At 46.2% G+C, this 115,343-nt stretch carries 104 protein-coding genes and 1 other RNA gene (1 of these 105 cut by a window edge); 23 read left to right on the top strand and 82 right to left on the bottom strand.

Annotated features, from left to right (window positions below):
• From HMPREF0240_RS18290 to HMPREF0240_RS18260, 7 genes are all read right to left on the bottom strand, one after another.
• On the bottom strand, nt 1-389 hold the 5' portion of the coding sequence (locus HMPREF0240_RS18290; protein WP_009004906.1) for a tRNA (cytidine(34)-2'-O)-methyltransferase. The gene continues 109 nt to the left of window position 1, outside the view; the window shows 389 of its 498 coding nt (coding positions 1-389); it begins with the start codon at nt 387-389; its stop codon lies beyond the left edge, outside the window.
• A 5-nt stretch (nt 390-394) separates the two neighbouring features.
• Nucleotides 395-1,564 (bottom strand): aminotransferase class I/II-fold pyridoxal phosphate-dependent enzyme, encoded by a 1,170-nt coding sequence (locus HMPREF0240_RS18285; protein ID WP_009004905.1) that lies wholly within the window; start codon nt 1,562-1,564, stop codon nt 395-397.
• Nucleotides 1,564-2,046 carry an Lrp/AsnC family transcriptional regulator gene (locus HMPREF0240_RS18280; protein ID WP_347462630.1) on the bottom strand — a complete coding sequence of 161 codons (483 nt, stop codon included), beginning with the start codon at nt 2,044-2,046 and terminating at the stop codon, nt 1,564-1,566. Before HMPREF0240_RS18280 ends, HMPREF0240_RS18285 begins: the two co-directional genes overlap by 1 nt.
• A gap of 107 nt (nt 2,047-2,153) precedes the next feature.
• Nucleotides 2,154-3,164 carry an AIR synthase-related protein gene (locus tag HMPREF0240_RS18275; protein ID WP_009004903.1) on the bottom strand — a complete coding sequence of 337 codons (1,011 nt, stop codon included), beginning with the start codon at nt 3,162-3,164 and terminating at the stop codon, nt 2,154-2,156.
• Nucleotides 3,165-3,263: 99 nt separating this feature from the next.
• Complete coding sequence (locus HMPREF0240_RS18270) at nt 3,264-4,787, bottom strand: VanW family protein (protein WP_009004902.1); 1,524 nt, start codon at nt 4,785-4,787, stop codon at nt 3,264-3,266.
• 178 nt (nt 4,788-4,965) lie between these two features.
• Nucleotides 4,966-5,592: an endonuclease III gene (nth, locus tag HMPREF0240_RS18265; protein ID WP_009004901.1), complete on the bottom strand. Its 627-nt coding sequence runs from the start codon at nt 5,590-5,592 to the stop codon at nt 4,966-4,968.
• The gene (locus tag HMPREF0240_RS18260; RefSeq protein ID WP_035314139.1) at nt 5,589-7,310 is read right to left on the bottom strand and encodes a B12-binding domain-containing radical SAM protein; all 1,722 of its coding nucleotides are present in this window, start codon (nt 7,308-7,310) and stop codon (nt 5,589-5,591) included. The genes nth and HMPREF0240_RS18260 overlap by 4 nt, the downstream gene beginning before the upstream one ends.
• A 187-nt stretch (nt 7,311-7,497) precedes the next feature.
• Here HMPREF0240_RS18260 and ffs point away from each other — a divergent pair.
• From ffs to HMPREF0240_RS18250, 3 genes are all read left to right on the top strand, one after another.
• Nucleotides 7,498-7,760, top strand: an RNA gene (ffs, locus tag HMPREF0240_RS24090) — signal recognition particle sRNA large type.
• Between the two features lie 435 nt (nt 7,761-8,195).
• Nucleotides 8,196-8,630: a MarR family transcriptional regulator gene (locus HMPREF0240_RS18255; RefSeq protein ID WP_009004899.1), complete on the top strand. Its 435-nt coding sequence runs from the start codon at nt 8,196-8,198 to the stop codon at nt 8,628-8,630.
• A complete protein-coding gene (locus tag HMPREF0240_RS18250) occupies nt 8,617-9,924 on the top strand; it encodes an MATE family efflux transporter (protein WP_009004898.1) in 1,308 nt (435 codons plus the stop codon). Before HMPREF0240_RS18255 ends, HMPREF0240_RS18250 begins: the two co-directional genes overlap by 14 nt.
• Nucleotides 9,925-9,941: 17 nt before the next feature.
• Here the strand turns inward: HMPREF0240_RS18250 and tadA are convergent, their stop codons facing one another.
• On the bottom strand, nt 9,942-10,421 hold the full coding sequence (gene tadA / locus HMPREF0240_RS18245; RefSeq protein ID WP_009004897.1) for a tRNA adenosine(34) deaminase TadA: 480 nt from the start codon (nt 10,419-10,421) through the stop codon (nt 9,942-9,944).
• Between the two features lie 148 nt (nt 10,422-10,569).
• Between tadA and HMPREF0240_RS23575 the strand changes: the two genes are divergently transcribed.
• Nucleotides 10,570-12,036, top strand: coding sequence for a DUF6128 domain-containing protein (locus HMPREF0240_RS23575; RefSeq protein WP_050794571.1), 1,467 nt, complete (start codon nt 10,570-10,572; stop codon nt 12,034-12,036).
• Between the two features lie 550 nt (nt 12,037-12,586).
• Here the strand turns inward: HMPREF0240_RS23575 and HMPREF0240_RS18235 are convergent.
• From HMPREF0240_RS18235 to HMPREF0240_RS18165, 15 genes are all read right to left on the bottom strand, one after another.
• Nucleotides 12,587-13,267: a D-lyxose/D-mannose family sugar isomerase gene (locus HMPREF0240_RS18235; protein WP_035314083.1), complete on the bottom strand. Its 681-nt coding sequence runs from the start codon at nt 13,265-13,267 to the stop codon at nt 12,587-12,589.
• A 32-nt stretch (nt 13,268-13,299) separates the two neighbouring features.
• Nucleotides 13,300-14,352: a uroporphyrinogen decarboxylase family protein gene (locus tag HMPREF0240_RS18230; RefSeq protein ID WP_009004894.1), complete on the bottom strand. Its 1,053-nt coding sequence runs from the start codon at nt 14,350-14,352 to the stop codon at nt 13,300-13,302.
• Nucleotides 14,353-14,371: 19 nt separating this feature from the next.
• Entirely contained in the window at nt 14,372-15,568 is a 1,197-nt protein-coding gene (locus tag HMPREF0240_RS18225) for an ROK family transcriptional regulator (RefSeq protein WP_009004893.1), read from the bottom strand.
• Between the two features lie 95 nt (nt 15,569-15,663).
• The gene (locus tag HMPREF0240_RS18220; RefSeq protein WP_009004892.1) at nt 15,664-16,659 is read right to left on the bottom strand and encodes a substrate-binding domain-containing protein; all 996 of its coding nucleotides are present in this window, start codon (nt 16,657-16,659) and stop codon (nt 15,664-15,666) included.
• A gap of 131 nt (nt 16,660-16,790) precedes the next feature.
• Nucleotides 16,791-17,786 carry an ABC transporter permease gene (locus tag HMPREF0240_RS18215; protein ID WP_009004891.1) on the bottom strand — a complete coding sequence of 332 codons (996 nt, stop codon included), beginning with the start codon at nt 17,784-17,786 and terminating at the stop codon, nt 16,791-16,793.
• A gap of 35 nt (nt 17,787-17,821) precedes the next feature.
• Nucleotides 17,822-19,318 carry a sugar ABC transporter ATP-binding protein gene (locus HMPREF0240_RS18210; RefSeq protein ID WP_009004890.1) on the bottom strand — a complete coding sequence of 499 codons (1,497 nt, stop codon included), beginning with the start codon at nt 19,316-19,318 and terminating at the stop codon, nt 17,822-17,824.
• 106 nt (nt 19,319-19,424) lie between these two features.
• Nucleotides 19,425-20,465, bottom strand: coding sequence for a uroporphyrinogen decarboxylase family protein (locus HMPREF0240_RS18205; RefSeq protein ID WP_009004889.1), 1,041 nt, complete (start codon nt 20,463-20,465; stop codon nt 19,425-19,427).
• Nucleotides 20,466-20,488: 23 nt separating this feature from the next.
• Nucleotides 20,489-21,952, bottom strand: a complete 1,464-nt coding sequence (locus HMPREF0240_RS18200; RefSeq protein WP_009004888.1) for a sugar ABC transporter ATP-binding protein — start codon at nt 21,950-21,952, stop codon at nt 20,489-20,491.
• 4 nt (nt 21,953-21,956) lie between these two features.
• Complete coding sequence (locus tag HMPREF0240_RS18195) at nt 21,957-22,958, bottom strand: histidine kinase (RefSeq protein ID WP_035314081.1); 1,002 nt, start codon at nt 22,956-22,958, stop codon at nt 21,957-21,959.
• 8 nt (nt 22,959-22,966) lie between these two features.
• Nucleotides 22,967-24,568, bottom strand: coding sequence for a response regulator (locus tag HMPREF0240_RS18190; protein ID WP_009004886.1), 1,602 nt, complete (start codon nt 24,566-24,568; stop codon nt 22,967-22,969).
• 41 nt (nt 24,569-24,609) lie between these two features.
• Complete coding sequence (locus HMPREF0240_RS18185; protein ID WP_009004885.1) at nt 24,610-25,743, bottom strand: uroporphyrinogen decarboxylase family protein; 1,134 nt, start codon at nt 25,741-25,743, stop codon at nt 24,610-24,612.
• On the bottom strand, nt 25,718-26,716 hold the full coding sequence (locus HMPREF0240_RS18180) for an ROK family protein (RefSeq protein WP_009004884.1): 999 nt from the start codon (nt 26,714-26,716) through the stop codon (nt 25,718-25,720). Before HMPREF0240_RS18180 ends, HMPREF0240_RS18185 begins: the two co-directional genes overlap by 26 nt.
• 7 nt (nt 26,717-26,723) lie before the next feature.
• Nucleotides 26,724-27,377 carry an SIS domain-containing protein gene (locus HMPREF0240_RS18175; RefSeq protein WP_009004883.1) on the bottom strand — a complete coding sequence of 218 codons (654 nt, stop codon included), beginning with the start codon at nt 27,375-27,377 and terminating at the stop codon, nt 26,724-26,726.
• The gene (locus tag HMPREF0240_RS18170) at nt 27,374-28,345 is read right to left on the bottom strand and encodes a uroporphyrinogen decarboxylase family protein (RefSeq protein WP_009004882.1); all 972 of its coding nucleotides are present in this window, start codon (nt 28,343-28,345) and stop codon (nt 27,374-27,376) included. The genes HMPREF0240_RS18175 and HMPREF0240_RS18170 overlap by 4 nt, the downstream gene beginning before the upstream one ends.
• A gap of 20 nt (nt 28,346-28,365) precedes the next feature.
• Nucleotides 28,366-29,427: a class I mannose-6-phosphate isomerase gene (locus HMPREF0240_RS18165; protein WP_009004881.1), complete on the bottom strand. Its 1,062-nt coding sequence runs from the start codon at nt 29,425-29,427 to the stop codon at nt 28,366-28,368.
• A gap of 445 nt (nt 29,428-29,872) precedes the next feature.
• Between HMPREF0240_RS18165 and HMPREF0240_RS18160 the strand changes: the two genes are divergently transcribed.
• Entirely contained in the window at nt 29,873-30,673 is an 801-nt protein-coding gene (locus HMPREF0240_RS18160) for a Uma2 family endonuclease (RefSeq protein WP_009004880.1), read from the top strand.
• Nucleotides 30,674-31,130: 457 nt separating this feature from the next.
• On the opposite strand, the gene HMPREF0240_RS18155 is transcribed toward HMPREF0240_RS18160, so the two are convergent.
• The 30 genes from HMPREF0240_RS18155 to HMPREF0240_RS18010 all read right to left on the bottom strand — a co-directional run bounded on the left by HMPREF0240_RS18155 (nt 31,131) and on the right by HMPREF0240_RS18010 (nt 66,491).
• Nucleotides 31,131-32,543 carry a deoxyguanosinetriphosphate triphosphohydrolase gene (locus HMPREF0240_RS18155; protein ID WP_009004879.1) on the bottom strand — a complete coding sequence of 471 codons (1,413 nt, stop codon included), beginning with the start codon at nt 32,541-32,543 and terminating at the stop codon, nt 31,131-31,133.
• A gap of 22 nt (nt 32,544-32,565) precedes the next feature.
• The gene (locus tag HMPREF0240_RS18150; protein ID WP_009004878.1) at nt 32,566-33,627 is read right to left on the bottom strand and encodes a hypothetical protein; all 1,062 of its coding nucleotides are present in this window, start codon (nt 33,625-33,627) and stop codon (nt 32,566-32,568) included.
• A 238-nt stretch (nt 33,628-33,865) separates the two neighbouring features.
• Nucleotides 33,866-35,116, bottom strand: a complete 1,251-nt coding sequence (locus HMPREF0240_RS18145) for an ammonium transporter (protein ID WP_009004877.1) — start codon at nt 35,114-35,116, stop codon at nt 33,866-33,868.
• Nucleotides 35,117-35,253: 137 nt separating this feature from the next.
• Nucleotides 35,254-35,592, bottom strand: coding sequence for a P-II family nitrogen regulator (locus HMPREF0240_RS18140; RefSeq protein WP_009004876.1), 339 nt, complete (start codon nt 35,590-35,592; stop codon nt 35,254-35,256).
• A gap of 182 nt (nt 35,593-35,774) precedes the next feature.
• Nucleotides 35,775-36,563, bottom strand: coding sequence for a M15 family metallopeptidase (locus HMPREF0240_RS18135; protein ID WP_009004875.1), 789 nt, complete (start codon nt 36,561-36,563; stop codon nt 35,775-35,777).
• On the bottom strand, nt 36,560-37,189 hold the full coding sequence (locus HMPREF0240_RS18130; protein WP_009004874.1) for a 4'-phosphopantetheinyl transferase superfamily protein: 630 nt from the start codon (nt 37,187-37,189) through the stop codon (nt 36,560-36,562). Before HMPREF0240_RS18130 ends, HMPREF0240_RS18135 begins: the two co-directional genes overlap by 4 nt.
• 15 nt (nt 37,190-37,204) lie before the next feature.
• The gene (locus tag HMPREF0240_RS18125) at nt 37,205-38,824 is read right to left on the bottom strand and encodes an EAL domain-containing protein (protein WP_009004873.1); all 1,620 of its coding nucleotides are present in this window, start codon (nt 38,822-38,824) and stop codon (nt 37,205-37,207) included.
• A 669-nt stretch (nt 38,825-39,493) separates the two neighbouring features.
• Complete coding sequence (locus HMPREF0240_RS18120) at nt 39,494-41,770, bottom strand: glycoside hydrolase family 3 C-terminal domain-containing protein (RefSeq protein WP_009004872.1); 2,277 nt, start codon at nt 41,768-41,770, stop codon at nt 39,494-39,496.
• Nucleotides 41,770-43,158 carry an MFS transporter gene (locus HMPREF0240_RS18115; RefSeq protein ID WP_009004871.1) on the bottom strand — a complete coding sequence of 463 codons (1,389 nt, stop codon included), beginning with the start codon at nt 43,156-43,158 and terminating at the stop codon, nt 41,770-41,772. The genes HMPREF0240_RS18120 and HMPREF0240_RS18115 overlap by 1 nt, the downstream gene beginning before the upstream one ends.
• A 15-nt stretch (nt 43,159-43,173) precedes the next feature.
• Entirely contained in the window at nt 43,174-43,806 is a 633-nt protein-coding gene (locus HMPREF0240_RS18110; protein ID WP_009004870.1) for a hypothetical protein, read from the bottom strand.
• Nucleotides 43,787-44,599, bottom strand: coding sequence for an alpha/beta hydrolase family protein (locus HMPREF0240_RS18105; protein WP_035314077.1), 813 nt, complete (start codon nt 44,597-44,599; stop codon nt 43,787-43,789). Before HMPREF0240_RS18105 ends, HMPREF0240_RS18110 begins: the two co-directional genes overlap by 20 nt.
• Nucleotides 44,600-44,780: 181 nt before the next feature.
• Nucleotides 44,781-47,234: a helix-turn-helix domain-containing protein gene (locus HMPREF0240_RS18100; protein ID WP_009004868.1), complete on the bottom strand. Its 2,454-nt coding sequence runs from the start codon at nt 47,232-47,234 to the stop codon at nt 44,781-44,783.
• A 165-nt stretch (nt 47,235-47,399) separates the two neighbouring features.
• The gene (gene atpC, locus HMPREF0240_RS18095) at nt 47,400-47,816 is read right to left on the bottom strand and encodes an ATP synthase F1 subunit epsilon (RefSeq protein ID WP_035314131.1); all 417 of its coding nucleotides are present in this window, start codon (nt 47,814-47,816) and stop codon (nt 47,400-47,402) included.
• Nucleotides 47,817-47,828: 12 nt separating this feature from the next.
• A complete protein-coding gene (gene atpD, locus HMPREF0240_RS18090) occupies nt 47,829-49,226 on the bottom strand; it encodes a F0F1 ATP synthase subunit beta (protein WP_009004866.1) in 1,398 nt (465 codons plus the stop codon).
• Nucleotides 49,227-49,333: 107 nt separating this feature from the next.
• Entirely contained in the window at nt 49,334-50,224 is an 891-nt protein-coding gene (gene atpG / locus HMPREF0240_RS18085; RefSeq protein WP_009004865.1) for an ATP synthase F1 subunit gamma, read from the bottom strand.
• A gap of 1 nt (nt 50,225) precedes the next feature.
• Nucleotides 50,226-51,743 (bottom strand): F0F1 ATP synthase subunit alpha, encoded by a 1,518-nt coding sequence (gene atpA / locus HMPREF0240_RS18080; RefSeq protein ID WP_009004864.1) that lies wholly within the window; start codon nt 51,741-51,743, stop codon nt 50,226-50,228.
• Entirely contained in the window at nt 51,740-52,213 is a 474-nt protein-coding gene (gene atpH, locus HMPREF0240_RS18075; protein WP_242833359.1) for an ATP synthase F1 subunit delta, read from the bottom strand. Before atpH ends, atpA begins: the two co-directional genes overlap by 4 nt.
• Before the next feature lie 97 nt (nt 52,214-52,310).
• Nucleotides 52,311-52,814 carry a F0F1 ATP synthase subunit B gene (gene atpF / locus HMPREF0240_RS18070; protein WP_035314126.1) on the bottom strand — a complete coding sequence of 168 codons (504 nt, stop codon included), beginning with the start codon at nt 52,812-52,814 and terminating at the stop codon, nt 52,311-52,313.
• A gap of 117 nt (nt 52,815-52,931) precedes the next feature.
• Entirely contained in the window at nt 52,932-53,156 is a 225-nt protein-coding gene (gene atpE, locus HMPREF0240_RS18065; protein ID WP_009004861.1) for an ATP synthase F0 subunit C, read from the bottom strand.
• A gap of 43 nt (nt 53,157-53,199) precedes the next feature.
• Nucleotides 53,200-53,910, bottom strand: coding sequence for a F0F1 ATP synthase subunit A (locus tag HMPREF0240_RS18060; protein WP_009004860.1), 711 nt, complete (start codon nt 53,908-53,910; stop codon nt 53,200-53,202).
• 526 nt (nt 53,911-54,436) lie between these two features.
• A complete protein-coding gene (locus HMPREF0240_RS18055; RefSeq protein WP_009004859.1) occupies nt 54,437-55,963 on the bottom strand; it encodes a response regulator in 1,527 nt (508 codons plus the stop codon).
• Complete coding sequence (locus HMPREF0240_RS18050; protein WP_009004858.1) at nt 55,947-57,740, bottom strand: histidine kinase; 1,794 nt, start codon at nt 57,738-57,740, stop codon at nt 55,947-55,949. The genes HMPREF0240_RS18055 and HMPREF0240_RS18050 overlap by 17 nt, the downstream gene beginning before the upstream one ends.
• Nucleotides 57,741-57,822: 82 nt before the next feature.
• On the bottom strand, nt 57,823-59,016 hold the full coding sequence (locus HMPREF0240_RS18045) for a phosphopentomutase (RefSeq protein WP_009004857.1): 1,194 nt from the start codon (nt 59,014-59,016) through the stop codon (nt 57,823-57,825).
• 18 nt (nt 59,017-59,034) lie between these two features.
• On the bottom strand, nt 59,035-59,808 hold the full coding sequence (gene udp / locus HMPREF0240_RS18040) for a uridine phosphorylase (RefSeq protein ID WP_009004856.1): 774 nt from the start codon (nt 59,806-59,808) through the stop codon (nt 59,035-59,037).
• 133 nt (nt 59,809-59,941) lie between these two features.
• Nucleotides 59,942-60,772, bottom strand: a complete 831-nt coding sequence (locus tag HMPREF0240_RS18035; RefSeq protein ID WP_009004855.1) for a purine-nucleoside phosphorylase — start codon at nt 60,770-60,772, stop codon at nt 59,942-59,944.
• Nucleotides 60,773-60,879: 107 nt separating this feature from the next.
• Nucleotides 60,880-61,944, bottom strand: a complete 1,065-nt coding sequence (locus tag HMPREF0240_RS18030) for a uroporphyrinogen decarboxylase family protein (protein ID WP_009004854.1) — start codon at nt 61,942-61,944, stop codon at nt 60,880-60,882.
• Between the two features lie 90 nt (nt 61,945-62,034).
• Nucleotides 62,035-63,351, bottom strand: coding sequence for an alpha-L-fucosidase (locus HMPREF0240_RS18025; RefSeq protein WP_009004853.1), 1,317 nt, complete (start codon nt 63,349-63,351; stop codon nt 62,035-62,037).
• Between the two features lie 122 nt (nt 63,352-63,473).
• Nucleotides 63,474-64,298 carry a carbohydrate ABC transporter permease gene (locus HMPREF0240_RS18020; protein ID WP_050794570.1) on the bottom strand — a complete coding sequence of 275 codons (825 nt, stop codon included), beginning with the start codon at nt 64,296-64,298 and terminating at the stop codon, nt 63,474-63,476.
• Entirely contained in the window at nt 64,295-65,167 is an 873-nt protein-coding gene (locus HMPREF0240_RS18015; RefSeq protein WP_009004851.1) for a sugar ABC transporter permease, read from the bottom strand. Before HMPREF0240_RS18015 ends, HMPREF0240_RS18020 begins: the two co-directional genes overlap by 4 nt.
• Nucleotides 65,168-65,183: 16 nt before the next feature.
• The gene (locus HMPREF0240_RS18010; protein WP_009004850.1) at nt 65,184-66,491 is read right to left on the bottom strand and encodes an ABC transporter substrate-binding protein; all 1,308 of its coding nucleotides are present in this window, start codon (nt 66,489-66,491) and stop codon (nt 65,184-65,186) included.
• Nucleotides 66,492-66,800: 309 nt separating this feature from the next.
• On the opposite strand from HMPREF0240_RS18010, the gene HMPREF0240_RS24085 reads away from it, so the two are divergent.
• Together HMPREF0240_RS24085 and HMPREF0240_RS18000 are read left to right on the top strand one after the other, a co-directional pair.
• A complete protein-coding gene (locus HMPREF0240_RS24085) occupies nt 66,801-67,487 on the top strand; it encodes a YwaF family protein (protein ID WP_083806358.1) in 687 nt (228 codons plus the stop codon).
• 304 nt (nt 67,488-67,791) lie between these two features.
• Complete coding sequence (locus HMPREF0240_RS18000; protein WP_009004848.1) at nt 67,792-69,111, top strand: ATP-binding protein; 1,320 nt, start codon at nt 67,792-67,794, stop codon at nt 69,109-69,111.
• A 202-nt stretch (nt 69,112-69,313) separates the two neighbouring features.
• Here the strand turns inward: HMPREF0240_RS18000 and HMPREF0240_RS17995 are convergent, their stop codons facing one another.
• The 9 genes from HMPREF0240_RS17995 to HMPREF0240_RS17955 form a co-directional block, all read right to left on the bottom strand.
• Nucleotides 69,314-69,673, bottom strand: a complete 360-nt coding sequence (locus tag HMPREF0240_RS17995; RefSeq protein WP_009004847.1) for a DUF1667 domain-containing protein — start codon at nt 69,671-69,673, stop codon at nt 69,314-69,316.
• Entirely contained in the window at nt 69,663-70,901 is a 1,239-nt protein-coding gene (locus HMPREF0240_RS17990; RefSeq protein ID WP_009004846.1) for an FAD-dependent oxidoreductase, read from the bottom strand. Before HMPREF0240_RS17990 ends, HMPREF0240_RS17995 begins: the two co-directional genes overlap by 11 nt.
• Nucleotide 70,902: 1 nt before the next feature.
• Nucleotides 70,903-72,357 carry an NAD(P)/FAD-dependent oxidoreductase gene (locus HMPREF0240_RS17985; protein WP_009004845.1) on the bottom strand — a complete coding sequence of 485 codons (1,455 nt, stop codon included), beginning with the start codon at nt 72,355-72,357 and terminating at the stop codon, nt 70,903-70,905.
• 2 nt (nt 72,358-72,359) lie between these two features.
• Complete coding sequence (locus HMPREF0240_RS17980; RefSeq protein WP_009004844.1) at nt 72,360-73,628, bottom strand: lactate racemase domain-containing protein; 1,269 nt, start codon at nt 73,626-73,628, stop codon at nt 72,360-72,362.
• Nucleotides 73,629-73,708: 80 nt separating this feature from the next.
• Complete coding sequence (locus tag HMPREF0240_RS17975; protein WP_009004843.1) at nt 73,709-74,797, bottom strand: Gfo/Idh/MocA family oxidoreductase; 1,089 nt, start codon at nt 74,795-74,797, stop codon at nt 73,709-73,711.
• Nucleotides 74,798-74,799: 2 nt separating this feature from the next.
• Complete coding sequence (locus tag HMPREF0240_RS17970; protein WP_009004842.1) at nt 74,800-75,621, bottom strand: carbohydrate ABC transporter permease; 822 nt, start codon at nt 75,619-75,621, stop codon at nt 74,800-74,802.
• Complete coding sequence (locus tag HMPREF0240_RS17965; protein WP_009004841.1) at nt 75,622-76,482, bottom strand: sugar ABC transporter permease; 861 nt, start codon at nt 76,480-76,482, stop codon at nt 75,622-75,624. It lies immediately after the preceding gene.
• Between the two features lie 150 nt (nt 76,483-76,632).
• The gene (locus HMPREF0240_RS17960; RefSeq protein ID WP_035314071.1) at nt 76,633-77,988 is read right to left on the bottom strand and encodes an extracellular solute-binding protein; all 1,356 of its coding nucleotides are present in this window, start codon (nt 77,986-77,988) and stop codon (nt 76,633-76,635) included.
• Nucleotides 77,989-78,104: 116 nt separating this feature from the next.
• Nucleotides 78,105-79,022 (bottom strand): dihydrodipicolinate synthase family protein, encoded by a 918-nt coding sequence (locus HMPREF0240_RS17955; protein ID WP_009004839.1) that lies wholly within the window; start codon nt 79,020-79,022, stop codon nt 78,105-78,107.
• A gap of 565 nt (nt 79,023-79,587) precedes the next feature.
• On the opposite strand from HMPREF0240_RS17955, the gene HMPREF0240_RS17950 reads away from it, so the two are divergent.
• Both HMPREF0240_RS17950 and HMPREF0240_RS23570 read left to right on the top strand, forming a co-directional pair.
• Entirely contained in the window at nt 79,588-80,364 is a 777-nt protein-coding gene (locus HMPREF0240_RS17950) for an IclR family transcriptional regulator (protein WP_009004838.1), read from the top strand.
• A gap of 96 nt (nt 80,365-80,460) precedes the next feature.
• The gene (locus tag HMPREF0240_RS23570) at nt 80,461-81,072 is read left to right on the top strand and encodes a YesL family protein (RefSeq protein WP_050794569.1); all 612 of its coding nucleotides are present in this window, start codon (nt 80,461-80,463) and stop codon (nt 81,070-81,072) included.
• Nucleotides 81,073-81,348: 276 nt separating this feature from the next.
• Here HMPREF0240_RS23570 and HMPREF0240_RS17940 read toward each other — a convergent pair whose 3' ends face one another.
• Nucleotides 81,349-82,269, bottom strand: a complete 921-nt coding sequence (locus tag HMPREF0240_RS17940; protein ID WP_009004836.1) for a dihydrodipicolinate synthase family protein — start codon at nt 82,267-82,269, stop codon at nt 81,349-81,351.
• 777 nt (nt 82,270-83,046) lie between these two features.
• Between HMPREF0240_RS17940 and HMPREF0240_RS17935 the strand changes: the two genes are divergently transcribed.
• Nucleotides 83,047-83,820, top strand: coding sequence for an IclR family transcriptional regulator (locus tag HMPREF0240_RS17935; protein WP_009004834.1), 774 nt, complete (start codon nt 83,047-83,049; stop codon nt 83,818-83,820).
• 135 nt (nt 83,821-83,955) lie between these two features.
• Here the strand turns inward: HMPREF0240_RS17935 and HMPREF0240_RS17930 are convergent, their stop codons facing one another.
• The 6 genes from HMPREF0240_RS17930 to HMPREF0240_RS17905 all read right to left on the bottom strand — a co-directional run bounded on the left by HMPREF0240_RS17930 (nt 83,956) and on the right by HMPREF0240_RS17905 (nt 91,734).
• Nucleotides 83,956-84,825, bottom strand: a complete 870-nt coding sequence (locus HMPREF0240_RS17930; protein WP_009004833.1) for a hypothetical protein — start codon at nt 84,823-84,825, stop codon at nt 83,956-83,958.
• Between the two features lie 152 nt (nt 84,826-84,977).
• Nucleotides 84,978-85,859, bottom strand: a complete 882-nt coding sequence (locus HMPREF0240_RS17925; RefSeq protein ID WP_009004832.1) for a hypothetical protein — start codon at nt 85,857-85,859, stop codon at nt 84,978-84,980.
• A gap of 763 nt (nt 85,860-86,622) precedes the next feature.
• The gene (locus HMPREF0240_RS17920; RefSeq protein ID WP_009004831.1) at nt 86,623-89,103 is read right to left on the bottom strand and encodes an FtsX-like permease family protein; all 2,481 of its coding nucleotides are present in this window, start codon (nt 89,101-89,103) and stop codon (nt 86,623-86,625) included.
• On the bottom strand, nt 89,100-89,780 hold the full coding sequence (locus tag HMPREF0240_RS17915) for an ABC transporter ATP-binding protein (protein WP_009004830.1): 681 nt from the start codon (nt 89,778-89,780) through the stop codon (nt 89,100-89,102). Before HMPREF0240_RS17915 ends, HMPREF0240_RS17920 begins: the two co-directional genes overlap by 4 nt.
• Before the next feature lie 324 nt (nt 89,781-90,104).
• Nucleotides 90,105-91,049, bottom strand: coding sequence for a HAMP domain-containing sensor histidine kinase (locus HMPREF0240_RS17910; protein WP_009004829.1), 945 nt, complete (start codon nt 91,047-91,049; stop codon nt 90,105-90,107).
• Complete coding sequence (locus HMPREF0240_RS17905; protein WP_009004828.1) at nt 91,042-91,734, bottom strand: response regulator transcription factor; 693 nt, start codon at nt 91,732-91,734, stop codon at nt 91,042-91,044. The genes HMPREF0240_RS17910 and HMPREF0240_RS17905 overlap by 8 nt, the downstream gene beginning before the upstream one ends.
• 82 nt (nt 91,735-91,816) lie before the next feature.
• On the opposite strand from HMPREF0240_RS17905, the gene HMPREF0240_RS17900 reads away from it, so the two are divergent.
• Nucleotides 91,817-92,386: a SprT family zinc-dependent metalloprotease gene (locus tag HMPREF0240_RS17900; RefSeq protein WP_009004827.1), complete on the top strand. Its 570-nt coding sequence runs from the start codon at nt 91,817-91,819 to the stop codon at nt 92,384-92,386.
• Nucleotides 92,387-92,431: 45 nt separating this feature from the next.
• Here HMPREF0240_RS17900 and HMPREF0240_RS17895 read toward each other — a convergent pair whose 3' ends face one another.
• Both HMPREF0240_RS17895 and HMPREF0240_RS17890 read right to left on the bottom strand, forming a co-directional pair.
• A complete protein-coding gene (locus HMPREF0240_RS17895; protein WP_009004826.1) occupies nt 92,432-92,620 on the bottom strand; it encodes a DUF6472 family protein in 189 nt (62 codons plus the stop codon).
• A gap of 31 nt (nt 92,621-92,651) precedes the next feature.
• On the bottom strand, nt 92,652-93,236 hold the full coding sequence (locus tag HMPREF0240_RS17890) for a Maf family protein (RefSeq protein ID WP_009004825.1): 585 nt from the start codon (nt 93,234-93,236) through the stop codon (nt 92,652-92,654).
• 275 nt (nt 93,237-93,511) lie between these two features.
• Between HMPREF0240_RS17890 and HMPREF0240_RS17885 the strand changes: the two genes are divergently transcribed.
• From HMPREF0240_RS17885 to yaaA, 3 genes are all read left to right on the top strand, one after another.
• The gene (locus tag HMPREF0240_RS17885) at nt 93,512-94,117 is read left to right on the top strand and encodes a DUF2975 domain-containing protein (protein WP_035314066.1); all 606 of its coding nucleotides are present in this window, start codon (nt 93,512-93,514) and stop codon (nt 94,115-94,117) included.
• 11 nt (nt 94,118-94,128) lie between these two features.
• On the top strand, nt 94,129-94,401 hold the full coding sequence (locus HMPREF0240_RS17880) for a helix-turn-helix transcriptional regulator (RefSeq protein ID WP_009004823.1): 273 nt from the start codon (nt 94,129-94,131) through the stop codon (nt 94,399-94,401).
• Between the two features lie 122 nt (nt 94,402-94,523).
• The gene (gene yaaA / locus HMPREF0240_RS17875) at nt 94,524-95,297 is read left to right on the top strand and encodes a peroxide stress protein YaaA (protein WP_009004822.1); all 774 of its coding nucleotides are present in this window, start codon (nt 94,524-94,526) and stop codon (nt 95,295-95,297) included.
• Nucleotides 95,298-95,339: 42 nt separating this feature from the next.
• Here the strand turns inward: yaaA and HMPREF0240_RS17870 are convergent, their stop codons facing one another.
• The 10 genes from HMPREF0240_RS17870 to HMPREF0240_RS17830 all read right to left on the bottom strand — a co-directional run bounded on the left by HMPREF0240_RS17870 (nt 95,340) and on the right by HMPREF0240_RS17830 (nt 103,432).
• Nucleotides 95,340-95,519, bottom strand: coding sequence for a hypothetical protein (locus HMPREF0240_RS17870; protein ID WP_009004821.1), 180 nt, complete (start codon nt 95,517-95,519; stop codon nt 95,340-95,342).
• 28 nt (nt 95,520-95,547) lie between these two features.
• Entirely contained in the window at nt 95,548-96,123 is a 576-nt protein-coding gene (locus tag HMPREF0240_RS17865) for a cyclase family protein (protein ID WP_009004820.1), read from the bottom strand.
• Nucleotides 96,120-96,584: a YaiI/YqxD family protein gene (locus HMPREF0240_RS17860; protein WP_009004819.1), complete on the bottom strand. Its 465-nt coding sequence runs from the start codon at nt 96,582-96,584 to the stop codon at nt 96,120-96,122. The genes HMPREF0240_RS17865 and HMPREF0240_RS17860 overlap by 4 nt, the downstream gene beginning before the upstream one ends.
• Complete coding sequence (locus tag HMPREF0240_RS24725) at nt 96,585-96,734, bottom strand: hypothetical protein (protein ID WP_009004818.1); 150 nt, start codon at nt 96,732-96,734, stop codon at nt 96,585-96,587.
• Nucleotides 96,735-96,771: 37 nt separating this feature from the next.
• Nucleotides 96,772-98,094, bottom strand: a complete 1,323-nt coding sequence (locus tag HMPREF0240_RS17855; RefSeq protein ID WP_009004817.1) for an amidohydrolase — start codon at nt 98,092-98,094, stop codon at nt 96,772-96,774.
• A gap of 71 nt (nt 98,095-98,165) precedes the next feature.
• On the bottom strand, nt 98,166-98,351 hold the full coding sequence (locus HMPREF0240_RS17850; protein WP_009004816.1) for a hypothetical protein: 186 nt from the start codon (nt 98,349-98,351) through the stop codon (nt 98,166-98,168).
• 92 nt (nt 98,352-98,443) lie between these two features.
• A complete protein-coding gene (locus HMPREF0240_RS17845; protein ID WP_009004815.1) occupies nt 98,444-100,306 on the bottom strand; it encodes an AAA family ATPase in 1,863 nt (620 codons plus the stop codon).
• A gap of 225 nt (nt 100,307-100,531) precedes the next feature.
• Entirely contained in the window at nt 100,532-101,221 is a 690-nt protein-coding gene (locus tag HMPREF0240_RS17840; protein ID WP_009004814.1) for a hypothetical protein, read from the bottom strand.
• A gap of 1 nt (nt 101,222) precedes the next feature.
• Nucleotides 101,223-101,945 carry a DUF5058 family protein gene (locus tag HMPREF0240_RS17835; protein WP_009004813.1) on the bottom strand — a complete coding sequence of 241 codons (723 nt, stop codon included), beginning with the start codon at nt 101,943-101,945 and terminating at the stop codon, nt 101,223-101,225.
• 71 nt (nt 101,946-102,016) lie between these two features.
• The gene (locus HMPREF0240_RS17830) at nt 102,017-103,432 is read right to left on the bottom strand and encodes an amidohydrolase (RefSeq protein ID WP_009004812.1); all 1,416 of its coding nucleotides are present in this window, start codon (nt 103,430-103,432) and stop codon (nt 102,017-102,019) included.
• Between the two features lie 245 nt (nt 103,433-103,677).
• Here HMPREF0240_RS17830 and HMPREF0240_RS17825 point away from each other — a divergent pair, with 245 nt between their 5' ends.
• From HMPREF0240_RS17825 to HMPREF0240_RS17795, 7 genes are all read left to right on the top strand, one after another.
• Complete coding sequence (locus HMPREF0240_RS17825; RefSeq protein WP_009004811.1) at nt 103,678-104,589, top strand: LysR family transcriptional regulator; 912 nt, start codon at nt 103,678-103,680, stop codon at nt 104,587-104,589.
• Nucleotides 104,590-104,817: 228 nt separating this feature from the next.
• Nucleotides 104,818-106,482 (top strand): propanediol/glycerol family dehydratase large subunit, encoded by a 1,665-nt coding sequence (locus HMPREF0240_RS17820; RefSeq protein ID WP_009004810.1) that lies wholly within the window; start codon nt 104,818-104,820, stop codon nt 106,480-106,482.
• Nucleotides 106,483-106,493: 11 nt separating this feature from the next.
• On the top strand, nt 106,494-107,165 hold the full coding sequence (locus HMPREF0240_RS17815; RefSeq protein WP_009004809.1) for a propanediol/glycerol family dehydratase medium subunit: 672 nt from the start codon (nt 106,494-106,496) through the stop codon (nt 107,163-107,165).
• A complete protein-coding gene (locus HMPREF0240_RS17810) occupies nt 107,166-107,558 on the top strand; it encodes a diol dehydratase small subunit (RefSeq protein WP_009004808.1) in 393 nt (130 codons plus the stop codon).
• Nucleotides 107,555-109,372, top strand: coding sequence for a diol dehydratase reactivase subunit alpha (locus tag HMPREF0240_RS17805; protein WP_009004807.1), 1,818 nt, complete (start codon nt 107,555-107,557; stop codon nt 109,370-109,372). Before HMPREF0240_RS17810 ends, HMPREF0240_RS17805 begins: the two co-directional genes overlap by 4 nt.
• Nucleotides 109,369-109,698: a glycerol dehydratase reactivase beta/small subunit family protein gene (locus HMPREF0240_RS17800; protein WP_009004806.1), complete on the top strand. Its 330-nt coding sequence runs from the start codon at nt 109,369-109,371 to the stop codon at nt 109,696-109,698. The genes HMPREF0240_RS17805 and HMPREF0240_RS17800 overlap by 4 nt, the downstream gene beginning before the upstream one ends.
• A gap of 59 nt (nt 109,699-109,757) precedes the next feature.
• Entirely contained in the window at nt 109,758-110,324 is a 567-nt protein-coding gene (locus tag HMPREF0240_RS17795) for a cob(I)yrinic acid a,c-diamide adenosyltransferase (RefSeq protein ID WP_009004805.1), read from the top strand.
• Between the two features lie 128 nt (nt 110,325-110,452).
• Here the strand turns inward: HMPREF0240_RS17795 and HMPREF0240_RS17790 are convergent, their stop codons facing one another.
• A complete protein-coding gene (locus tag HMPREF0240_RS17790; protein ID WP_035314063.1) occupies nt 110,453-112,444 on the bottom strand; it encodes a hypothetical protein in 1,992 nt (663 codons plus the stop codon).
• A 185-nt stretch (nt 112,445-112,629) separates the two neighbouring features.
• Between HMPREF0240_RS17790 and HMPREF0240_RS17785 the strand changes: the two genes are divergently transcribed.
• Together HMPREF0240_RS17785 and HMPREF0240_RS17780 are read left to right on the top strand one after the other, a co-directional pair.
• A complete protein-coding gene (locus HMPREF0240_RS17785) occupies nt 112,630-113,301 on the top strand; it encodes a response regulator transcription factor (RefSeq protein WP_009004803.1) in 672 nt (223 codons plus the stop codon).
• 3 nt (nt 113,302-113,304) lie between these two features.
• Nucleotides 113,305-115,335, top strand: a complete 2,031-nt coding sequence (locus HMPREF0240_RS17780; RefSeq protein WP_009004802.1) for an ATP-binding protein — start codon at nt 113,305-113,307, stop codon at nt 115,333-115,335.
• The last annotated feature ends 8 nt before the right edge of the window (nt 115,336-115,343 follow it).

Below are 115,343 nucleotides of genomic sequence, written 5' to 3'. Positions count from 1 at the left end.
AGAGAACGGATATCCCCTACCATAGGGATCCTCACACAGTTTTCCTTATGTTCCACGAGAATCTCCTCCGGAATGCCTGCGCTTTCCTTTCCGAACATGATGAAACAGTCCGGTTCATAATGAACCTCCGTATATACTTTCGGTGCTTTCGTCGTAGCCATATAGATCTTCGCCCCGGGATTTTTCTCCATGAAATCATTAAAATCAATATAAGTCGTCACATCCAGGTCAGACCAGTAATCCATCCCCGCACGTTTTAACGCCTTCTCATTCAGTTTGAATCCCAGCGGCCCGATCAGATGCAGGCGCGTATTCGAGGCAACGCAGGTTCTGCCGATGTTGCCCGTATTTGCCGGTATCTCCGGCTCATGCAGTACAATATTGAGCATCTTTTCTACCTCTCGTTCCTGAGGCGTTGTATGAAGCTGCCCAGACGTCCCAGAGCTTCTTTCAGATCATCCAGGGAATATGCATAGGAGATACGCAGGAAGCCCTCCCCACATTTTCCAAATGCGGTTCCGGGAACAACAGCGACCTTCTCCTCCTGCAGCAGGCGGGTTGCAAATTCCTCAGATGTCATATTAAATTCCAGTATACTCGGGAAGACATAAAATGCACCGAAAGGCTCAAAACATTCCAGTCCCATACGTGCAAACTCATGCATCAGGAAACGTCTCCTCTGATTATAGGATTTGCGCATCTCCTCCACTTCATCCTCGCAGTTTCTCAGGCCTTCAATGGCCGCATACTGGCTGTTTGTAGGCGCACACATGATGGCATACTGGTGCAGCTTCACCATCTGTTCGATAATGGCCTCCGGCCCGCAGCAATAGCCCAGCCGCCATCCTGTCATGGCAAATCCCTTTGAAAAGCCGTTGATGACGATCGTCCTCTCCCTCATTCCCGGAAGACTGGCTATTGAAACATGCTCCGTCTTATAGGTCAGCTCGGAGTAAATCTCATCTGATATTACATATAAATCATGTTCCTTCACAAATTGTGCCACCGGCTCCAGATCTTCTTTTGTCATAATAGATCCCGTCGGGTTATTCGGGAAAGGCATAATTAACACTTTTGTTTTTGGTGAAACATATTTCTCCAGATCCTCCACCGTCAATTTGAATTCATTTTCATACTGAAGCGGTATCACGACCGGCTCCCCATCAGCCATGACGGTACATGGAAGGTAGGATACATAGCTTGGCTGCGGAATCAGGACCTCGTCTCCCGGATCCAGCATACAGCGCAGTCCCACATCAATGGCCTCGCTGCCTCCCACTGTAACCAGCGTCTCTGTTCTGGAATCATATCTGACATGGATCTTCCGTTCCAGATATCTGCAGATCTCGTCTCGAAGCTCCTGCAGTCCGGCATTGGATGTATAAAACGTGCGTCCTCTTTCCAGAGAAAAGATCCCCTCCTCACGTATCCGCCAGGGAGTATCAAAGTCCGGCTCCCCCACACCGAGGGAAATCGCATCTTTCATCTCATTTGCCACATCAAAAAACTTACGGATACCGGACGGTTCGATTTCTATTATTTTTTTAGATAATGGATTTCTCATTAGGGCGTCACCAGCATCCTTTCTGATTCTTTTTTCGGTACCAGGATCGTTCCATGGTCTTTGTATTTTTTCAGTATAAAATAAGTTGCAGTACTGATCACAGCATCAATCGGTGAAAGCTTCTCGGACACAAAACGGGAGACTTCTTTCAGTGTTTTCCCTTCCAGTGTCACAAGCAGGTCATAGCCGCCGGAAATCAGGTATACAGCGTGTACTTCCGGGTAATTGTAGATGCGCTCAGCAATCCGGTCGAAGCCCTGGTTGCGCTGTGGAGTCACACGCACCTCAATCAGTGCGGTCACCGTCTCCACACCGGCTTTATCCCAGTCGATCAGTGTGTGGTATCCACAGATGATTTTTTCTTTTTCCATATCTGCAATCTCATTCGCCACGGTTGTCTCGTCTACTCCGACCAGAACTCCAAGTTCTGCCAGATCGACCCGGCTGTTCGTTTCCAAATATCTTAATATTTCATTTCTCAGGTTATCCATCTCTGCTCCTCCTAAAATTATATATCACAGAACTTCTTTACTCCGTGCGGCCGCACAGCAGCTGCCGTACGGAAAATTATATTCACACAGGCCTGTTATCAGCGCAGTCCGTTTCCGCCGCCCCGCTCCCACCAGCACATCAGTTCATCCGGTGCCGGCCTGTCTAAGTATCGCTGTTCTTCACCGCTTGTGATTACCCGGGCCTTTTTGTCCGTGGCAACCCCAAGCTTGCTGGCTCGTGCACCCACCCCTTCCAGGGCTCTCACAAGCGTATCACCGTCATCGGCTGTCATCAGGATACACCCCGCGGATGTCATCTGATAAGGATTCAGGTTATAGTATTCACAGAGCTCCACCGTCTCCTGTTTGACAGACATTGCGGACAAATCTACTTCCATCCCAATCCCGGATGCCTCACCCAGTTCCCACAGTCCGGCAAATATACCCCCGCTTCCGACCTGATGCATGGCTTTTACTCCAGAATCCGCCGCCGCCCGAATGGCACCCAGAGCCAGCAGGTTCTCCTTCAGGTCCTTCATCTGCTGGATGAAAGCCGGTACGAACCGTCTTCCAAGCTCCGTTTCCCGCTCATCGAGTATCCGCAGCATTCCTTCCAGTCCGGCAAAACCGCAAAGAACGATATCCTGCCCGGGCAAAGCATACGCAGGACGTATCAGACTATCCCGTACTGCCTCTCCCTGTGCTGTCACGAAAATAACCGTCCGCATGACAGCCGGATTCACCTCCGCACGTACACAGGCCAGCTGTACACCGGCCTCCCCACATATAGATTCCAGACAGCCGGTCATTGCTTTCAGTTCTTTTTCCTCTGCACGTGGGGTGAGAAGAATCTGCGCCGATACTGCCACCGGTACCGCACCGCGGACCGCAAGATCATTCAGAGCCCTGGCAGCAGCATAAATCCCGATATTTACGGAATCCCCGGAAGCCTCCGCCTGTGCATATACAGCCAGATTCCCCCCTGATATGCGGACAGCAGTGCATGTCTCTTCCACTGACGGCGGAAAAAGAACTTCTTCCCTCACAGTATGCAGTTGTTTTCTAACAGACCGTTTCCATACAATCTGTGATATATTGCCTGCTTTCATAGCTTTCCTGCCTTTTACATTATTCTGCAGCTTTGCTGCTGATCCCCCCGCAGGGCATGAGTTACGGTGTGCCCTTGGGTATACATTATTCTGCTCCGTTTAACCTGCGCTGTTCTCCTCCGCCTGCGCATCCCCCTGAATGGCGTTCATGATCTGATTCTCGTCCTGGGTTTGGATTGCGTTGTTGATTTTCTGCGTAAGCTCAGGATTATCCGACGCAGTTCCCACTGCTACGGTCTCTTTCACCGGCACATACTGACTGTTATTAATAATCTCCCTGCTCTGCTCCTCACCGTTTAGATATACGACTTTCCAGAGACGGGCAGATATCTCCGGCTGTGCCTGTCCAGTAGTATAATAAGTACCGGCAGCATCCTCGGTTGCAACAAATCGTTTCCCTTCCGGCATCACCTCAGCCGTTGTCTCACTTTCAAATTCCAGAGTTCTTCCTGCGTCCCTTGTTTCTTTACCATATATGTTAAACGTGACATTTCCGTCTGCAAGAATTCCTTCTATATATATCGGAGTCTGCTGATTATTCTTAAACTTCAGATCCTTCACATCGTCTGCGATCGCTGCATCCCGGGATCTCTCCACATACGACACGAGCATCGTGTGGGGTGAACGCTCCGTCACCTCCAGCTCTGCATATAACAATGCATTATACAGCGTTGTGGATATCTGGCAGATACCGCCGCCCATAGATTCGACCACCTTGTCATCCTCATAGGAAGCCGCATTGGTAAATCCATTCTCCTCGGTGTACGGCTCCATCGCTGCATTCGCAGAGTACTCCTCTCCTGGCTTCAGAAAGGCGCCGTCAATATGCTTCGTTCCGCTCTCAATGTTCTGTGCACGCCCGGAACCGTCGCTTCCATAAAATGTAGTGAAGCTTCCCAGCAGGTCAGTCACATCTTTCAGATCGTCCGCCGTCACTTCCGGATCAATATATGTCAAATAAGCTTCCACACTGCCGCTCTTCCCGTCCCAGCTGCCGCCGAGAAGCTTGTTGATGCTCTTCACAGTCTTTTTCAAATCCAGCACCTCGCCGGCCTTCTCCTTCACAATCGTTACACCGGAATCGGACTGCGTCACTCTGGCATTCTCCGGAAGGTTCAGAACGTGGGACATAGCATGATTCAAAGCCTCTTTGGCTGAATCCTCCGTCACTTTATATTCCACCGGAAATTTTTTCTTATTCTCGTTCTTCTCCGCCTTCTTCATGATCTTATAACATTTGACAGTACTGCCTTTCCGGCCGTAGTCAAGTGCCTCCTGCAGAGTGCCGTCCAGATCTTTTACGGTAATCCCCATAGCCGACAGCTCCACCTCGGAATGTCTGCCGTCCTCCAGCGTAAGATCCAGCTTCTCTTTCATGGAAGCCGTCACCTCTGCCTCCACCTTTTCCTTCGCCTTTTTTACGGTCAATCCGGATACGTCTGTATTCCCAATGGAAACGCCCTGTATAATTCTATGGCTGTCAAACTTTCCAATATAACTGCGGAGGAAAATCTGTACACAGAGAATTACCAGAAGTGCGAACATCACAATCAAAGCTGCTCCAAAAACAGCCCTTCTCTGTGCTCTGCGCCTCCTTCTGCGTTTTCTTCTTCTGTCTGCCATATGCCATCCCCTGAATTCTTAGAACATTTTATGCAACAAGATACGGAATTACCATCGTAGCCACCATCGCCAGGATAATCACCATAATGACAATCGAAATAATCCTTCTTACCTTCTTATTATAGAAATTCATCCTAATACACCTCTTTATTCTGGAATCCAATTTTAATTAGTTAGGTTACATTTTATACTCTTTACAATATTTTTGCAAGAAGCATTCCCCGCACTTCGGACTCCTTGCCGTACAGATGGAACGCCCGAATGTGATGATCTGTATATTATACAGAATCCAATGATCTTTTGGAAGTTCTTTCATCAAATCCTGCTCGATCTTTTCCGGGTCTTCATGTTTAGTCAGCCCAAGACGCTTTGATATGCGTTTGACATGGGTATCCACCACCACGCTTGGCTCGTAGTAAATGTTTCCGCGGATGACATTGGCCGTCTTGCGTCCCACCCCGGCCAGAGAAGTCAGATCCTCCAGGCTGCGCGGTACTTCCCCTCCAAACCGATTGATCAGCGCCCGGGTGCATGCAATTATATTTTTCGCTTTCGTATGATAGAATCCGGTGGGCTTAATATCCTGCTCCAATTCCTCCAGATCCGCATTAGCAAACTTCTCCACCGTATCATACTTCTGGAACAAATCCTTTGTTACTATATTGACTCTCGCATCCGTGCACTGAGCGCTGAGCATCGTGGCAATCAAAAGCTGCCAGGGCGTCTCATGATTCAGATAACATACATATTCCCGGCCATACTGCTCATCCAGAATTGAGAGGATCTCTCCCGTTCTTTTTTTCATAGTATCTCCTCTTCATGAATGTAATAAACGCTTGCCTGGTTTGTCAGAACATCCCTGTTCTTATAATCAAACAGCACAAACTCTCCGTCCATCTTTTCCAGATGTGTCATCTTTCGTATCTGTCTTTTATCATACTGTTCATACCCCTTCAGATATCGGAATTCTACAGCCTCTCTGTCATAAAATGCTGCAGCCTCTTCCTTCTTCAGCGCCGGTTCCCCTGCAAATGCAGGCCGGTTTTTCACATTATCCCGAAGGTATAAATCGATGGTCAGTGACTTTCTGTATTCTTCTGCACATTTCTCATCGTGCTCCACTGCAAACCGGTACAGGATCTCATATCTTGTAATCCTGGAATGGTTCAGCATATGAAGGGCATTCACTTCATAGTACCGGCTGAGTTCCTCATACAGAGAGAAGCTGTCCAAAAAGGCGCGCTCCAGTACACACAGCGTATTCTGAAACTGGCCGCTGTTATAATAGACTTCCACCATCTCCTCAATCCCTTTGAGACGGATGATATCGGCATAGGACATCCACTTCGTGGACAATACTTCAAATGGCGGTCTGTCCTGATATTGAAGCCCATACTCTCCGGCCCGTTCCTGCATGCAGGAGCCTTTCAGCACCTTCAAAAATCCCAGCTGTAACTGCTCCGGCTGCAGTGCATAAACCTCATTAAAAGAATTCCGGAAGCTGTTATAATCCTCAAAGGGAAGCCCGGCAATCAGATCCAGATGCTGGTGTACGTTGCCGCCTTCATGAATCCGGCTGACCACCCGTTTTACTTCTTCAAACCTCATAACGCGCCTGATCTCCCGGATTGTATCCGGATTCACTGACTGCACGCCGATCTCCAGCTGGATCAGCCCCGGACGCATTGTTTCGATAAGCTTCAGCTCGTCCTCCCCCAGCAGGTCTGCCGCCACTTCAAAATGAAAGTTTGTCTTCCCCTTATCATGGTCCGCAATGTAGGACCACACTGCCATGGCATGGTCATGTCTGCAGTTAAATGTCCTGTCCACAAATTTTACCTGAGGGATCTCTGCATCAATAAACTGCTGCAGTTCTTTTTTCACAAGAGAAAGATCACGGAAGCGGAGCACCTTATCAATAGAAGAAAGACAATAGCTGCAGGAGAACGGGCATCCCCTGCTGGACTCATAATAGATGATTTTATTTTTAAACTTTTCCATATCCTGATAGACAAACGGTACTCTGCTAAGTTCTATCGCCTGCCGCCATGGGTTTTCCACAATACCGGCCGGTTCTTTGGAACTTATCCCCCTGCGGAAAACAATTCCTCTGACATCTTCCAGTTTATCCAGCAATCCGTGATAATAATGAAGCAGCTCCAGGAACGTTTCTTCCCCTTCCCCGCGCATGATTCCCTCCAATTGTGGATAACGCTCCAGCATCCTGACCGCATTGTAGGAAACTTCCGGGCCGCCCAGCCAGATCCGGGTATCCGGCAGTACTTTCTTTATCTCAACGATAAGCTGTTTCACATAACTGATATTCCAAAGGTAGCAGGAAAAACACAGGATATCCGGTTTCTGCCTGTAAATATCCGCCAGAATATCATCCAGGCTCTGATTAATCGTGTACTCTGCAATCTGAATCTCCGGTCCGTACTCTGACGCAAAGCTTTTCAGACTGTACACCGCCAGATTGGAGTGAATATATTTTGCATTGACTGCCGCTAATAAAACTTTCATAAAAGAATGTATCTCCATTTTTAAGGTTTGTTTCTGCATTTTACAAACCTCTGAATTTAGTATAGAACGCAGCAAAACTTCGGATTACCACGTCTTAAGTGCTAATTTTACTATATTTTTGGCTTATAGTAAATAAAAACTCCGGTAATCCGTTGACATTTCGGAAAAAACAGGGTAAAATTAAGACTCGTGCAGCCGGGGTGTTAGCGGTACCTTGTACCTGCAATCCGCTATAGCAGGGGTGATATTACGCAGAGGGTGCTGATTTGCAGAGCTGCCCTTGGAAAGTGGCGTTGAGATCTGGGTCTTACGCGACGGGAATCTGTGAACCGTGTCAGGTCGGGAACGAAGCAGCACTAAGCAGAACCTTCCGGGTGCCGTAAGGGTGCCTGGGTTGAGTTAACTGCCGAGGTAACGTTTGTGGAGATGCATTCGAAGCGTAATGCACGTAAAAAGATAATTTTGACATAATATGATGGAAAAACTTTTACATTATAAATGGCTGAACTTTGCAGATACTTTTTAAGTACTTGCAGAGTTCAGCCATTTTGTTACTTCAACATATCCATGTGCCGTACCCACTTCATCATAGCAAAGCCATCCCTGTTATGGTATCTATTATCATTTGCAGCGGCTACATGATAACCGCCTCCCCGCTTTGCAGAATTTCAATTGCCGAATGCACACTTTTTCCGCCCCTCTCGCATTAGTCCTTTATCGTACTTCTATATTCTTGTATTTTCCTCTTTTCTGCTTCTTATATCATCCTTTACACGAACTAATCCCACATATTCCTGTGTTATTTTGCTTTATAATTTTCTTGACGCAATAATAATACTATGCTATTATTAGTCTGATATCAGACCAATTGAAAGGATGAAAATTATGAAGAAATTAGAACTCTATACTGCCTTATGGCGGGAAACTAATATGATCTATGAGGATTGGGCCAAAAAACATGGTTTATCCTACAGTGAGCTGCTGGTCATTTTATCACTGGCTGAAATGAAGGGCACCTGTCTGCAAAAAGATATCTGCAGGCAATGGACGCTTCCAAAACAGACCGTCAATTCCGTACTCAAGAATTTGATGGAACGCTCACTCGTCTCACTGACATCCTATGAGACAGACCGCCGGTCCAAGCTGATCCAGTTAACCAAAGAGGGGAAGCTTTACGTGGATTCCATCGCCGGCGACCTTCAGAGGGCAGAATACAGCGCCTGGACTAAAATGGGAGAGGAAAATACAGATATGCTTTTAAAAACTGTTTCTCTTTACAACAGCTATTTAAAAGAGGAGGTCGAAAGTGAACGTAAATAAGTCTTTCTTTCAATATGTAATCCCGTCCATGCTCGCATTTGCTTTATCCGGAATCTACTCCATAGCAGACGGTTTTTTTGTTGGAAATGCTTTGGGGGACAATGCCTTAGCCGCAGTAAATATGGCCTTTCCCTTAACTGCATTTTTGCAGGCAGCCGGAACGGGAATCGGCATGGGCGGAGCCATTGAATATTCCATTCATATAGGAAACGGTGATACTCACAGTGCAAAACAGTATTTCGGAATGTCGGTAGTACTGCTCTGTTTATTCAGCGTGCTGCTCACCATTCTGTTTTTGGCGGGAGCACCAACGGTGCTGGGCCTGTTCGGGGCTTCCGGGGAGATCTATAAACTTGGAAAGGAATATCTGCTGTATATCAGCTTTGGTGCAGTATTTCAGATTATGGGAACCGGCCTTGTGCCTCTGATCCGTAATATGGGGAGCGCAGTCATCTCTATGCTTGCGATGATCACTGGTTTCGTCACCAATATTGCTCTGGACTATCTGTTTGTATGGGTGATTCCCTGGGGTATGATGGGGGCTGCTATTGCTACCGTAATCGGGCAGGGCATGACCTTCCTTGTATGCCTGGTCTTCTTTATCATAAAAAAAGAAAAGCCGGCCCTCGACTTTGGAGATGCAAAGCTGAGTCTGGCAAAACGGATTCTGAGTATTGGACTGTCGCCCTTTGGGCTTACGTTCTCCCCCAATATCACCCTGATACTGGTAAATAGAAGCGCATCTCTGGTGGGGGGAGACCTGGCTGTTACCTGCTATGCTCCGGTCAGTTATATTTCCTCCGTGATCATGCTGCTCATGCAGGGAGTAAGCGATGGATGCCAGCCGCTCATCAGTCTGTCATATGGAGAGGGCAAAGTACAAAGAACAAAAGCAATCCGGAATCTGGCATACCGCTTCGGGCTTGCTGTTGCCCTTGTATGTATGGCGGTCCTGTTCCTGCTGCGGGGCCATGCAGCCGCACTGTTCGGAGCATCCGAACATATCGTGGAAAGTGTTGCCATGATACTGCCGGTCTTTATATGCGGCTATCTGTTCGTCAGCATTTCCCGGGTATCCACGGCATATTTCTACGCAACCGGGAAAAATCTCTGGGCCTACATACTGATTTACGGGGAACCACTGGCACTTTTCCTGATGCTCTGTTTTCTGCCGTCTCTTGCGGGTGGAATACGGGGTACCTGGATCGCCGTACCGCTCTCCCAGCTTGTGGCAATGATACTCAGCATTCTCCTGATTATCCATGCCAGAAAGCAAGATCCTCAGAGTGCTTAGCAGGAGTCACTTCCCGATCAGTCCGCGTTTTTTTGCCGCTTCTGCTTTTCACGCAGTTCTTTAAAAAACTGTTTCATCATCGTGCTGCATTCTTTTTCCAGCACACCGGTGGTAAGCTCGGCCTGATGGTTAAATTCTTTCATCTCAAGCAAATTTAAGATTGATCCGGCGCATCCGGCTTTCGGGTTCATGCAGCCGACCACTACCCGCTGCACCCTGGCCTGTATAATAGCGCCGGAACACATCTGGCACGGCTCCAGCGTGACATACAGGGTACATTCCTCCAGCCGCCAGTCATTCAGCTTTTTGCTGGCCCTGCGGATTGCGGTCAGTTCTGCATGGGCCAGCGGATTTTTATCAATCGTGCGCCTGTTATAGCCCCGCCCTATAATTTTATCCTGATATACGATCACACACCCGATCGGAACCTCCTCCAGGGCATAAGCCTTTTTCGCCTGCCTGATGGCTTCTTTCATATATTTTTCATCTGCATTCATATCATTTCTCCAGCCTGGTTATACGGCCATATACATCCCGCCGTTTTTATAGTTTCCTCTTTTGATATAATTTACCACAAATACTGTTCTTTTTCAAAACCTCTCTGAATAAATTAGATTGAAAGAAAGACAAGACCAGAGGTGTATCATGAATCCCGGTATCTGTTATATTTATGAATACAAAAATAATCAGAAGCTACGCAATGCAGGTTTTATAAAACTGATCCAGCATTATCAGTCCTGTGTGCTGCAGATCAACATACGGGGAATCCCCGTCCAGACCGGCGGCACTGTAAAGCTGTACGCGTTCTACAGGCAGAGTCCCAAGATCATTTCCAGCCTGGTCGATGAGATCATCTGCGGAGACAAATGTATTTCCGCAAGGTTCACCATCTCAGACACCACCTTCCCGGACAGAAGGCCCCTGGAACAGATAGACGGCTTCTTCCTGAAAACGGACACAGATCAGTATTATACTGCCCTTTCAGACGGCACGGAATTTGACACCCGAGAAATCGAGCTGTGGAAAAAGCCCGAAACCAATACAGCGGCAGCACCGGATGAGACTGCACTGTCCAACACTCCTCTTCCAGAGCCCGACGCCGAAAAATCCCCCGCGCTTCCAGAATCCGAAACCGAATCCTCCCGTGAGGGTCCGGTTACATTGGACGTCCAGAGTCCGCCAGAGGATGAAATCACCGTTGGACCACCACCTGAAACAGAACTTCAGGAAATATTGCAGGATCTTTCTGCAGAGGATATACAAGTTCCCACTTCAGATAACATAGAGGCAGAAACACAAGCAGAATCAAACAGCTCCTCTGAAACCAATGTCACCGCCGATGCATTCAACGATCCACAAAATGTTATGCACTCGGATGCTTTCAACTCCCCTGAGGATGATATGCCGCCAGAGGATTTCAGCTTTCCCGGGGACAATACACCGCCAGAGGATTTCAGCTTCACCGAGGATGATATGCCGCCAGAGGTGTTCACGCTCTCTAAGGACGATATACAACCAGAGGTGTTCACGCTCTCTAAGGACGATATAGAGTCAGAGGCTTTCGGTCTCTCTGAGGACGACATACAGTCAGAGGCTCTCAGTCTCTCCAAAGACAATATACAGTCAGAGGCTTTCAGTCTCTCCGAGGAGGATATACAGTCAGAGGCCGTCAGCTCTCCAGAAATAGATATACAGCCAGAGGCCTTCACACCCACAGAAATAGATATACAGCCAGAATTACGTGGTTCTTCCGAAACAGATATACAATCAAGGGAACTCCCCCCCACTGAGCAGAAAGCAGAGGAGCCAGCATCCACGGCCCGTAAAATCCAGCGTTCCGACCTCTCCATCCTCCCCCGGCGCTGCTGGAACCTGGCCAACAACAGCTTCCTTCTACACGGATACCACAACTACAACCACCTGCTCCTGGTAGAAGAAGAAGGCCGTTTCTGGCTCGGAGTTCCCGCTGTCTACTCCCCCCGTGAAGCCAGGGCCGCCGAACTATTCGGCTTCCCCCAATTCACCAAAACCTACGCAGACAAACTGGACCTGGAAGAAGACGAAAAAGCCACCACCCCAGACTTCGGCCACTTCTGCCGCTATATAAAATAACATCACCTATACTGTACCCATGAGCCTGGACGCATTATAAAGTTAGTACCTTTATAATGGTCACGGCCTCAAGCTATCCCCGCCCGATTTTTACATGGCACCATACCAGCAAGAACAACATACCCCCGCCACCATAAACTTCCCCGCCCCCGGCTCAATCCGCCTTCTCCCAGGGACTCCTCCCGCGGAGCCAAAATTCCTGCCGGCCGGAAGCACCCAGCACCGCGAATGGAGAGGCGGGAGTCTGCCAAAGAGGGATAGACCGTTTTGAAATGCTAAAGAGCACCCTAGTAAATCTTAAAGCAAACAGCCGGAAAATTGGAGGGAAAACGTGATCATCAAATCACGTTTTCGGCGGACCCAGCGTGAATAATCATCCAGATTATTCACACCGTGTCCGCTGTACTCCAATTTTCTGACTGTTTGCTTTTAGATTTACTCGGTAAACGGGTGCATTTCAAAACGGTCTATCCCTCTTTGGCAGACTCCCGCCTCTCCATTCGCGGTGCGCCCGCATCCCCACAGAAATTTCCCTCTGCAAAGTCCTATATTATAATCCCCCCGGATACTCATTGCAGAGCAGCCTGTAGGCCGCCTCATCTTCTTCGATCTCCGGGAACCGTCCCACCGTCTCATAGAACCGGTTATCCGTATTATCATCATTGCACATTGAAACTTCGCCCAGCAGAACATCCCCGGTCCCCGGTTTTACATCAAAAGCATGGTACATATACGGATAAATACTAATACTCTCTCCCGGCTTCAGTTCTACCTGTGTCCCAGCAGGAACGGTATACTCCCTTCCATCGCAGTTCACAGCCACATCCGTATCTGCCAGTTCTTCATCGTCTGTTGAATTATACACCTGGATCAGTATGGTTCCGCCGCCGCGGTTAATAATGTCCTCCATCTTATTCCAGTGGAAGTGCATCGGAGAATGCTGCCCTTCTTTCAGCATCAGGAGCTTCTCGGCATATGTCTTTGTATACCTGGGGTTTTTCGGATTTCCATTGCGGATCGTGATCAAAGAAAGCCCTACTTTTGAGAAGTCTCCTGTCCCATAATCCGTGATATCCCATCCCAGCATGTTGTCACGGATTTCCTGGTATTCTGTCCCTTTATCCTTCCAATCCTCCGGAGTCCATCCGCAGAAAGGCGGGATTTCAAATCTGTGGTCTGAGATCAGTTTCTCCATGTCCTTAATTACCTGATTGATTTCTGAACGCTTCATATTTATTCTCCTCATCATGTTAATTTATTTTTTTATTTCCAGTCTCCGCGGTATTCCCTTACAATCTCAATCATGTTCTGATATGCCTCTGCGGGAACATAGTCCGGGATCGAGTTACCGGTTCCGAAGGCAATCCCCCCGTGTCCTTCACATTGCCGGATCACATCCACGATATATTCTTTGAGCACCTGCCGGTCGGACTTGCAGATGACATCCACGTCAAATCCGCCGAAATTGCCGATCTTGTCACCATATCTCTGCACCCAGTAAGGGAACGCAGCTATCTGGTCTTCATTGGAGTGCTTTGCATCAATCCCCACATAATCGATCAGATCATCCATGATATCGAATATCTTACCGCAGGAATGCAGCAGAAACGGCTTGCCGTACTGATGCACCAGATCCACGATCGGTTTGTACTGGGGCATGATATAGTGCTTCACATCATCCGTAGCCAGAAGTGTCATGCTCTTATATCCCAGGTCATCCCCGAACCGCAGTACACAGAAGATATCCTGGTATTCCTTCATAAAGCGCTGCCAGATCCGATAGTTTACGGAACCTATTTTTTCAAAAAGTTCTGCGTACAGTTCCTCGTCATCTGCTTTTACATAGCAGAGGCCCTCAAAGCTTACGACATCCTGCACACACTCAAAAATCCCGTTTCCGACTCCGCCGATTGCTTTCATTCCCTCCGGCATGTTCTTTTGCAATGCCTCGAAATATTTTGCATTGTCTCTAAAATAAATATCGGGGATTTCATCCCAGGGATATTTTTCAAAATCTGCCCTGTCCTTAATGACAGGCTCTACCCGGCTGTCCCCCAGCGCTCCGCTTCCTGGCATCTCTTTTCCAATGCACTCCTCAAAGGGAACGGCATCATACCCATGCTCCTTAAAGAAACCGCAGTACAGCCGGAAAAACTCATTTATATCTCTTTCGTCCCCCATATACAGAGACTCCATATCCCGATTCAGGATCTCTCCCACTTTTTTGTAGGAAACAATGTGTTCATACAGCGGAATGCGGGACGGCTCCCTGTTGAGCGCTGCATCCACAATATGATGATAATTCGGTTCAAACATATCTCTCCCTGCCTTATTATTAAAATTCTCTTTCTGAACACTGCTCGTCTTCAAAAAGACTGAAATTATCGATTACATAGCTTAGCAGCAGGTTAACACAGGGAATCAGCCTCGTATGCTTTACACTCCCGGATGGACGGATCTCGATCCCATTGATCGCCTTGCGCATAATGCGGCGGTCCACCCGTGCCTGTATACCCGAAATCAGCAGATCCGGTCTGTATAATATATCCCCTCCGATAAACACCACTTCCGGATCGATGATATTAACGGCGCTTACGATCACTGCCACCAGACACTCGATCTCCCGCTCCAGCACCCGCTTCATCTCTATATCCCCGGTCTCGGCGCGGTCTACAATCTCTTCCCAGCTTTCAACATGACTGTCAAACTCCTGTGCATATGCTATGATGTTCGGAATATTAGCATACAGCTCTGCGCACCCCCTGTTGCCGCAGCTGCAGAGCTCACCGTTCATATCCACAGTGGTATGGCCAAACTCACTGCTGCTGCCAAAACTCCCTTTATAAAGCTGCCCATCTACAACAATGCCGCCGCCAATACCATTATCTACTACGATCTCCACATAATTTCTGGCTGTTCCGGCGGCACCACAGTATTTTTCCGATATTGCGATAGCCTTTGCGTTATTTTCCAGAACAACCGGGCATTGAAACTCATTCCAGAAAAAGTCACAGATATTTAAATTATGCCACCTTTCAAAATTAGGAGGTGACAGAATCCTGCCTTTGGCGATATCCAGAGTTCCCGGGGAAATAATGCCTATCCCAAGCAGTGCTGTCTCTTTGCCCGACAGCATTTCCCGGATAATCTGTGTAATCTTTTTCAGGACTGTATACGGGTCATCGTGATCTTTATTGAACTCAACCTTCTGATATTCCAGTATCTCACAGCAAAAATCACTAATTCCTACCGTGCAGTAATCACGGCTGACCGATATACCTGCAATCAGATATCTCTCTTTGTTCAGCTTCAACTCTACCGAACTGCGTCCAACTTTGTTTGGCATGGTCTCGCCTTCCACAACAACGCCTTTTGACATGAGCTCTTCGATAATTCCGCTGATACCCGCCCGTGTCAGTCCTGTTCTTCTGGATAACTCCGCCCGGGATACGGATTCCACTCTGAGCATATCCAGTATCTTCTTCTGATTGGCTTTTTTCATCCCGGAAGCATTAAGTACCTTCTTCGTCATATTTCCGCCTGTCCTTTATTCATTATGATACCATTCTACCATACCAAAAAGTGGGTTACAATTATGCAACCCACTAAAAAGTCCAAGCAGTTCTTCTATTCAAGTGTGTCCTTTGTAATAACAGAAACACCTGTGTCAACGTCAGTCTCAGTTAATGTCTCGCCTTCAAGAACTTTCACCGCTGCTTTTACACCCTCATAACCCATTACGTCAGGATTCTGAGCCATTGTACAAAGAATTGCGCCTTCTTTTACCAGATTCAGGATTGCGTCTGATTTATCAAAACCAACTGCAACAACATCTGCGTCTGCACCTTTCACCGCATTTCCTACGCCTACTGTAGCACCTTCATTGGTACCAAATATGCCTACACAGCCGTCTGTTATATAGTTGCTTGCAATATCCTGTGATTTTGCAACATCGCCTTCGCCGTACTGTGTTTCCAGAAGTTCAAACTTGCTTCCTTCAAAAGCAGAGCGGAATCCTTCTTCACGCCATATACATGTCATTGTGGAAGTGTTAACGTTAACAATGCCGATCTTGCCTTCTGTAATCTTCTTTGCCTCCAGAGCTTTGATCATTTCTTCTCCGGCCTGTTTTGCTGCAGCAACGTTATCTGTTGAGAAGGTTGCTTCTGCATCTGTGTTTGCCGTTGAGTCAACATATACAATCTTAACGCCTGCTGATTTAGCTTCTTCCAGAGCCGCTGTAACTGCATCCGGTCCGTTTGCAGCGATTACGATTGCCTGTGCGCCGTCGGCAACTGCATTGTTGATACATTCGATCTGCTGAGCATCATCTTTTTTGTCAGGAGCCATGAACTTATATTCTACATTTCCCAGTTCATCTGCAGCTTTCTGGCCGCCCTTATCTACGGATACCCAATGCTGATCGATACTGTCCATTGTGATCAGAACAACCTTATACTTGTCGCCCGATGAAGTATCTTTGTCCTCTGTGTCCTTCTTGTCAGTATCTGCAGTCTTTGTGTCTGAATCCTTCGCATCTTTGGAGTCTCCACCGCCGCATCCTGCCAGCATAGTAACTGCCATTGCTGCACATAATAACATTGCCAATACCTTTTTCTTCATTTTGTTACCTCCCTTTTTTTGATTTGCTGTCGCTCTTTTATCTAAATAGCATACTTTAATCTGCGGCTTAGCCGCAGACCCGCCCGAAGGGCATGAGTTACGGTGTGCCCTTTGGACATATGCTATCAGATTCACACTTTTTTCTTCGGTGCACGGGTTCTGATTAATACATCCAGTAAAACAGATACCACAACGATTACACCAATTACGATATTCCGGATTGCCACAGGTGCGCCTGCAAACTGAAGTCCATTCTGGAGAACACCCCAGATCATGGCGCCTACTACTGTTCCGCCGAGTATGCCAATACCTCCGAGAGTGGATACACCGCCGATTACAGAAGCGGCAACCGCATACATCTCATACATATTTCCTGCATCCATTGTTCCCATTCCTGCTGTTGCACAGGTAATGAGTCCTACAACGCCTGCGCAGAATGCGCTGACTATATACACCTTGATTGTTGTCGTTACTACATTGACACCGGAAAGCTTTGCAGCATCCACATTGCTGCCGACTGCGTAAATATGCCTTCCTGTCCTGGTCCTGCTGAGCAGGAAATTGAAGATCAAAAAGAGTACAATTGCAATCCATACTGTATTGTATACACCGATTGTTTTCCCATAATAAAAGAAATCTCTGAAGCCTTTTGCCGCATCGCCAATGGCGTCTGTATTGTAGTTGTTATTCACGATCTGGGCAACACCTCTGGCAACCATCATGGTACCAAGGGTGGCGATGAAAGGAGGCAGTTTATACTGTGCAACAAGCAAACCGTTGAGGATACCGGTTATCACGCATACCACAACCGTAACAAGCAGTGAAAGCCATGGGTTCATCCCTTTTGTCATCAGTGTGGCAGAGATCATACAGCTCATACCAACTACGGAACCGATGGACAAGTCGATGTTTCCGGTGATCAGTACATAGGACTGTCCGATACCGATAATCAGGATCGGTGCGATCTGCCGGAGCAGGTTCTCAACATTCCGCCCCGAGAAAAAGCTTGGATTCAGAATCCCGAATGCAATACAAAGAACAATCAGCCCGCAGGTAACCGTCATAACCTGCCCCATGCCCCGAATGGCAAGTATATTTTTAAAAACGTTATTTTCTTTCTTCTCCATACCTAAAGTCTCCTTACCTTTCTCTATACCGGCATTTACTTCTTCTCAAATGCCGTCGCATATTTCAGTATCTGATCCTGGGTCGCTTCTTCTGCGTTCAGTTCTCCGGTTATCCTTCCGTCACACATGACGATAATCCTGTCACTGATTCCCATGACTTCCGGCATCTCGGAAGATACGAACACGACGCCGATTCCTTCTTTTTTCAGTTCGTTCATCAGGTTGTAAATCTCAACCTTTGCAGCAACATCAATTCCTCTGGTCGGCTCGTCGAAAATTACGACTCTGGAGCGTCTTGCAAGCCATTTGGCAACTACGACTTTCTGTTGGTTTCCGCCTGACAGGGAGCCCGCATTTACCTGGGCGTTCGGCAGCTTTACCTGCAGGTCTTTGATGGCCTTTCTGGACATCTCTTTTTCTTTTTTACGGTTAATCACGCCCAGCTTATTACATATAACATCCAGGTTTGGCAGGGATATATTATCCTGCACACTCAGCCCGGTGCAGAGTCCGTCTTTTTTTCGGTCTTCCGGAGCCAGTACAACGCCTGCCTTGATCGCATCGTCCGGACACGTTATCTTTAATTCCTTTCCGTCCAGAATCAACGTTCCCGAATCCTTTTTATCGATCCCGAAGACTGCTCTTGTGGTTTCCGTCCTTCCGGCTCCCATAAGGCCTGCAATCCCTAGGATCTCGCCTCCATAAACATCCAGGTTTATATTCCTTACCATCCTGCCTGCATTCAGTTCCCGGATCTCAAGTATCTTTTCTCCCTTTTCACAGGAAACCCTTGGAAACTGCTCTGTAATCTCACGGCCTACCATATTGGTAATGATATCGTCCATGGAGATCTCAGAAAACCTGCTGGTCAGGACATATTTGCCGTCCCGCATGATAATAACCCTGTCGACAATGTGCTTCAGTTCTTCCAGGCGGTGTGAGATATAGACGATTCCGCATCCGGCTTCCTTCAGCCTTCCGATAATAACAAACAGGTCATCAATCTCTTTCGAGGTAAGAGCACTTGTAGGCTCATCCATAATCAGGATCTTAGCATTACAGGAGAGTGCCTTTGCAATCTCTACCATCTGCTGTTTGGATACCGGCAGGTCCCCTACCAGTGTGTGCGGATTCAGGTCAATGTTCAGATCATCCAGGATCCTTTTTGCTTCCGCATTCATGCTGCGGTTATCCAGCATACCCGAGTGAATCTTTTCTCTTCCGAGGAAAATGTTCTCAGCAACTGTCAGATGGGAGCACATATTCAGCTCCTGGTGAATAATTGCCACACCGATCTCCTGAGCCAGCTTTGGATGCAGATCACCGTACTCTTTTCCAAAGATTTTCATTGTCCCGGAGTCTCTCGTATAGACACCGCTCAAGATCTTCATCAGTGTTGATTTGCCTGCTCCGTTCTCACCCAGCAGCGCCACAACTTCCCCGCTTTTCAGATTAAACTGAACCTTATCCAGGGCCAGAACTCCCGGAAAGCTCTTTGTGATATCTTTCAGTTCTACAATATAATCTTCCATGTACCCGAGCCCCTTTCTTTTAAAAATATTATAGCATCGGGGATTTTCACCAAACAGGGGGTGTTCTTTCGGATTGTGGGGCATTCTTTGTTTATTTACAATTAGTTCATACTTTATACATATTTAGAGACTGTATCATTGCCTCAATATTTTCACTCGGGATATCCGGCTGGAGCGTATGTGAGACCCCGCATATGTATCTGCCCCGGGCTGCAAGCAGCTCCAGAATCTCCGTCATCTTCCTTCCAACCGCATCCGCTGGTTCTGTCAGAAGGAAAGTCTGTGTGTCAATCCCGCAGAACATAACGGTCTCCGCTTTCAGCCCGTTCCGGATTTCTGCGTGGTCCATATCGCAGCTGCTCTCCTGAAGCGGATTGATCACATTGATTCCGACTTCTTCCAAATCTTTAAGTATGGGCCTGATAGAACCGCAGGAATGATAGGCAACCGGTATCCCTGGAGAGATCCTGCGGATCTCATCGATCACTTTTTTCATCCTGGGCTTCAGATATTTTCTCCAGAGATCCGGAGACATCATCATGCTCTTTTGTGTCCCCACATCGTCTCCCAGCCAGACCCAGTCCACGGGTCTTTTCAGGGCTTCCCGTGCAATTGCTATGGACTGCTGCATTGTCATATCCAGGATCAGGTCCGCCTCCCCGGATTCGGAAGCCATATCCATCAGAAGATTGTCCAGACCGCGCAGATGATAGGCCGGTTCAAAAATAGTTCCCGATATATCTGCTCCGATAAAATATTCCGCTCCGTATTTCCCGATCAGACTGTCCAGCCCTTCGTAACGCTCTTTATCCCGGGCATCGGGAACGGGATATGCACGGATCTCCTCTTCCGAAAGCTCCGCCAGCGGATGGCGCGTCACCATATTGTAATAGCCGTCTCTGCGCCATACGATCCCCCATTCATCCGTAAAGCTCCCCCCCTGGGGCCAGGGACGCTCCATCTCACGGTTGATGGACAGCCATGTCTGCTTTACGTCATTGCCGATATATGTTTCCACTTCTTCCATACTGATTCCAAGATATTGGGCCAGTTTTTCCTTTGTCGCATCATTCGCCCAGATAAATCGGGGAATTCTGTCTGTCCGCTCTCCGTTTAAGGCTGCTTTTACTCTTTCTTTTGAATTCACAGTCCCGTTCCTCCTTGTTCACATCATTTATTCTGCCATCTGAATTCCGTCTGATATTCATCCTGTTTGTATTCTTTTTGTACCTGTCCATGCTCTATCACATACAGTCTGTCGGAAACACGCAGGGTATCCGACAGGCGCACTGCAAGGATTACAATAGAGATCCCCTGTGCCCTGCACTCATCCATCAGTTTTGCAATATGCTTTCGAAGGTACATATCCGCTCCCGAAAATGGCTGAACACAGAAAAGGACCTTCGGCTTATACAGAATCACCCTGTAATAAATCAGATTGTATAAATCCTCCAGTGAAAGGGTGTCTATATTTCTTGTATACATTACCTCCCCCAGTACAGGAAAAAATTCATTGATTACACTGCGCTGAATTTTCTTTAGTATCATCGTTTTGTTTAATTTTCTGTCCACCAGAAAAAGCAGGTTTTCCATGTAAGACATTTCGTAGAACAGCATGGTCTTCAGCGGGTTTTCGCGGACGATTGATACGCCATGATCCAGGGCATCCGCGCCGCTTCTGCAGGTATAAACCTGATTGCCAAGCAGAATCTTCCCTGCCTCTGCCTGCTGAGCCCCCATCAGCAGGTCAAGGATCTCCTGCAGGATGTAATTGTCATTATCCAGCAGAGTAATGCATTCTCCTTTTTTTACTTCAAAACTCAGATTCCGGATCCGGGTTCCCTTCACCTTTCTGAACGCCAGAATGCTGCCGCTGTCTTCTTCCTTTTCCGGCTGCGCCTCACGTTTTCTTTTGATCTTGATAATGTAAGGCTCAATATTCTCATCTGTCATCTCATCCTTCTCGAAGACTTTAACAAGATAGCCGTCTTCAAGCAAAAGCATCCTGTGGCAGAAGGGAAATGCCTCCTCATGGTGGCTGCAGATATATAAAAATGATATCCCTTCCTTGGCATAGTCGCTGACAATCTTCTGAAATTTTTCCAGGTCCGCTCTGCCCAGAATGTCACTGATTTCCCGCAGTACCACCAGGCCGACTCCCTGCAGTACTGCTTTGAGAAGTTCAATCACGCACCGTTCATAGCCGGTCAGTTCTTCACACAGCGCCCGGGGGGAGACAGAGACTCCCAGCTCCCTGAGATGTTTCTCTACCTGCGCACACAGGACGGCCGGCTGAATCAGATACTTTTTAAATCCGCTGCGCAGCACAAACACATTATCCGCAACAGAAAGTCCGGGAACCAGTTTGGATTCTTTTTCAATGACATATACTTTGTTCGTTGTAACCCCCTGCTTTGTACCGGAATTCACCAGCTTTTCCTTAAAATACACCTTACCGTATTTAATAGGCTGATTCCTGCACATCAGCGAAACCAGATCATCCAGCCCCAGGTCATCCAGTGCCGCCAGCCCCAGGATCTCCCCTTTGAAAATGTTCAGGTTGATATTATGAAGCGTCTGAATCCCGGAGTTTTCCTGGGTCACACCACTCATTCTGAAAACTTCTTCTCTCATATAATCACTGCTCCACACATGGAAATACCATCTCTACATCCGTTCCCGCATTGGGTCTGCTGTAGTAGCAGATCCCGTACTCTTCACCAAACAGAAGTTTTATACGGTTGTTCACATTTACAATAGCTATACCGCCCTGTGCCTCATCACTTTCCACAGCAGAATCCAGATTGACGGTCCGCAGCTTCTGGTTCATTGCTTTCACAGATTCTGCATTCATACCCACGCCGTCATCTGAGATCACGATCAGCACGCGCTCTTTTGTCCGGTTTACCTTGATGGTGATATTCCCCTGCCCCATTTTTCCCTCAATTCCATGGCGGATTGCATTTTCCACCACCGGCTGCAGCGACAGCTTCGGGATTTTACACGACAGGACTTCCTCTTTTTCACAGAGAAACTTGATCTTCATTACAATCTTTTCACCAAACCGGTACTGCTGTATCCGGTAATAGTTCTCCACATTGGATATCTCATTCTCCACAGCAACCAGATGGTCCAGATTGGAGATCGTATACCGGAAAAACTTTGCCAGTGTCTCCGTCATATCAGCAACCGTACCAACCCCTGCCATAAGCGCCTCACTTCGGATTCCCTCCAGTGTATTATAAAGAAAATGAGGGTTGATCTGATTCTGCAGTGCAATATATTTTGCCTGCTTCTTGGAAATCGTCAGGAGCTCCCGCGCATTAATAGATTCCTGAAATTTAAGGACTGCCGCTTCCACGGCAGGTGTCAGAGCATAATTCAGCTCAAACACATCCTGGAACACATATCCTTCGGCAAAAAGGGCAAAGGTCTTATCCACTTCTTTCATGGGCCTTATAATACAGCGGTATCCTGTATAAAAAAACAATGCCAGGATTCCCGTATAAACAGCTGCCAGTACCTTGCTCAGTTCCACATCGGTAAGGAAAAAAAGCGCAAGGCCGGCAAGTACAAGAACACCCCCGGCTATCCCCCAGACTTTTATTCTGAAATTAATGTATCTCCACCTTTTTTTCATAAGCACTCCTATGAATATAATTTTCGGAAGTCTCTGGGATTCAGGCCTGCATATTTTACAAATACTTTTTTAAAGCTCTTCATATCGTTATAGCCTACGGTTTCACACACACTCTGAATACTCATATTTGTCTCTTTCAGAAGGAGCTTTGCCTGGTTAATCCGGTATTCCTGCAGATATTCAGAAAATGTAGTGTCCGTCTCTTTTTTAAAAAGCGTGCTGAAATAGGCCGGATTAAATCCGACTTCATTACTGACGATCTCCAGTGTGATCGGCTTCTGATAATTGTCTTCAATATACTTCTTTGCTTCCCTGATCGGCCTGGTATCCGCACTGCGCATCATCTCTATCTCTTCCTCAAAGGAAGAGGTGATGATCCGGGTCAGATAACGGAACACTCCGTCGACCGAACCATATTTGTTAATCTCACTGTTAAATACCTCGAACAGTTCATCCAGTTTCTCTGAATGATGCTTACGCCTTCTGACATGGAACAGGTACAAATTCATGGTCTCCTTTGCCATCTGCAGCACCTCATGTCCATTGGTCTCCTTCCGCGTCTGCAGTTCTTTCTGCAGATACCGAAGAGCACTGCGCACCGCATCCACGTCCATACCATCCAGAGCCCTGGTCATCTCTTTATTAAAGTTTAAAAAGATCTCCGAATCCGCAAAATCATTGGAGGATTTTCCCTTTCCTTCAATAATCCTGTTTGTCCCCTCCATCAGCCTCTGTTCCACAGCCCAGACCGCGCTTTTCTGTGAATAGTAGATATCCGAAATATGATCTGCCCGTAATCCAAGTCCGATCGTGACTTCCAGATGTTCAAAAATCTCTTTCTGCAGAACCAGCTCCTCCAGAATACTGTTCAGCGTTCTCCTTATATTCACATCCGGTTCATAGTTCAATATAATGCAGAAGGCATCCGGTTCCATCGTACATTCCATATCGATACACACGGGCCTGAGTTTGTGCTCCAGTATCTGAAGCACTTTATGCTCCATATACTCCAGCTCTGTTCTGTTCACATGATAGATCCCGTCCAGCTTCACCATAACCATACGGAAGCACCCCGCCTGAAAGTGGAAATGATAGGCCTCATTAACGGCTTCCAAAGCCATGTCTTCCATCCGGTATTTCCGGTTCAGAAACAACTTCAGTGCATCCACGCGGATCCGGTCGATGTTGCTCTGGATCTTCATCTTCAGGGCTTCCTCCTGGGACAGCGCCTCCTTGCGTTCCATGTATTTCACCCGGATATTATTCAGGGCTTCTCTCAGTTCCTGCTCGCCAATTGGTTTCAGTAAGTAATCCTTGACCCCGTATTTGATGGCCTGCTGGGCATAATTAAAGTTCCTGTATCCGCTTATGATGATAAATTCCAGCTCCGGATTAATCTCCTTTGCGCGCGAAATCATCTCCAGTCCGTCATAGCCCGGCATCTTGATGTCCGTGATCATGATATCCGGCTGGTACTCTTTCACTGCTTCCACCGCATCGACTCCATTATGTACAACTGCGGCAATCTCCATTCCCAGTGCTTCCCAGTCAATCAAAAGCTGGATTAACTGACATATCTTCTGTTCATCGTCGGCAATTACTACTTTCATTAAATCTATCCTTCCATCATACCGGCCTGCGGCACTCTCTTTTACCTTTTTCCGGCTTTTCGTGCTGTCTCCAGCATCACTGTCAGTTTCTCAGGAGCCACATCCTCCTGAATATTATGGGCCGCTGCAAATATATAACCCCCATCCTGTATCATGATATCAATGGTTTTTGCAACTTCCTCCCGGATCCTCTGCTCATCCAGAAACGGCAGCAGTTCCTGCGTATCAATTCCACCATGAAATACAATGCGGTCCCCAAATTCGCTCTTCAGCCGCTCCGGTCCCATATCCTTAGCCTTAGGCTGGATCGGATTCAGGATCTCCACACCGGAATCAATCAGATCATCCAGCAGCATATAGACACTGCCACAGGAATGATGTAAATAGTACGCATCCGTCAGTTCCTTTGTATACCGGATGCGCTCCTGAAAATAAGGTTTAATATAATCCCGGAACATCCCCGGTGATACAAACGGTGCATTCTGAGTTGCATAGTCATCTCCGCTGGAGGTGTAATGAATATATTTCCCAATCCGGCCATAGTACTGTTTGAGTACCTTTTTCTGGTAATCCAGTACCTTTTCAAAAAATTTTTCCACAAATTCCGGTTCAGCGGCAATGCGGTAAAGAAACTCATCGAATCCGCACATCCAGCAGCCCAGTTCAAAGATTCCGTAGACCGGATGCTCCGCGCAGATCACATAATCCGTATCCTCATAGAGCGCCTTTGCCTCCTGTTCAATCTGATCCAGTTCTTCCCCTGATATGCTCTCCGGATCCGGGAACGGATAGCTGTCCAGATCCCCAATCTCTGCATCTTTCAGGGGCGTGTTCACGGCCTCCCAATACAGCCCGGTAAAGACTCTGCGGATTCCCCACTCGTCAATATACTCATCATCTGAAATCTTACAGAACTGGGAGTCCCGGGGCGTCAGGATCGTTCCCACAGACCTTGTGTCCACATCAAAATGTTTCAGAATCCGTTCATCCAGTCTGGGCGTCTTGCCAAACAACAGCCTTTCTTCCGGCTTTTCCTTTTTATACCCCAGAAAATCCAGCAGATAATCCTCACTCTTTCCTTCCATCGTAGACAGCGGATTTCCGCCGAAGTCAATGATCATGTTTTCCGGCCTTTTGTGGTTCATCGTATCAATAAAGTTTTGTCTCCTGCTCATCTTTTCTACCTCCATTCACAATTGCGACAGACAGCGCCGCAACATCTCCGATCGCTTCCCCCAGACTGGCAGGAACCACCTCACATACACTGCCGGAAGCCGGCAGGACTTCTGTTCTCAGACAGGCCTCCATGGTCTCTCTGAGCAGATCCTCGCCCCTGACAAATATACTGCCCAGCACAATCTTTTCCGGATTCAGGATATCCACCAGAACGGCCAGACCTCTGCCCAGATACCGGGCGCATTCCTGCACCACCTCCACGGAAAATGTATCCCCCTCACGTGCGGCATGAAACACAAGCTTTGCCGTCACCTCCTCAGGGCTGTACTCTTTACCCAGAATGCAGATACCTTCTCCCTGGAACCGCTCCTTTGCCATCAGTCTGCAGAGGTTTTTAATGCCGCCTCCGCTGCAGAAACCTTCAAAAGATCCGGCCTTGCCGTAACCTTCCGGTCCCTGTTCTGCCAGGCGGATATGTCCGGCCTCGCCTGCCATCCCATTGGTTCCGGAATAGAGTCTGCCATCCAGGATCAGCCCGGCGCCCATCCCGGTACCGAATGTCATAAATATCATATTTCTGCTGCCAATGCCTGCTCCGAATTTCCATTCCGCAATCGCACAGGCATTGGCGTCATTCTGCAGATACACCGGCAGCCCAACCGCTTCCTCCAGCATCTTTGCTATATGGATCTCATCCCATCCCGGAAGATTCGGGGGAGACATAATGATTCCCCGCCTGTCATCCAGCGGCCCTCCGCAGCTGATTCCCACTGCCTGAAAAGTACCTCTTTCCTTATACTTCTCTATCAGGCTGCAGCAGAGAGGTACAAGCCTTTCCATAATATAGTCCTCCGGCAGCATCGTGTGATCCGTAGGGATCTCAATTCGCTCCAGTACCTGCACGTCTTTGGTGCCCGCCAGAACCGCACATTTGGTTCCGCCGATATCCATACCTATATAATACTTTTCCATAGAAGCCTTACCTCTCAAACATCTCGTTTTCCAGCACTGCACAGATCAGATGATATAGCTTAATGTGCTCTTCCTGTACCTTATATGTCTCCGTTTCATTGGAACGCAGAACAACACTGCTGATCTCGGAAAGCCTGGAATCCCTGGCCCCCGTAAAACTGATTACATCCATCCCCTGACTTTTCGCAGCTTTTGCCCCATAGACCACATTCTCCGAATTGCCGGAAGTACTCAATCCGATAAAGATATCCCGTTCCTGCCCGTATCCCATTACCTGCTGTGCGAACACCAGCTTTGGCTCCGCATCATTTGCAAAGGCGGTCAGCAGGGCACTCTGGCTGACAAGCGAAATCGCGGGCAGGCCTCTCTGCAGATTCTCTCCCATCCATTTCAGCTCAGCCTCATCCTTCGTATTCTGCTCCAGACGTTCCAGTTCGCAGTGGTCCAGCGGCCGTTTCTTAATAAATCCCTTCATCAGTTCCCCTACAATATGTTCACTGTCCGAAGCGCTCCCTCCATTCCCGCATACCAGCACTTTGCCGCCGCTATGATAGCACTGTGCCAGCAATTCCACGGCCTCCCCGGCACACCCGGCCTGCTCCAGCAACGCAGGATTTTCCTTTTTAAACTGCTCTATAAATTCAACCGACGACTGCTTCATACTTCCTCCTCTCTTCCATAGGCACCGATCGTCTGAAATGCTTCCACACAGGCCTGGTAATTTTCTTCGCTCATCCCCATAATCCGGTAGTCTTCGATGTATCCGATCAGGCCGCCTCCATGATTGCCCAGGTTTTCCACCAGCGCCCTGACATCGGACCTGATCATCTCTTTTGTACCGTTGATGGAGGTTGTCTGGTAACTTACAGGACATACAAAGCAAATCTTTCCGCTGTACTTTTCCCCCAGTTCCTCAATATCAAACAGATTCGGCTGGCTGATATTCAGCATATCCACCCCGATCTCAATCAGATCCGGTATAATAGCTTCAATCGCACCGCAGCAGTGGAAGTACACATCCATCCCCTGCTCGTGTATCATCTGGAACTGCCGGGCATAGCGCGGTTTGAAGACCTCCCGCCATTTGTCCGGGGAGATAATCAGGTTATTCTGCGTTCCCCAGTCATCAAAAAAGGCAACGCCGTGAAATCCCTGTTCTTTCAGCTGAAGGATCACCTGCTCCTCAAAACCGAATACCAGATCCGCCAACGCATGAAAGAATTCTTCCTCTATGTACATATCCTCCAGCACCTGTGCAAATCCATGCAGGCATGTCATGATTGTAAAACCGGAAAGTCCTGTACTCGCAAGGTAATACTGTCCCGGATACTTTTCCATCTCTTCTGCCGTATGCCGGAAACGCTCCGGGTCGTAAGGGTCCGGTCCCCTGTAATTCTCAAGGTCCTCCATCGTCTCAATAATGGGCCTCAACGGCTGTCCCATGCTGTCATCGCATTTTTCCCACTGAAATCCCCATTCAGACATGTCCTGATTCTCTCCCTGATACTGATGGCATACATCAATCATAACTATATCAGACTTTTCCTTATCCCTGTTGAAGAACACTATCGGGATCCGAGACGGATACTCCAGATCGACTGCTCTTCGTACTAATTCTTTTCCCTTCATTCAGACCACAATCTCCTTCATCACTCTGCTGCCGGCGGCACACATTCTACAATCTCGAGTTCCCCGGTTGTCTCTGCCCGGAATGTTCCTTTTGCCTGGTACGGAAGGAAGAAATATTCCCCCTGTCTGACCGTTCTGGAATAGCCTTGCCCTTCTACTTTTCCTTCGCCTTTTGTAACAACATAAATGGCCGGCGCGGCCTCAAGCGTTGTTTTTCCGTTTTTAATCGTATAGCGTCCCACGCTGAAACACCCGGTATCCGCCTCCGTGATCACGCTCTCCTTTTGAACTCCGTCGCGCTCCCATAAAACCACGGGGATCTTCCGTGCCATCCCCTCGCAGGCATCTCCGTATATATCATAATTAAAACATTTAAGCGCAGTCTCTTTTCCCAGATCCAGGTACATCTCGCTTTCATTCAGAAGATACTCCCCGCACCAGTACTCCGGCTGTATTGTAAAATCCGTAGGCTCCTGTATCTCCAGAATCAGGCAGCCCTGTCCGATTGCGTGCACCATTTTCCCTGGAATAAAAAAGACATCGCCCGGCTTCACCGGATACCGGTTCAGAAGAGAACTCATCTCCTCCTTATTCTCATGGGACTGCTCAACAGACTGCATCAGACGCTTCTCATCCATCTGTTCACGGAAGCCAAAATGAATACAGGCGTCTTCCCGGGTTGCCAGGACAATCCACATCTCAGCCTTCCCAAATTCACTGTTCAGATATTTACGGGAGAACGCATGATCCGGGTGCACCTGCACCGGCAGCCGGATAGCACTGTCCAGGAACTTCACCAGCACTCCAAGATCCTGCGCCTTTCCCAGCATCTTGGATGGATGCTCATCAATCAACTCCCTGAGTGTTATATCCGTCCCCTCAATCACACTCAGCCCTTCCCTGGGATCCTCGCTGTCTTTATTCATAGCCGACACCGCAGAAGCGATCCACTCCTCCGGATAAAAACTGTCCTCCACCGGATCCCCGACAAAATCTCCTAAAAGCTTTCCTCCCAGGTAAACCCTCCATACCCGGTTCCCCTCAAAAAAAATCGGCTGCTTCATTCTTTCAAATACGTCCATAATCCTGTCTCTGCCTCCATTTTATTAAATTTTTACTGCGGATGCGGTTTATAAACTGCATCTGCCATCCTCACGACACTGCTGTAAAAAAATGTCTTTTCATATTTCGATCATAACATCCCATATATAATTTGTCAATCGAGTTAACAAACTATATTGTGACATTTAACAACATATCTCTGCTTTTGATATTTTACCATGGCAATATTAACAATAATCCAACACCTCGTATAAGCAATAGATTAGCACCATGTAGTGTACTACAAAACTCCCATCTTTTTATATCCGTTTATCTTTATATGGTTATTTTAAGGATGTATTTTTCACAATACGGTTGATTAGAGGTTGTTTTTGTATTACAATTATATTCAACTTATAGAAGCCGTCTTTTACATATACCAGCAAATCTTACACGCTATTGTTTAAGGAGAAAGGAAGATTGAGCATGACAGTACAGGAAATGAAAGAACGAAAAAAAGAACTCGGCTATACTTATGCCCAGATCGCAGAATTATCCGGTGTACCTCTCGGAACCGTACAAAAAGTCTTCAACGGAACCAGCTCTTCCCCGCGTTATGAAACACTGCGCGCATTAGAGCAGGTACTTGGTGATTCCCAGAACCTGTATATAAGAGAAACCCAAAGCGCATATGGCGCCAAACAGCAGGGAGAATATACCCTGGAAGATTACTATCAAATTCCGGATGATATACGGGTGGAACTAATCGACGGCGTATTCTATAACATGACCGCCCCAACCTCCCCCCACCAGCTCATCGCCGGATTTATTTACGCCAAATTATTAGGGCACACAGCATCCGGAACAGGATCTTGTCTTCCTATGATATCGCCCCTCGATGTACAACTGGACTGCGATGAAAAAACAATGGTACAGCCCGATGTCATCATCGTATGCGACCGTGACAAGATCATCAACAGATGTGTCTACGGAGCCCCCGATTTTGTAATCGAAGTACTCTCCAAGTCCACAAAGAAAAAAGATATGGTAATCAAACTGAATAAATACATGAACGCCGGAGTCCGCGAATACTGGATGATTGACCCGTTTAAGCTGAAAGTAATCGTCTATGATTTCGATCATGATGAATACCCCATAATCTATGGCTTTGATGCCAAAGTCCCTGTACAGATATGGGCCGGTGAATGTATAATCGATTTTCAGGAAGTATACGAACACATCCGCTTCCTCTATGAAAGAAACCAAAATCCAGCCCACGAGCTTTAGCCTCGTGAGCGTATGGGGATTAGATATACTTATCTTGCAAATGAATGATTGCCCTTAGCCACCCCACATCCGCTGCACCATCCATGTTCCCTCCAGGGAATGTGCTCTTATCTACCGCCTGGATGCACATAGCGAATGACAAGACGAGTCCGGCAACCGGCGGGACAATGTCTGCTGGTGAAATGTCCATAAAGCAAGCGTTAGAAGCTGTTGAAGAAAACGGAAGTAAAATGGAGGGCAAAATTTGCCTTACCAGGCAAATTTTGGTGCCGCCTGCGGTTCAAAATCATCAAGATTTTGGACCAAATGCGGCATGTACCTCCATTTTACTTCCGTTTTCTTCTACAGCTTCTTCGCGAAGTGTCAGGACATTTCACCAGCAGACATTGTCCCACCGGGTGCCGGACTCGTCTTGTCATTCGCGCCCCCATCCCCAACGATCTTAAAGCCCCTTCCCTCAAACAAGCCCATTAAGTTCCTGATAAAGTCGTTTTGCATAACTATCTGTCATCCCGCATACATAATCCGTCACCAGCAGAAGCCTCAGATAAAGCTTCTCCGCCTCATTTTTCCCTTCCGCCTGCAGTCTGTATGCGTTCTTATAATTATCCGAGATAAAAGACACCACCCGGCTGTCGATCGATCCAAGCGGCTGTTCCGTATCGTAATACAACACAGCATGAACCAGCTTATCCATCAGAAAGTCCAATATTACCCCCTCTGTAACTTCCATCTTATAAATCGCCCTGGATGCAAATACATAGCGGTATGCCATATCTCCGAGCAGATCCATCAGCTCCTCGCCAAAGGTTCCAAAAAACAGATCCTCTTTAAAAGTCCCCTCCATAATCTCTTCATAATGGGAGGTAAACCCGAGTGTTGCGCAGCTGATCAGATATCCCTGCACACGCACAATCCAGTTCTTTACAGCATAGGAATCCGGATGGCTCACACCTTTTTCTTTTCCCCGTTCATAGAGGCTGATAAGTTTATCAAACGGTCGGAAATCTGCATTATTTTGTTTCTTTTGCAATGTTTCCAATTCTTTTCCCAGGTCGTAGAATGTTATAAATCCCTTCACAAAGGCATCTTCGATATCAGCAGTCTTATAGGCCAGATCGTCTGCCGCCTCCAGAATATAGGTCAGAGGGTGTCTAAGATTCCCGGCCCCTGTCTCTGTGGATATCTCCTCAAAAACAGCCTGATCCGCATAATAATATCCCATCTTCTTATCCTTGATATTGCCAGTCGAGGGATCAATACCAGTGGATGGAACCGGATATTTGACAATGGTATTCAGAAGCGCATATGTCAGGTTCATCCCGTGCTCATCCACCAGATAATGCAGCCTTGTCACAAGGCGCAAAGCCTGTGCGTTACCCTCGAAATGATAAAAATCTTCCCTCATCTGCGGGGTCAGCATCTCCTGGGCTGATCTACCAAAAAAGATAAGGTCCGGAAGATTACGGATAAACCACTCCCGGATCGCGCTCTCCCCGAAATGCCCAAAAGGTGGATTCCCTATATCGTGAATAAGCCCCGCACACTGGAGGATATGGCAGATATCCTCCTTCATGGGAGCTGTAAATCCAGTATCTTTTTTAGTTGTTAATATATTTTCTCCGATATTCTGCCCCAGAGACTTCCCCAATGAGGATACCTCCAGGGAATGGGTCAGCCTGGTCCGGATAAAGTCGCTTTTGTCCAGCGGAAATACCTGAGTCTTGTCCTGCAGGCGCCGAAATGAAGCACTCCCGATAATCCGGTGGTAGTCCTTTTCAAACTCGCTCCTCAAATCCGCCGGGCCAGTCCGCCGTTTTCCTGTGCCGCCCCGCATCCGCTTTGCAGATAATAACGTATCCCACTCCATAGCTCACCCTCCTCTTTTCGTTCTAGTCAAGATAAATCGGAGGCTCATACTCCTTGCCGAGCAGTGCCTTCTTGCGCTCCTGATAACCAAGGAAAGCCCACTCCGTCATATCTGTCCATTTATGTGTGGAACGGTCGTAAACCTGCACATATCCGATTCTGTTCGGATGCATGCGCACACTGTTGGACTGAAATTCACGTCCCGTATAAGGATTCACCTCACCCAGTACCCGGTCCTCTTCCACATCATCATGCTTTATGACCGGCTCAAAATCATCCGGCTCCTCTTCGGAAATATCCGGGACAGCACGCTTTTCATCCCTCTGCGGCTTGATTTCTTCCACAGGGGGCGGCGTGCCTTTCTTCCTGAGAAAGATAGCGCCGGTACGGAACTTGTCCTTTTTCTCCTTCTTAACTTCAGCCTTCTGATCCAATTCCTCTTTTATCGTCTCAATCGGTTCACCCGCCTGAACGTTCTCCTCTAATTCAGAGAGCTCTTCATGAATCTCATAAAGCTCACCGATTGTCATATCTACTTCTTCTGTCTCATTACCGTCCCCGGCCGGAACCACAGCCACATTTTCAGGATTTCCGTCCTGTTTCCGCACAGCAGATATCTCCTCTGCTGTATCTGTTCCCGTCTCTGCTTCACCTGTCATAGCGGAATCCGGTATGATATCCTCAATATCTTCTGCATCGTCTTCATCCAGCATGTCTTCTGTCTCCTGCTGGTTCTGCACAGCAGCAGATGTAAGTTCTCTCTCTGCATTCTTCTGCTGGCGTTTCTGTTCCACCTTCTGCAATTCCTTCTCTGTAGGAACGGATTCTCCTGACGCAGTTACAGTAATAGCCAACGCGGAAGATTCTCTTGAAAGTATACTTAAATGAAAAGGGCAGCCCAGAATATTTGCGATGGTACGCATGTCCTGTTCCTGAAAATTATCTCTTCCCAGACGCTGGGTCAGATTCTGTCTGGACATCTTCTTGCCGGTACGTTCCTCGATTATCTCTGCCAGTTCTTTAATAGTCATGCCTTTACGGCCAAGAATGATTTTGACTTGTTCTCCAAATGTAAGGTCTTCCATGATCTTCCTCCTTATTAATTGTAATGCCAATTAGTATTATACCCAGATAGTTAGAAACAAATTAATTGCTTCATAAACCTATCTTTTTCCCTTTTTTCATTTTAGCAAATACACAGGAACACGTCAACGTTGAATTTCGCCCAAAGGGGTCAGACCCCTATGAAAGTTTATATAAAAACACTGTGCCCCCTTCCATTTAAAGATGCACAGTGTTCGCTATTTCATATTATGTTCTATATTACAGTCTGAAGTTGAAGTCTGCATAAGCTGTTGAGCCGTGTTCATGCACATCCAATCCCTCATTCTCTTCCAGCTTGCCAACCCTCAGCCCGATTGTCTTGTCAATAATTGTGAAAATGATCAATGCCATCACCCCTACAAATGCAGCCACAGAGGCAACACCGATCAGCTGTGTTACAACCGAATAGTCCGGAGAAAACACACCTGTAAGAATGGTACCGAGCGCACCGCATACACCATGTACACTGATCGCACCAACCGGATCATCGATCTTCGCCACTTTATCGAAAAATTCCACAGCGAATACTACCACAACACCGGCAATTGCACCGATAATGATCGCTGACCAGTTACTGACAGTATCACAGCCTGCGGTAATTGCCACAAGGCCTGCCAGTGATCCGTTGAATGTCATAGATACATCGGGCTTGCCATATCTGAGCCAGGTTACTGTCATTGCAAGAAGTGTCGCCGCTGCAGCCGCGAGGTTTGTCGTCATAGCGATATCTCCCAGGCTCGTAGTGGCAGCCGTGGTGGAGCCGCAGTTGAAACCAAACCAGCAGAACCACAGGATAAAAACTCCCAGAGCTGCAATTGGGAGGTTATGTCCCGGAATGGCTCTGACCTTACCTTCTTTGTCATATTTTCCGATACGGGGTCCAAGTATCTTTGCCCCAACCAGTGCACAGATACCGCCGACCATATGCACCGCCGTGGAACCGGCAAAATCATGGAATCCCATCCCTGAGAGCCAGCCGCCTCCCCAGATCCAGTGACCGGATACCGGATAGATGAAAATACTGATTGCTGCACTGTATGCCAGATATGCAGCAAATTTCGTCCTCTCTGCCATCGATCCTGACACAATCGTTGCTGCTGTTGCACAGAATACCGTATGAAAGATAATGAAGACACCTGCCGGAAGTCCATTGATCAGACCATCCGCATCCGCCAGGGATGTAGGATTAAAAAAGCCTTTGCCCCCTATGATTCCATTCCAGTCTGTACCGTGCATAATTGCAAATCCAAAAATAAAGAAAAATAAACTTCCCAGAACAAAATCCATCATATTCTTCATCAGAATATTTCCCGTATTCTTTGCCCGTGTAAATCCAGCCTCACACATTGCAAATCCCGCCTGCATAAAGTATACCAGGATTGCCCCCAGCATTGTCCACATGACATTTATCAGCAGTGATACCGCCTCGCTCGTTTCCATACCGCCCGCAATCAAATCTGCTAATCCCATTACAACTCCTCCTTTAAACTTTGCGCCCGGCTTTTTAATCTAACCGGGCAAATAAAAAGGAGATACCTGTACGAAACATGTTTTATGTTTCTTACAGCTATCCCCTTTGATAACAGGTGTTCTTTCCAAACAATATTTTAAAGTGCATCCCGGCCGCGCTCCCCGGTACGGATTCTGACTGCATCCTGCACCTCGTATACGAAAATCTTCCCGTCTCCGTATGTGCCGGTCTGAATCTTTGCAACAACCTTTTCAATGATTTCTTCTGCGGTCTCCGGTTCTACAATCGTTTCAACCTTGATCTTGGGAAGCAGATTCACACTGTATTCCGCCCCCCGGTATATTTTCTTATGCCCCTTCTGATTGCCGTATCCCATGATATTTGTAATCATAAGTCCATTGGCTGAACAGCCATCGAGAATTGTTTTCAAATCTTCCAGCTTCTCGGGCTGAATGATAATTTCCAGTTTCTTCATATTAAAACCTCCTTTTTATACAAAAAGGGCGTCTTCCTTATGGAAAACGCCCTCGTTTTGATATATCTTATTATACTCGTGCAGGTCTGAAAGTCAAATATTATTTTATAAAAAATTTATATTTGTAAAATGTGTCCAGAATTTTCCTTGCACAGTAAAAAAGATCTTCAATTTTCACGAAATTATTTTACACCGAGATATTCTTCCAGTGTGACATTCTTTTCTTTCATCTCCTTAGCCGCTTCTTTCCCCACATAGCGGTAGTGCCACGGCTCGTATATAATGCCGGTGATAGCCGCTTTATCCGGGGGATAACGGAGTATGAAACCATACTTATAGCAGTTTTCAGCCAGCCATTTTGACTCTGCCGTGTCTGCCTGCTTATCATCCAGTTCCTGGTAATCCTCGGATGTAATATCAAGAGCCAGACCGGTCGCATGCTCGCTGTATCCGGGTATTGCAACGGATTTCTTCGTCTCATCGTAGGCATCCAGCAGACTGCTGCCCTGGTTGACCCAGTTCTGCATCGTCTCATTAAATACCGTCTTCTGATCATCATAGGAACGGTACGCAGAACAAACATACATCTTGAGTCCTCCCGCCTGGGCATCCTCAAGCATCTGTTTTGTATCTTCCGCAATCCTTGCATCTACAGAACGGCCTTCCAGTATCTCTGCCAACTCCGGCTGGTACTCCTTATCCAGTGGATAATCATTGTTTACCAGAACAAGCTCCCAGTTGTCCGGCTCCTCCTTGGACAAAACGGCCGCCGCTTCCACTGCTTTCTGCTGCTTCAGCTTTGACTGCAGATCCTTGTTCTCCTCCTTTAACTTGTCCTGCACTTTTGCCAGTGTGGCTTCCTTCGTATCCAGTGCCTTACTGGCCGCGGCAAATGTCAGGCCCATTCCTAGCACTGCGCCGCACGCCGCACCCAATAGGAGTGCTTTTTTTATCTTCCGGTTCATCCTCATAATTTAAACTCCATCCGTAGTTCAGAATCAATTTCGTCGTCAGTGGAACAAACTGCAATTTTACAAGGATAGCCCGGCAGCCCGTATTCCCGGTAATAATAATTCCGTGGAAAACGTTCCGGTTTCCGGATCAGAACAGGCGGTGAAGCAAGCCGGATCTCAAAGTCTGACAGATCCAGCGCCATCCCTTCCCGGGTAGCTTTCATAAAACTTTCCTTCAGCACCCAGAATCTGTAAAATGTATCCCTCTGCAGTATAATATTGTCCTCCCTCAAAATTGCCTCGTACTCCGATGGGCAGAAAAATCTTTTTGCTACCTTCAGATCCGTCTCCCTGACAGTTTCAATGTCACATCCCACCTGAGTTTCCTCATCACATTCCATATCAACAGAACACAGCACGTAATCACCCGAATGTGAGAGATTAAATGCTGCTTTTTCTGTAATTTTATATTTATTCCGAATCATCTCCAGAAGTATCCAGGCCCCCGCGCTCTGCGCTCTGTCCTTCTGAAACCGCAGCCTGTCGGCCTTTTCTTTTCTAAAAACCGGAAGTGTAGCATAATATTCCCGGTATCGGTTCTCCTCATACAGAGGACGGATGTCCAAAAGCCATGTTTTGATCATAGATATTCCAGCCTTCTAATTCTTCATATAACGCACTTCAAAAGTGTCGATCGTAATCGGCTTATTAAACAATGTCCCCTGTGCATAATCGCACCCCAGTTCTTTTAATACATTCAGCTGATCCTGTGTCTCCACTCCTGCAGCTGCCACATGCACACCAAGCTGTCTGCACACATCAATGACCGCCTTAGCCACGATCTGGCTGCGGCTGTTTCCCACGATGTTGGCAACCAGACTGCGGTCCAGCTTCAGGCCGTCAAATTCCATAATAGAAAGGATCGAAAAGCTGGAATCCTTTGCACCAAAATGATCCAGCACAACACGCACATTTTCCTTGCGGATCTTGTTGCTTGTCTCCGCAAGCATCTCCTGATTCATATCCGCATAAGATTCAGAAACTTCAACCTCCAGATATTCACAGGAAACATGATACTTCTCTACAAGACCCAGCATCTTCTCGGCTACACTCTCCTGCCGCAGAGTTGCTCCGGCAAAATTTACGGATACGGGGAGCATCGGCATGTCATCCATCTCCCAGCGCCGTAATGTCTTACAGACTTCCTCAAATACATATAAATCCAGAAAATGAGACAGCTTCGTCTCTTCCAGAAGAGTGATGTATTTTCCCGGATCCACAATTCCCAGATCTTTGTGGTGATACCGGACAACAGCTTCAGCGCCGACCACTTCTTCCGTTACAACATCCATCTTCGGTACAAGACACACGATAAAATTACCCTGCCTGATGTCTTCCAGCAGGTCCTCCTTGATAATAGGCTCGTGGTGCCCCTTCTTCAAATTCTTATAATACTTCTGTTTTTCTTCCCGCATCATGCCCTCGGCATGTGCCACAAGGCTGTCCACATCAATATCCACCTTTTCCCACGCATATCCCATCGTAGTCAGGCCAAGGCTGATATTCTCCAGCTTACTGTGCGCGCCGTGCACACTCTTCATAAATTCCTCATAATCCACGTTCTCCATGATCGCCAGATATTCATCTCCTGTCAGGCGGAATACCATAGCCCCTCTGAAGTACTCTTCCAGAACCTCACCCACACGGATCACCACTTCATCTCCATACTCGCGCCCGAACTCTTTATTAAAGTTCTTCAGTCCATTGATATCCACGGACAGCGCCCCCAGAGATTTCAGCTCTTCCTGCTTCACTTCTGAAAGGTAGCCGACAAAACTGTTCCGGTTCAAAAGCCCGGTCAGATCATCGTGATAACTGAGATATTCCTGCTGTTTCTGCATCTTCTGCAGAACAATGGCCTGGGAAATATATGGAATAACAGCACGCATGAGAGAAAGGTCGCATCCGCCCCTGTGAACGCCTACTGCAGCCAGCACTGCCACTACCTCATCATCCAGAGGCTGAAATACACTGTAATCCGCCTCGGTAGTATCCGTGATCTCCTGACGCAGCCACTTCGGCATCTGATCCGCATCCAGCATCTTTATGCGGTCCCTCTGCCACGGAACGTTTTCCGCACACCATTCATAAATCGTGAGAATATCATCATCCTCTTTTTCTATATAATAAACATATTCGGAATCATAATAATCACGTATGGTGCCCAGTACGTCATTCATGATTTCTATTATAGAACGCTGTTTATATTTTTCACTCATGGACTTCTCTCCCCTGATCTTACTTGTACATCAAAAAATAAGTAACCGGCTGTTAAGCTGAGATAAATTTTCGAAAGTGCTGCTTCACAAACGCAGGCGTAGCGGGCTGCGCTGAGGCTTGTGAAGCAATGCTATCGGAAATTTAGGTCGGTTTAACAGATCGTTAATTGTTATTCGATGTACTAGATAACTTTAGCTTTTATATCTGTAGGTTTAGTTGCGTACAGATATAATTATTGTAGTATAATCTTTCATAAAATGCAAGTGGGTGGGGGAATTTGTGTGGTGGGTAGGGGGGCGCCCCGGGAGCAGGACATAGGGCGGGCAGGTGACGGGGTTTCGGCTATAAGCAGGAGTAGAAGTAAAAAAGCAGGAAAAAGACGGCAACCTGGACACATCACCTGAAGCCTTGATGGCTTCAGGCGCTGGGTCCAGGAAAACTTGTGATTCGGAATCACAAGTTTTGCCGTCTTTTTCCTGCTTTTTTACTTTACTCCTGCTAACAGCCTTACTACGCCTCCTGCCCGCCCTATGTCCTGCTCCCGGGGCTTGGTGCATCCAGGCGGCACTAAATTCGCTCACTGGGGAGGCTTCGCCGGACGGGGGCGGCGGATGGAGCTGGTAAAACGAGGGCGGGATGGAAGGAGAAGTTTTTAATATAATCAGTTATTATGATTGGCGATTGCTTTTTTTCAGGATGTCTTGCATCATTTCTTCGGTGAAGCAGCCTCCGGAGAGCATGATCAGCCATCTTAACGGGGTTGTTTCGTAGGCGTTCTGGATGAATTCGGGTTCTTCGGTGAAGATGGGGTAGCCTTGCCGGGCGCAGTGAGTCATCCATTTTTCGAGGGTGGCTTTTCCTTCCGGGTTTTTGGAGATTTCGGCCAGGGTGCTGTTTTTATCGTATATGGTTTCGGGGCGTTTGTCTCCTTCCAGGGTGATACGGGACCTTAGATGGATATCGCGGGAGGAGGAGGCTGCTTGTATTTCGTATTCTCCTGGCTCTACCTGCCATTTTCTGAGGTCTGTATCGTAGTAACGGAATGCCTCTCTGGGGAGGGTGAAGGTGAGTTTTTTCTTTTCCCCTGGAGCGAGGTGTACTTTTTGGAATCCTTTGAGTTCTTTTTCTGGACGGGGGATTTCTGTGCCTTGCTTTCTTACGTATATCTGTACTACCTCTGCACCGGCAAGTCTGCCGGTGTTCTGGATCTCCAGCTGCACTTCTGCTGTGTCACGGGCGGCTTTGACGCTGAGATTGCTGTACGCAAAATCTGTGTAACTTAATCCATAGCCGAATGGATATAATGGCTCTATGGTTTTTTTATCATAATAGCGGTATCCGACAAAGAGGCCTTCTGCATAGTGTGTTTTTTTCTGCATTCCGGGAAAATTCAGCCAGGATGGGGTGTCCTCCAGTTTTTTTGGAAATGTTTCTGCAAGCCGGCCGGATGGGTTTACGGCTCCGTACAGGATATCGGCCGCGGCACCGCCTGCTGCCTCTCCTGCCAGATACATTTCCAGAATGCCTTCTGCATCTTTACGAAACGGCATTTCTACCGGTGCTCCGTTGCACAGTACTACGATGACCGCCGGATGGATGCTGGAAAGGCGCCGGATGAGTGTGAGCTGATTCTCGGGAAGGCTCAGTGATACTTTGTCTTCCCCCTCATATTCCGCACGTTCCGGGTAACCTGCGAATACTACGGCCTTTTCGCATATCGAAGCAGCCAGTTCGGCTTCCCGGAGTAATTCTTCTTCCCGGTCTTCTGTGCTGCCCCCCAGTTCGTAGCCTTTTGCATACAACAGAGATGGATTATATTTTTTCATTTCCTCCAGAGGGCTTTCCACATGGTACGGGTTGACTTTTGAGCTGCCGCTGCCCTGGAAGCGCACATCACACGCCAGTTCACCGAATACTGCGGTTTTCTCTCCCGGTATAAGGGGAAGTACTGAACCTTCATTTTTTAGAAGTACCATACAATCCGCGGCTGCTTTTCTGGCCAGTTCATGATGCTCGGGCCATTCCTTACGCTCCGCGGCGGATCTCTTTTTCCTGGCTTTGGCAGCTCTTGCCTGCAAGATACGGTCTCCCAGGCGCAGTACTCTGGCGGCAGCCTCATCGACCGCCTCCGTACTGACAGTTCCGGCCTTATAAGCCTCCAGAAGCAGCTGGTCACTGCTCCCTCTGTTTCCGGGCATTTCAAGATCCAGACCGTTTTTCACGGAATCACTTTTTTCGTTCACAGCTCCCCAGTCCGAGATAACCACACCATCGTACTGCCATTCATCTTTCAGAATCTTTTTCAGCAGCCATTCGTGCTCGGAGGTATAGATTCCGTTCAGTTTATTATAGGAACACATCACCGTCCACGGATCTGTCTCTTTTACCACGCTTTCGAAGCAGGCCAGGTACAGCTCTCTCAGTGTACGTTCATCTACAATGGAATCTGACACCAGCCGCTCTGTCTCCTGGTTATTTGCCGCAAAATGTTTCAGGGATACACCGACTCCGTTCTTCTGCACCCCGTTTATATATCCGATTGCCATTTGTGCAGTCAGATATGGATCCTCTGAAAAATACTCAAAGTTTCTTCCCCCAAGAGGGCTTCGTTTCAGGTTCACACCCGGCCCGAGCAGAATATCCACCTCCGCTTCACGGCATTCCCCGGCTAGTGCTTCTCCGATCTGCTCTGCCAGTCCGGGATCCCAGGAACAGGCCAGGGCACACCCCATTGGGAAACAGGTAGCCGGCATACTTGCATTCATACCCAGATGGTCTGACGTCACTGTCTGCTTTCTCAGGCCGTTCGGTCCGTCTGTCATCATGAATGCGGAAAGACCGATCCGTTCATTTTTCTTAGTCGTCCAGAAGTCGGCACCGGACAGGAGTTCTATTTTTTCTTCCATCGTCAGATTCTGTAGCTGTGATTCTAATCTTCCTGTCATTATTTTTCACCTCCGGTTTCCGCTTTAGCCTTTGCTTCTCTTATTTTCAGTTCTGCCATAATCTGTGGATATTCCTTATCCAGCTTATAGAATGTGAGACATATAATCTGGAGGGTAACCATAATAATCGGAACAAATAAATACATGCCTGATATTGCCGAAATAGCTGACTGAGGCTGTACGTCCAGCATACCATCGAACATATTGGCCGTTAAAATGGCACCTACTACCGCGCTTCCGATTCCCGCCCCGGCCTTTGCGCCAAAGGTGGATGCACTGTATAAAAGTCCCTCTGTCCTAACTCCGGTCTTCCACTCTCCATACTCCACAGTATCCGCCATCATTGCGTATAATACGGCCCAGAATGGTACCGTCCCGATCCCTTTGACCAACGTTGCGGCCACAATCATTGACAGGCTGTCAGGCTGTATCATCATCAGAAAACAGCCCGCCAGGGTAATCACACAGCCTCCTATGGCCAGCGGCTTTTTCCCGAACCGTTTAATCAGCGGCGCCATGAAAGGAATTCCAAGCACACAGGGCAGGTTCAGTGCAATATTGATCGGCCCCATTAATGTTTCATCGCCAAGGATATACTGCGCATAGTATACGGTTGTCGTCCCGCTGAACGTTGTATTTACCGCATATAAGAGCCACACACCGATCAGCATCAGCCAATACTTGTTCTGTGAGATTGCTTTCAGGGCTTTTTTAACCGGAACCTTCTCCTGCTGCCCCAGTTCTTCGGTTACCCGTTCCCTTGTACACTTAAAGCAAATCAGGAACATGGCAACTGCCAGGGTTGCATAAATGGCCATTGTTTTAATCCATGCCGCCTGGTCACCGCCGAGTCCTTTGATGATCGGCAGTGTGACCGCGGTAACTACCATCGTTGCCAGCATGGCCATTGTCATACGCCAGATATTAATCACAGATCTCTGGTACTGGTCCCTTGTCATCAGCGTATTTAATGCACCGTAAGGCACGTTGATTGCCGTGTAGAATACGGTCATAACCAGGTTATATGTGATAAATGCGTAGATGATCTTCACGACCATGCTTGCATTTCTGGGTACGCACACCAGCAGGATACATGCAATCCCGAACGGCACTGCCATCCATAAAAGCCATGGGCGCGCTTTTCCGTATTTCGATCTGGTTCTGTCGATCATGAATCCGATCAGCACATCTGTTATGCCGTCAAATATCTGCGAAAACATCAGCACAGAACCCGCCGCTGCCGCAGATATTCCAACAGTATTTGTATAAAAATATGTAATCAGTGAGCAGGCCAGCGCAAAGATCAGGTTGCTGGCAAAATCACCGAGGCTGTATGCAAACTTTTCACCGATTCCTACTCTGTTTGGATCTGTTGTCCTCTGTCTCATATCCTTCTCCCTCTTCTACCAATTATGATATAAATTGCGTTTTAATGGAAGTGTCTCAAACACATTTTCCAGTGTTTTATCCCAGTATCCCCATTGATCTGCCGCCTGGCCGTCCTTATATTCGATCAGATCCGGTATTTCTGCATCCGCCTGCTTCAGACGCTGGTATGTCTCCCGGCATTTTTCAGATTCCTGTTCCTCTACCCGGTCAGCAGATATGCCAATTACGGTCCCGAATTCGTTTGGGCTTTGAAGCCCCCACTGCATAACACCGCAGGCTCCCTCTGCCACTCCCGCTGCAAACCGTTCTTCTTTTTTCAATGACAACGGTAAATAAAGTTCTGCAGTCCGGACTGCTTCTTCTGCAAAAACATCCATTCTTTCATGCTTCGTTTCCAAAGTGCTGTACTCTATACACGGCATAACCACTGCAATCTGATTTTCCATCGCATAGCGCTCAAGTGAAGTTTTTTTCACCCAGTCCGTGCTCGTATGCGTTTTCCCATGAAAGAGGCAGATCACAGGAAATACCTGGATTGCCTCAAGCTCCTCCATTTTATAAAAAACATCGGGTTCCGGTATGATAACATCCATATTCACGGTTTTTTTCAGTACTTCAGACTGATAACTACATTGCATCCACGCCATTTTCTTTTCCTCCTTTCTTCAGCCATTCCAGAAATCTCCGTATGCTGACATCCCAAAACGGCCAGTTATGATCGCCCTCCCATTCTTCATAATGGACGGGTAGTCCGCATTCTTCTGCTGCCTTTTTAAAAGACTGGTTCTGCTCATACAGAAAATCCCGGGTACCGCAGCTTTGATATATCCGCGGCATTTTTTCCGGACAGCTGCGATAGCTTCGCAGTAAATAAACCGGATCGGCATCTGTGTTTTCCAGCGCCTTTGTGTGATCCACTCCGAAGGCCCGCTGCATCAGGCGTTTTTGCACAGGCTCGTCCATAAAGCCTGTTTCTGTGCTGCTCATGGCAGCAATATCCACAGCCCCCGAAAATGTTCCTGCCGCAGTAAATACTTCGGGATTCCGCAGTGCGATCCGCATAGTACCGTATCCTCCCATGGACAAGCCTGCCAGATAAGTGTCCTCTCTTTTGGCGGACAGCGGGAATATTGCCCTTGTAAACGCAATTAATTCTTTTGCCACATATGTATAGCAGTCATATCCATTCGGCATATTGTTGTAAAAACTTAATCCCGCCTCTGGCATAACTACCGCGATCCCATATTCCTGTGCATAGCGTTCGATACTGGTAAAACGGACCCAGTTCGAATAATTGTCCGATGCCCCATGCAGCAGATATAATGTCGGGAAGGCTGTATCCTCCCGCTTTTTCTTTCCGTCTGTTTCCGGCAGAATCACGTTTATGTCTGTGTTCATGCTCAGCGCAGACGACCCGATTGAACAATGTATCAGTGCCATCTTTCTTCCTCCTTTTTTTGTTGATTCTATTATATTTTTTGAAGGAAGAATAAAATAGACAGTTATCTTTCAGTTTTATCCGGATTTTCTATGATTTTTTATCTACTTTTTTGCGTCAGAATTTATTTTTCTATTAACAGGATATTTTTTCACTATTAAAAGTATAAAAAAAGCAGATTCATTAATCAGAATCTGCTTTGTCTATTAATATAAGTTTTACGCTGTGCGGTACCAGAAGATATTCCATCTGCTGAAATTCTTCTTTTTTAAGTACCCGGCTTTTATAAACAGGAACCGCACTTTTCTGTAAATACTCCACTTCTTCGGGATTAGGCACCGCCGGCGCCCCCATTTCCTTCCATACGTCATAAACGCTTCCCCCGTTTCTGCTGATCTCATATTCCCGGAGTTTCAGACTGGTCCAGTCCTGTATTCCTTCTATATTAATACGATATCTGATGGAATCCCCATCCAGAAATGCCTCCCCGCGGTGCGTCCTGTCCACACCACTTTGATGGCGGTAGCGGTACAGTTTATTAAAATGGACATAATTATATAAGAAGACTTGTATCTGTCCGGTCATTTTCTTTGTGATGAAGTAGCCTTCTCCTCTGCCGATCATCCGTTCTCCCAGCATGTTGAGAAGCTCCATGCAGTAATATCCGCTTTTCTTGATATTCTGGCAGGTAATCAGGCCAAAACCTCCGTGCAGTTCTTCCTGCGCAGGCGCCACTTCTTCCATATAATCACTGAGCGCCCAATAGCCAAAAGCGGAGGCTCTGTCGTAATTATCCAGTAAAGTCTTTGCGATAAAGGATGCCTTAAAGCTTGTATCATTCGTCAGGTCCCGCTGCCAGATTGAGGAATTCCACTCGATAAATACGAACTCCGGAATCCTGCCCTCAATCTTTTTGTGGTACTTTTCCAGATGTTCCAGCAGATGCCGGAAATACTCTTCATCCCGGCTTGTAGCTCTGGGAAGTGCCTCGGGCTTTTCGATCAGTACGATGTCTTCACCCGTTTCCTTTTCGTCTTTCTTGGAAGGATAACCGCAGATGGAGATAAAGTCGGGTCTGCACTGATTTTCCAGGGCGTACTCTATAAATTTTTCATATTCTCCGCCCCGCTCCCACAAGAAATAGGAATCCATGGACGGCCCGCCGACTTCCAGACGGGGATCGATCGCTTTCAGTGTCTGATAGGTTCGTCTGTAAAATTCGTAATATTCACTCATCTGATAATATCCGTACTCCGCATATCCGGCCGGACCGCACCAGGGGAGAAATCTCCAGGAGAGGATTTCCTCAGGCCCGTATCGTTCGATACAGTGCGCGGTGAGCCGTCCTACCAGGCCGCACCATTTTCCCATGTCCCTGGGCATTCCAAAATTTACATTCTTTATAAACAGTTTTCTGGATTTTCCAGACAATGCTGAGGGCATGTAGCTTAACTCCACATAGGGTTTCAGCCCTATGGATAAAAAGAAATCAAACAGCATATCTACGTATTTAAAATTATATACCGGCGTGCCGTCCTCCTGTTCAGTGTATACCATCATGTCATCGTCGAAAAGACCGTGGAAATGAACATATTTAAATCCAATCTCCCGCTGAATCATACTGAGTTGGTTCTGGATAACAGCCGTCAGACCTTCTTTTGCAAATCCTATATTCACCAGGTTTTTCCAGCTATGATTTAATTTTTTCCCTTTTGCGGACGCATCTGCTTCTATTTCTCTGTTACGCACCCGTTCCAGAAAAACGCATTCCCGGATTTTCTTATTTCCTTTGTATTTCGTTAATTCCCGAAACAATTCCTGTTCTGATCCCTCTGTTTGATCCGGCAGCACGGGCCGTCCGCGGTATTTGCCTGGTGTCACCCCATAGGATTCGCGGAATCTGCGTATGAACTGTGTGGCGTCTTTAAAGCCGCATCTATGTCCGATCTCGGTAATGGAAATCCCTGTATTCATCAGGTATCCGGCAGCAGCCTGAAGCCGGACCTGGTTCAGATACTGATTAAAACCGACCCCCGTTTTCTGCTGGAAATACCTGGACAGATAGTTCATCGACAAATATTCTTCCTCCGCAATCTGCTTCAGGGTTATGTTTTCTGCATAGTCTCTATGTATTCTCAACAGAATGCGCCTGAGCCGCTCCAGTGAATGAGGGGTCTGCTCCTCCTTTTGCGGCACTCTTACAGAAAACCCCTGCTCCAGGAAATAAAGAATACGGTATATATCGCTTTTTATCAGCAGGCTGCTCTTATTCTTCTCCTTTACACAGAGCCCGAATAATTCGGCCAGCATCTGCCGCAGTTCCGTAAACATTTCCCTGTTCATCTCCTCCTGCAGGTCTGAACGGCAAAAAATCTCCTGCTCCGCTGCTGTTCCCAGGCTCTCTGACGCTCCTTCTGAAAAGAAAACTGTGAGTACGGCACTGCCTGGCTCACGAATGACCTGATACAGAGAGAATGGATTTACCACCCATAAGTCTCCTCTGCACATCCTGCTTGTCTCGCCCTGGCAGCAGAAAGTGCATTCGCCCTGCAGAACAAGGAAGATCTCCAGGTTACGGCTCCAGTGCATCTGCTCCTCCTTTTCATTATTTACAATAAATCTTACCTGTTCTTCCATGATCTTTCCGGGCCTCCGTTTACTCTCGCGGCTGAATCTCTGTTATATATACTAATGAAAGTATAACAAAAAAATGACTCTTCTGCAAAGGGGTCTGACCCCTCTGCAGAAGGGTCAGACCCCTTTGCAGTCCATATTCAGAATTCTTTAAAGATTCTGATTTGTTTACAAATTCCACCGCTTTCCCTGGGACACTTTCAGGCGGTTCATTGCACGCGCCAGAGATGCCTGGGTGCGGTAATATTCCTGGATGCTTTGTTTCTGACGCATCTGCTCTTCTGCACGCTCTTTTGCTTCCTCTGCACGGCGCACGTCGATCTCTTCAGGGCGCTCGGCGGTATCGACCAGAACGGTGACACGGTTATTTACAATCTCTGCAAAACCTGCACCAACGGCGACGTCAACCCAGCTGTCTTCTTCAACTTCCATCCTGGCATCCCCGACGTTTATGGCTATGACCATATTTTCATGGTTTGCAAGAATTCCCATTTCTCCGTCAGGAGCCGGAAGGATCAGCTTTCTGCAGCGGCCCTCGTAGAAAACCCTGTCACTTGCTATTATTTTCAGGCCAAATGTATCCATATACATACACCTCTATTCTGCTGCGCTTAATGCTTTTGCTTTGTCGATTACATCGTCTACGGTTCCTACATTAAAGAATGCGGATTCCGGATACTGATCCATTTCTCCGTCAATAATCATTTTAAATCCGCGGATCGTCTCCTTCAGCGGCACATATTTGCCTGGAATTCCGGTAAATGTCTCGGCAACGTAAAATGGCTGTGACAAAAATCTCTGAATCTTTCTTGCACGCATAACGACTGCTTTATCATCGTCCGAAAGTTCTTCCATTCCAAGGATGGCAATGATATCCTGCAATTCTTTATACTTCTGCAAAATAGCAGTCACCTGATTTGCCACTTCATAATGCTCTTCTCCTACAATGTCTGCCTCCAGTATACGGGAGTTGGATTCGAGCGGATCCACGGCAGGATAGATCCCCTGTTCTACGATCTTTCTGGACAATACAGTGGTTGCATCCAGATGCGCAAATGTGGTTGCGGGTGCAGGGTCAGTCAGGTCATCGGCGGGCACGTAAACAGCCTGCACAGACGTAACGGAACCATTTCTGGTAGAAGCGATACGCTCCTGCAGCTCACCCATTTCTGTCGCCAGCGTAGGCTGATAACCTACGGCGGAAGGCATACGTCCGAGAAGTGCTGACACCTCGGAACCGGCCTGGGTAAAACGGAATATATTGTCAATAAACAGCAGCACGTTCTGATGTTCTTCGTCACGGAAATATTCCGCCATGGTCAGCCCCGTTTCCGCCACACGCATACGCGCTCCAGGCGGCTCATTCATCTGGCCGAATACCAGGGCCGTTTTCTCCAGAACGCCGGAAGCCTTCATTTCCGTCCACAGATCATTTCCTTCACGGGAACGCTCTCCCACCCCGGTAAAGATAGAATATCCGCCGTGTTCGGTGGCAATATTGCGGATCAGCTCCTGAATCAGGACCGTTTTACCAACACCTGCGCCGCCGAAAAGACCAATCTTACCGCCCTTGGCGTAAGGAGCCAGCAGGTCGATGACCTTAATTCCCGTCTCCAGAACCTCAATCACCGGGCTCTGATCCTCAAAACTCGGGGGATCCCTGTGAATCACCCATTTCTTATCACTATTGACCGGCTCCCCATCATCAATGGTTTCACCCAAGACATTAAACAATCTGCCAAGCGTCTGCTCTCCGACCGGCACCTTTATGCCGTCCCCGGTAGCTGTTACTTCCATATCCTTATGCAGCCCTTCGCTTGCCGCAAGCATCAGACAGCGCACCTCATTATTTCCCACGTGCTGCGCTACTTCCATAATGCACTTCTTTCCATTGTTATCAACTTCAAGCGCATCCTTAATAAAAGGAAGATTGCCGTCTTCAAATACTACGTCCACGACAGGTCCCATAACCTGTACGATTCGTCCTTTATTCATAATAGATCTCACTTCCTTAATCGTATTGGGGCAGGAACCTTTGCAAAGGGGTCTGACCCCTTTGGCAAAGGGGACTGACCCCTTTGAACTCCATTGTCAGAATATTCTCATTTTTTCCGCTTCTGGGCATTGGCTCCGCTGCATACCTCGGTGATCTCCTGGGTGATCGCGGCCTGCCTTGCACGGTTGTATAAGGTAGATAGTTCCTTGATGATACTTTCCGCGCTGTCCGTGGCGGCCTGCATGGCCATCATGCGGGCATTATGCTCGCTGGCGTATGCTTCTACCAGACAGCCGTATATCATACCGGTTATATAATTTGGTATAATGCTGTCCATGACGCTTTCAGCGGACGGATACAGTTCGATTTCTTCCCGGTGTATACTCAGCGGCATGATCATATGGCTGAAGGAAGCCCGCTCCAGCGGGAGAAGCTTTACCTTCTCTGCATCTGACTGCACGGAGTTCTCCATCCGGGTGTATATCATATAAACTTCATCCAGCTCTCCCTGTTTGAATTTGTCAAGAATCGCTGAAGCTATGTTTCTCGCCCGGTGCATCGTCGGTTTCTGGACCGTATACTGGAAGTTCGTATCAATCTCCACTTCGTGTTTGGAAAAATAATGTCTTCCCAGTTCTCCGACAACGAACAGCTTATGCTCTCCCGGCCCATTTAGCAGCTCTTCTTCCAGCTTGATGATGTTATGATTGTATGCCCCTGCCAGCCCCTTGTCGGCCGTTATGACAATGGAACCGATCTTCCGTTCCCCGCTGGGGATGTTTTCCCTCAGATCGAAGTACGGATGCTCAATATCAGGGACGTGGCGCAGGATTCTGGAAATCTCCCCCTGCAGCCCATAGAAATACGGTTCTGTATCTGCCAGTTTCTTCTTCGCCTGTTTCATCTTGGAAGAAGAGATCATATACATCGCATTCGTAATCTTCATCGTATCTTTTACGCTGTTTATACGGGTCTGAATTTCTCTGATATTTGCCATATTAACACCTGCTCTTCTTAAATTCCTTCGCTGTCTCCACAATCTTTTCTATCAGCTCATCGGTAAGAGCCTTTTTCTCCTCGATCTCTTCCCCGATTTCAGGATATTGTGTATCCATGAAGCTCAGCATATCTGCCTGGAATTGTTTTATATTAGACTTTTCTACCCCAAGCAGCACCTTATTCGTTGCTGCACAGAGGGTAATAACTTTTTCATGCAGACTGAGAGGCTGACACAAAGGCTGTTTCAGAAGTTCCATCAGCCCGCCGCCATAATCCAGCTGCTCTTTCGTTGAAGCATCCAGGTCAGAGCTGAACTGTGTAAATATTTCCATTTCTCTGTACTGTGCCAGGTCGATACGGATACTTCCCGATGCCTTTTTCATTGCTTTTGTCTGTGCCGCACCGCCTACACGGGATACGGACAGGCCTACATTGACCGCCGGGCGCATACCCGAGAAGAACAGGTCGCTTTCCAGGAAAATCTGTCCGTCTGTGATAGAAATTACATTGGTTGGAATGTATGCGGATACGTCTCCTGCCTGTGTCTCGATGATCGGAAGGGCTGTAATAGAACCACCTCCCAGCGCATCGCTCAGACGGCTGGAGCGCTCCAGCAGCCTGGAATGCAGATAAAACACATCGCCCGGGTAAGCCTCACGTCCCGGTGAACGTCCCAGCAACAGGGAAAGTGAGCGATATGCGACCGCATGTTTGGATAGATCATCATAAACGATCAGCACGTCTTTACCCTGATGCATAAAATGTTCTGCCATCGCGGTTCCTGAATAAGGTGCAATATACTGCAACGGTGCACAATCACTTGCTGTTGAGCAAACCACAATCGTATAATCCATGGCTCCGTTGGTCTTCAGTGTGTTCACAACTTTTGCGACAGTAGATGCCTTCTGGCCAATTGCTACATATATACAAACAACGTCTTTTCCTTTCTGGTTGATAATCGTGTCTAAAGCAATGGAAGTTTTTCCCGTCTGCCTGTCTCCGATTATCAGTTCCCTCTGTCCCCGTCCGATCGGAAACATCGCGTCAATTGACAGGATTCCGGTCTCCAGCGGGACACTGACTGACTTTCTGTCAATAATGCCGGGGGCCTCCTGCTCAATCGGCCTGTAGCCATCCGCCGGGATCTCTCCCTTGCCGTCCACCGGCATACCCAATGAGTCGACAACTCTTCCTATATATTTATCTCCAACCGGAACTCCGGCTTTTTTGCCCGTGCGGGTTACTTTCGTGCCCTCCTTGATCTCCGTATCGTGCCCAAACAGGATACATCCGATAGCATCCTTTCGGATGTCCTGTACCATACCCTTAAGCCCGTTGTGAAAAGTCACGATCTCCCCGTACATAACATGGTCAATCCCATAGACAGTGGCGATCCCGTCGCCAACGGAAATAACTGTACCAACCTCGCTGTCCTTGCTGATTGAATTAAAATTTTCTATCTCATTTTTCAGGATAGAAATAATCTCATCTGAATTAATTGAACTCACCTTGTTCACCTCCAGGTCAATTTTTGTTCTAATCTGTTCAGACGTCCCTGCAGGCTCCAGTCATACTCATCATTGCCCACACGCAGTACAAAGCCGCCCAGCAATGCCTCGTCCTGCCTGATTTCAATATATGCCTTTACAGCATTATATTTTTTACAAAGAAACGCCTTCATTCGTTCTATCTGCACCTCACTGGGAGGTTTGGCACATGTTAATACCGCATTCAAAATCCGATTCTGTTCATCGCTGTATTTATAATATGCTTTGAAAACATCACCGATAAGATCCATTCTGCGGTGCCTGCATGCCACCTTCAGGAAATTCCTGATTTCCTCAGGAAATACCTGATCAATCACTTTAAACTTTTCTTCCTCACGGATGGTTGGATTGACAAACACATCTCTTAACTGAGGAATCTCTGCGAATATATCTTCTGATTTCTGTATGGCCTCTCTGGAAATGTGCAGCTCATACAACACTTTTGCATACCCTATTGGGCAGTTTACTGCGGACCCGCCCAAAGGGCATGAGTTACGGGGTGCCCCTTGGGTATACCCTATTGGGCAGTCCTGACTGTTAGCGGTCGTCTGTGTCATCATGAGCGTCACCTACTTCTCCCAGAAATTGATTATATATATCCTGATTTCCTTGATTCTCTGCCTTATTGCTTACGATCTTGGCAGCCGCCGTTATCGCAAGCCCTGCAATCTCTGACTGCAGCTCTTTCATTGTCTGTTCCCGTTCCATCTCAATATTGGCTTTTGCCGAATCCAGCATGTCGTCCGCCTTTTCCCCGGCGTCCTTCACAATACGCTCATAATCAGCCTTTGCCTGCACCTGAGCCTTTTCTACGATCTTCATAGATTCCTCTCTGGCACCTGTAAGTGCGGCTTCATACTCATTTTTAAGCACCTCCGCCTCTTCCCTTGCATTACTCGCCTGGTTCAGGCCGTCAGCAATCTGCCTTTCACGTTCTTCCATAATATTCGTAACTGGTTTGATTAAAAACTTTTTCAACAAAAGATAAAGAACAACAAGGTTTATAATGGTAAAGAAAAGGTTCACATTTAATTGCAGCACCTGTTCCACCTGCCTTTCCTGTTATTTTCGCGAAAGCAGCGTGTCGAAATCGCCTTTTGGGCCCCGACTGCTGCTCCCGGTTCAAGTGCCTCCATCCGAGACAATTGTCTTTTTAATTTATTTCAAAAGTAAGATAATCAACAAACCAATGATGAATCCGTATATCGCGGTAGCCTCAGCCAGCGCACATCCAAGAATCAGTGTTTTGCTGATCTTGCCCTCGGCCTCCGGCTGCCTTGCGATTGCATCTGTCGCTTTACCCGTTGCAATCCCGATACCAATACCTGCTCCGACACCTGTCAAAACTGCAATACCTGCTCCAATAGCTATAATTGTTCCCATAATACAAAATCTCCTTTTCTTCTAAATATTTCTGTTAAACTTTTTACTCCTGCTCTTCATTCATGAACAGCGCTGTCAGAAAAACGAATACATATGCCTGCAAAAGCCCGTCAAAAATATCAAAATAAAAACTGAACGGTATTGGCACCAAAACTGGTATAATCGCTTTTAAAAGTTCCATAATAACAAATGCACCCAGTACATTTCCGAATAGCCGCATACAAAGAGACAACGGACGGATTACAATCTCCAGAACCATGATCGGTGCAACTACCGGCACCGGCTCGGCAAAATGTTTCACCCAATGCTTTACTCCATTCTTATGTATGCCTGAGTATTCAATCAGAAACATACTCATAATCGCCAGCGCTGCTGTCACATTCAAATCCTTTGTCGGCGGCTTGAATCCAAACAGACTGATGATATTGGAAACACCCAGATAGAGAATAATCGTAATCAAATAAGGGATGTAACGCTTATTTTCCTTCCCTATGATGCCTTCGAAGAAATCTTTGGCCCACCCGATGGTTGATTCCAGCACCAGCTGTTTCTTTCCCGGATTCTCAACTTTAAGGTTCCGCACAAAGATGATGGACAGCCCGACCAGTACGGCCATGATAATCCAGGTAACCACCACCGATTCCGCAACACCGATACCTCCGAATACCGGAATGGTAAACACCGTATCGCAGTTTAGCTCCTCAAGCAGCTTCTCTGTTAAACTTTCCGTATCGCTCCCTCCCTTTCTTTTCATATTTTGCGTATAAAATAAAATTTCGCTTGCGAAACTCGCACCTGAGGCGGCCTAATTGTGGCCTCTGCCTCTTACACCGCAGTGCGCATCCCGCCAGAAGGGCTTTCTATTTCATAGGGCTTAATTTTCTATGAAATAAAAAAAGAACTTCAAATGCCGAAATTCCCTTACCCCCGCGCCCTTTCAGGAATCGCTCTCCTAAAAGTTAAATAAAGATTACGCCCAAAGTTTTCGTTTGTCAACGATTTAGAAATGTTAGCATTTGCCGTTCTTTTTCAATTATTTTTATCAAATTTTCCCGTGTTTTATTTCTGGGGATCTACGATTTTTATATAAATTTTATCTTTATTTTTGATTTTTTTAATTTTGTAAAAATTTGTTAAAGACATATTAGCCAAACCGAAATGTTTCAACCCCATTATATTTCGTCATTTTATCTATAAGTATGTCTATAATTTCACAATGATTAAGGAAACTTTAGCAATTTCTTTACCTAAAACCGCGGTTTTCTGCACTTTATCACTTACTATTCCCCTCGCATCTCCTGCAGATATTTACTTGGCGACATCCCTTCTTTGGTTTTAAATACACGGCTGAAATACAAGGCATCCATATATCCGGTCTGTACTGCAACATCTTTCAGCAAGATATAAGGATTGGCACGCATAATCTGTTTTGCTAAGGCAATCCTCAGCTCACAGATATATTTCCCCGGTGTAATGCCGAATTGTGCTTTATAAAGCGAGGTGATATATTTTTCGTTGTATCCGAATTTTTCATTAAAAACCTTAGAGGACAATGGCTGGGTATAATTCTGTTCCAAAAACTCTTTCACCTGATAAACCGTATGTCTGGATGCTGCATTATGCCATGTATCCTCCTTAATCTGAAGCAATTCTTCCATTTCAAAGATCAGAGTGCTTTCTAAATCAGTAAAGGAATTACAGGATGAAATAATTTCATCAACATTAACAGAATACTGTTTATCTGCACTGTCAAATGAAAGGAAATAATTCAGTAAATAACGGAGATCTGTCTGCAGCTGAAATTGTGTTATATTACTCTCCTGCCAGAAGAGAATCAAATCTGTTACCAGTACTTTCAGCTCTGATAAGCTAATATAATTGCTGTACTTTCCACAGCGCTGATAAACATATTCAGATACGGCAGGAGATTTCTTAGTTCCAAACGGCTGATAGTGCAGTGCGCTGTTTCTGCCGAAAGGTAAGTGAAACAATGTGAACAAATTACATTCGGTTACTGCCTGAGGAATGTCCCTGCCATGCAGAATCCTTTCGGAGACAATCAGATTCGTGTATGTTTCGGGAGATTGAATGGAATTCCATAAGTCATCCGCAAGTTTTTTCAAAGGTACATTTTCTTCCGGAGAAATAATAGCGACATAAAGAATCTCATTATAATGCCAGCCCTTAATCTCTAAGAGCTGGATTCCATATTTTTCAGCCAGAAAGGGAATAAAGCTGCTGTCCAAATTCATAATTGCTTCTTTCCCAATATTAAAATCTCCATAAAATGCATTTACGATAGGTCCATAATAACTGAACATAAGGATGCAGTCATAGGGGCCAAAAGGGTTATCCAGCTCATTTATATTTTTAGGATGTGCAAGTACATGCGCCACATAGTCCCTCATGGATGCCCTGAGTGAAGTTTCAAATAAACCTTTCACTTTTGTAAGCAATTCATGTATTTCCTCCGACACGATGGGCTTCAGGAGATAATCTGTTATGCCGGACTGCATTGCTCTTTTGGCATATTCAAATTCGGAATATCCGGAAAGTATAACAAATCGTATGTCCAGACCTGTTTTTTGGGTCTCTTCGATCATTTCCAAACCGGACATCATAGGCATTCGGATATCGGTGAAAACAAGCTGCGGCTTTTTCCGGCGGATGGTCTCCAGGCCATCCTTTCCGTTATATTCTATGCCTATTACGTGAAAAGTGTCCCCAAAAGCGGCGATGGACATCTGTATGCTTCTTGCAATTGCAGGCTCATCCTCAACAATCAGAACATCAATATTCACCTTCATGGATCGTCCCCCCTAATTCAATAATCGTAAGTCCGTCTTCTTCAAAAAAGCGGAAACACTCTTTGCCCTGATAAAACATATGCAGGCGTATTACCGTATTCTTCAGGCCTAAACCGCTTTCATCCCCAAGCTCCTTAAGTACCATGTCATTATCAAAAGAAGCCTGAATACTATCCATAAGCTTTGACATTACTTCAGCAGCTCTCTCCTTTGGAGGCGCTCCATTGTTTGCCACAGAAACAAACCATCTGTCCTGAGTATGCCAGAAGCGGATTTTGATTTTCCAAATGGGAGGCACATCTTTAAAACCGTGTTTGAAACAGTTTTCTACTATTGGCTGAAGTATCAGTTTCGGTACTGGAACATTTTCTATATCTTTATCAAGCTCCATATCACATTCCAGCATGTGTTCATACCGCATTTGCATTATGTAAAGATAACTTTTAACATTCTCCGCCTCATCCGAAAGCTTCACGGATTGATTATTATAGGTCATGGAATATCTGAGCAAACTGGATAGTTCCCTGCACATACGGGGCACAGCCGAGTCTCCGTTTTCCATGCCATATGTTCCTATGACAGATAGCGTATTATATAAAAAATGAGGGTTCATCTGTGCTTCCAGGGCATTGATATGAGCTTTTAATGCCAGCTCCTTTGCGGCTATCAGTTTCTGGTTCTGGACATGTATCTGGTTCATAATTTGCTCAATCGTAGTGCTGAGCATTGTAATTTCGTTATTGTCTGTTGCCACTTCCAGATGTACTGCAGAGGATGTACCCTGCTCTTCCAGACTCTCTTTCAACTTCCTCAGCGGTGCGGAAAGGTTCTGTGACACAAAATACACCAGACATAGGATGAGTATGACTCCGGCAATAAAAATCCATATGATCGTTCCTTCCAGCTTCATTTTTTCATCGGCATAAAAGCTGATATCCTTTTTCAGCACCATTGTCCAGCCGGTCATTTCCGAATCGCAGTAATAATAACTAAAATTCTTTTTGGTTGTTAAAAATCCAGTATCAGTATCTTCCGGTATTGATTGAAGTATTTTCTTTTCTTCCTCATCTACGGTTCCTGTATTTGTTGAATACCAGAAGTCGGTATTCCGGTCTATAAGAAAAACTTCATCTTCATTCGAAGTCAGGACAGCATTCAGTTCCTCCACGTTTTTGTCAAGCACTAACAGCCCGTATGTATGAAACATATCACGTACGGGACGGTAGACAGAGATTACATTTTCTTCCTCCAGACTCCAGAAGTCACGGTGGGGAAAAATGCACAGGGAGCTCTCCCCACTTTCAAAAATCTCTTTAACATTAATATATTTTTTCATATTTTCATTATCCAGAGACTCCTGATATTTCCCTGATACGGCAGCATGGATATTATTATATCCACTGCTGATATAAGTGATGGAACTGCTGCTTTTGTCATTTACCAGAAGAGATAAAAAAATACGTTGTATCTGGAGGGCATCTGTCGGATGGTAAGCAAAATAATTGGGGGCAGCGTCATTCTCGGAAATCTCTTCCGTATATTCCATGAATTCCGGCAATGTATGAAGAAAAGAAAGCTGCTTGTTCATATCCTCCAGTAAATCATCCAGCCGTTCTTCGGAAACCTTCAGTGTATTCAGGGAGGCTTCCTCCATATTCGTATCCAGCAATCCCGCATTGTATTGATAAAAGGCAGCTAAAGCGACAGCTAAAATGAAGGAGATAATGATACTGTATGTGATATAAAGTTTCCAATGAAAAGAAATTTTTTTTAACATGTCACACCGCCCCTCCCTGTTCTGAATTTCTGGTTTTATTTTAACATAGATACACGGTCAGCACAATTTATGCAAATGCTAATTATCTCATCTGATCCAGGACAGAAGTTCCAATCGTACCATGCGGCATCTCTATTCCAAAATTATCCACAACCGTTGCCCCTATTACTGCAAAAGTATCCGCTTCCTCAAGCTCACCGCCGTCTTCCATTGATTTAGAATACGCAATAAAAGGCACTTTTTCTCTCGTGTGGTCTGTCCCCGCATAAGTTGGATCATTTCCGTGGTCAGCAGTAATTATCAGCATATCATCTTCGTTCAGTGAATCCAGAAGAACACCCAGCTTTTCATCAAAGCGCTCTATCTCACGCGCATAACCGTCAGGATCCCTGCGATGTCCCCAAAGGGCATCAAAGTCTACAAGATTAACAAAGCAAAGCCCATGGAACTCTTTCGTCTTTGAAACTTCAATCGTCTGTTCCATTCCATGAACGGAATTCATGGACCACATTGCTTCTGTGATCCCCTCTCCTGCAAAGATATCATTGATTTTACCAATCGATATGACATCCAGCCCATTTTCTTTTAAGGCATCCAAAGCAGTTTTCCCAAAGGGCTTTACCGCATAATCATGGCGGTTGCCTGTTCTTTTGAATTCCCCCTTTCTCCTGCCTGTATAGGGTCTTGCAATGACACGTCCCACCTTCCATTCATCCTGCATTGTCAGCTCTCTGGCAATCTCGCAGCAGCGGTACAGTTCTTCCAGACCAAAGGTATCTTCATTCCCGCAGATCTGCAACACTGAATCTGCAGAAGTATAGACTATCATATGCCCTGTTTCTATCTCTTCCAGAGCCAGCTCTTCCAAAATCTCAGTGCCGCTCGCACTCTTATTCCCAATGACTTTATGCCCGGTTTTTTTCTCCAGTTCTTCAATCAGTTTTTTAGGAAAGCCAGTTTGGGTAAATGTTATAAATGGCTTCACTGTCTTTAGCCCCATAATCTCCCAATGTCCTGTCATTGTATCTTTTCCTTTACTGATTTCATTCAGCCGTGTATAATATGCCATTGGCTTTTGAACAGGAGATACCTGACGCAGCGGATGCAGATTCCCAAGTCCAAGCTTTTGCAGGTTTGGAATACAGAATGTCTCAACACTCTCTGAGATATGCCCCAATGTATCAGCGCCTGCATCTCCGTAGTCTGCTGCATCTCTGGCCGCTCCCACACCCAGAGAGTCTATCACGATTACAAAAATCCGTTTATATCTGCTCATAATTAACCTGCTTTCATCCTAATTATCTTGCTTTATAAGCTCTTTGATGGCCTCCACTGCTACACAAATTGCTGCACCTGTATCGTGGACAATCGGGTTAGCAAGCCCTTGGCGTTCCCTCTCCTGATTTGCCAGTACAAGGAATACGGAGCCCATCCTAACCTTTAGATAACTTGCGGTTATGAACAATGCCGCAGACTCCATCTCAGACGCTTTACATCCCAGCTTTAGCCAGGCATCCCATTTATTCATCAGCTCATAACCAACCGGTTTTATCTCCGGGGAATGCTGTCCATAAAATGCATCTTTACAATGTACTACTCCCACATGGAAAGGTTTTTCCAAATTCCTTGCCGCTTTCACAAGTGCATTGGTCACATCGAAATCCGGTACAGCGGGAAATTCAATTGGCGCATATTCTTTGCTCGTACCCTCCATCCTTACCGCTCCATTCGCTATTACCAAATCACCGCTTTTTACATTGATATCCATTCCCCCACTGGTTCCAATACGGATAAATGTGTCAGCACCTGACATCACAAGCTCTTCCATGGCAATAGAAGCGGACGGGCCGCCAATTCCAGTAGATGTTACGCTGACTTTCTTCCCCTCAAGGGAGCCTGTATAAGTGATATACTCCCTGCTGTCTGCCATCAGCACAGGATGATCTAAATACTTTGCGATTGCGGCACAGCGCTTTGGATCGCCCGGCATGATGACATACCTGCCTACATCTCCTTTTCCGACCTGGATGTGGTATTGTTTTCCTTCTTTTTCTGAATAATTAATCATAAATCAAATCTCCTTATACACTATTATTTATCTTTCTTTTATTACAGCACATTCTATATAAAGATCAGCGAAGGTGTCACTCAATAGCTATCATTCAACTATCTCGCGACACCCTCTTATAAGCTATTGTGTTTTATAAATTTTTCATTCTCATAATAGATGTTGTTATTAATTTTTTGAAAATGTCCGCCGCTTTATCGGCGGTTTCCTGTACTTCATCATGTGAAAGCGGCTCATTGGACATTCCGCAGGCCAGATTGGTAATACAGGATATCCCGCAGATTTTCATTCCCATATGACTGGCGGCCACGGCCTCACATGCAGTGCTCATTCCGACAGCATCGGCTCCGAGCTTTCTGGCAAGCCGTACTTCTGCAGGCGTCTCAAAGGCAGGTCCCGTTGTCTGAAGGTACACCCCTTCCTTTAAGGGTACTTCCAGTTCATTTGCAACGTTTTTGATTACCTGGCATAAGTCTTTATCGTAAACTTCACTCATATCACTGAACCGTTCTCCCAGCTGCTCTATATTTTCTCCAATTAAAGGGGATGGAACAAAAAAAGATATCTGATCCGTAATCAGCATAAAATCTCCGGCACGGAAATTAAAGTTCAGACCACCTGCCGCATTGGTCAGAAACAAGATTTCGGCTCCCAGCATTTTCATTAAACGGACGGGAAGCACAACATCTTCCATTGGATATCCTTCATAATAGTGGATACGTCCCTGCATAATTATTATAGGTACTGTTTCTATATATCCAAAAACGAACCGTCCCTTATGTCCGGGAACTGTAGATATTGGAAATCCCTCAATTTCATCATAGTTAACAGTCTGCACTATCTGGATTTGCTGTGCATATTCGCCGAGCCCTGAACCCAGAATAAGCGCAGCCTTCGGCTTAAAATCTACTTTCTTTTTAACACATTCATAACACTCCAGCAATTTTTTATAAGCAGAGTTCATACGCTCTCCTTTACTTCCATAAGCAGCAAGCCAAAGTCAGGCTCACCTGACCCTGGGGGGCCGTGGGGATCAGACATCCCGCAGCGCTGCAAATTTTTAGTCCACAGTTACTTAATAAATTGTTTTGCCGCTTCATACAATGCGCATATATTTTCTGGCGGTACATCACCTTCAAACTCCTGGCTGCCGCATAATATATACCCACCGCCCGGTGAAAGTGCTTTTATAACTCTTGTGGTTTCGTTATATACCTCGTCCGGCGAACCCTCCGGAAGAATATGCTGAGTATCGACTCCGCCCTGAAAGCTGATATATGATCCAAATTCTTTTTTCAGCTCATCCACGTCCATTCCAGCCACCTTTTGAATGGGATCAAGAACATCAACCCCACACTGGATCAGCTGAGGAATGATTGCTCTTACTGCGCCGCATGAATGCTGCATATAGTATGCCCCATGCCTGTGGGCCTGATCTGCAAACATTTTTGTGTTCTCTGCAAAGAACTCTTCCCACATACTGGTACTGAATAATGTACTGATCTGCGTTCCATAGTCATCACAGCATCGAAGAATGTCCACTTTATTATTAGCCGCTTCAAACATTCTTTCATAAATCTCATAGCTTGCTTTACAGTATCTGTCCAGCATAGCTTTTAAAAGCTCCGGCTCTTCATACATATTTATGTAAAAATCTTCTGCATTATATAACAGCGTAAATACCTGATAAGGACCCGGCCATCCGATTCGGATAGCTTTGTCTTCATGCTTTTTCACAAATTCAGTCACTGCATTGTAATCGTAATGATCCGGATTAAACCAGCCTTCAAACTTCTCAAAATCCTCGAAACTTTGAATAGCACTATATGGGTGTGATATTGTATGGATATTGTATTCTACTCCATTCCACTTCTTTACATACTGTGCCCCCATAGAATCTGTATAAACCATCTCGCCTTTTTCATTCTCAAACGGTTCTGTACTTGGACCTGTATATGGCGGCAAATCCATAATTCTTGTATCAATATTAAAATGAGTAAGTACCTCTTCCTCCGACTGGACCTGCAGATGATTTTTCAGATTCTCCCAAGCAGTTTCGACACACTGCATGGTTGTGGGAATCCTGTCTGTTTCTTTGCGAGAAAGTGCCATACGCACTCTTTCTTTTGAATTCATATGATTTATGCTCCCCTCTTTCCTGTATTAAACATTAATCAAGATAGCCGTGGAGTCCAACGCCCCCATAGTTTAAATCGAAACTTCGGTTTAAATCTTTAAGACTGCCGTATAGAAATCGTCCTGATACCCGCTTAATTTAATCTTTGTTTTTCCCGCTTCTGTTTTGACGCCTACCCTCAGATTCTGATTCAATGGTATGATGTCATTGCTTACTGCTTCAATTTCAATTTCAGCAGCATCCCCCTGAATATTGTCTATAAATAAATATTCCTGCCCGTCCTTGTCCGTATAGCGTAACTCTATCCCATTGTCCAGAATCTGTGCCTCTTTTTCGCTGCAGGTGGTTCCATATACAGCCTCTTGATTTGTTTTCAGCCACGCCCCCAATTCCCGCAGCCTTTTTGCCTGTTCCTCAGGGATTGTTCCATCAGGTCTGGGCCCAATATTCAGTAATAGATTCCCATTGTCTGCAACAGTACTTACCAGCAGACGGATCAGATCTTTAGCAGATATGATATCTGCGTCGTTTTCATTCTCATTATAACCAAATGACAGCCCCATCCCTCGGCACAGTTCCCACTTTTCATGTTTGCTGGATTTTCCATGTTTATACTCTTTGGTCAAATATCCGTGATATAATCCATTAAATCTGTCATTTACAACCCCATCTTCCACTGTATTGTAATAATGGGCCAGCAGGTATGGCAGGTTATGTTCCCCCTGCTTTGGCCAGCCGATATCATTCCAGAGTATAGATGGATGATAAGTATCAATCAGCTCACAGCATTGCTTATATGCATAATCTGCATATTCGGCAGTAGGGCAGGCATTAAAGTATTCGTCCTCTTCACTGAATATGGGATCATTGGCAAACTGCCAGTCGATAATTCCTGAATAATACAACCCCATTTTCATTCCCTTATCCCTAACCGCTTTTGTCAGTTCACCCGTGATGTCCCTTTCAGGTCCCTGGGTCTTGCAGTTAAAATCTGTATATTTACTGGGGTAAAGACAAAAGCCATCATGGTGCTTCGTTGTCAGCACAACATATTTTGCTCCGGCTTCTTTAAAAAGCTCTGCCCATTCTTCCGGTTCCCAATTTTCCGCCTTCCACATCGCAGCAAACTGCTCATACTGAAAATCTTCGCCGTATTTCTGCCGATGATAATCATAGGATGGGCCTCTTCCGGTTTTAATCGTATTATAGTACCACTCAGCATAGGGGTTGTTAACGAACCATTCCTCATTTATTTCCACTTCCCCCAGTTCCCAGCTTCTGGGAGCAAATGCAGGGACAGAGTACAGCCCCCAATGAATGAAAATCCCAAATTTATAATCCTCATACCATTTTGGAATCTTATGTTGGTTCACAGATTCCCATTTCCCGCAATATCTCTGTTTCATACTTTCCTCCTAAACAATCCTGCCATTTGTTATGATACAAAAATCGTATCTGTTCAAAACCATGGACAGATACGATTAAGGTCATGAAAATCTCTTTGACGACGGGACTTACTATCCCATGTTTATCCCTTTACCGCTCCGGCTGTCATTCCTGAAATAATATATTTCTGGGCAAATATGTACACAATGACTACTGGTATTGATACCATTACCATATCTGCGCATACCAGATTCCAGCTCTGGTTGAATTGCCCGTAAAAATTATAAACAGAAAGCGGCAATGTCCATTTATCCGATGAATTCAACAGGTACATCGGGATCTGAAGTTCATTCCAAACCCACATGAAATTCAGAACCGCTGTCGTAGCAATTACTGGTTTTAATAAGGGCAGTATAATTTTTATAAATAATCTGGTTCCTTTGCAGCCATCCATTACAGCCGCTTCATCCAATTCTCTTGGTATTCCTTTGATAAAGCTTGAAAACAACATACCCGAAAATGGAAGGTATAGTGCCCCATATACAAATACCAGTGAAATCCGGCTTCCGTAAATATGAAGCCCTCTCAGCATTTCCATAGTTGGCATTGCTGCAAACGGTGCTATGATCCCAAATGTCAGCAGCTTTGATATTCTTCTGCACATCGGGGTATCCCTTCGAACCAGCACATAACTGAACATAGCGGCAAGTGCAATGACCAGAAGAACTGAAAAAATTGTAATAAATATACTGTTTCCAAATGCCTGCAGTATATTGCCTTCTTCCCACACTTGCGCATAATTTCCCAAATTCCATTCTCTGGGTAATTTAATATTTAAATAACTTGCCTCTTTCTTCTCCTTAAATGATGTTATTACTACCATAAGGATCGGATAAATTATCGTGATAGTGAACAGCCACATTAGAATTTCCAAAGACAAATTAATTTTCTTTTCTCTCTTACTCATTCTACATGCTCCCATCTTGCGCTGAATTTTTGAAACAAGATTGCCACAATAACTAAAATAACTGTAAATATCAGGTTTGTCGCTACTGAATGCGAATATCTGCCGTTAGCCATTTCATTCATTATCAAGGTTCCGAAGGTCTCCGTATCATGCCCCGGCCCGCCTAATGTCAGGATATAAACCAGGTCGAACATCTTCAGGCCAAAAATCAGGCTGAACAGGATGTTAACATTTACTGTCGGCATAATCAGCGGCAGGGTAATATGCCGGAACAGATTCCACCCGGATGCACCGTCCACTTTTGCAGCCTCCAGATATTCATCCGGTACAGACTGCAGCCCGGCCAGTGTAATGATGATTCCATGGCCCAGGCTTCGCCAGATTTCACACAAGGTAATGACGAAAACAGCTGGCCAGCGCTCTCCAAGCCATGGGAGACATAACTCTTTCAGCCCCACCGAACTCAGCATCATGTTAACTGCACCATGCCTTCCGCCAAACAAGGCATTAAAAATCAATCCCACAATCAGAGTGCAGAAAATAGCAGGAATAAAGTATAATGTACGCAGTGCATTTCTCGTCTTCAGTTTTCGGTTCAGCGCTAATGCAAATACAAATCCTAATACCGTCACGATGACAGTCTTCACTCCAGCAAAAATCAGTGTATTTACAAAAGCGATGGGAACCGTTTTTTCGGTCATTACATCTATAAAGTTCTGAATTCCGATGAATTTGGGGTCAGGTACATATGCGCTCCAGTCTGTAAAAGCATACAGATAACCTAATGTGGACGGAAGTACAAAAAATATGCCGAAAACAATTAGAGGGAGTATAATCATATATGTTGGATATATTTTTTTTCTATTCATATCCTGTCCCTACTTTCTAAAATCCTTCTACTTTTTGTGATTTACAGATTTTTATCCGGCTCTCGTCCATCATTTTCAAACATTCATCCACATCAATGTTGCCAACCAGAAGCTCTTGAATACACTTTGCTCCATCTGTGTTAGAATAACCGGCAATTTCGGTGACAGCTACGGATGCATTGCCAACTTCGTCAATCCAGTCTTTGCTCTCTTCGTACTGAGGTGTAGTGTCAATAGTGGTCATGGATTTGAATAACGGTGCAGTAGAAACTCCGTCAAAAGCAACATTGTAATTCTCCGGATCTCCCATAAAATTAATAAAATCTGTTGCTTCTTCTACATGCCTGCCTTCTTTTGGGGCAGTGAACATAATAACATTCGGACCCTCAAATGTGCCTTTTTCCACCGTTCCCATATAAGCAGGCATCAGTCCGAAGTCCTCTGCCACGTATTCATAGGCTTCACTGTCATAGTTCGCATAAAGCCATGTATCCCAGAGAAATGCCATTGCAGCCTCTCCAGTTCCAAGTACTTCGTTGTAATAATCCCAAGTGTCTGTCATGTATGCTTCTCCGAAGTAGCCTTTATCCGCACTGCTTTTAAACCATTCGAGCAGGGCTTTCATTTCCGGAATTTCTGCATATGTAATCTGGTTCGTATTAATCTTATTCAGAATCTCTTCATCTGCAAAGATGGGGTCCATAGCAAATTGATAGAACATTGGCCATGCATCTTTGATTCCCATATAAATTGGCTGTATTCCGGCATCCAGAAGTTTCTGACAGACCTGATCAAATTCTTTCTGGGTAGTGGGCACTTCCAGATTCTGTTCTTCAAAAATCTTCTTATTGTATAAGGTTCCTGAGATGGAGCATTCCCCAAATGGAACTCCATATACCTTGTCTTTTCTTGTGATCTGTGACCGGATGTTATCACTGACATCATCGACCCACTCGGCATCTGTAAAATCTACAAATGTCTTTTCCGGATTAAATGCATCCAGCTCCTGTCCGCTGAAACTCATAAAGAGGTCAGGAACATCTCCTGTTTGGAACTTTGTCAGAGCAATGCCGTCAAAATTATCCGTGTCAACTCCCTGAATATCCAGCTTATTGCCGGTTTCCTTTTCATACAGTTCGAACATCTTGTTCAGATAGGGCTTGTTTATGTCATTGGCACTTCCCAATAATGTGAGTGTTATTCCGTCCCCTTCATTCTTTTCGGATTCCTTTGCTGTATCCTTCTCAGAGCTTCCGCATCCTGTGATGCTTCCCATTGCCATAACTGCTGCGAGCATGACTGCAACTGCCTTCATCTTTTTCATTTCTTTCCCCGCCTTTCGTACATTTGTGTTTTAGGTTGTCTTTATTATATGAAATCATTTGGGAATAAGATATAGAAAATAGTCAGACGGATATGGAAAATATTCAGAGGATTGTCTAGTACTCTGCTGTTAAGTTTCTAGTAAGCTCACAATCATTAAGATTCATAGTAGTTATTGCGTGCATTTTCACCGCGTCTCCGTTATAATTTTCTATAAAGAGCACTGCTAATATATGTCCAACTGGTATACAATATAAAAAGGATAAGCAAAATGTGCATACGTACGATCCAAATACATCAGGAGGCCAAAATGAAAAACCGGATTACCACCCAAAAACTGAATCATTTTTATCTATTCTGCGGCATCCTCATGTCTGCCAGCGAGCTCTGGAAACAATGGTACCTCACCTTCCGCCAGAACAACGGCATCTACCAGTGGTGGCATTTCCCCTTTCAGCTCTGCAGCATAGCCATGTACATCCTCCTGATCCTCCCCTGGCTCAAACCCTCCCGCGCCCGCCAGGCCCTGCTCTCCTTCCTGATGAACTACAGCCTCCTCGGCGGCATCGCCGTTTTCGCCGACACAAGCGGCCTCCACTACAAATCCTCCGTACTAACGGTTCACTCCTACCTGTGGCACATCCTGCTTATAACCATAGGTCTGACCGCCGGCTTTACCTACATCAAAGAACTCCGCTCCCCGGCCCTGTCCCGCCAGCACTTCAGAGACAGCACCTTACTGTACCTCGCCTGCTGCACAACAGCCGTCCTCCTCAACCAGCTCCTGGACTCCCAAGGCTCCATCAACATGTTCTACATCAACCCCGACTACAAAATGCAGCAAATAGGCTTCTCCGCCCTGGTACCCTACACAGGAAACATCTCCGCCATCCTCCTCTACATCCTGTCAACCATTCTGGGAGCCGCCATTCTTTTCCATATCTGGCGCCTGGCGGTTCATATTTATCAACAAAGGCGCCGCCCTAAAACAAAATAATTGCCCCCACAATCGTCGTGATTGTGGAGGCATTATTCCTGTGAGCAGCGAGCTAAAACCAAGTTAACCTTGTCCTCCACCGCATGGAACAAATAGTTCTTTACAATAAGAAACTGTAACTCAACTTTTTGATCTAAGCACTTCGTATCATCATGCCGCTCAGGCATAAAAATCGGGACAGCTTCTTCGCGTTATAATTTATGACAATATACGCCGTAAATTTGCAAATATATTTTCATTATTCGTTGTATTTTATGTAACATCATGCTATAATATACGCATATAATAGTTTGGAGGTATGGCAATGTACCGTGTAGCAATTGAAAAATTATTAAAATGGAAAGAGAATAAACACCGCAAACCGTTGATTATCGAAGGTGCAAGGCAGGTCGGCAAGACTTGGCTGATGAAAGAATTCGGAGAAACGGCGTATACCGACACCGTATATATTAACTTTGATTCCAATTCAAGAATGGCAGATTTGTTTGCGTCAGATCTTAACACAGACAGATTGATTACTGGTCTTGAGCTATATGCCGGACGAAAAATCAATCCTGATAATACGCTGTTAATTTTTGACGAAGTACAGGAAGTGCCCAGAGCACTCTCTTCTCTTAAATATTTTTATGAAAATGCACCGCAGTATCATATTGTCTGCGCTGGTTCTCTGCTGGGTATCGCCCTGCACGGAGGAACCTCTTTTCCTGTCGGAAAAGTCGATTTTTTAAAGCTTTATCCGCTGTCATTTCAGGAGTTTCTCATGGCAACAGGCAACGAACGATTTACAGAGCTTCTTGAAAAGCAGGATTTTCAAATGATTACTTCATTCAAGCAAACCTATATAGACTCTTTGAAGTACTACTATTTTGTAGGGGGAATGCCGGAGGCAGTGCAGAGCTTTGTCGAAGAGAAGGATTTTAATGAGGTTCGTGCGATTCAAAAACGTATTCTTGCAGCGTACGAACAGGACTTTTCCAAACACGCCCCCGTGGAAATTGTACCGAAAATCAGAATGCTCTGGAACAGCATTCCGTCTCAGCTTGCAAAAGAAAATAAAAAGTTTGTTTACGGGCTCGTCCGTGAGGGTGCAAGGGCAAAAGAATATGAAACAGCCATCATGTGGCTTACGGATTGCGGTTTGGTACACAAGGTCAGCCGTGTCAATACTGCCGGTATTCCGCTGAAAGCTTATGAGGATTTGAAAGCATTCAAACTCTATGTTTTAGATGTGGGCCTTTTAGGATGTATGACGGGCCTTCGTCAGCGCACGTTGCTGGATGGCAAAGACCTGTTTATTGAATTTAAGGGAGCCTTAACCGAACAGTATGTCTGCCAACAGCTCAAGACGATTCAGGATTTAAATGTTTATTACTACACCAACGAACGCGGCTCCTGCGAGGTAGATTTTATTATTGACACAGGCGAGCAGATCATTCCCATCGAGGTAAAAGCAGAAGTCAATCTGAAAGCCAAGAGCCTGCGCACCTATAGGGATAAATACAGCCCAGAAATCTCACTCCGTATCTCAATGGCCGATTACAAAAGAGAGGATTGGCTTGTGAATCTGCCGCTGTATGCGGTGGAAGAGATACCACTTATGGAGAGTTTGTCCATACAATATTAGAAAATACAAAAGACATGGTGAATATACCATTTACAGAGCGCCCCATTCCTGGAGCGCTCTGCTATCGTCAATGATATTACCGGTCTTTTCAGTTACAGATATCCCGTTATAAATCGCTTTGTCTAAGATAAGGCTTTAACAGAAAGGCACAGCGAATACCTTTTATAAAATGACTCCCCGCAAAGCCACCCCCATACGTCCCTCACCCCATATTCTTCGTCACAATCACATCGCTGTCCAGTCCGCATACGTTTTTAATAACCACCTGTCCAATAGACACCGGAGCTGTCAGCTTTATTTTATTAATCTCTTCCATTACCCTGAATATATCTTTTTTCGGGATCACATTAGTAAGTCTCACACTGCACAGAGGCAGTTCCGCCCCCTCAATGCGCACCGAGCTTGAAATCGTCCGGCGCGGATCAATCAGCTCCTGGCGGACATATTCAATCCCTTTCTTACATTTATTACCTGTAACACTTAATATTTGATCCCCTTCATACTGAGTCTCGATCGTACATCCGTTGGGACAAACGATACAAACAAATGTCCTACTGTTCATAAACTGACACCTCGATTTTTTCGTTAGACATAATTTTATCAGCAGCTACATCAAACTGAATCATCTCTGCCGGGATTGCATTTGGTACAATCGTGGATTTCACTGTATTATCTCCCTGGCTGACAATGATTTTACACCTGCCCATCGGCTTACGCACCCTCATGGACATTCTGAAGTTCTTCTCCCCACTGACTTTCTGTGGGATAATATGGCCGATATTGCGGTCAGTTTCAATCTCGATATCACAAGGAGCAACTTCGTCGCTGTTCAGATATTCATTAACACCGGCTGCAAGAGCCTCGGCCTCAAGAGACACAAAGTCAACGAGGTCATGCACATGCAGGACATTTCCCGCTGCAAAAACACCAGGGACATCTGTCTGGAAATTCTCATCGACAAACGCGCCTTTCGTCCGGCCATCCAGTGTGACTCCTGCCGCAAGAGACAACTCGTTCTCAGGAATCAGACCGACTGACAGTACCAGAGTATCACATGTAAAATCTTTTTCGGTTCCGGGTATCGGCTTCATGTCCGGTCCCACCTCCGCTACTGTTACTCCTTCAATCCGGGTGTCTCCTTTGATATTAGTCACAGAATGGCTGAGATACAACGGGATATTGTAATCGTTCAGGCACTGCTCGATATTTCTGGGAAGGCCGCTCGGATACGGCAGTACTTCAAATACAGCCTTAACATGCGCCCCTTCCAGAGTCATCCGCCTTGCCATGATAAGCCCGATATCTCCGGACCCCATGATGATTATCTCTTTTCCCACCATGGTATTATATAAATTCATGTAGCTCTGTGCTACGCCGGCGTTATAGATACCCGATGGCCTCTGCCCCGGAATTGCCAGTGCCCCGCGTGTGCGCTCCCGGCATCCCATTGTGAGGATAATCGCCCTGGCCTGCACCTGCAAAAGCCCATCTCTTGTGTCAGCAGTCACAATTTTATCGTCTGTCAGATCAATGACTGTTGCGTTTGTGAGTACCTCAATCTGCATCTCTTTGACCTGATCAATAAATCTCTGGGAATATTCCGGGCCGCTAAGTGTCTGTCCGAAACGTGTCAGGCCGAATCCATCATGGATGCACTGACGTAAAATACCTCCAAGCTGTTTTTCACGCTCGATGATCAAAATGTCGTCCACTCCGCGTTTTTTCAGTTCAGCAGCAGCGGCAAGCCCGGCCGGACCGCCTCCAATAATCACTACGTCGCGCTTTTGCATGCTATTTCACCTCCCCGGTAAACATATAGGCACCATTTTTATTCAGCAGTATCTCTTCTTTCTGCTTACCAAGCTCTTCCTGTACCATCTGTGTCAGCCTCGTCTCGCAGTATCCGCCCTGGCAGCGTCCCATCGAAGCTCTTGTGCGGTATTTCACCCCGCTGATGGTGGATACGCCCAGAACGTTATGGAGCGCCTGTTTCACTTCTGCTCTGGTCACACACTCACATCTGCAGTATATTTCTCCGTAATCCGGATCCTGCTCGATGAGGCGCTGTTTCCCTTCTTCATCCTGCTCAGCAAACTTTACGATACCCTTGCGGATCGGATTGAACTTCTCGTTAGCAGTCAGTTCTTCCTGCGCTTTTACCTTTTCAACCACTCTTCTCGCAAGCGGAAGCGCGCTGGTCAGCCCGGGTGAGTTTATACACACCAGGTTCACGGCATGAGGAGCACTCTCCTTCGTCTGAATCTGGAAATCCATTTCCTTATGTGTCTCGGGATCTTCAATCGTCGGGAACACGCCCACATAGTTTCGGATATAATAGTCTCTGTTCATACGGGAAAACATTCTGGACCCCTGCTCTACCAGCACGTCAATCATCTTCTGCGTTACCGCATAATCAATCTTTGTACCGATTGTTTCGATGGTAGGACCTACCAGGACATTTCCATCAATCGTCGGGGTTACATGGACATCAAATGCACCGCTCTCATTGGGTGTCGGGTATACCGGCATGGACAGAAAGTTTCCTGCTTTCTTATCCAGGATCTCATATTCACCCTTAATACGGTTCGGTACATAAGCCTCAAAACCGAGCATTTCTGAGATACGAAAGGCATAAAGGCCTGCACAGTTCACCACCCAGCGGGTAACAAATTCTCCGCCATTTGTACTGATGTGGAACAGCCCTTCTTCATCTTTCTCAATCCCTGTTACTTCGTGATCAAAATAGTACTCCGCACCATTCTCAACAGCATTTTCAGCCAATGCTATTGTATATGTAAACGGACATAGAATGCCGGCCGAGGGCACATAGATAGCAAAATCGCCATCTATATTGGGATCCAGGCTTTTGATCTCATCGTGATCAATCATTTTGATGCCGGGGATCTCATTTTCAAGTCCTCTTTGATACAGGCTTTCCAGCCGCTTCTTTTCTTCTTCACCAAATCCAACAATCAGCTTGCCGCATCTTTTAAAAGGTACATCCAGTTCACTGGCAACCTGATCAAATTCTGCGTTTCCTTCCATACAGCACTCTGTACGAAGGAGGTTCTTTTCATGTAAAATACCTGAGTGTAAAAGCCCGGTATTACGTCCGCTAACGCCGTTGCAAACGTCCAGCTCTTTTTCTAAAACACAAATCTTTAACTGATATCGTGACAGTTCTCTTGCAACTGCACTGCCAACCACACCGCCGCCTATCACAACGATATCATACTGTGTGCCCATAGTTATTCTCCACCTTCCGTATTCATGTAACCTATTTGTATTGCTCCCATCGGGTAAATCGCAACCACCGGTTTCTTTCCGGCATATTTTTCTTCCAGCCGTTTCAGAATATCATCCCATTCCACATTCAAATCCGGCGTTTCATTTTGGTAAAACTGTCTGATGTCAATCGAATTAACACCATCAGAATAAATCATTGTTTCTTTGCCTTTGAGCTCCATCGGAGGCACATTGTCATCATGCGGGGAAAACAGGCTCATGCCCGGCCCGAATAATGCATGGAATCCAGCGCCCTCACTTGCCGCAGTCATTGCGACCAATGTTCCGTCAGGCTTAACACATTTCTCTTTATGATGCCCCAGAACAGCAAAACAGGTGCCGATCTGAGAGTATTCCGTATCTTTCGGATAAGCAGAGAGAACCAGAATATCCGCATCCTTTATCAGTTCTGTCTGCAGAGCGTCCATTGCCCGGCTGCACGCAGCCCTGTGTGCCTTAATGAAATGTCCGGCAAAAGCATCCGCAACCCCCATCTTATCATTGAGCACAACATTCACAATAAAGTCCAGTCCCACTTTCCCAACGATCCGCTCCATATTGGTACGCATCGGATTGTCAGGATTGCAGGTACTTGTCTTAAAGGATCTGCTCTTGCCCGCATCCGCATAGACCAGCATATGGTTGCTTCTCAGCGTCTCAATACCGCCGATTCCCGGAATCACTGCCTTTGCCCCTCCGGAAAATCCTGCCAGTGTGTGAGGCACGATACATCCAACCGCTATTCTCAGTTCTGCATCTACAAAATGCTTATTAATCTTAATCACCTGATCATCATCAGGTATCGTAACCAGATCTGCCGAAAATGGTGAATGGTTCAGTACCTGGACGTGATCCAGCACCCATTTTCCGACCTTCAGTTCCATTTCCTGCTTTGTCATTGGCCGGTGACCGCCAAGTGCAACCAGAACCTTGATATTTTTGCCGTCCATTCCGGCATCCATCAGCTTCTGGATAATAATTGGAAGTAAGAAGGCCCCCGGCGTAGGACGGGAAATGTCATCAATAATAATGCAGGCACTCTTTTTTCCCGCAGCCAGCGTCTCCAGACTCTCGGTTCCGATCGGATTGTCTATTTTCTCAAGAACTTCCCCGCTTGTCAGAGAAGGAAGCTCCTTCATCCCCTGATAGTGAATCTCCCAACCATCCGGAAAAGTCAATTCCCTATATGCCTGTTCATACCACTGTCCCCATGGGACCTTAAATTCCTGCATAACCTGTACCTCCCACATTTTTTTACCCCCAAAGGGGCTGCCGCGTAACCTTTTACTGTCCTGTTCGTCTTTTCATCCTGCTAAAAATAAAAAGGCTGTTTCTTTGCTGCCGAACTGTAGATTCCCTCCACGATACGTGCAACGGCAAACGCCTGCTGTGCCGACGGGTCCACCGTCTCTCCTGACAGAAGCATCTTCATAATTGCCTGATGCTCACGTGCCGATGCGCTGGCTGCCTCCCCCTCAGGAGTCAGAGAACGCCGCGTCTCCTGGAGTTTGTTTTCCGTCATGCACATCTTTCCGCCGACCTCATGGATCAGCGTAACATGATCCTCTTCACGGAGTGAAATGCCCGCCGCTGTCCCATACAGATCAACGCTGGCTTCCCTCTCCCATTTTGTGTTTAGTGCATAGGATGCCTCAACCGTAAGTGTCATTCCGTTTTTCATAACAACAAATCCCAATGAACAGTCCTCAATGTTCATTTTATCCGGATTCCAGTTCCCCCAGAGGTTCGCCTCGCTTCCCTGCTTCATAATCTTGTCATAGGCAGTCCCTACGGCATAATCCGGTTCAAAATTATCTGACAGCCACATAGCCAGATCCAGTGCATGGGAGCCGATATCGATCAACGGACCGCCCCCAAGAAGCGCCTTATTACCGGCGGCGCCCCATGTCGGGACCGCACGGCGCCGGAGGGCATATGCCTTTGCATAATAAATGTCCGAAAAGAACCCCTCCTCATAAAGCCGCCTGGCATAAAGTGCCTGGTTTGTATACCTGTTCTGATAGGAAATATGGAGCATCCGTTCATTCTGTACAGAGGCATCCAGCATCTCCCTCGCTTCCGATGCATTTAACGCCATCGGTTTTTCACAGATCACATGCATTTTACTGTTAAGCGCTTTTACCGTATATTCCGCATGTGTACTGTTTGGCGTTGCAATAAATGCAACATCAATATCATCTCTTGAAAAAACATCTTCCAGGCTTTTTGCCACAATGGTATCATCACTGCCGAACTGAATCCTGCACTTTTCTGCTGTTTCCTTATTCACATCAAACAGCACTTTAATATGCAGATGCGGATCAGAAGCAGACAATGGCAGATGTTTTTTCCGGGCAATTGCACCGCAGCCGATGAAAGCAGCATTTAAAATAGAGTCCATATCTATCCTTTCACGGCTCCAGATGTAACACCCTGAATGATATATTTCTGGAAAAATGTAAATATCGCAACCGGCGGGATAATACCAATCAGTGACGCAGCGGCCATAATGTGCCAGCGGATTGTAGTATCGCTGAGCAGACTATATACTACCAGTGTCAGAGGATACTTACTTGCATCCGACAGCAGGAACAGCGGTACAACGAATTCGTTATAACTGTTAATGAATACAAAGATCGCGCCAACTGCAATACCAGGGCCGCTGATTGGGAAAATCACGCGCACCAGCAGCTGTATGTAACTGCAGCCGTCCAATGCCGCCGCCTCTTCCAGTTCTGCCGGCAGAGTCGAAAAATATCCATGAAGGATTGTTACAACCAGAGCCAGATTGATGCCTGTGAGTACAATGATCAGACTGAACCGGGAATTCAGAAGGCCCAGTGACTGGAACATCTTGTATAATGTCGGCAGAATTACGATTCCGGCCATCATCTGTGACATCAGCAGGATAAAAAGCATAGCCTGGCGCATCTTAAAACGATATCTTGAAAGCACATACGCAGCCGGCACAGAAATCAATGTTGTAAGAACCGTTGCACTGCATGCGTAGAAAAAGCTGTTCAGAACATTACTGAAAATCAGTTTAAATGCTGAGGCAAAATTGGATATCTCAAAATGATGAGGTACCAGCTGGGCCTCCAGCAGGTTGGAATATGGCGTCAGTGAAACGATCAGCGCCTCATAGATCGGAATCACTGCAAACAGACAGAATATAATACACAGGATAATTCGGACGATTTTTCCAACAATTGACTTATTATTCATCTAATCATCCTCCTTTTCCATCAGCCGCCAGTAGAATATTGTAATGATTACAAGAACCAATATTGCAATGAGTGACCACGCAGAAGCTGTTCCAAGATTCTTCATGCTGAACATCTCCTGATAGATACGCATGGAAATGGTCTTTGTTGCATCGACCGGTCCGCCTCCTGTCATACCGAAAATAATGTCAAATACGAGGAATGTCCATACTGTCAGTACGATCAGTGTACTTCCTGTTATTGCTTTCAGGTTTGGCATTGTAATATACCAGAATCGCTGCACCGGTCCGGCACCGTCAATACATGCTGCTTCATACTGTTCAGCCGGAATGGTTGTCAGCGCCGAATAATAATTCATAAACGCAAAGGGCATTGCACGCCAGACACGTGCCACAATAACAGCCACAAGGGCCAGATCCAGCCCCAGAAAACTGATCGGCTCGTCAATCAGGCCTAAATTTTTAAGTAATATGTTGATAATACCAAAATCTGAATTATATACAAATCGCCAGCAAGAGGCAACAATAATCAAAGGAATGGCGTAGGGCAGCAGATTAAATGCTACGACTACTTTCTTTCCCGGAAATGAACGATTACAGATCATTGCTACTACAAGACCCAGAATCATTGCGGGAATTACAGAACCAAAAGTCCAAATTAACGTAGTTACAACAGTTTTCGGAATCTCACCTTTAATAATAGAAAAATTTCCAAAGCCTACAAACTGACCTGCCGTAGCGCCGCTGAACCCCATAAAGGCGCTGGTACAGACCTTAAACAACGGGTATCCATAAACAAACAGTAACAAAATGACAAGCGGAAGCAGCGAACAGATGACTCTCTTTCTCTGGCTCTTTTTCAAACAGGGCGCCCCCTTTCTCGAAACGAATATTGCTTTTATCCAGACCGGATATTCGGCCGGTCTGGATAAAAGACATATGTTTTTATACCTGCAAACCGTATCCTTATATTAAATTCTCAAGTTCTAACAGTTCAGTCGCAACAGGATAGGTTACTGGTTACGTGAAGTAACACCTTTCGCCGCTTCACTTGCCGCCTTGAGTGCATCTTCCGGTCCGATCTGGCCAAGAATGAACTGCTGCCATACTTCTTCAAGAGCAGTATAATATGCAGCCGGTGTTGCGCTGTCCTTTCCGATCATGCCATAAAGTGTATAATCCTGTGCTTCATCGTAGAATACCCTCCAGTAGTCATACTGGAATGCCTCATTATCAAATTCAGACTCATACAGAGGAGCAGAACCGTATGCAACGTGGTGATCTATGATTACTTCCGGATCCATAAGATATTCAATTAATTTAGCAGATGCCTCTGCGGTCTCGTCACGTGTAGCGATCCAGCCGTTTGTACCTGCCCATGCAATCTTCTTGCCATTAGGAGCAAGCGGAACCGTTGCAATACCAATCTTACTTTCATCCAGATTTTCTCCGAATGCAGCCTGGTAAGCAGCAACTCCCCATGGTCCGTCAATCAGCATGCCCACACCGCCGTCTCTTAACAGCGGACGTAATTCTCCACGGCCATATTCTGTAGGTGAATCCTGTAAATAAGGTATGAGCTGTTCAACAAACTTCAGAGCCTCAAGGCCTTCCTTATTATCGAACTGCGGCATACTGTCATCATCGAGAACAGCAGCATCCATTGACTGATTCAGGAACAGGCCGATATATTCCTCAAGTACTTCGGATCCTGTAATTGCAGGAATTCCAATTCCAGGTTTGCCTGTTTTTTCTTTGATGGTTTTCGCTGCTTCCAGCAGTTCATCCCATGTAGTAGGCGGAGCCTCCGGATCCAGTCCGGCAGCTTCAAACACTTCTTTATTATAGTAAAGGGCAAATGTATCTACACTACTCGGAATATAATATGTACCGTCCATACTGCTGGTATTTACCAGATTCCAGACACTGTCAGGAATCTGACTTAAAAAGTCTTCGTTCAGGTAGTCGTCCAGCTTAACCAGGTGATCCTTTGCCGAGGAGTCATTCAGCTTATTGTCCCACCAGAAGATTACATCCGGCTGTGTTCCTGCTTCAAATGAGGTTGGGTACTTCTGTATCCACCCTGCCCATGACTCATATGCAATATCAACTTCTATATCCGGGTTATCTTTTTCAAACTGTTCGATTGCCGGTTCCATGAAGGCTTCTACCTTCTCCTGATCGCCCGGTCTGAGAACTGTAATCTTTGTTTTTCCGCTTTTGTCAGTACTGCTCTTTGATTCATCAGAAGCTTTCTTAGAAGTATCGGAAGTGTCTGCGGCTGTATCTTTGGATGAACCACAGCCCCACAGTGTCGTACTGAATACGACTGTACACAATAAGATAGCGCAAATTATCTTCTTTTTCATAATAATAACCTTACCTTTCTGCTAAAATTACAGATCCGCTCTGGCCTGTAATCTGCAAACTCTCCCCCATCCTGCTGTAGTCTCTCTAAAAATGCACGGGGAACTACATTAGATTCTTAAGCCAGGTATCCATATTCTTTCAGAACTGTTTTAAGGGTTTCCATAACATCAGCCGGAAGCTCTGAAATTACCGGTTTACGGCAGTAACCTGCATCAACACCACGAAGTTTAAGGCCTTCTTTAATAATCTGAAGCCAAGGTGTCGGCATTCCATCTGCGGTAGGTTTTGTGAATAATGGAAGGTAAGGACGAATCTTTGCAAAGTGCGCTGCCATAGCTTCTTCCATCTTTCTTTCTTTTGCAAGGTTGAACACTTCTGTATTTTCTTTTGGGAAGAGGTTGCCTGTACCGCATACCCATCCATCTGCCCAGCAGCTTACGCTCTCAACAGGGCAAACATCGTAGCCATAGAAAATAGCAAAATTATCATCTGTAAGATATCTCAGATCCTGTTGTCTGTAAACATCAGCCTGACGTTCTTTCACAGCGTCGATAAATCCTTCGTTGTACAGCTTAGCCATAAATTCATCACTCATCAGGCATGTTGAATAGTAAGGATTGTGATAAACCATGATCGGGATACTGATTTCTTTGCGGATTGCTTCGTAGTGTTTCAGCAATTCGTTCTCGTTCGGAGCCATGTACCATGGTGTTACTGCCATAACGCCGTCAGCACCGGCTGCCTCAGCCGCTTTTGACATTTTAATAACGTCTTTTGTGCGGTATGCTCCGGTAGAGCATACAACTTTGAATCTTCCGTCTGCGGCTTTCACTGTTGCTTCGTTTACTGCGATCTGCTCGTCAGGGGTCATAGCAACCATTTCGCCTGTACTGCCGGAAGGGATAACACCTGTAACTCCGCTGTCTACCAGAAAGTCTGTGCATTCTTTGATTCCATTGAAGTTAATGGATTCGTCTGCATTAAAAGGTGTTACCATTGGGATGTAGATGCCGTTCAGTTTTTCTCTTGCCATACTTTTCGTTCTCCTTTTCTACTATTGATCAGATTTAAAAACAACCATTCCGTTATGTAATATGCAGTATTTTGGTGTTTTAAATCTTTCCGTGCCATCTCGTTGTCTGTTATACAGATTTTTTTCGAAATAGCCATTCCGTATTTTTAATATACAACGATTCCACCCGTCTGTCAACCACATTTTTCATTTTCTAATCATCTCATAATATTTTCAGATAATATTCGACTCTTTCCGTTTTAAATACTATTTATTTTGATTTTCACGGTACTAACGCAAATATTGTCAAACTATTAACAATACCTGAATTATGGGCCGTCGCTGTGCAAAAACCGCCATTTTCCGCTTTATGAAATATGCATTCCCGTTTATTTTTATATTTTGGTTCAACTTATTGACATCCCATTTTTTAAATGGTATAAATGTAATATATCCGCTTTATCTAAATCCGAAATATATATTCCAATCACACCCAAAGGGCACCCCGTAACTCACGCCCTACGGGCAGGTCTGCAGCCAAGCTGCAGAACAAGGTATAAAATCAAAGAGTAAGGAGGTCTACGTCTTGGAAAAACAAAATGTAGAAACCATCAAAATGGTGGATCGGGCCCTGGAGGTACTGGACATCCTGCGCAAAGAGCGCTCACCGCTGGGAGTGAATGAAATCGCAAAAAATTGCGAACTCAATCCATCAACCGCCTTTCGAATTTTAAAAACTCTAGAAGTGAATGGCTGGGTATACCAGTGTATGGACGGGCGTTACATCACCGGCCAAAAGATCAGCTTTGTTATCGAAAAAAACAATCTCTATCTGGCATTGAAAGAAGTGGCAGAATTAACAATGAGCCGCTGCACAGAAGAAAACAGGCAGGCAATGAACCTGGTTGTCCGTGAGGGCAGCCGCTGCTATATTCTGCAGCAGTCGCTCACTAAAAGCCTTGTTAACTATGTCCCGCCTTTGTACTCGGAGCTCCCCTTCTATGCATGCGCAGGTGGCAAGATTCTTATGTCAGAGCTTCCAATCAGCCTGGTTGATAAGCTTCTGGAGTCCTGCGATATGGAGCCGATGACACCTTATACCATTATCGATCCGGATGAATTTTGGCAGGAAGTCCGCATGGCAGCAAAAAAAGGCTACGCTTTTGATCACAGAGAATCTTCCGAAAACGGAAGCTGTATTTCTGTTCCGGTACGCGACTGCGAAGGAGCCATAATTGCCGCTTTATCCTTCAGTGGATTTATCGGAATACAGGATCCGGATGAGTTGCTCCCCTGTCTGCCGATACTGCAGGAAGCATCCCAGGAGATTACCCGTAACCTGTATCAGTGCTGGGGTAAGTAGGCATTCATATTGTATCAGCCATATGGAATTCCTTTTATTGCTCTGCGTTTTCAACTGTCCCCGATCAATATGCCGCATCAAAAAGGAGGAAACCGATTGGACAAAGCTCACACAAACTTCATATGGCGCTTTCTGGATATCATAGGCCAGATAGTCGCCGCCAGCATTCTTTGGGCTGTCTGTTGTCTGCCGATCATCACGATCGGCCCCTCATCTACAGCGCTGTACTATGCAGTTGTAAAATCAGTACGGCGAGACAGCGGAGAGCCTGTATGGACTGCTTTTTTTCACTCGATCAAAGAAAATTTCTGGCAGGGGATGTACCTCAACCTGATATTCCTTGGTTACTGCGGGATGGCCTGCACAGTATTGCTGCTGAACCTTCCGGCTGACTGGCCGGACATGCACAATGCATCAGCCGGAGCATTCATAGGCATCGGTCTATTCCTGATGGCAGCCTGGATGATTCCATACGCATATCCGCTGCTGTCCAGATTTTATTTTAAAAATACACAGATACTGCGTCTCACACTTTACATAAGCGTTCGTTATTTCTATGTAACCTTCCTGCTTGTACTGCTCCTCGCAACCGCTGTTATATTTTCATATCTCTACCCCGTTTTTATCATCGCCATACCGGCTCTGTATTGCTTTATCGCCTCATGGCTGCTGGAGCCTATATTTTCCAGGTATACAGCCAGGGAATGATTCGATCAATTATATATGAATACACAAAAATGCCGAGTCATCGGCATTTTTTAATTTTTATATAGCCCTGGCTTTACCAATTGGCCATTCCCATTGTAAGACCATGGAAATCAGATGTTTTATTCTGGCCGCTGCATACTGTTTCAAGATACCCGGGAAGCAGAGACATCACAAATATCCGGATTGAGGCATAAAAAAGTTTATGTTATGATGCCGGCATATGTAGGCACCATAACATAAACTTTTACTTCTTCAGGCCTGTACGAAAGATGTCATTTATGCAAGATATCCATAGAACTTCAAAGTATCTTTCAGACGTTTCATTGTCTCTTCCGGTAATTCATTGAGAACCGGCTTACGAGAGTAACCTGCGTCAACACCACGAAGTTTAAGACCTTCTTTAATAATCTGAAGCCACAGAACATTGCCATTAGAATCTGCCTCTGAGAACAGATGTAAGTATGGCCAGATTTCTTTCTCGTGAGCTTCCATAGCTTCTGCTGTCTTTTTCGCTTTTGCAAGTTTATAAACATCTGAGTTTTCTTTCGGGAATAAGTTGCCTGTACCACATACCCAGCCATCACTCCAGCAAGATAATGTTTCAACCGGACACACATCATACCCATAGAAAATAGAGAAGTTGTCATCCGTTAAACGACGAAGGTTCTGCTGACGATAAACATCTGCCTGACGTTCTTTAACTGCATCAATGCATCCTTCATTATACAGTTTAGCCATAAATTTATCGCTCATCAAACAGGTAGAATAGTATGGATTGTGATACATCATAACCGGAAGTTTGATGGAATCGTGAACAGCCTTGAAATGTTCGAACAGTTCTTTCTCGTTTGGAGCCATGTACCAAGGTGTAACAGCCATGATACCATCTGCGCCGTCAGATTCAGCAGCCTGAGACATTGTAACAACGTCACATGTACGATAAGCTCCCGTAGATGCAATTACTTTTATATCGTTGTCATGTCCAGCTTCGATATATGCTTTATTAACCGCAATCTGCTCTTCTACTGTAAGCGCTGTGATTTCTCCTGTAGATCCAGAAGGGATAATTCCGCTGACACCATTCCCTGCAAGGAACTTTGTTAATTCCTTAATCGCATTAAAATTAATTGACTCGTCTTTGTTGAAAGGTGTTACCACCGGAATGTAAATTCCTTCAAGTTTCGCTCTGTTTCCCATAATATTTCTCCTTTTATTTTTTATTCGGAATAATTATTCCAATTCCTGTTTTCACTTTAACCTCTTGCTTATTATTTGTCAATATGTTTATTTGTGCCTTCTTGTTTTTCGTTAATTATGCCTAATTTATACTCTTTATTTTGTGCAATATGCACTGCATTCTTTCATTTTTGAATCTTACAATACTTTTATCCGCCACGATTTCAGAATACTTATTCCGTTTATTCATTTCAGTAATAACAATAGATATAGATGAAGATTCCTTTATACTGATTAAACGATACAAGTATAGAGCAGAGATCATTGCGGAGCCCGATTAAACAAGAGTCACTCAACGACTGTTGAAACTCTGTCTTTTTCTTTACTCCATCGATTCAATATTAACTTTCCCTATATCCAGTGGCTCTTATAATAGATATATCATTTTCTGTGCCATTTTGATTTCAGCATTGACAAAACTTCACACTATTGTTATAGTCAATATATACATTTAATTCGGAATGTCCATTTCATATAGTTGATATAACAAAATGGATCTTCATTATATGTTAGAACGCAAAATATCCGTTTCATTAATTTCTAATAGCTGCTGTAGCCTGCCAGAAAGGGCCGGTATCCCTCCTGGTAACATTAAGACAAAGCCCCACAGTAAGCTACGGGGCATCAAATTTGCAGCGCAGCGGGCTGCAGAGTATTTAAAACCCCGGCGGTAGCCGCCAAAATCAGGCAAATCTGGCTTTGGCTCGTTGCTCGCGGGAATAAAGGAGTTGTTGTATTTTGGAAGAAAAAAATGATGTAATTGTTATGGTAGAACGGGCTTTAATTGTCCTGGATCTTCTTAGAACCACCCACACTCGGCTGGGTGTTAACGAAATTGCTAAAAGATGCGATTTTACGCCTTCTACTACTCACCGTATCCTTAAAACACTGGAGAAATCAGGATGGGTATTCCAGTTTAGTGATGACCGTTATATTGCCGGTGAAAAGCTTTCCTTCCTGGTGGAAAAAAACAATTTATATCTTGCACTTAAGGATGTTGCTGCTTTTGTTATGGAGCGGTATACCGAGGAAACTTCTCAGGCAATGAATCTGATTGTACGTGAAAATAAGGATTGCTATATTCTTCAGCAATCCCGTTCGAACCGTCTGGTGGACTATATACCTCCCCTGCATTCTAAGTTACCCTTTTATGCCAGTGCAGGAGGGAAAATTTTACTGTCAGAACTTCCAATCAGCCTGGTAGATAATATTATTAACTCCTGTGAGATGATACCGCTTACCGCTAATACTATTACCGATCCTAATGCCTTCTGGCAGGAACTGCGCACAGTGGCAAAGCAAGGGTATGCCCTTGATAATAAAGAGTCTTCTGATTTTGCCTACTGTATTTCTGTTCCCGTCCGCGATAATGAAGGTAATATCATTGCAGCACTGTCATTCAGCGGCATAATCGGTATCCAGGATGAAGCAGAACTATCAAAATATATCCCTATATTAAATGAGGCTTCGAGAGAAATCTCTCAAAGCCTGTATCGTTGTTGGAATCATTAACAAAACTTAACACTTACCAACATGTTTTTAAATCTCATATCCTGATTCAATGGGATGTTCTTTCAAGACAGACCCGGGTTTTTCCTCTTTCATTTTTACAGAACCCCTCACCCAGTCCTGTCCACCGGGGCATCCCTACTTTTTTTCTTCTTTTTCTTCTTCTGCTTCCACGATTTTTAGGAAGTCCTTTTCCGCTTTCTTTTTTCTGGGTATAAACCGTCTTGCAACGCGTCCTTTTCCCCTGTTTTTGACATAGAAGTAACCGATAATGGAAAATATCACAGCACCCACAAAGTTTACCATAAGGTCTTTCATTGTATCGATCAGGCCGATATCCAGATAACCACCCAGACCAAGGTCTTTTCCATTTACGACTACGTTTGTTATATTTCCGATCTGTGCCACATTATTTCCGCCCGCCGGGTCCAGCATAACGGAGCGGATGGTATGAAGAATTGTATCCTTCTGCATATCAAATCCCAGTATCTGATCCATTCCAAATTCAAAGAATTCCCATATTACCCCGATGGTCATGGAGAAACAGAATGCTACGATGGCGGTAAACAACGGAGACAGCTTAAATACCATTCGCTCACTGCGGTTGAGGAGATCCACCATTGAAAATCCGATTGCCGCCGCAAGGAATCCATTTAGCGTGTGCAGGACGGTATCCCAGAAAGGAAACACAATATAAAACTCCCGTATCTCTCCCAGGATTTCCGCTGCAAATACGAATACCAGAATGATAATCTCAAGCGTTGTGGGCAATTCTATCTTCATGGTCACCTGCACAAGGCTCGGCATAACCAGAAGCAGCAGCGTCAGGATGCACAGAAAAACATTCTCATAATTCCTGTTAAAAATCTGCAGAATCATCATCACAATCACAAGAAGACGCAGTACGAAAAATACTGCAAAAGAACTTTTATGCTCCCGCAGCTCCATACTTAACGCCTTCCACATATTACGGAAACGGTGTTTTTCCTTCTTATCCTTATCCCTCATATTACCATCATCCCTTCAGAATCATTCTCCAGTGTGCACCACTAACAGCCTATCTATACATTTCCTCATTATATGTAGAAACTTACAGAAATGCAAGCGATATCTTGGAGAGCAGTTTTTTCCGTTTAGTAAATATGGAATATACAAAATTGTCAGTTTCTGTCCGCTTCCGTCCAGCTGGTTCCAAACAGATAGTTAATCCATTCTGATTCTTTCTGTCTTCCGTCGAAAGTTTTGTAGCCCTTATGGCTGTATATGTAGCTGATCTTCCATCTGTTATTACCGCAGGCTTTGCTATCCAGCAAAGTTTTCAGGGGCAGGGTACGCGGGTCTTTCCATAGGTTTTGTCTGCCCGCAATATAAACCAAATCGACTAAAGTTAACATATAAGCCTGCGGAAACATGATATCGGTTATGTGGGCGCTGATTGGTTCCTGGTTGGATAGCCGCTGGTAAAGGTGGTGACGGAGCATATATTCCGTACCTTTTTCAATTAAGGCTTCTGCTTCTTTATCAGTATGTCCGGTAAATTCAGCGTATGTTATCAGGGCTCTTACGGTTTTTCCGATCCCAATATAACAGGGAGTTGCATTCATACATCCGCCATGCCTGCATATTCCATCGTATTTCCATGCCGTTGACTGATTACGTTCAAAAACCTGATATTGTTTGATCCAGTTCAGCGCGTTCTGCACTTCCCCGTCTCCCGCCCTTCCCATTCTTGTATATGCTTCCAGCAGCATGGCATTATAACAGGGTACAATATAATCCACCTTCCCGGTATAGGAAAATCCCTCGGGCAGGGCTAAATGCTCAGAAATATAGCAAAGCACCCTCTGCGTATAAGACAGCCGTTCTACATAAGGGATTTCCGACAGACATATCAGCCGGAAAAGATTAAAAAATGCATTGTCCTCATAGTCCCTCGTAAGTTTCCGTATCACCTTCGAATGCACCAGCAAATTCTCAATCTCCAGATCGTCAGGCCTTTCCCCGCGATCAAACTTCATTCTCAGCAGCAAAGCAGTATCCATCTCACTCCTCCATCCTCAATTTACATCCTGGCTAATCCCCGTTCTCCCATTCATCATCCATCCCCCGAAGCAGCACCAATTGCTTCCTCAAATCCTCTGCATTCTCCTCCTCATATAGCACCTCCTCTGCAGCTTATCCAACGATAACCACCTATTGCCTCCATTCTAACACACCCCGCCTCCATTTACCCACAAACATTTGCTCTCCCATTCGTCCCAGCATAATTCCTGTTAATCCCACGAGTCCAACAATCACATCGTAATATTATTACTGACCATCTCTTTCAAATATCCAATTTTCCTATGTCCCATCCGCTTCTCCCGCAGCATCCCCAAGCGATCCTCCCGCCTTAAGTCCCCAGCATGCTTGAAATGATCTGGCCGCCTGTCAGGTACCGGGAAAGCTCTGGTCCGCATATGGTGCGCGGGAAGCCGCCGGGGAAAAGAAGATGGTGTCTGGATGTGTAGAGCGCACGGCTGGAAGTCCTTACGCAGAAGGAGCCGCCCATGAGGGATGAAAAGTGATTTTCCCAAATCACTTTTCAGTACAACCTAATGCGGGAAAGCATCAAGCTTTCCCGCTGCATGTTGCACGTGCCCTCATGGGCGGTTCCTTATGCGTTAGGACTTCCCCGTAAGCGGGTCACATCCAGACACCATCTTTTTTCCCCCGGCGGTTTCCCGCGCACCATATACGGACCGGAGCTTTCCCGGTACCTGACAGGCGGCCGGATCATTTCAAGCATGCGTACGCCCGCCCCCCTTACCTCAACCGATCCACCAGCGCTTCTTTCTGGAATCCGCGTATCATAATCGCTGCTACAACCACCGGTACGATTGCCGTAAATACTGCATACCCAAGGAACAGCCACCCCGGGAACCGGAAGCTCATATAGTCTGCTCCAAAGTACTGCATGATGCGGACCATAGCATATCCCGCCGCTGATCCGAAAATCAGGGTGATAACCAGATTTCCCGCCGTTAACATCAGGCCTTCCATCTGAATCATACGGGAGAGCTGTTTTGTTGTCATTCCCACGGACTGCAGCATGGCAAATTCATGTTTTCTTGTCAGAATGTTCGTGATTAATGTATTCACCATGTTGAGGATGCTGAATGCTACAATGAACAGGCTTAACCCCAGCATAACCGAGAACAGGATGGAAAAACTTCTCTCGCCCTCTGCCAGTTCTTCTTTGAGGGTTCCCATTGTAAGCTGAGGATTTTCATCCATCACTGCATTCAGCTGTTTTTCTATCTGTGCTTCTTTTTCACGGTCAACTTTCACCACCATCTGGCAGTTTAGATTCAGGCCGTTTGCCATCTGGTTCAGTTTTTCTTCCGGCAGAATAAAAGCTCCATAATTATTACTGTATTTTATATAGTCATTTGTATCCAGGATTCCCACGACTGTGAATTCTCTCTCTTCTTCGTTCCTGCCGTCATACCAGGAAAGTTTCACCTTGTCTCCAACAGCATACTCCCAGCCATAGATTTCTTTATTTAATCCATTATATTGTATCAATACCTGATCTTCCTGCATCATGCCGTCATAATCAATGTCACCTTCTTCCACCATCGTTTTCAATTTATCCGCCTCAGCCTTAGCAAAGGACACGATGCGGTCTTGATCTGCTTCATCATGCGATTCCCAGCGGGTCTGCAGTTCCTGGTATACCCCAACGTTCTCAACTCCGTCAATTGCCCCGATCTGCCGGATCAGATCCTCATTTATCGGATTGTCTTCCTGGATGGATGTCTGCCCGTGTTCTGCTGTCTTAGACACATTATAGGAAAGGTCAATCACAAATTCTCCATTCCGGTAAGGACCCTGTCTCGCATAATCCTCCAGACTGGTGCATGTGATGAAACATGCTGCCAGCATATACAAAACACCGCCGATGCCGAGTGAGGCCATTGTCAACGCAGTTTTTTTCTTGTTTCTGGTGCGGTTCATGGAAGCCAGATTCATGGGCGTAAGGTTTCTGTACAACTTTTTACTGGCACCTGCTTTTCCACCCTTCTGTCCGCTTTTCTCCTTCTTTTTACCTTTCTTTTCTTTTTCCGGTTCAACCCCGGAGAATTTACTTGCTTCCACAGGTGAGATGGAGGAGGCTATAGCCGCCGGTTTTCTGATGGATATCAGTACAGTGATAATGTCTGCTACAATTACGACGCATCCGATAATCAGTGTGTTTTTCCAGCTCCATCCTCCCGGTTTCAGGAAATAACCGATCACGCCGCCAATCAAAAGACCCACAGGTATTCCGATTCCGCATAAAATCAATCCCTCATAGCGGACCATTCTGCGTATCTGATTCCTGGTCATTCCGATGGTCCGAAGCTGCCCAAACTGCCGGATTCTGCCAACCACCGCAAGATAAAATACACTGTAGATTACCAGGATACTGACAAACAGGATTCCAATCCCAACACCGACCAGCAGCATGTTTTGCTGGGCCTGCAGTTCGCCCCCGGATAAAGTATCCAGATAAAAATTATTTTCATTGACATATTTTCTTGCAATACCGTAGTCTGACGCCATAGTACGGATCGTATCTAAAAATTTCTGCTGATTCATTTTTCTTGCATCATGAATGCGCACGATCCCGTCATATGTCACATCTTTCAGCTGAGATCCCTGTTCTGCATATTTTTGAGAAAGGATAATCGTATATACTTTGGGTACGCCATCCAAATGGAAGACTCCAGATAAAACAAATTCTTCGGTTGTTCCGTCTAAAAAGGTAAAGGATACCTTTTCGCCCGGTTCTCCCTTCAGACCCAGAGCTTTACAATGTGCATCCGACAGCATTGCTTCATTCACCGCTTCCGGTTCTTTTCCCTTAACCGGGGTTACCGTTTCGATCTCTACCCCGTCTGCTTTCAGCGGCTCGCTGTCGTATGCCACGGGCTGGACCATTTTTCCGTCCACTTCCATACCCTGTCCGCTCTTCATCCCCAGGACATATTCCGTCCGTTTATCTTTTGAAAGGTTCTCCAGCTGCTGCCTGTCCAGCTTGTAATAAACAACATGCTGCATCTTTTCAACCTGGCGCGCCTTTTCCGTATCCATACCGGCGTAAAACAAGGACATGACCATGAGCAGGCTGACAGAGAGGATGATGGTAACTACGATAAAGAAGTTACGCATTTTGCTGCTTTTGATGCTGCTGGCAGCCAGACTTCTCACCGTCCTGCCGTTGTTATTTACAGCAATTTTTCCTGATGTCTTACGGCTCATGCATTCCACCTGCTTTCCCTGATTTTCCCGTCTTCGATGCGGATTGTCCTGTCGGCAAGCTGTGCGATTTCCTCATTATGGGTGATCATAACAACTGTCTGATGGAATTGCCGGCTCGTCATTTTGATCAGCCCAAGCACATCCTGGCTGGTTTTGGAATCCAGATTCCCGGTAGGTTCGTCCGCCAGTATAATTGCCGGCTTTGATGCGAGTGCTCTGGCAATTGCCACCCTCTGCTGCTGGCCTCCGGAAAGATTGTTTGGCATCTCTGTCAGTCTTTCTTCCAGTCCCAAAAGAGAAGTGATCTTCTTTAAGTAAGTCACATCCGGCTTTTCTCCGTCCAGAGATACAGGGAGCACAATATTCTCATACACATTCAGTATGGGAATCAGATTGTAATTCTGGAATACGAAGCCTATTCTCCTGCGGCGGAAAATAGTCAGTCGGTCGTCGTCCATTCCGGACAGGTCTTTGCCCGCAATGATGACTTTCCCCTCAGAGGGAACATCCAGACCGCCTATCATATTCAGCAGGGTGGACTTACCGCTTCCAGAGGTACCTACCACCGCTACAAACTCGCCTTCTTCTATTTCCAGGGATACGCCGTCCAGCGCACGCACAACATTTGGTTCTTTTCCATAATACTTTTTCAAATTCTCCGTTTTCAGTATACTCATTTTATACACTCCTTTGAACACCGTTTTTTGATCTGAACTAAGCATAACAGGCAAATGTTTCAAAAACCTCTCAAAAAACGTAAGAATTTTGTAGTTTTTCAATTACTCTCTACAGGGTATTGATATTAGAGGGAGGACACATTCGAAGGGATTTTGGGCGCAAAGAGATCGATGCAGCACAAATCAGGGAGGTTCTGCATTGTAAAGATGAGTTTTAAGTTTTTAGGAAAAAGTCTGTTAGTTGTATAATATGAACAGCTCGGTAAAAGCGGTCTAATCTTCCTGGTTGTATATCCGGGGCTGCATCATTATTCTCACCGGAGGTCAGTCCGCGTTAACCATGTTTAGTATATAGAGCGCCACTTTGGTTCCAGCCCCCTCGTGAGACTGTATTTTCAAATATCCATTTTGTTTCATTATGATTTCTCTGGTAAGATACAGGCCGATGCCAACGCCCTCCGTACTGCTGGCTTTTTCTTCCCTGAAAAAGCGCTTGCACACATCATTGATATGCTCCGGTGCAATTCCACTCCCATTGTCTTCCACCACAATTTTCGTATATATTTCCAGTGGTTCGGCCGAAATCCGGATTTTTCCACCTGCCTCCGTATATTTTACGGAGTTATCCACAATATTGAATATCGCCTCAGCCGTCCACTTCGCATCGTAGTACAAATAAATTTCTTTTGGACATTCTACTTCTATTTCCAGACCTTTTTGCTCTGCCTTTACTCTCACGCTTTCTGCCACTTCATACAGCGTATTTCTGAGACAGTTGTTCCCGGGGGTGATGGTAATCATATTGGTTTCAAGACGGGACATTTTCACCAGGGACTGGATCAGGAACTCCAGCTTCCCCACCTGCCTGCCCATTACCTCCAGGCACTGTTCCCGGGTTGCTTCAGGCAGTTCTTTCTGGCGGGCCGTATCACAATACATGGTTATGTTTGCAATGGGGGTCTTCAGCTGGTGGGAAATATCGGATACAATGCTCTGCACTTCCTTTTTCTGTTCCTCGTTTTCCATGGCGGCAGCTTCTGTAATATCCGCAAGCCGTTTCAATCTCATCTGTACCCGGGAAATCAGAGTTTCGTCTTCAAGTATAAAGCTTTCCACGGAATCGCCCCTTAGAATCGTATCTATAGATTTACAGATGTCTTCCACAAAAGCAATATATTTTTTCCGCATATTTATCCATAAAAGCAATCCAGTGCACATCGCACTGATGACTGCGGCAGCCGCAGCGGCGACGATTGTCCATTTATCCATTTTCGGCTCCTGTCCAGCGATATCCCGTTCCGTACACGGTCTTGATGTAGGTAAATTCATTATCTGCGATCTTTGATCTCAGCCGGCTTACAAATATCGTCAGAGTATGTTCATCCACATAATTGCCTTCATTATCCCACAGCTCATCAATCAGCACCTGTCTGGTCAAAACAATTCCGGGATTTCTGCAGAACTTCTCCAGGAGTTTAAATTCCGTAGGCGTCAATGACAGCGGTTTTCCGCTTTTTAATACGGTATAGCTTTCAAAGTCGATCTGCAGATGGCCCGTCTGTATCTGATTTTTCACTTCCATTGACGGCTGATATCTTCGGAGCACGGCCCGCACGCGCTCCACCAGCACCTGGATATGGAACGGCTTTATTATATAATCATCCGCCCCTGCCCGGAAACCGGCTATCATGTCCTCATCCATATCCCTTGCGGTCAGGAAAATAATGGGGATATTCAGCATACGGCGCACCTTTTCCGCGAAATCAACCCCATTCCCGTCCGGAAGATTGATATCCAGCAGAAGCAGGTCCGCCTGTTCTGCTTCCAGCTGCATAAAGGCATCCCGTACATTATAAACCGCCGAAGCCTGAAAACCTGCCATCTCCATATTCATCCGAAGCCCTTCTGCAAGGGCAAGGTCATCTTCTACTATTAAAATCTTCTGCTGATCCAATATATTAAAGACTCCTTTCATCCTTCTATTCTGTCTTGATCTCTTATGCTTTCCCTGCTAAACTGTTCTGGAGGTGATAATCGTGAAACATCCGTTTACATATGAAATTATATACAGCAGCCGTAAAACGCTGGCCATACAGATCACTGCCGAAGGCAGCGTCAAAGTCCGCGCCCCCCAGAACTGCCCCAAATCATCCATCGACCGCTTCCTCAAAGAAAAAGAGGCCTGGGTTCTCAAGTACGTGGATAAAGCAAAGCAGCATCCCCAGCCGTCCTCACAGCCGCTGACTGCAGGGGAGCGAAACCACTATATCAAGATTGCAAGGGATATCTTCGCACAGAAGACCTCCTACTATGCATCCATCATGCACGTCTCCTACGGACGCATCTCCATCCGCGAACAGAAAACCCGCTGGGGCAGCTGCTCCAGCAAAGGAAATCTCAACTACAACTGGAGGCTGATCTTTGCTCCGGAAGAAGTTGTGGATTATATCGTTGTCCACGAGCTGGCACATCGGAAAGAGATGAACCATTCCCGCGCATTTTATGCCATCGTGGAAGCTATACTTCCCAATTACAAAGCCTGCCAGAAATGGCTCCGTGAAAACGGCGGTGCGCTTTGGAGTAGAGGGGGCAGCAAAGGGGTCTGACCCCTTTGAGCTCACTCTTTCATTAGAAACTTTTCCATTTCCTTGTCACATCTGTTTTCTTACAATCTTGTACTCATCGCCATGTCTGTAATATGGACATTCATGAAAATCTCCTTTTACAAACCGCACCATCTCGTCTTCATCCAGATTCTGCATACAGACATAGCACTCGTAATCTTCATCATATTCATAATTCATACAATATTCGCAGTTTGACGCCTCACGCTTTTTCAAGTGTTATCCTCTCCTTTTCTAACCTAAATTCTCAAATATTCTTTAACTGCTGATACAAATAGGAGACCGGAAGTCCGACTACGTTATAGTAATCCCCCTCTATCCTGTCAATATAAGCCGCAAATGCTCCCTGTATACCGTATGCACCAGCCTTATCCATCGGCTCACCGCTTTTTATATAGGAAAGAATCTCATCCCGATTCATTTCATGTACATACACTTTTGTCTCGGATGCCTGATTTTGAACCAGCCGTTCTCCTGTCTCATCGTAACTCAGTATTGCCGTCCCCGTAAACACCTGATGAGCTCTGCCCTGCAGGTTTGTCAGCATCTCAAAGGCTTCTTCTTCATCCCTTGGTTTTCCCAATATCTGATCATCCAAAACCACTATTGTGTCTGCCCCAATTATGACCATATCCTTCAGTTGGCGCTTGGCTTCCAGTTCTGATGTCACATTCTCCGCTTTCATCAACGCCAGTTCTTTCACAATCTCTTCCGGTATTGTACTCTCATAATGCTCTTCTTTATTACTTACAACCACCTCAAACTCCAGCCCGATCTGCGCCATCAGCTCTCTGCGCCGGGGTGATGCCGAGCCAAGTATAATCTTTTTCATAGCTTACAGCCTCCCATAAAATTCAATAGCATTATTGTACCACGGACATTCCTCCTGCGAAAGACTTATTCACCCTATGGAAAATATCTTCAGCCCAGAATTATTCTGAGATTATACAGGCTATCTCACCCCTCAATTCTAATTATCGAAAAATTTTAATTTATTATCGTTTTTCATTAATTTATTATTGACATCCCATAATACCCATCATATAATCTAATCAACAAAAGAATTTTTCTTATCATCCCACTCTGCAAGCAGAAAGGAGCACACTAATGAATGAAAATACCGCCACTGCCGCTTATAAACCACAGCACCTGGAGATTACCAGATTCCTGTTCTACATTGTTTTCATCGGAATTGCCCTTCAGGCCGTTTGGCTGCTCGTACACTCTTTTTATTTTGGCATCCTTCCCGATGCCTCAATCAATCTTGTAAACACAGGGAATTCATACTTCGCCCAGGGTCTGTTGGGAACTATGGATATCTCCTTCAAAGAACTTTGTTTTAACAGTAATGTTACAAATTCCAGGTTATTTCTCATCTCATTCTGCATTGTGGAATTCCTGGTTCATTCCCTGCCATTGCTCTTTATTATGCTGACCGGAAGAAGACTGTTAACATCACTGTCACATTCTCACTCTCCCTTTACAGCAGAGACAACCGCCTGTATCAAGAGAATCGGACTCATCATGCTGTTCATGGGACTGCTCAGTAAGCTCATTTTCCAGGCAAGTATGAATATTATCAATCTTCACAATCTAAACTTTGAGAATCCCTGGGAATTTCACTGGATATTATCAGGAGTCATTACGATACTGCTGGCTGATATCTTCGAAAGAGGATGCCACCTGCAGCAGGAAGTGGACGAGACATTATAGGAGAAATATATATGGCAATTATTTTAAGACTGGACCGGGTAATGGCAGACAGAAAAATATCTCTCAAGGAACTCGCAGTCAAGGTAGGTATCACCAATGTTAACCTTTCCAACATGAAAACCGGCAAGGTAAAAGCCATCCGTTTTTCTACCCTGGATGCCATCTGCAAGGAACTGCACTGCCAGCCTGGAGATATTCTGGAATACATAGAGGATGAGCCCGCACCTGCATTCCCTGCTGTTCCAAAGCTTCCAGAAAATTCATACCCAAAGGGCACACCGTAATTCATGTCTTGCGGGCGGATCTGCAGCCAAGCCGCAGAATAAGGTATAACGAAAAACCTGCCCGTGGAGCGCTTCAAGAACGGAATAACATGGCGCACATAATACTTTAAGAGGAGAAAGCAATGTTAAAAATCATAGTTTCCCCGGCTAAGAAAATGAATCTCATAGACGAATATTCCTTCCAGCTCACAGAGCCGGTATTCCTGAACGAGACAAAATATCTGCATACGCTTCTGAAGAAAATGCCCCTCGAAGAGCTGCAGACCCTGTGGCAGTGCAGCGATAAACTCGCCGCACAGAATTATGAGCGCCTTCACGCATATTCCCCGGATCACGCCTCCACACCTGCCCTTCTGGCTTACGAGGGAATCCAGTACCAGTATATGGCACCTCAGGTTTTCTCCGATACACAGTGGGACTATGTCTCCGCCCATCTGCGGGTCTTGTCCGGATTTTACGGAATCCTGAAGCCAACCGACCGAGTCATCCCCTACCGTCTTGAAATGCAGGCCCGGCTGAAAACCCAAACCACAAGCGGCCTCTATCAGTTCTGGAACAACAGACTCTATACCGAACTGACCGGACACAGCAGCGACTCGGGTCCCATCCAGATTCTTAACCTGGCCTCTGCCGAATACAGTAAAACCATTCTGCCCTTTGTTAAACCGCCCCACTCTCAGGTGACATGCATATTCGGCGAGAAAGTAAACGGAAGGGTGAAAATGAAAGGAACGCAGGCCAAGATGGCCCGCGGAGAAATGGTTCGGTGGATGTCAGAACATATCATTGAAGATGCCGAAGATATACGCAGCTTCGACAGGCTGGATTATCGTTTTCATCCAGAGCTTTCCTCGGAGACAGAATACGTATTTTTGAAAAAGTTAAAAGGGGTCTGACCCCCTTGCCATAGGGGTCTGACCCCTCTTGCCCCAGGAAATTTATTCGTTTCCTCTGCTAATCTTCACCGTGCAGTAAGAAACAGCTGCCAGGGCAAACAGCATAATAATACCGTCTATCCTCACAATCCAGTCGGAAAGAGGGCTCACAAATATATTAATCCCCATTATAAGCAGCGTAATGATCAGTACTGCCAGACTGATAATCTGCGCTTTTCTCATACTTTTCTCCTCTCCAACTCCCGCTGTATCAAATTTCCGCTATCAGAACCGCCCGGCACGGAGCCCCGTCGCATCCCCCCAGTTTCAGTGGCTGGGCACACAGAAAGTAGTTTCCGCACTCTACCTTCTCCAGATTCAGCCCTTCCAGTATCGCCATGCCGGCTCCCAGCAGGATCCTGTGCACCCCGGCCGGTGCATCCGGCGGCCCCACGGTCTGGCTTTCCACTCCGGCCAGCTCCATCCCGGCCTCTGCAAAAACCTCTGCCGCCGCCTCTGTAAAGACAACACGGCCTTTCCATAACACCTTCTTTTCTTTCCCGTCTATCATCCGCCCCGCCTGCTTCCCGTCCAGAATGCCGTCAAATTCCACAACGCTGCATTTTCCCATTACCTGTTCCAGGGGAAGCTCATCAATGGCCTTTCCCTCGTCCAGAAAATGTCTGGGAGCATCCATATGGGTTCCATTATGGGCGCACATTTTCAGATAAGTCAGATTACACGCATCCCCGTTTCTTACCTCCAGCAGGCGTTCATACTCCGGCGCAGGGTCTCCAGGATATACCTCCGTGCCAAACAATTCCCTTGTAATATCATACAGCTTCATACCGATTCTTCCGCCTCTTTCCTTACTTTTGCGATCAGCCGCCTCAATGACTCCCGGAAATGCTCGTCATCTTCCGGTGTCCGTTTCTTGGGCCCTTTGAGATGGTTCTTCCTGGATTTTCTTCTCACCTCTTTGGCAATGTGCCGCTCAAACATCATCTGATCGATGTTTTCCGTGGTATACCATTTTCCGCTCTGATGAATCGGGAAAACACCTTTGCCAAGGCACATGGATGCCACACCGTAATCCTGAGTCACTACAATATCGCCTTTTACCGCCAGTGTAACTATTTTAAAATCAGCCGAATCCGCACCCTTTTCCACCGTTACAACCCTGCTGTATGCTGAATCGAACAGGTGCGCCGTGTCACAGACCAGGGTGACCGGAATCTCATTCTGCCGCGCTTCTGCTTCCACAATCCCGATCACAGGGCAGGCATCTGCATCTACTATTATTTTCATTTAACAATTCCCCACAAATACATTTTTCAGATATTTTCTGGCTGTCTCAGCAAGATGGTACACCTGGTGCACCTCCGTTGCCCTGCAGTCTTCCCTCATAACCCTTGCCGTATCACGCACATAACCCAGCCCACCAGCAGCTATTCCCATGGTGCTCCCTCCTTCTGCTTTTTCTACTTTTTTGTTTTTATAGTACCTGTTTTTTTCCGGTCTTCTTATCTGCAAAATCCTGCCATACCTTCTCCAGCTTTTCCGGTTCTTTCATCAGCATCCAGCCCCCCAGTGCCATGCAGGATGCCACATACAACATCCCCTTCTGCCCGATGCTCATCCCCGCCTGGGCGGTGGCAGACCAATGATGGAGAGGCGTCCCTTTGCACATGACGGCCGCGCTGAGCATGACCGTCGGCACCGTATGGCTGACATCTGACACATCGGTTCCAATCGACAGAATTACCGGTTCGTCCTCCAGAGGCTCCAGCCCGGTAAAATAAACACCGTCATTTTCAAGGCCTGCCGCCTCGCTTATCTTCTGGGCGAACTCGAGCTCCTCCTCCGTATGTTCCGGGAGAGGGATCTGCTCCATAGCCTGATAAAAAATTTCTGCCAGTGTTCTGTTCACCTTCATCTCCCTGTTTGAAGTCACAAGTTCGATCTCGACCCTTGTCCCTGTCATCAGGGCTGCGCCCCGCGCGCAGTCATCCACCCTGCGGGAGGCATCCTCTGTCCGGTCCCTTTTACTGGAACGGATAAAGTAATTGGTAGACGCATAGTCAGGCACAATGTTTGCAGGCCCGTCTGTGTTGGTATAGGTATAGTGCATCCGCACATCATCCGCCACATGCTCCCGCAGATAATTAACCCCCACATTCATCAGTTCCGCGGCATCCAGGGCCGAGCGCCCCATTTCCGGATGTTTGGCAGCGTGGGCCGCCGTACCGTAAAACTTATAATTCTTCACATCCTGAGCCTGCCAGATATCGAAACTGACCCGGTTTCTGTCAAAAGGATGCCAGGTAATAGCGGCAGACAGATCGTCAAAGACACCTTCCGCATTCATTTTGATTTTGCCGATCACTATCTCTTCTGCCGGACAGCCGTACACCCGGATGGTCCCCTGCACGCCCTCTCTTTCCATCTGCGCCTTCAGCGCACAGGCGGCAGCGGCACAGGCCGTTCCCAGAAGATTGTGCCCGCAGCCATGTCCCGGGCCGCCGTCTGACCGGTATTCACAGACTGGTTCCTGCCCAAGCCCCGGCAGAGCATCGTACTCCGCCAGGAATCCCAATATGGGCTTACCGCTGCCCCACTGTGCAATAAACGCTGTTTCAAACCCTGCGATATTCCAATGGATAGAAAACCCCTCTTTTTCCAGAAAATCAGCCAGCCGCCTGGAAGAATAGAACTCCTGACCGGACAATTCCGGATGGCGGAAAATATCATCCGCTGTTTTTAACATCTCCTGCTCATTTTGTTCAAACCATTCTTTCCATGCATCCGTATTTCTCATACTGCCTCCCAAAAGTCTTTTTGGACATCGCGCGAATCTGCCCGCGTACCTCCGCCTAAAATCATTACCGCTTATATCTGCTCCACTATACTGTACTGCAGATATTCGTACAGCAATCGGCTTCCTTCCTGTATTTCCGGAGGGAGAAGCGCCCGCGCCACCATCTTGGGCTCTGCCGTCGGATCTGTCTCATCGGATCTTTTAAGCATTGCGTAATCTCCGTCAATTTTTTCTACTATATAAAAACATTTCAGCATATTTTCTTCCTCCTGTTGTAACAGTTCAGACAAGTCTGAACTGTTACCTTCTGTTATCCTTTCTCTCAGTATATATCCCAACAACTTCATTACTAAATTGTGTTTTTCTTTCTGCTCTCAAAATAAATAAACTGGTCAATGGAATCCAGGATATCCCGGAATTCTTCTCTTGGCGCAAGCTCAATATACTTTGTCAGCAGCTCCTGTTCCTGCTCCCTGTATCTCCCGTAAAAAATATCATACAGATTGTGGCCCCGCATATATACCCTGATTTCCTCCATATGCATTTTCACGTCCTCCACAGTCTCAAACTCTCTTCCAAGCACCTCCACGAGCTTCCTTCCGCTTCGGATTCTATAGAGGTATTCTTTCCATTTTTCCAAAAATATCTCATAGAATGCCTCCTCGGTCTCTATAATGCCAAGCTCTGCCATGATCTTTGGATTCAGGAAATAATTTTCAAAGGAATAGTAATGCAGAATCAGCACATTCCGGGGTGTGACCCGGGGCAGCTTATCCACGTCCTCCGTATTTCGCTCTTCATAATAACGGCAGAGCTGCCTCTTCAGCTTTTCCGGATCCTGCCCGTCCCCGTCCCGGATCATCAGGAACTGATCCTTCAGATAAATTTGGTTCATATACTTCAGATTCGCATAAGTCTTGATATTCGTGCAGCTGTTCGTCGTAACAATGGCGATTCTGGAGAGATTGCCCTCCTCATCATATGTCTCAGAATAATATTTTTTTATCAGCAGGGGCAGCCGGCTTTTATCCTGCTTCCCCTCCACGATAAATACAAAATTGACGTTCATCAGGTCATTGGCCGTGTACCCCAGATCTTCCAGAATCGCACTGATATCCGTCTGCTCCCGGATAGCCGAACAGCCATCCTCATCCAGCACGACCTGCCGGATCTGTCTGCTGCTGAAGTTTGGAAGCAGATTCGGAGAATGAGTGGAGAACATTACCTGATTTTTCCTGGACAGGCGGTACAATATCTCCCCCGACACCTTCTGCAGCCTGGGGTGAAGAAAAATCTCCGGCTCCTCCACCATGATGATACTTGGAACCCGGTCTTCCCCCTCCGTGTAAGTTTCCAGAAGAGACAGCATATAGACACTGCGCATCCCCTTCCCCATCCGGGAGACTGGCCAGTTCGTATTTTTCTCCCTGCCGCGTATCTCTGCGGTCACGAGAAGCATCCGTTCCACGTCGCGGTTCATAGAGTAAATGATCTCCTCCTGCCCTCCATTTTTCCGGAAATTCTCGTTCACTTTCCGCGCGAAGTCATTGAGATTAAGTTGGTAAAGTTTATAATCCAGCAGCTTTGCCGTCTCAAAAGCGTTAAGTTCCTCCGGTTTTTTCTGGTTGATCAGACCGATGCACGCAAAGCAGTGATTGCAGATCTTTGCCTGATCAAAAATGCAGCAGTCCGAGCGCATTCTTTTCAGAAGTGCATCTTCCTGCAGCATCAGCAGATCTCCCTGCAGCTGATTCAGATCCCGCTGGGTGTCCATGTAGTATATCTGCGGAAACACTTCCTTAATATAGGCATTATTCTTTTTTACACCGTCATTAAAACGTATACGTCCATCTTTATTAGCGATAAACTCAAAGGTCAGAACCCCCTTATCGTCGAAAGAGGGCAGCTTTTTCCTGAAATCCTCCTTCCACGCCTCAAAGCGTCTGTACTGACTGACCACCCCGTTTTTCTGGAGACGTACCAGGTCTTCTTCCAGAAATTCCAGGGAAACAAACACCTCAATATTCGAATTATTCTCCTGAAAGTCTTCCGGCTGAATCTGATAGGAGCCTCCCACCGCACGGATGGCGTCCAGTACAGCCGTCTTCCCTGTATTATTCTGTCCTACCAGTATCAGGGCGTTATCGATATCCTCAATGTACATGTTCCGAATATATTTAAAATTCCTGATTCTCAGGCTGGTTATCCTCACAAAAGAACACCTCCCTTTTCGTTTCTTTTCTATATTTATGCACCTGATACTGCACTTAATCTTTCTGTTCTTTTCATGACTGTATTTTAACACATACCTGCTTATAAATCCACTTACCAGAAAAAGGGAAGCCTTCCGCCGGCATCCCTCTTTCTTTATCGTATTCTTTTTATTTAAAACGAAAAACTATTACTCATTTATCAGTTATCTGTCTTCTGTTATCTTTTATCCCTCTGCCTGCTCATCTGCGGTCTTTTTTCTGGTCATAATCAGCTTCATTACTCCAATCGATAAAAGAATTACTGCAACCATCACGATGCTCTGCAGCTGACTGTATCTGGATCCAAGGACCACCGCAAAGATAATTGCAAGTCCAAAGGGCAGAATTGCTGCTTTAAAATTCTTCACCAGTACAGGCAGTACCATGGGACCGAGCAGTGCCGGGAACATATTATCAAATGCCGGTGATATCACGGGGTTGGACAACAGCGGAGCAACAAGGGGAGCTAAAAACAGCATACCTAAAAACACAATGAATGTAGTTACAAAGGCAGAAGTGGCAACTGCAATGATCGAAACAACGCGCCCCTTCTCGCTCCCCTCTTCACACTCCACAACACGCATAGCGTTCAGAGCAGCCGGCAGCTTCATATTTTGGACATTTCCCGTGGAAGATGCCAGGTAGACTGCCCCGGGGCCAATGACAGGGGCCATGGACAATTTCTCACAGAGCCCGGTGATCCCGAATATAACCGCAATCGGAGCCGAAACCGTAAATACCTGTTTCCAGTCCAGCTTTATGCCAAATATAATCGTAATCCCCAAAGGGACAGTTATAAACAGGATGCCAACCGCCAAAGTTGTCAGAATACCCATTTTATGTATTTTGTTATTAAACTGATCATAACTCTGCATTTTATATTCCTCCCATTACATTTGATATGACACATGCACCGGCCATTCCGGCGATCATGCTGACTGCAAACGAAAACTCTTTCAAAGTTTTCCATTTTCCGGACAAATATTCCAGCAGGAACATCGTACCGGCAGATATTAAGATTGTAAGAATTGCAACAACATTTTTATAATCCACAATATACGGCGCGGAAAATGTAGCCATCATGCCAAGAAACATGACCGAAGTAATCATTGTCCCCAGCGCTTTATTTCCCGCACTGATCGTCTGCATTTTCTTATCGTACTTTTTCAGAATCAGTACTGCCAGGCTTGACAGCATAATTCCCAGTGTTACCGCCCACATGATCATGACATATGTTTCAGCAGGAAAGTCTCCTCCGGATATGCTGTCGTACCCGGCCGCCGTAACCGCCATGTTGGCGGCCATTGTCTCATAGGTTGCCGAACCGATGACACTCAGTCTCAGCCACGGAAAAAATCTGCCCAGGGCCGGCATTAGAATAACATAGCTGATAATAATCGGCAGGGACGGTACAATGGAAAATAAAGCACTGCTCTTAACAATTTTCTTTCTGTCTGCCTTAGATATGCCAATTTCCTCCGAGCGTCTCCAGGCAGCTCGGAAAAACAAAGCAGACTGCACCATAACAAAAATAATGACTATACCGCATAAAACGGCCATTGGAACACTGTTTGATATAAAAGAATAGATTTCACTCATACTTTGCCTCCTGATCAATACCACCGGACAGGACTGTTTTTCTGCATGCCGGTCAGTTTAAAAATATACCGTTACCCTCGCAATATTGCCGGCTTTATACCTTTCGGAATTAAGCTTTCATATGTTTTGCCAGCCATAGTTTTTATAAAATCCGCCCTGGCATCTTCTGCCAGCCTGGGTTCCTCCATTATTTGAATCGCTGTAGCCGCAAGCACTCTGGCTGCAAAGAACATCCCTTTATGTGCCAGCGAACTTTTCCCCTGTGCAACAGCCTGCCAGGAATGAGGCGAGGTTCCCATTGCGTAGCACACCGCGCTGAAACAGGCGGTTGGAATGCACTGGCTTACATCTCCCACGTCATTAGAGCCCTGCTTTATATTTACCGGGGGAATCACAAAATTTGCGATAGGTGATGAAAATGCTTCCTCCGCCTTTTCGCCAATAAATCCGGCGGCCAGGGCCTTTGTACGTGCAATCTCATTCTCATCCGACATGGCCCTGAACCTTCGGGCATATTCATATTCCTCATGGGTATAAAGGATCTCAAAGTCGTTCATGTTCTGATAGACAAGCCTGTTCAGTGCCTTATTCTGAATCAGGTCTGCATAGGCGCAATGAATATCCGTCTCCACCTCTGTTTCCGTCATTTCTGCCGCACCGCGGGCCACTTTATTTACTCTCCTGCAGAGTTCTGCAGTATCAGACATTTTCGGTGCTCTGATGGCATACAGAACTTCTGCTTTTGCAGGTATCACATTCGGTGCTGTACCTCCTGTGTTGGTAATCGCATAGTGAATTCGACAATCCGGCGGGATATGTTCCCTGAGGTAATTACAGCCTACATTCATAAGTTCTACGGCATCCAGTGCGCTCCGCCCCAGATGAGGCGATGTTGCTGCATGCGAACTCACTCCTGTAAAGGTATACCGGATGCGTGCATTTGCCAGGGATGACATGGAACAGACATTAAAAGAAAACGGATGCCATGTCAGACAGATATCACACCCTTCAAAGGCATGTTCTTTTACCATAAATGCTTTTCCGGCCTCTCCTTCTTCCGCAGGACAGCCAAAATATACGACTGTCCCCCGCAGCTTTGTCTTTTCCATATAATCTTTTACTGCAACAGCAGCCTGCATGGACCCGGTTCCCAGAAGGTGATGTCCGCATCCATGCCCAAACCCCGCTTCTGCCAGTTCCTCCTTTACCGTGCTGTCCGCTTTCTGAGACAGCATCGGAAGTGCATCATATTCACCCAAAAATGCAATAACCGGCTTTCCCGAACCATAGCTTGCTTTAAAAGCCGTCGGAATGTCCGCAATGTTTTTACTCACCTGGAAACCTTCCTTTTCCAGACACTGAACCTGTACCTCCATTGATTTTTTTTCATAGAAAGCCGGCTCAGCATACTCCCAGATTTTATCACTGATTTCAGCAAAAATATCCTGTTTCTCATCTACCAGACCACATAAAAGATTCCTATCCATTAAACCTCTCCTTTTCCGCCGTTTTTCCGGATCATCCCGTATTCTATACCCTGCTTACAGGTTTGCAGCAATCTATAAAATAAGGTATACTGCTATTTATAATTAAATACCCTATGCCGGCTTCGGGATGCCTGTTCTTACTCTTATTCTATAGTCACACTCCACCAATTACCAATATGTATCCGGCATGGGGGTATACGTTTTGGTTATTCGATTCACGTCATTTAATAAAGAGGAGAAAAATTATGAATATACAGCAGATTGAATACGCTGTGGAAGCGTCCCGTACCTTGTCTTTTTCTAAAGCTGCAGAGAATTTGTTTGTGTCACAGCCCAATATCAGCAGAGCCATATCTGCTCTGGAAGCTGAACTGGGATATCAGATCTTTTCCAGGACAAACCTTGGAATTGTTCTTACTGAACAGGGAGAATATTTTATTCAGCATGCTGAAATTATTATTGAGCAGCTGCGCCAGATTAAGGGGAGCAGCATCGATAAAAACTGCAGCAGCCTGCATCTTATTTCCTCTTTCAATCATACCGCATTGTCGGAAGCTTTTATCAAACTCTGTAAAGAATATGATAATCGGAAAAGACTGGATTTTTCACTGGCCTCCGGCAATGTAAAAACCGTCATTAATGAAGTGTACCTGAACAAATCTCACATTGGCATTGCGGCTTTTGATGATAAGGCCATGGCCGTATACGCAGAAATAATGCGCTCTAAGGATATTGCCATGCAATTCCTGAAAAAAATGCCAATGAATATTAATCTGAGAAAAGGGCATCCTGCCTTAAAAAACGGCCCCGAAAACATTACCCTGGACACATTAAAACAGTATGCTCACATTTCCTATGATTTCAGCAGAGGGGATGAGTACCCCAGTCTGCTGCACTTTGACTATATAGAAACCATGAAGAATATCTCTGTACATGATAAAGAAACGCGAAGGAAGCTGGTTTCCTCCACAGATGCATTCAGCGTGGGCTGTGTACAGCATCCACAGGCTCCCGATAACGAAAACTGGATCAGTATCAGAATTCCCAATATCTGCTGTAATATTGTTTATATCAAAAGGAAGGACTGTAAGCCGAGTGAAGATGCTGTCAGATATTTAGATCTGCTCCGGGAGGAGCTTGCATTTACAGATCTCTAATCTTGTAAGACATTGCTTCACCGCCCTTGACTGTTGTTTTGTGTGGGATCCATTTGATTCCATGTGGTTTTTAGTTGATTTTCAGCAATAATACATTGCTATTTCCCTGTGTTTGTTGTATAATAAAAGCACTGTATATTGTTTTCCATACTGCAACGCACTTTAATTATAAAGGACATGCCGTGTGCGTTCATTATCTGGAATTTAATTCCTTAGGAGAAGAGAAAAATGAAAAGATCAAAACGTATTGAAACACTGGACCGCCGCCCGGTCAATATGGACGGTTATATTAATGAATGGCCTGAGATGGGCTTTGCCGCTATGAACAGCCCTTATGATCCTAAGCCATCCTTTAAGATTGAAGACGGCAAGATTACAGAACTGGACGGAAAACAACGAAAAGACTTTGATTTTATCGACCAGTTTATCGCAGATTATGCCATCAACATTCAGAGAGCCCCGATGTCCATGACAATCCCCTCCCTGGATATTGCCAGGATGATCGTGGATATTCATGTTTCCAGAAAAGAGATTCTGGAGATCGTAAGCGGCATCACTCCCGCCAAGATGGTAGAAGTTCTGAACTGTCTCAACGTGGTGGAGCTGATGATGGGTATGCAGAAAATGCGCGCCCGCAGGACACCGGGGAATCAGGCTCATATTACGAACCTGAAGGATGATCCGGTTCAGATCGCGGCAGATGCTGCCGAAGGCGCCCTGAGAGGTTTTGCGGAAGAAGAAACTACCATGGGAGTTGCCAGATATGCACCTCTAAGCGCCATGGCTCTTTTGATCGGTTCCCAGGTAGGACGCCCCGGCGTTCTGACTCAGTGTTCCGCAGAAGAAGCAACGGAACTGGAGCTTGGCATCCGGGGACTTACTACATATGCGGAGACGCTTTCTGTATATGGGACTGAAAAAGTATTTATTGACGGGGATGATACCCCTTACTCCAAAGCTTTCCTGAATTCGGCATATGCATCAAGAGGGTTGAAGGTGCGCTTTACTTCTGGTTCAGGGTCCGAAGTCCTGATGGGAAACAGCGAGAAAAAGTCCATGCTTTATCTGGAATGCCGCTGCCTTTATGCCACAAAAGGTGCCGGAAGCCAGGGAATACAGAACGGATCCGTCAGCTGTATCGGCGTGCCCGGAGCTGTTCCGGGAGGAATCCGCGAAGTTATGAGCGAGAATCTCGTTGCCGCACTGCTGGGCCTGGAGTGTGCTTCCTCCAATGACCAGAGCTTTTCTAATTCAGATATGCGGAGAACGGCCAGAACCATGCTGCAGTTCCTTCCAGGAACAGATTTTATATTTTCCGGTTACGCTGCAGAGCCGAACTATGACAATATGTTTGCGGGCTCTAACTTTGATGCGGAAGATTTTGATGACTACAATGTACTGCAGAGAGATATGCAGGTTGACGGCGGACTTAAGCCAGTCACAGAAGAAGAAGTCATTCATGTGAGACGCAAAGCCGGACAGGCTGTACAGGCCGTGTTTAAACAGCTGGGCCTTACCCCTGTCTCCGATGAACAGGTGGAAGCTGTCACCTATGCCCACGGAAGTAAGGATACACTTCCCCGGGACGTTACTGCTGACCTGATGTCGGCGGAGGATGTGCTGAAACGAGGCATCACCGGTGTTGATGTCGTAAAGGCTCTTGCCGAATCCGGTTTCCAGGATATCGCTGAGAGTGTGCTGAGCATGCTGAAGCAGCGTGTTGCAGGTGACTATATGCAGACAGCAGCTATCCTGGACAGGGATTTTCATGTGCTTTCCGGTGTCAATACACCGAATGACTACATGGGACCTGGTACAGGTTACCGCGTAGAGGGCGAACGCTGGGAGGAAATCAAGAAGATTCCTCATATTATCAATCCGCAGGATATATAGGAGGAAAGAGCATGCAGATTAATGAAGATTTAGTAAAACAGATAACAGATGCCGTCCTCGCCGAGATGAAGCAGAAAAAGAGCCCGGCAGCTCCGGCGGCTTTGGTCCCTTCTATGGCAGGCCGCGAACGAATTAATGAAGAAAAAACATCTTACGCCTCTTACCCAAGAGCCATGAAAGGAACTGACCCGAAAGAAGTTGTGATCGGTGTCGGAGCCGCATTCCAGAAAGAAATCCGGAAAACCATCTGCGGCATCCCGCTGGATGATGTTCTTAAGAATGTGAAAGCGGGGATTGAAGAGGAAGGCATGGTGCCAAGGGTCGTAAAGATTCTGGATACTTCTGATGTATGTTTCATGGCACTGGAGGCCGCCAAGTTATCCGGCTCAGGCATCGGTGTCGGTATCCAGTCCAAAGGAACGACCGTTATTCATCAGAAAGATTTATACCCGCTTTCCAACCTGGAGCTTTTCCCGCAGGCACCGCTGATGGGTCTGGACACATACAGAAAGATCGGCAAAAATGCCGCCAAATACGTGAAAGGGGAACAGGTTGTACCGATTCCCTGTACCAATGACCCGATGTCACGGCCCAAATACCAGGTAAAAGCGGCTCTGATGCATATTGCAGAGACAGAACAGCTGGACCCTGAGGTTGGAATTATCGAATGGGAGGTAAAATAGATGCAGTACCCATTAGGAGAACATGAAAAAGAACATATAACATCCAGGACAGGCAAAAAACTGACAGATATTACCCTGGATGAAGTGATGAAAAACCACGTGTCTGCCGACGATATCAAGATATCCAAAGAGATTCTCAAGGCACAGGGACAGGTTGCCAGAGAAGCCGGCAATGATCCCATGGAGAAGAATTTTGAACGTGCGGCTGAGCTCGTGGATGTACCTGATGATGTTATTTTAAAAATGTATGATAAGCTGCGCCCGAACCGCTCTACCAAACTGGAGCTGGTTATGATGGCCCAGGAACTTCTTGAAAAATACAATGCCAGAAACTGTGCGCGTCTTGTAATGGAGGCCGCAGAAGTTTATGAGAAAAGAGGGATTCTGCTTTGAGTTATATCGCTGGAGTTGACATTGGGAATTCTACAACTGAAGTCTGTATCGGAGAAAGTACGCAAGGTGGCACGATCCATTTTCTGACCAGTGCTTCCTGCCCCACAACCGGGACAAAAGGTACTGTTGCGAATACCCATGCCATCAAGGCAGCATTGAAACAGGCCATGGGCAGAATCGGAAGGGACGTCGATGACATTTCCCTCATCCGGCTTAACGAGGCGGCTCCCGTCATCGGCGATACCGCCATGGAAACCCTGACAGAAACAATTATCACCGACTCTTCCATGATCGGACACAATCCCTCCACCCCCGCTGGTGCCGGACAGGCTGTAGGCGAGATTCTCCTGATCGAAAATCTGTCCAGGGGTGTCCCCGGTACGCCTTACATCGTGGCTGCACCCAGCTCCTATTCTTATGAAGAAGTGGCTGCAATCCTGAACCAGGCGGAAGGAACGCTGGATATCGCAGGTGTGATCCTGCAGGCGGATGAGGCTGTTCTTGTGGAGAACCGCCTGCACAGGAAACTGCCAATTATCGATGAAGTAGCCAGAATCGACAAGCTTCCGGACAGGGTTCTGGCGGCGATCGAGGTTGCACTGCCCGGACAGACCGTACGCATGCTTTCCAACCCCTACGGCATCGCCACGCTTTTACAGCTGAATGCAGAAGAGACTCGTACTGTCACACCGATTGCCAAGAGCCTGATCGGCAAACGCAGCGCTGTAGTACTGAAGACGCCCGGCGGGAATGTACGTGAAAATGTGCTCCCGGCAGGAGAGATTTATCTGGATGCAGAACACAGCGCATCCGTTAATCTGGATGAAGGCGCAGAGAAAATCATGCAGGCGGTATCTGATGCCGGAAGCATCCGCGACATCAGCGGACAGCCGAATACCAATGTAGGCAATATGCTTTCCCGTATCAAGCAGGGCATGGGCGAACTGGACAATACTCCGGATGCGGATATCCACATTACAGATGTACTGGCAGTTGACACTCTCGCGCCTGTTCTGATCTCGGGAGCCCTGGCAGGGGAAACCTGTCTGGAAAAGGCTGTGGGCATAGCGGCCATGGTAAAGACCCGTCAGCTCCCCATGAGGGAGATTGCAGAAAAACTGAAGCTGGAGCTGGGAACAGATGTGAAGGTTGCCGGCGTGGAGGCCGTTATGGCAAGCCTCGGGGCTCTTACAACCCCGGGAACACAGCTGCCGCTGGCGATCTTGGACATGGGGGGCGGTTCTACGGATGCCGCAGTGATTTCCGAGGAAGGACAGGTCACCATGACCCACCAGGCAGGTGCCGGTGAACTGGTATCCATGCTGATCGAGACCGAATTGGGACTTGGTGACAGGCATATGGCCGAACAGATTAAAAAATACCCCCTTGCCAAAGTAGAGAGTCTGTTCCATATGCGGATGGAAAATGGACAGATGACCTTTGTGGAGGATTCCATTGATCCCCGTTTCTACGGACGCGTTATTCTGCTGGCGGAGGATGGGTTTATCCGTATGGAAAAGGACATTCCCATGGAGAAGATCGTCCAGGTACGCCGGGATGCAAAAAGGAAAGTTTTTGTCACGAATGCGTTCCGCGCTCTGAAAAAGGTGGCGCCCGGCCATGATTTGAGGAATATATCCAATGTTGTACTGGTGGGCGGTTCTGCCGAGGACTTTGAGATCCCGGAAATGCTGATGGAAGAATTCGCCGGTTACCGTATTGTATGCGGCCGGGGAAATATCCGGGGTGCGGAAGGCCCCCGCAATGCCGTAGCCACCGGGCTTGTACTTTCATATGCAGGAGAACAAAAATGATCATTAAAAAGCCTTCTATTTTCATATATGTGAATAACCCGGATACCTCTTCACTCCGGAATGTCTGTGCCGGAATTGAAGAAGAAGGGGTATTTTATGAGATAAAGGAAATGGAAACCATTTCACTTGATGAACTGGCATGGAATGCTGCTAATGACTCCATGCTCGGCTCCGGAATCGGAATGACCGGAAACGGGATCGCTATGCAGATGCGGGGCATCTCAAAGGGCCGCAATATCGAGAGCTATCAGAATCCAGATCCGATGCAGAGCAGGAAACTGGGGGCAAACAGTGCACGGGCCGTCAAAAAACTGGCATTCAAATAACCTGTCGGGATTTTTTACTGCAGCTTAGCTGCAGAATAATGTAAAAAGGGGAGATAACTATGAAGATTTACACAAAAAACGGAGATGCCGGAAAAACTTCTCTTATGAATGGAATCAGTGTCTCCAAATCAGATGACCGGATTGAGCTGCTGGGGACAATTGATGAATTGAGCAGCCATATCGGCCTTGCCAAAGTCATTGCAGACCAGCCTCTGAGTGACCGTCTTTCACAGATACAGAAATCTCTGATTCAAATGATGGCAGGGATTGCGGATCCTCGCAATCTGGATTACCGTTTTACCAAGGAAGAAACGTTTACCCTTGAAGAGGAAATCGACCGGCTGGAGGGACTATTTCCGCGCGCTAAGGAATTCATACTATACGGAGGCTGTGAACAGTCCGCAAGGCTGGATGTTGCCCGAGCTGTTGCCCGAAGAGCCGAACGCCGTTTCCGCAAAGTGGCCCAGAATTACGGGGCAGACAGCAAGGCGATGCAGTATATCAACCGTCTTTCAGATTATCTGTATGTCGCTGCGCGGTATGCAGACTATAAAGCTTCTGCTGAACCGGATGAGAGTATCCGCCAGGAAGTAGTAAAGAATGTAATGAAAAGCCTTGCAAAATAGCAGGGCTTTTTCATTTGGTTACTTATAAACGGATGGGGACACCTTCTAATGGACATCCCCAATCCATATGCAGGTAAAGATTTTAGAACACAGTCTGTTGTCTCATTCTATTCTTCAACAATATTTTTTTACTTCTTTTTAAATACTCTCTTACCGCACCAGTATCCGGCAGCTGCAATTCCAACGATTACCAGTGTTATGGCTAAACCTATCGGGTACTGTTTTTTCTCTACCTTTTCCGCTGTTTTCAGATCTTTGTTCTGATCCACCAGCTCTTTCTCCTCGGGTTCCGCGCTTATATGCTGAACCGAACTTTTGGTCCCGGCCTCAGACAGTTTACTTTTATCATTCTTTACAGTTTCCTGATTATTGTTTCCGTTTACTCCCTGAATCAAAGACGTAATGCCTTCCTGATTCTTTATTCCTCCATTGTTCACATAAGATGCTTTCTTAGAAGGCTCTCCCTTTATTCCTTCTGTTCCTGTCTGCCCGATGCTCTCTCCCGGATTTCCGCCGGCATCTCCTGACTCTCCTCCCTGCCCATTAGAAGGCTTGTCCGTCTCTCCTGATGGTAGATCCCCAGGCTGTTCAGCATCTCCATCCGGTTTCTCTGTTCCAGGCAGAGACGGTTTTGTATCCGGATCCTCTGTTTCAGGGAGGGATGGATCGGCATCCTGACCGCCCCGGTCACCGCCCTGTTCATCTCCTGCATCATCTGGAATCCCCAAACTCGCGCCGGGCCCAACTTTCCATGCTGCACTGGTTCCGCTAAACGTACTGTCCCCTTCCACCACAAATCTCACATACAGCCCCTGTTCGGCTCCCCGCAATGGGATAGAAAACAGAAAGAGTCCATTTTCAGGAATCGTTGATCCAGGTACAAGCATGTTTGGTCTCTTTGGTAAATATGTAAGGAAATTCTCTCCATCTCCACTGTATTCCACTTTAAGCTTCTCCGCGCCATACGGATAAGGTATCAGCAGCTTGGTGCCTTCTTTTGTCACCTCGGATGCAATAAGAAACATCTTCTCAGGAGGAGTGCATAACACTGTAATTGCCGGAACAATTTCATCGGGATTTAAAAATGTATTTTGAAGTGTCTGCGTATCAAAACTGCCTTTTACGATATCGTATCCCGGCTCCGCCAAACCGGAATCCGGGATATTCCAGCTGACAGGGATGGAAAACACTGTCTCCTCTTCTGCCCCGGTCTCCTGTACATACATCTCCAGCATCTCCGGCATCTGCCAGTCAGAAGAAGCGGTTCCCGGTTCAACATAAACCGGCATCCTCGTCTTAGCTGCCAGAATCTTATAAGTGATATCGCCAGCCAGTTTCGGCACTAACACAGAATTTTCGCATTCTGTCATCCCGCTGGCTGAATATACACTGTATATTTCTCCAGACGGATCTGAAACAGAGGCAGTTATTTGACAGCCACGAATAAACAGCTCCTTTTTCTCGTGATCCTGACAGACCCCGTAAGCCGCTGTTCCTCCTGTCACCTGGATACTGCAATTTTCTAAAGCCAGGGGCCCATAAGTACTGATTCCTACTGTCTTACCACTCCCCTCCAGAACAATGTCCAGATTCGCCAACTCTTTGTACGGCAATATGCCATACGAAATTCCGGTTACCTCCCGGGCATCCGGAGAAGTACAGAGTGTAAACTGTCCACGCTGCGAAGGTCCCGCAAGCATTCCGCCCTTTACCTGTATGACAGCACCATCCGAACCCCCATACTCAATTTTTCCCTGCTCAAGTGTAAGCAGCCCATGTCTTACCATAAGCACAGTGAAATATGTTCCTGTGATCTTCAGATTAGGGTTGTTTAAAACAAGGCCGCTATCCACCATGATCAAATGGCTTCCACATTCAATTGTCACATCACCCAGGCCGTCCCACACAATGGGAGCCTCTTCACTGCCCATAGTCAGCTTCAGATCACCCGATAACTGATAAACCGCTCCGTCAATGTTCTTGTTTTCCTCATACCACTGTAAAAACTGCTCTTCATTCTCCAGTTTAGGCGGTCCCCACGCCTTGCAGCTGCTTGTCCGCATAAAAAATGCGCTGAACAAAATCAGCATGAAAAAGGGGATCTTCCATCTTTTTTTCACTTTGTGTACTCCTCTCATTTCATCCTTAATCAAATTATATGTTTAATTTTATCATAATCCATTTAACAATAAAACAACAATAAATAACAACAATTAACAACAATATTTGGAAATTTCCGATTTTATTTGCAAACGGCTTCTGCCCCCTTTAAAATGGAATTAGATACTATGAAAGTTGGTGGGATATGGACAGACTTCTTTTTGTTGATGATGACATTGATATCTTAAATTTAAACCATGCTTACTTTACAGAACATGGATTTGCAGCTGATAAAGCTTCCAGTGCAAAAGATGCCTTATTATTATTGGGGAAAAATGCATACGACTGTGTTATACTTGATATCCGCATGGATGGCCAGGATGGTTTTGAGCTCTGCCGGACACTTCGGGATATTAGTAATATCCCGATTATTTTTCTAACCGTGCTAACGGATGAAGCCTCTCTTGAACAAGGTTTTTTGAGCGGCGGAGATGATTATATTGTGAAGCCGTACCACATGAAAGAGCTGGAGCTTCGAATACGTGCAAGAATACATCCCAGGCTCCATCACAGCAGGCAGGGAGATTTACAGGGGAGTTCCCGCCTTTATATTTGCCCGGATGAAAAGCAGGCTTACATAGGATCCTCTTCTTTGGATTTGACAATAAGTGAATTTCAGATTCTGCAGTTTCTGAGCAATCACAAGGGCATACCATACCGTCAGGAAGAGATCTACGAGGCTTTGTGGGGAGAACGTTATAATACGCATAGTATTCAGGTTTTGATTATGAGGATACGCAGAAAAATCAAAACGCTTTCACCTGAAAAGGAATATATCCGCACGCAGTGGGGAAAGGGTTATGTTTATACGGATTAGGACATGAAATATAATGATTCTTTTGAGAAAATAAAAGCTTTTCTTCATATTCAGCGCAAAAAAGACCCAATCCGGGACCGCAGGGGAAAGAATGCCCTTGGCGCATCCCTGCTGGTTCTATTTCTTTCTCTTGCCGTAATCGGGATCCTTTTTTATATCACCTACCGCTGGGATAATAAGTACACATACACAGGCAGTTCTCTGCACGTCCTTGCAGGCAGATGGGAATTTTACCCTGATCTTAGCCTGGAGGAAAACCGGAACACAGAAGGTGATATCCTTACATCACCTGAGATAATCACGATCGGTCAATTTGGAAATTTTAAATCATTTCATCAGGATGCATCGCCTTTCGGTTCCGCCGTTTACCGAAAACAGCTTTACCTGGAACCCACTTCCGGAGGATGGCTCTTAGAAATGCCTGAAATATACTCCGCAAGCAAAATATATATAAACGGAAAGCTGCTCCATTCATATGGTGATCTGTCAGAAGAACACTATCGCATTCATACACAGAACACGCTGATTCCCCTGCCTTCAGGCAATGTAGAAATCGTAATTGAGGCTTCCAATTACTCCCACTATTACAGCGGCGTGGTCTATCCTCCCATTATAGGCCGGACGGATACGGTTACTCTGCTTATAATCTGCAGGCTTGTATTTTATGCATTCCTCTGCTTCTTTACACTGGGCTGTGCGGTCGTTTCCTTTACCGTATGGTTTAGAAGGCAGACAGATACACTGTATGCTGCTTATGGGCTTTTGTGTCTCTGCTTTTCGGTACATATCTGTTATCCGCTCATCCATTGGCTCGGGATCAATCTGGGAGAACTCTCTTATGTGATTGAGGATACCGCTTATTTTGCGGTTCTTGTCTGTATGACTGCCCTGACTTACCGTCTGGCGGGTTCGGTATGGAACCGGAAGGTTTACATCGCCTGTTATATATTTTCCATTGTTATGACAGCTTTTCCTTTGCTTGCTTTTTATATGCTCTTCCCGCTGTTTCCGCCGTTTATATCCATTTACAGCCAGATCATCGCTCTGTCAAAAATTGTGATGAGCGTCTACCTGATTCTGGCCGCCTTCCTCGGTACGCTTCAGCAGCCACAATATGTCTGGCTTCTGAGCGGCAATGCTGTATTTGGATTCGGCATTCTGGTTGATTATCTCACCGCGGGCCGCTATGAACCGGTACGGTTTGGATGGCAGACAGAATACTGTGGTTTTGTCATGGTTTTATTATTCACCATACTGATCTCGGATTACAACCGCAGGGCACTAATCCAGCGCCAGTATCTGACAGAACATCTGCAGGAAGAAGTGGAGAAAAAAACGGCACATCTTACAGCTATGATGGAAGAACGCAAGCAGTTTCTCTCCGCTGTGGCACATGACCTCAAGGCTCCTGTGGCAGCAATCAATACCTATATAGACTATATCAAAAGCAGCGGCATCGATTCTGACGATGAGCTGCAGCATTATCTGGATGTGATCGACAACAAGTCCTCGCAGATCCAGAACAACGTGCAGAGCCTTCAATTGTTCCACACAGAGACTTCTCATCGCGATCCCGCAGAATTCCTGGACTGCAGTGAATTTCTCCGGTATGTGTACTCCGAGACACTGCCTTACGCTGACGCAAACGGACTCCATTATCAGCTGGAGCTGCCCAAACAGACGTGTCAAATATACGGCCACCGGGAAAATCTGTTCCGTGTCTTTGAAAATCTGGTCATCAATGCCACGGAGCATACACCTATGGAGGGGACGCTGACGCTTTCCGCTGTTTATACAAAAGATGCTGCAAACATTACGTTTATGGACAACGGGGAAGGAATTGATCCGGAACATCTGCCGCAGATTTTCAACTATGAATTCAGTACGAAAAAGAATCCCGGGCTGCGCGGACTGGGGCTTTACTTTGCGAGGATCAGTATTGAAGAATATGGAGGGACTATTACCGTAGAATCCAAGCCCGGGGAAGGCACGGCCTTCCATATATATATTCCGTTGTCTTCTAAATCCTGCTGAGCATAATA

It is taken from the genome of Clostridium sp. D5, assembly GCF_000190355.1.
Taxonomy (GTDB): Bacteria; Bacillota; Clostridia; order Lachnospirales; family Lachnospiraceae; genus Faecalicatena; species Faecalicatena fissicatena_A.
This window is presented reverse-complemented; position numbering and strand designations above follow the sequence as displayed.

Excerpts from the sequence above, each read along its gene's own strand:
- HMPREF0240_RS18285 (WP_009004905.1), bottom strand. The coding sequence starts at position 1,564 with ATGAGAAATCCATTATCTAAAAAAATAATAGAAATCGAACCGTCCGGT.
- HMPREF0240_RS18275 (WP_009004903.1), bottom strand. The coding sequence starts at position 3,164 with ATGAAAGCAGGCAATATATCACAGATTGTATGGAAACGGTCTGTTAGA.
- HMPREF0240_RS18270 (WP_009004902.1), bottom strand. The coding sequence starts at position 4,787 with ATGGCAGACAGAAGAAGAAAACGCAGAAGGAGGCGCAGAGCACAGAGA.
- nth (WP_009004901.1), bottom strand. The coding sequence starts at position 5,592 with ATGAAAAAAAGAACGGGAGAGATCCTCTCAATTCTGGATGAGCAGTAT.
- HMPREF0240_RS18260 (WP_035314139.1), bottom strand. The coding sequence starts at position 7,310 with ATGAAAGTTTTATTAGCGGCAGTCAATGCAAAATATATTCACTCCAAT.
- HMPREF0240_RS18255 (WP_009004899.1), top strand. The coding sequence starts at position 8,196 with ATGAAGAAATTAGAACTCTATACTGCCTTATGGCGGGAAACTAATATG.
- tadA (WP_009004897.1), bottom strand. The coding sequence starts at position 10,421 with ATGAATGCAGATGAAAAATATATGAAAGAAGCCATCAGGCAGGCGAAA.
- HMPREF0240_RS23575 (WP_050794571.1), top strand. The coding sequence starts at position 10,570 with ATGAATCCCGGTATCTGTTATATTTATGAATACAAAAATAATCAGAAG.
- HMPREF0240_RS18235 (WP_035314083.1), bottom strand. The coding sequence starts at position 13,267 with ATGAAGCGTTCAGAAATCAATCAGGTAATTAAGGACATGGAGAAACTG.
- HMPREF0240_RS18230 (WP_009004894.1), bottom strand. The coding sequence starts at position 14,352 with ATGTTTGAACCGAATTATCATCATATTGTGGATGCAGCGCTCAACAGG.
- HMPREF0240_RS18225 (WP_009004893.1), bottom strand. The coding sequence starts at position 15,568 with ATGACGAAGAAGGTACTTAATGCTTCCGGGATGAAAAAAGCCAATCAG.
- HMPREF0240_RS18220 (WP_009004892.1), bottom strand. The coding sequence starts at position 16,659 with ATGAAGAAAAAGGTATTGGCAATGTTATTATGTGCAGCAATGGCAGTT.
- HMPREF0240_RS18215 (WP_009004891.1), bottom strand. The coding sequence starts at position 17,786 with ATGGAGAAGAAAGAAAATAACGTTTTTAAAAATATACTTGCCATTCGG.
- HMPREF0240_RS18210 (WP_009004890.1), bottom strand. The coding sequence starts at position 19,318 with ATGGAAGATTATATTGTAGAACTGAAAGATATCACAAAGAGCTTTCCG.
- HMPREF0240_RS18200 (WP_009004888.1), bottom strand. The coding sequence starts at position 21,952 with ATGAGAGAAGAAGTTTTCAGAATGAGTGGTGTGACCCAGGAAAACTCC.
- HMPREF0240_RS18195 (WP_035314081.1), bottom strand. The coding sequence starts at position 22,958 with ATGAAAAAAAGGTGGAGATACATTAATTTCAGAATAAAAGTCTGGGGG.
- HMPREF0240_RS18190 (WP_009004886.1), bottom strand. The coding sequence starts at position 24,568 with ATGAAAGTAGTAATTGCCGACGATGAACAGAAGATATGTCAGTTAATC.
- HMPREF0240_RS18185 (WP_009004885.1), bottom strand. The coding sequence starts at position 25,743 with ATGAGCAGGAGACAAAACTTTATTGATACGATGAACCACAAAAGGCCG.
- HMPREF0240_RS18180 (WP_009004884.1), bottom strand. The coding sequence starts at position 26,716 with ATGGAAAAGTATTATATAGGTATGGATATCGGCGGAACCAAATGTGCG.
- HMPREF0240_RS18175 (WP_009004883.1), bottom strand. The coding sequence starts at position 27,377 with ATGAAGCAGTCGTCGGTTGAATTTATAGAGCAGTTTAAAAAGGAAAAT.
- HMPREF0240_RS18170 (WP_009004882.1), bottom strand. The coding sequence starts at position 28,345 with ATGAAGGGAAAAGAATTAGTACGAAGAGCAGTCGATCTGGAGTATCCG.
- HMPREF0240_RS18165 (WP_009004881.1), bottom strand. The coding sequence starts at position 29,427 with ATGGACGTATTTGAAAGAATGAAGCAGCCGATTTTTTTTGAGGGGAAC.
- HMPREF0240_RS18160 (WP_009004880.1), top strand. The coding sequence starts at position 29,873 with ATGACAGTACAGGAAATGAAAGAACGAAAAAAAGAACTCGGCTATACT.
- HMPREF0240_RS18155 (WP_009004879.1), bottom strand. The coding sequence starts at position 32,543 with ATGGAGTGGGATACGTTATTATCTGCAAAGCGGATGCGGGGCGGCACA.
- HMPREF0240_RS18150 (WP_009004878.1), bottom strand. The coding sequence starts at position 33,627 with ATGGAAGACCTTACATTTGGAGAACAAGTCAAAATCATTCTTGGCCGT.
- HMPREF0240_RS18145 (WP_009004877.1), bottom strand. The coding sequence starts at position 35,116 with ATGGGATTAGCAGATTTGATTGCGGGCGGTATGGAAACGAGCGAGGCG.
- HMPREF0240_RS18140 (WP_009004876.1), bottom strand. The coding sequence starts at position 35,592 with ATGAAGAAACTGGAAATTATCATTCAGCCCGAGAAGCTGGAAGATTTG.
- HMPREF0240_RS18135 (WP_009004875.1), bottom strand. The coding sequence starts at position 36,563 with ATGAGGATGAACCGGAAGATAAAAAAAGCACTCCTATTGGGTGCGGCG.
- HMPREF0240_RS18130 (WP_009004874.1), bottom strand. The coding sequence starts at position 37,189 with ATGATCAAAACATGGCTTTTGGACATCCGTCCTCTGTATGAGGAGAAC.
- HMPREF0240_RS18125 (WP_009004873.1), bottom strand. The coding sequence starts at position 38,824 with ATGAGTGAAAAATATAAACAGCGTTCTATAATAGAAATCATGAATGAC.
- HMPREF0240_RS18120 (WP_009004872.1), bottom strand. The coding sequence starts at position 41,770 with ATGACAGGAAGATTAGAATCACAGCTACAGAATCTGACGATGGAAGAA.
- HMPREF0240_RS18115 (WP_009004871.1), bottom strand. The coding sequence starts at position 43,158 with ATGAGACAGAGGACAACAGATCCAAACAGAGTAGGAATCGGTGAAAAG.
- HMPREF0240_RS18110 (WP_009004870.1), bottom strand. The coding sequence starts at position 43,806 with ATGGCGTGGATGCAATGTAGTTATCAGTCTGAAGTACTGAAAAAAACC.
- HMPREF0240_RS18105 (WP_035314077.1), bottom strand. The coding sequence starts at position 44,599 with ATGGCACTGATACATTGTTCAATCGGGTCGTCTGCGCTGAGCATGAAC.
- HMPREF0240_RS18100 (WP_009004868.1), bottom strand. The coding sequence starts at position 47,234 with ATGGAAGAACAGGTAAGATTTATTGTAAATAATGAAAAGGAGGAGCAG.
- atpC (WP_035314131.1), bottom strand. The coding sequence starts at position 47,816 with ATGGATACATTTGGCCTGAAAATAATAGCAAGTGACAGGGTTTTCTAC.
- atpD (WP_009004866.1), bottom strand. The coding sequence starts at position 49,226 with ATGAATAAAGGACGAATCGTACAGGTTATGGGACCTGTCGTGGACGTA.
- atpG (WP_009004865.1), bottom strand. The coding sequence starts at position 50,224 with ATGGCAAATATCAGAGAAATTCAGACCCGTATAAACAGCGTAAAAGAT.
- atpE (WP_009004861.1), bottom strand. The coding sequence starts at position 53,156 with ATGGGAACAATTATAGCTATTGGAGCAGGTATTGCAGTTTTGACAGGT.
- HMPREF0240_RS18060 (WP_009004860.1), bottom strand. The coding sequence starts at position 53,910 with ATGAAAAGAAAGGGAGGGAGCGATACGGAAAGTTTAACAGAGAAGCTG.
- HMPREF0240_RS18055 (WP_009004859.1), bottom strand. The coding sequence starts at position 55,963 with ATGAAGGTGAATATTGATGTTCTGATTGTTGAGGATGAGCCTGCAATT.
- HMPREF0240_RS18050 (WP_009004858.1), bottom strand. The coding sequence starts at position 57,740 with ATGTTAAAAAAAATTTCTTTTCATTGGAAACTTTATATCACATACAGT.
- HMPREF0240_RS18045 (WP_009004857.1), bottom strand. The coding sequence starts at position 59,016 with ATGAGCAGATATAAACGGATTTTTGTAATCGTGATAGACTCTCTGGGT.
- udp (WP_009004856.1), bottom strand. The coding sequence starts at position 59,808 with ATGATTAATTATTCAGAAAAAGAAGGAAAACAATACCACATCCAGGTC.
- HMPREF0240_RS18035 (WP_009004855.1), bottom strand. The coding sequence starts at position 60,772 with ATGAACTCTGCTTATAAAAAATTGCTGGAGTGTTATGAATGTGTTAAA.
- HMPREF0240_RS18030 (WP_009004854.1), bottom strand. The coding sequence starts at position 61,944 with ATGAATTCAAAAGAAAGAGTGCGTATGGCACTTTCTCGCAAAGAAACA.
- HMPREF0240_RS18025 (WP_009004853.1), bottom strand. The coding sequence starts at position 63,351 with ATGAAACAGAGATATTGCGGGAAATGGGAATCTGTGAACCAACATAAG.
- HMPREF0240_RS18020 (WP_050794570.1), bottom strand. The coding sequence starts at position 64,298 with ATGAGTAAGAGAGAAAAGAAAATTAATTTGTCTTTGGAAATTCTAATG.
- HMPREF0240_RS18015 (WP_009004851.1), bottom strand. The coding sequence starts at position 65,167 with ATGAATAGAAAAAAAATATATCCAACATATATGATTATACTCCCTCTA.
- HMPREF0240_RS18010 (WP_009004850.1), bottom strand. The coding sequence starts at position 66,491 with ATGAAAAAGATGAAGGCAGTTGCAGTCATGCTCGCAGCAGTTATGGCA.
- HMPREF0240_RS24085 (WP_083806358.1), top strand. The coding sequence starts at position 66,801 with ATGAAAAACCGGATTACCACCCAAAAACTGAATCATTTTTATCTATTC.
- HMPREF0240_RS18000 (WP_009004848.1), top strand. The coding sequence starts at position 67,792 with ATGTACCGTGTAGCAATTGAAAAATTATTAAAATGGAAAGAGAATAAA.
- HMPREF0240_RS17995 (WP_009004847.1), bottom strand. The coding sequence starts at position 69,673 with ATGAACAGTAGGACATTTGTTTGTATCGTTTGTCCCAACGGATGTACG.
- HMPREF0240_RS17990 (WP_009004846.1), bottom strand. The coding sequence starts at position 70,901 with ATGCAAAAGCGCGACGTAGTGATTATTGGAGGCGGTCCGGCCGGGCTT.
- HMPREF0240_RS17985 (WP_009004845.1), bottom strand. The coding sequence starts at position 72,357 with ATGGGCACACAGTATGATATCGTTGTGATAGGCGGCGGTGTGGTTGGC.
- HMPREF0240_RS17980 (WP_009004844.1), bottom strand. The coding sequence starts at position 73,628 with ATGCAGGAATTTAAGGTCCCATGGGGACAGTGGTATGAACAGGCATAT.
- HMPREF0240_RS17975 (WP_009004843.1), bottom strand. The coding sequence starts at position 74,797 with ATGGACTCTATTTTAAATGCTGCTTTCATCGGCTGCGGTGCAATTGCC.
- HMPREF0240_RS17970 (WP_009004842.1), bottom strand. The coding sequence starts at position 75,621 with ATGAATAATAAGTCAATTGTTGGAAAAATCGTCCGAATTATCCTGTGT.
- HMPREF0240_RS17960 (WP_035314071.1), bottom strand. The coding sequence starts at position 77,988 with ATGAAAAAGAAGATAATTTGCGCTATCTTATTGTGTACAGTCGTATTC.
- HMPREF0240_RS17955 (WP_009004839.1), bottom strand. The coding sequence starts at position 79,022 with ATGGCAAGAGAAAAACTGAACGGCATCTACATCCCAATGGTAACACCT.
- HMPREF0240_RS17940 (WP_009004836.1), bottom strand. The coding sequence starts at position 82,269 with ATGGGAAACAGAGCGAAACTTGAAGGAATTTACATTCCGGTGGTAACA.
- HMPREF0240_RS17930 (WP_009004833.1), bottom strand. The coding sequence starts at position 84,825 with ATGAGGGATAAGGATAAGAAGGAAAAACACCGTTTCCGTAATATGTGG.
- HMPREF0240_RS17925 (WP_009004832.1), bottom strand. The coding sequence starts at position 85,859 with ATGGATACTGCTTTGCTGCTGAGAATGAAGTTTGATCGCGGGGAAAGG.
- HMPREF0240_RS17920 (WP_009004831.1), bottom strand. The coding sequence starts at position 89,103 with ATGAGCCGTAAGACATCAGGAAAAATTGCTGTAAATAACAACGGCAGG.
- HMPREF0240_RS17915 (WP_009004830.1), bottom strand. The coding sequence starts at position 89,780 with ATGAGTATACTGAAAACGGAGAATTTGAAAAAGTATTATGGAAAAGAA.
- HMPREF0240_RS17910 (WP_009004829.1), bottom strand. The coding sequence starts at position 91,049 with ATGGATAAATGGACAATCGTCGCCGCTGCGGCTGCCGCAGTCATCAGT.
- HMPREF0240_RS17890 (WP_009004825.1), bottom strand. The coding sequence starts at position 93,236 with ATGAAAAAGATTATACTTGGCTCGGCATCACCCCGGCGCAGAGAGCTG.
- HMPREF0240_RS17885 (WP_035314066.1), top strand. The coding sequence starts at position 93,512 with ATGAATGAAAATACCGCCACTGCCGCTTATAAACCACAGCACCTGGAG.
- HMPREF0240_RS17880 (WP_009004823.1), top strand. The coding sequence starts at position 94,129 with ATGGCAATTATTTTAAGACTGGACCGGGTAATGGCAGACAGAAAAATA.
- yaaA (WP_009004822.1), top strand. The coding sequence starts at position 94,524 with ATGTTAAAAATCATAGTTTCCCCGGCTAAGAAAATGAATCTCATAGAC.
- HMPREF0240_RS17870 (WP_009004821.1), bottom strand. The coding sequence starts at position 95,519 with ATGAGAAAAGCGCAGATTATCAGTCTGGCAGTACTGATCATTACGCTG.
- HMPREF0240_RS17865 (WP_009004820.1), bottom strand. The coding sequence starts at position 96,123 with ATGAAGCTGTATGATATTACAAGGGAATTGTTTGGCACGGAGGTATAT.
- HMPREF0240_RS17860 (WP_009004819.1), bottom strand. The coding sequence starts at position 96,584 with ATGAAAATAATAGTAGATGCAGATGCCTGCCCTGTGATCGGGATTGTG.
- HMPREF0240_RS24725 (WP_009004818.1), bottom strand. The coding sequence starts at position 96,734 with ATGGGAATAGCTGCTGGTGGGCTGGGTTATGTGCGTGATACGGCAAGG.
- HMPREF0240_RS17855 (WP_009004817.1), bottom strand. The coding sequence starts at position 98,094 with ATGAGAAATACGGATGCATGGAAAGAATGGTTTGAACAAAATGAGCAG.
- HMPREF0240_RS17850 (WP_009004816.1), bottom strand. The coding sequence starts at position 98,351 with ATGCTGAAATGTTTTTATATAGTAGAAAAAATTGACGGAGATTACGCA.
- HMPREF0240_RS17840 (WP_009004814.1), bottom strand. The coding sequence starts at position 101,221 with ATGCAGAGTTATGATCAGTTTAATAACAAAATACATAAAATGGGTATT.
- HMPREF0240_RS17835 (WP_009004813.1), bottom strand. The coding sequence starts at position 101,945 with ATGAGTGAAATCTATTCTTTTATATCAAACAGTGTTCCAATGGCCGTT.
- HMPREF0240_RS17830 (WP_009004812.1), bottom strand. The coding sequence starts at position 103,432 with ATGGATAGGAATCTTTTATGTGGTCTGGTAGATGAGAAACAGGATATT.
- HMPREF0240_RS17825 (WP_009004811.1), top strand. The coding sequence starts at position 103,678 with ATGAATATACAGCAGATTGAATACGCTGTGGAAGCGTCCCGTACCTTG.
- HMPREF0240_RS17820 (WP_009004810.1), top strand. The coding sequence starts at position 104,818 with ATGAAAAGATCAAAACGTATTGAAACACTGGACCGCCGCCCGGTCAAT.
- HMPREF0240_RS17815 (WP_009004809.1), top strand. The coding sequence starts at position 106,494 with ATGCAGATTAATGAAGATTTAGTAAAACAGATAACAGATGCCGTCCTC.
- HMPREF0240_RS17810 (WP_009004808.1), top strand. The coding sequence starts at position 107,166 with ATGCAGTACCCATTAGGAGAACATGAAAAAGAACATATAACATCCAGG.
- HMPREF0240_RS17800 (WP_009004806.1), top strand. The coding sequence starts at position 109,369 with ATGATCATTAAAAAGCCTTCTATTTTCATATATGTGAATAACCCGGAT.
- HMPREF0240_RS17795 (WP_009004805.1), top strand. The coding sequence starts at position 109,758 with ATGAAGATTTACACAAAAAACGGAGATGCCGGAAAAACTTCTCTTATG.
- HMPREF0240_RS17785 (WP_009004803.1), top strand. The coding sequence starts at position 112,630 with ATGGACAGACTTCTTTTTGTTGATGATGACATTGATATCTTAAATTTA.
- HMPREF0240_RS17780 (WP_009004802.1), top strand. The coding sequence starts at position 113,305 with ATGAAATATAATGATTCTTTTGAGAAAATAAAAGCTTTTCTTCATATT.